This is a genomic window from Herbidospora sp. RD11066 (assembly GCF_054661255.1).
The window spans coordinates 1-112504 of the sequence record NZ_BAAGDO010000014.1; the positions used below are offsets into that span (position 1 = coordinate 1).

General features: G+C 69.7%; 105 protein-coding genes and 2 tRNA genes (1 of these 107 cut by a window edge). 49 read left to right on the top strand and 58 right to left on the bottom strand.

Features of this window, described 5'->3' with window-relative positions; all coding sequences use genetic code 11:
- Positions 1-78 precede the first annotated feature (78 nt).
- The 3 genes from ACYQ78_RS36055 to ACYQ78_RS36065 all read right to left on the bottom strand — a co-directional run bounded on the left by ACYQ78_RS36055 (position 79) and on the right by ACYQ78_RS36065 (position 4231).
- On the bottom strand, positions 79-2541 hold the full coding sequence (locus ACYQ78_RS36055; RefSeq protein WP_459805467.1) for a CARDB domain-containing protein: 2463 nt from the start codon (positions 2539-2541) through the stop codon (positions 79-81).
- Between the two features lie 112 nt (positions 2542-2653).
- Positions 2654-3529: a hypothetical protein gene (locus ACYQ78_RS36060; RefSeq protein WP_459805468.1), complete on the bottom strand. Its 876-nt coding sequence runs from the start codon at positions 3527-3529 to the stop codon at positions 2654-2656.
- A gap of 72 nt (positions 3530-3601) precedes the next feature.
- Complete coding sequence (locus tag ACYQ78_RS36065) at positions 3602-4231, bottom strand: class II aldolase/adducin family protein (protein WP_459805469.1); 630 nt, start codon at positions 4229-4231, stop codon at positions 3602-3604.
- 273 nt (positions 4232-4504) lie between these two features.
- Between ACYQ78_RS36065 and ngcE the strand changes: the two genes are divergently transcribed.
- From ngcE to ACYQ78_RS36080, 3 genes are read left to right on the top strand one after another with little or no spacing between them, the layout of a single operon-like run.
- A complete protein-coding gene (ngcE, locus tag ACYQ78_RS36070; RefSeq protein ID WP_459805470.1) occupies positions 4505-5956 on the top strand; it encodes an N-acetylglucosamine/diacetylchitobiose ABC transporter substrate-binding protein in 1452 nt (483 codons plus the stop codon).
- Between the two features lie 3 nt (positions 5957-5959).
- Positions 5960-6895 carry a carbohydrate ABC transporter permease gene (locus ACYQ78_RS36075; RefSeq protein WP_459805471.1) on the top strand — a complete coding sequence of 312 codons (936 nt, stop codon included), beginning with the start codon at positions 5960-5962 and terminating at the stop codon, positions 6893-6895.
- Positions 6895-7737, top strand: a complete 843-nt coding sequence (locus tag ACYQ78_RS36080) for a carbohydrate ABC transporter permease (protein WP_459805472.1) — start codon at positions 6895-6897, stop codon at positions 7735-7737. Before ACYQ78_RS36075 ends, ACYQ78_RS36080 begins: the two co-directional genes overlap by 1 nt.
- Position 7738: 1 nt before the next feature.
- Here ACYQ78_RS36080 and ACYQ78_RS36085 read toward each other — a convergent pair whose 3' ends face one another.
- Entirely contained in the window at positions 7739-10306 is a 2568-nt protein-coding gene (locus ACYQ78_RS36085) for an ATP-binding protein (RefSeq protein ID WP_459805473.1), read from the bottom strand.
- 104 nt (positions 10307-10410) lie between these two features.
- Here ACYQ78_RS36085 and ACYQ78_RS36090 point away from each other — a divergent pair, with 104 nt between their 5' ends.
- Together ACYQ78_RS36090 and ACYQ78_RS36095 are read left to right on the top strand one after the other, a co-directional pair.
- Positions 10411-11001: a hypothetical protein gene (locus tag ACYQ78_RS36090; protein ID WP_459805474.1), complete on the top strand. Its 591-nt coding sequence runs from the start codon at positions 10411-10413 to the stop codon at positions 10999-11001.
- 13 nt (positions 11002-11014) lie between these two features.
- On the top strand, positions 11015-11260 hold the full coding sequence (locus ACYQ78_RS36095; RefSeq protein WP_459805475.1) for a 4a-hydroxytetrahydrobiopterin dehydratase: 246 nt from the start codon (positions 11015-11017) through the stop codon (positions 11258-11260).
- Positions 11261-11267: 7 nt separating this feature from the next.
- On the opposite strand, the gene ACYQ78_RS36100 is transcribed toward ACYQ78_RS36095, so the two are convergent.
- On the bottom strand, positions 11268-12110 hold the full coding sequence (locus ACYQ78_RS36100; RefSeq protein ID WP_459805476.1) for a spermidine synthase: 843 nt from the start codon (positions 12108-12110) through the stop codon (positions 11268-11270).
- A 70-nt stretch (positions 12111-12180) separates the two neighbouring features.
- Here ACYQ78_RS36100 and ACYQ78_RS36105 point away from each other — a divergent pair, with 70 nt between their 5' ends.
- The 3 genes from ACYQ78_RS36105 to ACYQ78_RS36115 all read left to right on the top strand — a co-directional run bounded on the left by ACYQ78_RS36105 (position 12181) and on the right by ACYQ78_RS36115 (position 15672).
- Complete coding sequence (locus tag ACYQ78_RS36105; RefSeq protein ID WP_459805477.1) at positions 12181-13791, top strand: penicillin-binding transpeptidase domain-containing protein; 1611 nt, start codon at positions 12181-12183, stop codon at positions 13789-13791.
- Positions 13792-13861: 70 nt separating this feature from the next.
- Positions 13862-14428 carry an HdeD family acid-resistance protein gene (locus ACYQ78_RS36110; RefSeq protein WP_459805478.1) on the top strand — a complete coding sequence of 189 codons (567 nt, stop codon included), beginning with the start codon at positions 13862-13864 and terminating at the stop codon, positions 14426-14428.
- A gap of 26 nt (positions 14429-14454) precedes the next feature.
- Entirely contained in the window at positions 14455-15672 is a 1218-nt protein-coding gene (locus tag ACYQ78_RS36115) for an aminotransferase class III-fold pyridoxal phosphate-dependent enzyme (RefSeq protein ID WP_459805479.1), read from the top strand.
- On the opposite strand, the gene ACYQ78_RS36120 is transcribed toward ACYQ78_RS36115, so the two are convergent.
- From ACYQ78_RS36120 to ACYQ78_RS36155, 8 genes are all read right to left on the bottom strand, one after another.
- Positions 15649-15867 (bottom strand): helix-turn-helix domain-containing protein, encoded by a 219-nt coding sequence (locus tag ACYQ78_RS36120; protein WP_459805480.1) that lies wholly within the window; start codon positions 15865-15867, stop codon positions 15649-15651. The two genes, ACYQ78_RS36115 and ACYQ78_RS36120, sit on opposite strands and share 24 nt — an antisense overlap.
- Positions 15868-16064: 197 nt before the next feature.
- A complete protein-coding gene (locus ACYQ78_RS36125; protein ID WP_459805481.1) occupies positions 16065-16805 on the bottom strand; it encodes a hypothetical protein in 741 nt (246 codons plus the stop codon).
- Between the two features lie 199 nt (positions 16806-17004).
- Positions 17005-17077, bottom strand: a tRNA-His gene (locus tag ACYQ78_RS36130).
- A 65-nt stretch (positions 17078-17142) separates the two neighbouring features.
- Positions 17143-17739 carry an oligoribonuclease gene (gene orn / locus ACYQ78_RS36135; protein WP_459805482.1) on the bottom strand — a complete coding sequence of 199 codons (597 nt, stop codon included), beginning with the start codon at positions 17737-17739 and terminating at the stop codon, positions 17143-17145.
- 22 nt (positions 17740-17761) lie between these two features.
- Positions 17762-18859 (bottom strand): DUF2510 domain-containing protein, encoded by a 1098-nt coding sequence (locus ACYQ78_RS36140; RefSeq protein ID WP_459805483.1) that lies wholly within the window; start codon positions 18857-18859, stop codon positions 17762-17764.
- Between the two features lie 19 nt (positions 18860-18878).
- The gene (locus ACYQ78_RS36145) at positions 18879-20249 is read right to left on the bottom strand and encodes a protein kinase family protein (protein WP_459805484.1); all 1371 of its coding nucleotides are present in this window, start codon (positions 20247-20249) and stop codon (positions 18879-18881) included.
- Between the two features lie 2 nt (positions 20250-20251).
- On the bottom strand, positions 20252-22021 hold the full coding sequence (locus ACYQ78_RS36150; RefSeq protein WP_459805485.1) for a serine/threonine-protein kinase: 1770 nt from the start codon (positions 22019-22021) through the stop codon (positions 20252-20254).
- A gap of 462 nt (positions 22022-22483) precedes the next feature.
- Complete coding sequence (locus ACYQ78_RS36155) at positions 22484-23125, bottom strand: pyridoxamine 5'-phosphate oxidase family protein (protein WP_459805486.1); 642 nt, start codon at positions 23123-23125, stop codon at positions 22484-22486.
- Between the two features lie 68 nt (positions 23126-23193).
- On the opposite strand from ACYQ78_RS36155, the gene pdxR reads away from it, so the two are divergent.
- Positions 23194-24600, top strand: coding sequence for a MocR-like pyridoxine biosynthesis transcription factor PdxR (gene pdxR / locus ACYQ78_RS36160; RefSeq protein WP_459805487.1), 1407 nt, complete (start codon positions 23194-23196; stop codon positions 24598-24600).
- Here pdxR and ACYQ78_RS36165 read toward each other — a convergent pair.
- From ACYQ78_RS36165 to ACYQ78_RS36200, 8 genes are all read right to left on the bottom strand, one after another.
- Positions 24547-25017 (bottom strand): hypothetical protein, encoded by a 471-nt coding sequence (locus ACYQ78_RS36165; RefSeq protein ID WP_459805488.1) that lies wholly within the window; start codon positions 25015-25017, stop codon positions 24547-24549. The genes pdxR and ACYQ78_RS36165 overlap by 54 nt on opposite strands.
- Before the next feature lie 171 nt (positions 25018-25188).
- Complete coding sequence (locus tag ACYQ78_RS36170) at positions 25189-25992, bottom strand: polysaccharide deacetylase family protein (protein WP_459805489.1); 804 nt, start codon at positions 25990-25992, stop codon at positions 25189-25191.
- The gene (locus ACYQ78_RS36175; protein ID WP_459805490.1) at positions 25989-26894 is read right to left on the bottom strand and encodes a glycosyltransferase family 2 protein; all 906 of its coding nucleotides are present in this window, start codon (positions 26892-26894) and stop codon (positions 25989-25991) included. Before ACYQ78_RS36175 ends, ACYQ78_RS36170 begins: the two co-directional genes overlap by 4 nt.
- A complete protein-coding gene (locus tag ACYQ78_RS36180) occupies positions 26891-27694 on the bottom strand; it encodes a glycosyltransferase family 2 protein (RefSeq protein WP_459805491.1) in 804 nt (267 codons plus the stop codon). Before ACYQ78_RS36180 ends, ACYQ78_RS36175 begins: the two co-directional genes overlap by 4 nt.
- Positions 27695-27817: 123 nt before the next feature.
- Entirely contained in the window at positions 27818-28183 is a 366-nt protein-coding gene (locus ACYQ78_RS36185) for a hypothetical protein (RefSeq protein ID WP_459805492.1), read from the bottom strand.
- Positions 28184-28317: 134 nt separating this feature from the next.
- On the bottom strand, positions 28318-29970 hold the full coding sequence (locus tag ACYQ78_RS36190) for an RNA polymerase sigma factor (RefSeq protein WP_459805493.1): 1653 nt from the start codon (positions 29968-29970) through the stop codon (positions 28318-28320).
- A gap of 143 nt (positions 29971-30113) precedes the next feature.
- Positions 30114-31892 carry a substrate-binding domain-containing protein gene (locus tag ACYQ78_RS36195; RefSeq protein WP_459805494.1) on the bottom strand — a complete coding sequence of 593 codons (1779 nt, stop codon included), beginning with the start codon at positions 31890-31892 and terminating at the stop codon, positions 30114-30116.
- 408 nt (positions 31893-32300) lie between these two features.
- Entirely contained in the window at positions 32301-32939 is a 639-nt protein-coding gene (locus ACYQ78_RS36200; protein WP_459805495.1) for a cation transporter, read from the bottom strand.
- A gap of 113 nt (positions 32940-33052) precedes the next feature.
- On the opposite strand from ACYQ78_RS36200, the gene ACYQ78_RS36205 reads away from it, so the two are divergent.
- Complete coding sequence (locus tag ACYQ78_RS36205) at positions 33053-33874, top strand: TrmH family RNA methyltransferase (RefSeq protein WP_459805496.1); 822 nt, start codon at positions 33053-33055, stop codon at positions 33872-33874.
- On the opposite strand, the gene ACYQ78_RS36210 is transcribed toward ACYQ78_RS36205, so the two are convergent.
- Entirely contained in the window at positions 33819-34628 is an 810-nt protein-coding gene (locus ACYQ78_RS36210; RefSeq protein ID WP_459805497.1) for a D-alanyl-D-alanine carboxypeptidase family protein, read from the bottom strand. The two genes, ACYQ78_RS36205 and ACYQ78_RS36210, sit on opposite strands and share 56 nt — an antisense overlap.
- A 59-nt stretch (positions 34629-34687) precedes the next feature.
- Here ACYQ78_RS36210 and ACYQ78_RS36215 point away from each other — a divergent pair, with 59 nt between their 5' ends.
- Positions 34688-34870 carry a YegP family protein gene (locus tag ACYQ78_RS36215; RefSeq protein ID WP_459805498.1) on the top strand — a complete coding sequence of 61 codons (183 nt, stop codon included), beginning with the start codon at positions 34688-34690 and terminating at the stop codon, positions 34868-34870.
- On the opposite strand, the gene ACYQ78_RS36220 is transcribed toward ACYQ78_RS36215, so the two are convergent.
- Complete coding sequence (locus tag ACYQ78_RS36220) at positions 34867-35373, bottom strand: DedA family protein (protein ID WP_459805499.1); 507 nt, start codon at positions 35371-35373, stop codon at positions 34867-34869. The two genes, ACYQ78_RS36215 and ACYQ78_RS36220, sit on opposite strands and share 4 nt — an antisense overlap.
- Before the next feature lie 131 nt (positions 35374-35504).
- Here ACYQ78_RS36220 and ACYQ78_RS36225 point away from each other — a divergent pair, with 131 nt between their 5' ends.
- Positions 35505-35969 carry a hypothetical protein gene (locus ACYQ78_RS36225; RefSeq protein WP_459805500.1) on the top strand — a complete coding sequence of 155 codons (465 nt, stop codon included), beginning with the start codon at positions 35505-35507 and terminating at the stop codon, positions 35967-35969.
- Positions 35970-36043: 74 nt separating this feature from the next.
- Positions 36044-37060 carry a DUF4331 family protein gene (locus ACYQ78_RS36230; RefSeq protein WP_459805501.1) on the top strand — a complete coding sequence of 339 codons (1017 nt, stop codon included), beginning with the start codon at positions 36044-36046 and terminating at the stop codon, positions 37058-37060.
- 3 nt (positions 37061-37063) lie between these two features.
- Here ACYQ78_RS36230 and ACYQ78_RS36235 read toward each other — a convergent pair whose 3' ends face one another.
- Together ACYQ78_RS36235 and ACYQ78_RS36240 are read right to left on the bottom strand one after the other, a co-directional pair.
- On the bottom strand, positions 37064-40393 hold the full coding sequence (locus tag ACYQ78_RS36235; RefSeq protein ID WP_459805502.1) for a BTAD domain-containing putative transcriptional regulator: 3330 nt from the start codon (positions 40391-40393) through the stop codon (positions 37064-37066).
- A 95-nt stretch (positions 40394-40488) separates the two neighbouring features.
- The gene (locus tag ACYQ78_RS36240) at positions 40489-41550 is read right to left on the bottom strand and encodes a lysylphosphatidylglycerol synthase domain-containing protein (protein ID WP_459805503.1); all 1062 of its coding nucleotides are present in this window, start codon (positions 41548-41550) and stop codon (positions 40489-40491) included.
- Between the two features lie 102 nt (positions 41551-41652).
- Between ACYQ78_RS36240 and ACYQ78_RS36245 the strand changes: the two genes are divergently transcribed.
- On the top strand, positions 41653-42231 hold the full coding sequence (locus tag ACYQ78_RS36245) for an AAA family ATPase (RefSeq protein WP_459805504.1): 579 nt from the start codon (positions 41653-41655) through the stop codon (positions 42229-42231).
- Positions 42232-42262: 31 nt separating this feature from the next.
- On the opposite strand, the gene ACYQ78_RS36250 is transcribed toward ACYQ78_RS36245, so the two are convergent.
- Together ACYQ78_RS36250 and ACYQ78_RS36255 are read right to left on the bottom strand one after the other, a co-directional pair.
- Positions 42263-43033 (bottom strand): hypothetical protein, encoded by a 771-nt coding sequence (locus ACYQ78_RS36250; protein WP_459805505.1) that lies wholly within the window; start codon positions 43031-43033, stop codon positions 42263-42265.
- A gap of 111 nt (positions 43034-43144) precedes the next feature.
- The gene (locus tag ACYQ78_RS36255; protein ID WP_459805506.1) at positions 43145-43948 is read right to left on the bottom strand and encodes a PIG-L family deacetylase; all 804 of its coding nucleotides are present in this window, start codon (positions 43946-43948) and stop codon (positions 43145-43147) included.
- 58 nt (positions 43949-44006) lie between these two features.
- On the opposite strand from ACYQ78_RS36255, the gene ACYQ78_RS36260 reads away from it, so the two are divergent.
- Positions 44007-45116: a glycosyltransferase family 4 protein gene (locus ACYQ78_RS36260; RefSeq protein WP_459805507.1), complete on the top strand. Its 1110-nt coding sequence runs from the start codon at positions 44007-44009 to the stop codon at positions 45114-45116.
- 162 nt (positions 45117-45278) lie between these two features.
- Here the strand turns inward: ACYQ78_RS36260 and ACYQ78_RS36265 are convergent, their stop codons facing one another.
- From ACYQ78_RS36265 to ACYQ78_RS36310, 10 genes are all read right to left on the bottom strand, one after another.
- On the bottom strand, positions 45279-46115 hold the full coding sequence (locus ACYQ78_RS36265; protein WP_459805508.1) for a transglutaminase family protein: 837 nt from the start codon (positions 46113-46115) through the stop codon (positions 45279-45281).
- On the bottom strand, positions 46094-47071 hold the full coding sequence (locus ACYQ78_RS36270) for an alpha-E domain-containing protein (protein WP_459805509.1): 978 nt from the start codon (positions 47069-47071) through the stop codon (positions 46094-46096). The genes ACYQ78_RS36265 and ACYQ78_RS36270 overlap by 22 nt, the downstream gene beginning before the upstream one ends.
- Positions 47068-48597: a circularly permuted type 2 ATP-grasp protein gene (locus ACYQ78_RS36275; RefSeq protein WP_459805510.1), complete on the bottom strand. Its 1530-nt coding sequence runs from the start codon at positions 48595-48597 to the stop codon at positions 47068-47070. Before ACYQ78_RS36275 ends, ACYQ78_RS36270 begins: the two co-directional genes overlap by 4 nt.
- A 45-nt stretch (positions 48598-48642) precedes the next feature.
- The gene (atzF, locus tag ACYQ78_RS36280) at positions 48643-50316 is read right to left on the bottom strand and encodes an allophanate hydrolase (protein WP_459805511.1); all 1674 of its coding nucleotides are present in this window, start codon (positions 50314-50316) and stop codon (positions 48643-48645) included.
- On the bottom strand, positions 50316-50993 hold the full coding sequence (gene biuH / locus ACYQ78_RS36285; protein ID WP_459805512.1) for a biuret amidohydrolase: 678 nt from the start codon (positions 50991-50993) through the stop codon (positions 50316-50318). The genes atzF and biuH overlap by 1 nt, the downstream gene beginning before the upstream one ends.
- 97 nt (positions 50994-51090) lie before the next feature.
- Positions 51091-51642 (bottom strand): PIN domain-containing protein, encoded by a 552-nt coding sequence (locus ACYQ78_RS36290; RefSeq protein WP_459805513.1) that lies wholly within the window; start codon positions 51640-51642, stop codon positions 51091-51093.
- Positions 51642-52100: a helix-turn-helix domain-containing protein gene (locus ACYQ78_RS36295; protein WP_459805514.1), complete on the bottom strand. Its 459-nt coding sequence runs from the start codon at positions 52098-52100 to the stop codon at positions 51642-51644. Before ACYQ78_RS36295 ends, ACYQ78_RS36290 begins: the two co-directional genes overlap by 1 nt.
- Before the next feature lie 56 nt (positions 52101-52156).
- Positions 52157-53092: a nucleoside hydrolase gene (locus ACYQ78_RS36300; protein WP_459805515.1), complete on the bottom strand. Its 936-nt coding sequence runs from the start codon at positions 53090-53092 to the stop codon at positions 52157-52159.
- 3 nt (positions 53093-53095) lie between these two features.
- Positions 53096-54436: a cysteine--tRNA ligase gene (gene cysS / locus ACYQ78_RS36305; protein ID WP_459805516.1), complete on the bottom strand. Its 1341-nt coding sequence runs from the start codon at positions 54434-54436 to the stop codon at positions 53096-53098.
- Positions 54437-54766: 330 nt separating this feature from the next.
- Positions 54767-55057: a hypothetical protein gene (locus ACYQ78_RS36310; protein WP_245657407.1), complete on the bottom strand. Its 291-nt coding sequence runs from the start codon at positions 55055-55057 to the stop codon at positions 54767-54769.
- A gap of 273 nt (positions 55058-55330) precedes the next feature.
- On the opposite strand from ACYQ78_RS36310, the gene ACYQ78_RS36315 reads away from it, so the two are divergent.
- The 4 genes from ACYQ78_RS36315 to ACYQ78_RS36330 all read left to right on the top strand — a co-directional run bounded on the left by ACYQ78_RS36315 (position 55331) and on the right by ACYQ78_RS36330 (position 59808).
- On the top strand, positions 55331-56767 hold the full coding sequence (locus tag ACYQ78_RS36315) for a helix-turn-helix domain-containing protein (RefSeq protein ID WP_459805517.1): 1437 nt from the start codon (positions 55331-55333) through the stop codon (positions 56765-56767).
- An 11-nt stretch (positions 56768-56778) separates the two neighbouring features.
- Positions 56779-57720: an aminoglycoside phosphotransferase family protein gene (locus tag ACYQ78_RS36320; RefSeq protein ID WP_459805518.1), complete on the top strand. Its 942-nt coding sequence runs from the start codon at positions 56779-56781 to the stop codon at positions 57718-57720.
- 161 nt (positions 57721-57881) lie between these two features.
- Entirely contained in the window at positions 57882-58085 is a 204-nt protein-coding gene (locus ACYQ78_RS36325) for a cold-shock protein (protein ID WP_061298987.1), read from the top strand.
- A gap of 85 nt (positions 58086-58170) precedes the next feature.
- Positions 58171-59808: an alpha-amylase family protein gene (locus ACYQ78_RS36330; protein ID WP_459805519.1), complete on the top strand. Its 1638-nt coding sequence runs from the start codon at positions 58171-58173 to the stop codon at positions 59806-59808.
- On the opposite strand, the gene ACYQ78_RS36335 is transcribed toward ACYQ78_RS36330, so the two are convergent.
- Both ACYQ78_RS36335 and ACYQ78_RS36340 read right to left on the bottom strand, forming a co-directional pair.
- A complete protein-coding gene (locus ACYQ78_RS36335) occupies positions 59809-60207 on the bottom strand; it encodes a hypothetical protein (protein WP_459805520.1) in 399 nt (132 codons plus the stop codon).
- Between the two features lie 10 nt (positions 60208-60217).
- Complete coding sequence (locus tag ACYQ78_RS36340; RefSeq protein WP_459805521.1) at positions 60218-60937, bottom strand: DUF2071 domain-containing protein; 720 nt, start codon at positions 60935-60937, stop codon at positions 60218-60220.
- A gap of 86 nt (positions 60938-61023) precedes the next feature.
- Between ACYQ78_RS36340 and ACYQ78_RS36345 the strand changes: the two genes are divergently transcribed.
- Positions 61024-63024, top strand: a complete 2001-nt coding sequence (locus tag ACYQ78_RS36345; protein ID WP_459805522.1) for an AAA family ATPase — start codon at positions 61024-61026, stop codon at positions 63022-63024.
- A 9-nt stretch (positions 63025-63033) separates the two neighbouring features.
- On the top strand, positions 63034-64254 hold the full coding sequence (locus ACYQ78_RS36350) for a hypothetical protein (protein ID WP_459805523.1): 1221 nt from the start codon (positions 63034-63036) through the stop codon (positions 64252-64254).
- A 4-nt stretch (positions 64255-64258) separates the two neighbouring features.
- On the opposite strand, the gene ACYQ78_RS36355 is transcribed toward ACYQ78_RS36350, so the two are convergent.
- The 3 genes from ACYQ78_RS36355 to ACYQ78_RS36365 form a co-directional block, all read right to left on the bottom strand.
- Positions 64259-65590, bottom strand: coding sequence for a dihydrolipoyl dehydrogenase family protein (locus ACYQ78_RS36355; protein WP_459805524.1), 1332 nt, complete (start codon positions 65588-65590; stop codon positions 64259-64261).
- Between the two features lie 24 nt (positions 65591-65614).
- Positions 65615-66592 (bottom strand): malate dehydrogenase, encoded by a 978-nt coding sequence (locus ACYQ78_RS36360; RefSeq protein WP_459805525.1) that lies wholly within the window; start codon positions 66590-66592, stop codon positions 65615-65617.
- Between the two features lie 99 nt (positions 66593-66691).
- Positions 66692-67300, bottom strand: a complete 609-nt coding sequence (locus ACYQ78_RS36365) for a class I SAM-dependent methyltransferase (RefSeq protein WP_459805526.1) — start codon at positions 67298-67300, stop codon at positions 66692-66694.
- A gap of 216 nt (positions 67301-67516) precedes the next feature.
- On the opposite strand from ACYQ78_RS36365, the gene ACYQ78_RS36370 reads away from it, so the two are divergent.
- Entirely contained in the window at positions 67517-69412 is a 1896-nt protein-coding gene (locus ACYQ78_RS36370; RefSeq protein ID WP_459805527.1) for a glycoside hydrolase family 6 protein, read from the top strand.
- Positions 69413-69622: 210 nt separating this feature from the next.
- Here ACYQ78_RS36370 and ACYQ78_RS36375 read toward each other — a convergent pair whose 3' ends face one another.
- The gene (locus tag ACYQ78_RS36375; RefSeq protein ID WP_459805528.1) at positions 69623-69805 is read right to left on the bottom strand and encodes a hypothetical protein; all 183 of its coding nucleotides are present in this window, start codon (positions 69803-69805) and stop codon (positions 69623-69625) included.
- Positions 69806-69933: 128 nt separating this feature from the next.
- Between ACYQ78_RS36375 and ACYQ78_RS36380 the strand changes: the two genes are divergently transcribed.
- Positions 69934-70746 carry a MerR family transcriptional regulator gene (locus tag ACYQ78_RS36380; protein WP_459805529.1) on the top strand — a complete coding sequence of 271 codons (813 nt, stop codon included), beginning with the start codon at positions 69934-69936 and terminating at the stop codon, positions 70744-70746.
- Between the two features lie 55 nt (positions 70747-70801).
- Here ACYQ78_RS36380 and dapD read toward each other — a convergent pair whose 3' ends face one another.
- The gene (gene dapD, locus ACYQ78_RS36385; protein WP_459805530.1) at positions 70802-71758 is read right to left on the bottom strand and encodes a 2,3,4,5-tetrahydropyridine-2,6-dicarboxylate N-succinyltransferase; all 957 of its coding nucleotides are present in this window, start codon (positions 71756-71758) and stop codon (positions 70802-70804) included.
- Between the two features lie 406 nt (positions 71759-72164).
- On the opposite strand from dapD, the gene ACYQ78_RS36390 reads away from it, so the two are divergent.
- The 7 genes from ACYQ78_RS36390 (at position 72165) to ACYQ78_RS36420 (ending at position 77859) form a co-directional block, all read left to right on the top strand.
- Positions 72165-72737, top strand: a complete 573-nt coding sequence (locus ACYQ78_RS36390; RefSeq protein ID WP_459805531.1) for an RNA polymerase sigma factor — start codon at positions 72165-72167, stop codon at positions 72735-72737.
- Positions 72734-72973 carry an anti-sigma factor family protein gene (locus tag ACYQ78_RS36395; RefSeq protein WP_459805532.1) on the top strand — a complete coding sequence of 80 codons (240 nt, stop codon included), beginning with the start codon at positions 72734-72736 and terminating at the stop codon, positions 72971-72973. Before ACYQ78_RS36390 ends, ACYQ78_RS36395 begins: the two co-directional genes overlap by 4 nt.
- Positions 72974-73010: 37 nt before the next feature.
- A complete protein-coding gene (locus ACYQ78_RS36400; RefSeq protein ID WP_459805533.1) occupies positions 73011-74240 on the top strand; it encodes a glutamate-cysteine ligase family protein in 1230 nt (409 codons plus the stop codon).
- The gene (gene egtB / locus ACYQ78_RS36405) at positions 74237-75520 is read left to right on the top strand and encodes an ergothioneine biosynthesis protein EgtB (RefSeq protein ID WP_459805534.1); all 1284 of its coding nucleotides are present in this window, start codon (positions 74237-74239) and stop codon (positions 75518-75520) included. Before ACYQ78_RS36400 ends, egtB begins: the two co-directional genes overlap by 4 nt.
- Positions 75520-76227: an ergothioneine biosynthesis protein EgtC gene (gene egtC / locus ACYQ78_RS36410; protein ID WP_459805535.1), complete on the top strand. Its 708-nt coding sequence runs from the start codon at positions 75520-75522 to the stop codon at positions 76225-76227. Before egtB ends, egtC begins: the two co-directional genes overlap by 1 nt.
- On the top strand, positions 76224-77174 hold the full coding sequence (gene egtD / locus ACYQ78_RS36415; RefSeq protein ID WP_459805536.1) for an L-histidine N(alpha)-methyltransferase: 951 nt from the start codon (positions 76224-76226) through the stop codon (positions 77172-77174). Before egtC ends, egtD begins: the two co-directional genes overlap by 4 nt.
- A 175-nt stretch (positions 77175-77349) precedes the next feature.
- Complete coding sequence (locus ACYQ78_RS36420; RefSeq protein ID WP_459805537.1) at positions 77350-77859, top strand: S1 RNA-binding domain-containing protein; 510 nt, start codon at positions 77350-77352, stop codon at positions 77857-77859.
- A 97-nt stretch (positions 77860-77956) separates the two neighbouring features.
- On the opposite strand, the gene ACYQ78_RS36425 is transcribed toward ACYQ78_RS36420, so the two are convergent.
- Together ACYQ78_RS36425 and ACYQ78_RS36430 are read right to left on the bottom strand one after the other, a co-directional pair.
- Positions 77957-79624, bottom strand: coding sequence for a sialidase family protein (locus tag ACYQ78_RS36425; protein ID WP_459805538.1), 1668 nt, complete (start codon positions 79622-79624; stop codon positions 77957-77959).
- A 443-nt stretch (positions 79625-80067) separates the two neighbouring features.
- Complete coding sequence (locus ACYQ78_RS36430) at positions 80068-81039, bottom strand: pirin family protein (RefSeq protein ID WP_459805539.1); 972 nt, start codon at positions 81037-81039, stop codon at positions 80068-80070.
- Positions 81040-81117: 78 nt separating this feature from the next.
- Between ACYQ78_RS36430 and ACYQ78_RS36435 the strand changes: the two genes are divergently transcribed.
- Positions 81118-81879, top strand: coding sequence for a putative hydro-lyase (locus ACYQ78_RS36435; RefSeq protein ID WP_459805540.1), 762 nt, complete (start codon positions 81118-81120; stop codon positions 81877-81879).
- Between the two features lie 8 nt (positions 81880-81887).
- On the opposite strand, the gene ACYQ78_RS36440 is transcribed toward ACYQ78_RS36435, so the two are convergent.
- A complete protein-coding gene (locus ACYQ78_RS36440) occupies positions 81888-83270 on the bottom strand; it encodes a dihydrolipoyl dehydrogenase family protein (protein WP_459805541.1) in 1383 nt (460 codons plus the stop codon).
- Positions 83271-83354: 84 nt separating this feature from the next.
- On the opposite strand from ACYQ78_RS36440, the gene ACYQ78_RS36445 reads away from it, so the two are divergent.
- A complete protein-coding gene (locus ACYQ78_RS36445) occupies positions 83355-84335 on the top strand; it encodes an ATP-binding cassette domain-containing protein (protein WP_459805542.1) in 981 nt (326 codons plus the stop codon).
- Positions 84332-85183 (top strand): ABC transporter permease, encoded by an 852-nt coding sequence (locus tag ACYQ78_RS36450; protein ID WP_459805543.1) that lies wholly within the window; start codon positions 84332-84334, stop codon positions 85181-85183. Before ACYQ78_RS36445 ends, ACYQ78_RS36450 begins: the two co-directional genes overlap by 4 nt.
- Before the next feature lie 52 nt (positions 85184-85235).
- Here the strand turns inward: ACYQ78_RS36450 and ACYQ78_RS36455 are convergent, their stop codons facing one another.
- Positions 85236-88391: an ATP-binding protein gene (locus ACYQ78_RS36455; RefSeq protein ID WP_459805544.1), complete on the bottom strand. Its 3156-nt coding sequence runs from the start codon at positions 88389-88391 to the stop codon at positions 85236-85238.
- A gap of 76 nt (positions 88392-88467) precedes the next feature.
- Here ACYQ78_RS36455 and ACYQ78_RS36460 point away from each other — a divergent pair.
- Positions 88468-88544: transfer RNA gene (locus ACYQ78_RS36460), tRNA-Arg, on the top strand.
- Here the strand turns inward: ACYQ78_RS36460 and ACYQ78_RS36465 are convergent.
- Positions 88532-88798: a hypothetical protein gene (locus ACYQ78_RS36465; protein WP_459805545.1), complete on the bottom strand. Its 267-nt coding sequence runs from the start codon at positions 88796-88798 to the stop codon at positions 88532-88534. The two genes, ACYQ78_RS36460 and ACYQ78_RS36465, sit on opposite strands and share 13 nt — an antisense overlap.
- A gap of 160 nt (positions 88799-88958) precedes the next feature.
- Between ACYQ78_RS36465 and ACYQ78_RS36470 the strand changes: the two genes are divergently transcribed.
- Genes ACYQ78_RS36470 through ACYQ78_RS36480 form a run of 3 tightly spaced genes read left to right on the top strand, consistent with a single transcriptional unit; the run spans position 88959 to position 92168 of the window.
- Positions 88959-89744, top strand: a complete 786-nt coding sequence (locus ACYQ78_RS36470) for a phosphotransferase (protein ID WP_459805546.1) — start codon at positions 88959-88961, stop codon at positions 89742-89744.
- A 17-nt stretch (positions 89745-89761) separates the two neighbouring features.
- Positions 89762-90649 carry a cobalamin biosynthesis protein gene (locus ACYQ78_RS36475; RefSeq protein WP_459805642.1) on the top strand — a complete coding sequence of 296 codons (888 nt, stop codon included), beginning with the start codon at positions 89762-89764 and terminating at the stop codon, positions 90647-90649.
- Between the two features lie 58 nt (positions 90650-90707).
- On the top strand, positions 90708-92168 hold the full coding sequence (locus tag ACYQ78_RS36480) for a cobyric acid synthase (RefSeq protein ID WP_459805547.1): 1461 nt from the start codon (positions 90708-90710) through the stop codon (positions 92166-92168).
- Positions 92169-92296: 128 nt separating this feature from the next.
- On the opposite strand, the gene ACYQ78_RS36485 is transcribed toward ACYQ78_RS36480, so the two are convergent.
- The 4 genes from ACYQ78_RS36485 to ACYQ78_RS36500 are packed head-to-tail and all read right to left on the bottom strand — an operon-like array spanning position 92297 to position 96768.
- The gene (locus ACYQ78_RS36485; protein WP_459805548.1) at positions 92297-93358 is read right to left on the bottom strand and encodes a 1-acyl-sn-glycerol-3-phosphate acyltransferase; all 1062 of its coding nucleotides are present in this window, start codon (positions 93356-93358) and stop codon (positions 92297-92299) included.
- 16 nt (positions 93359-93374) lie between these two features.
- Entirely contained in the window at positions 93375-94187 is an 813-nt protein-coding gene (locus ACYQ78_RS36490) for a patatin-like phospholipase family protein (RefSeq protein ID WP_459805549.1), read from the bottom strand.
- Between the two features lie 15 nt (positions 94188-94202).
- A complete protein-coding gene (locus ACYQ78_RS36495) occupies positions 94203-95150 on the bottom strand; it encodes a quinone oxidoreductase family protein (protein ID WP_459805550.1) in 948 nt (315 codons plus the stop codon).
- Positions 95151-95160: 10 nt separating this feature from the next.
- A complete protein-coding gene (locus ACYQ78_RS36500) occupies positions 95161-96768 on the bottom strand; it encodes a serine/threonine-protein kinase (protein WP_459805551.1) in 1608 nt (535 codons plus the stop codon).
- A gap of 158 nt (positions 96769-96926) precedes the next feature.
- Between ACYQ78_RS36500 and ACYQ78_RS36505 the strand changes: the two genes are divergently transcribed.
- The 4 genes from ACYQ78_RS36505 to ACYQ78_RS36520 are packed head-to-tail and all read left to right on the top strand — an operon-like array spanning position 96927 to position 101409.
- Entirely contained in the window at positions 96927-97181 is a 255-nt protein-coding gene (locus tag ACYQ78_RS36505; protein WP_459805552.1) for a DUF6504 family protein, read from the top strand.
- On the top strand, positions 97181-100561 hold the full coding sequence (locus ACYQ78_RS36510; RefSeq protein WP_459805553.1) for a DNA polymerase III subunit alpha: 3381 nt from the start codon (positions 97181-97183) through the stop codon (positions 100559-100561). The genes ACYQ78_RS36505 and ACYQ78_RS36510 overlap by 1 nt, the downstream gene beginning before the upstream one ends.
- On the top strand, positions 100558-101079 hold the full coding sequence (locus ACYQ78_RS36515; RefSeq protein WP_459805554.1) for a histidine phosphatase family protein: 522 nt from the start codon (positions 100558-100560) through the stop codon (positions 101077-101079). Before ACYQ78_RS36510 ends, ACYQ78_RS36515 begins: the two co-directional genes overlap by 4 nt.
- 12 nt (positions 101080-101091) lie before the next feature.
- A complete protein-coding gene (locus ACYQ78_RS36520) occupies positions 101092-101409 on the top strand; it encodes a helix-turn-helix domain-containing protein (protein WP_459805555.1) in 318 nt (105 codons plus the stop codon).
- Here ACYQ78_RS36520 and ACYQ78_RS36525 read toward each other — a convergent pair.
- Both ACYQ78_RS36525 and ACYQ78_RS36530 read right to left on the bottom strand, forming a co-directional pair.
- Positions 101373-101984, bottom strand: coding sequence for a DUF4328 domain-containing protein (locus tag ACYQ78_RS36525; RefSeq protein ID WP_459805556.1), 612 nt, complete (start codon positions 101982-101984; stop codon positions 101373-101375). The genes ACYQ78_RS36520 and ACYQ78_RS36525 overlap by 37 nt on opposite strands.
- A 62-nt stretch (positions 101985-102046) precedes the next feature.
- A complete protein-coding gene (locus ACYQ78_RS36530) occupies positions 102047-102685 on the bottom strand; it encodes a response regulator (protein ID WP_459805557.1) in 639 nt (212 codons plus the stop codon).
- A gap of 51 nt (positions 102686-102736) precedes the next feature.
- Here ACYQ78_RS36530 and ACYQ78_RS36535 point away from each other — a divergent pair, with 51 nt between their 5' ends.
- On the top strand, positions 102737-103231 hold the full coding sequence (locus tag ACYQ78_RS36535; RefSeq protein ID WP_459805558.1) for an RNA polymerase sigma factor: 495 nt from the start codon (positions 102737-102739) through the stop codon (positions 103229-103231).
- The gene (locus tag ACYQ78_RS36540; RefSeq protein ID WP_459805559.1) at positions 103228-104199 is read left to right on the top strand and encodes a hypothetical protein; all 972 of its coding nucleotides are present in this window, start codon (positions 103228-103230) and stop codon (positions 104197-104199) included. The genes ACYQ78_RS36535 and ACYQ78_RS36540 overlap by 4 nt, the downstream gene beginning before the upstream one ends.
- Position 104200: 1 nt before the next feature.
- On the opposite strand, the gene ACYQ78_RS36545 is transcribed toward ACYQ78_RS36540, so the two are convergent.
- From ACYQ78_RS36545 to ACYQ78_RS36555, 3 genes are read right to left on the bottom strand one after another with little or no spacing between them, the layout of a single operon-like run.
- Complete coding sequence (locus tag ACYQ78_RS36545) at positions 104201-105094, bottom strand: hypothetical protein (RefSeq protein ID WP_459805560.1); 894 nt, start codon at positions 105092-105094, stop codon at positions 104201-104203.
- Positions 105095-105107: 13 nt separating this feature from the next.
- Positions 105108-106103: an LLM class F420-dependent oxidoreductase gene (locus tag ACYQ78_RS36550; RefSeq protein ID WP_459805561.1), complete on the bottom strand. Its 996-nt coding sequence runs from the start codon at positions 106101-106103 to the stop codon at positions 105108-105110.
- Between the two features lie 38 nt (positions 106104-106141).
- On the bottom strand, positions 106142-106798 hold the full coding sequence (locus tag ACYQ78_RS36555; RefSeq protein WP_459805562.1) for a FadR/GntR family transcriptional regulator: 657 nt from the start codon (positions 106796-106798) through the stop codon (positions 106142-106144).
- 70 nt (positions 106799-106868) lie between these two features.
- Here ACYQ78_RS36555 and ACYQ78_RS36560 point away from each other — a divergent pair, with 70 nt between their 5' ends.
- The 6 genes from ACYQ78_RS36560 to cobC all read left to right on the top strand — a co-directional run.
- Positions 106869-107576, top strand: a complete 708-nt coding sequence (locus ACYQ78_RS36560; protein ID WP_459805563.1) for a (Fe-S)-binding protein — start codon at positions 106869-106871, stop codon at positions 107574-107576.
- Positions 107573-108961 carry a lactate utilization protein B gene (locus tag ACYQ78_RS36565; protein WP_459805564.1) on the top strand — a complete coding sequence of 463 codons (1389 nt, stop codon included), beginning with the start codon at positions 107573-107575 and terminating at the stop codon, positions 108959-108961. Before ACYQ78_RS36560 ends, ACYQ78_RS36565 begins: the two co-directional genes overlap by 4 nt.
- Positions 108958-109524: a LutC/YkgG family protein gene (locus ACYQ78_RS36570; protein ID WP_459805565.1), complete on the top strand. Its 567-nt coding sequence runs from the start codon at positions 108958-108960 to the stop codon at positions 109522-109524. The genes ACYQ78_RS36565 and ACYQ78_RS36570 overlap by 4 nt, the downstream gene beginning before the upstream one ends.
- A gap of 16 nt (positions 109525-109540) precedes the next feature.
- Positions 109541-110617 (top strand): GNAT family N-acetyltransferase, encoded by a 1077-nt coding sequence (locus tag ACYQ78_RS36575; protein ID WP_459805566.1) that lies wholly within the window; start codon positions 109541-109543, stop codon positions 110615-110617.
- Positions 110618-110703: 86 nt separating this feature from the next.
- A complete protein-coding gene (locus tag ACYQ78_RS36580) occupies positions 110704-111594 on the top strand; it encodes a sirohydrochlorin chelatase (RefSeq protein ID WP_459805567.1) in 891 nt (296 codons plus the stop codon).
- Positions 111594-112504: the 5' portion of an Rv2231c family pyridoxal phosphate-dependent protein CobC gene (cobC, locus tag ACYQ78_RS36585; protein ID WP_459805568.1), read on the top strand. It continues 223 nt past the right edge of the window; 911 of the gene's 1134 nt are visible here — the first part of the coding sequence; it begins with the start codon at positions 111594-111596; its stop codon lies off the right edge, out of view. Before ACYQ78_RS36580 ends, cobC begins: the two co-directional genes overlap by 1 nt.

Here is a 112504-nt window from a genome sequence, read left to right on the forward strand (position 1 = left end):
AACTCCACTACGCCCGGAGGTCTTCTTCGTGATCAATCACCGATGGCCATGTGTCACCAAGATCTCGGCCAAGTACAGCTAGGCGACGGTGACGCGGGTCGCGCAGGGGGCGTAGCCGACCAGGTCACCCGGATAGGTGATCTCCGTCGGGGGAGTGCGGAGGGTCGCCGAGAAGCGGCCGTCCGCGCCGGTGGTGAGGCGTTCCACGTCGCGGCATGTGATCAACACCGTCGCGCCCGCGACCGGCGCGCCCGAGGCCGTCGTCAGGCGGCCCGAGGCGCTGGTGCGGCTGACGTCCAGTTCGGTCAACCCGGTCGCCAGGCCCGCGCGGACCTCGATGGTGCCGCCGCCCGCCGGGACCGGGACGTCCGAGCCGGGGTCGTCGATCGTGGCGATCACCTTGACCGTGTTGGGGGTCCGCCAGACCTCGGCCTCGCGCACCCGGTCGGCGAAGGCCGGTTCGCGGGCCACGCACTCGACCATCACCTCGACCGGGCGGGTCTCGCCGGGGGCGAGCATCACCCACCGGTGCTCCAGGTAGGTCCGGCACCAGTCGAGGGTCTGCTCGGCGTGCAGGTTCACCCGCACCGGGCGGTCGTCGTAGGGGTTGGTGACCGTCACCGGGACGGTCCTGCGGTCGTAGGGGGAGGCGGCGGCCGTCCAGACGATCGTGTAGTTCGACTGGGCCTCGTTGTTGGCCGCGCTGACCTCGCCCTGGTGCGGGGCGATCCGCACCACCACGCAGTAGTGGACGAAGCTGAGCGGCACGATGGAGAAACCCCGGGCCGGGGGCCGCCAGACCGTGTGGAAGTCGCGGGTGCCGCCCGCCGGGACGTCGGCCACGTCCCAGCCGAGGAAGGTCTCCGGGCCCGACGACGACACGGTGAAGTCCTTCACCCAGAACCCGACCCGGACCTTCGACGCGTCGCGCCCGCCGGTGTTGCGGACGGTGGCGGTGATCGTGTTGTCGTGGCCGGCCCACGGGATCGGCAGGCCGGTGGCGTTGGTGACGGCGATGTCGGGGCTGCGGTAGTCGGTCGCCCACGGCCGGATCGACGGGTCGGGGCCGTCCGGCCACGCCACCACGGCGGGAACCGGCTGGTAGGTGACCCGGACCCGCGCGCGGTCGTCGTCGGCGGCCAGCACCTGGACGCGGAAGGAGGCGCCCGCGTCCGGTTCCTCGTAGTCGGCGCCGACGGGCAGCGCCGCGCCCTTACTGTCGCCGTCGCCGTCGTCGGGGAGCAGCCGGATCGGGCGGCGGGCGACCGGCGGGTGGTACCACCCGGCCACGACGTCGGTGCCCAGGACGACCCGGTCGGCGGGCATGTTCTGGTCGGCGAGGTCCGCGTCCTGGCTGGAGCGGTACTCGAAGTAGTAGCGCCAGCCGTCGGCCACCTCGATCTCCAGTCCGGCGCGCTCGCCCGGCTGCGGGCCGCCACGCAGGAGTTCGGCCGCGGTGAGCACGACCTCCTCGTCCACCGGCCTCTCCACCAGGAAGTCGTAGCGGCGCAGCCACGACGGGTCGGTCCAGCCCAGCGCCAGCGAGTGGGGCAGGGTCAGCGCGGAGTAGGCGCCCTCGTTGGCCATCACGTCCCAGTCGCCGAGCGCGCGGGGGTCGTCGGAGTACATGTCGCCGAGGCCGATGGTGTGGCCGATCTCGTGGGTGAGCGTCTGGAAGGCGCGGCGGGCGTTCACGCTCTCCCAGTCGGCGGGCATGACGACCCAGGGCAGCGACTTCCACCACCAGCCGAGGGGGGCCGAGAGGGCGAACGTGCCGCCGGAGGCGATCGGCCAGCTGAAGAGCCCGCCGCCGGGGGAGGCGACCACGACCACGCAGGTGTCGACCTTCGTGAAGTCGATGTCGTGCTGGGCCCGCCACAGGGCGTCGGCGATCAGGTCGTGACCGGCCCGCATCGTCCCGTCGACGGACACGTGGTAGCCGCCCCAGGTGCGCGGCACGGTGACGGTCGACTCGCCCGCGGGGACGACGTCGAGCTCGCCGCGGGAGACCTCGCGGAAGTAGTCGCGCACGCTGCGGACCACGCCGTCGCGGCCGGTCACCCCGCCCGCGAGCGCGGCCCGGTAGGTCGACCGGGTGCCCGGCGGGAGGGTGGTGTCGGCGGTGTTGACGTACACGATCGCGACCCTGCGGGTGCCCGACACGGGGGTCGGGCCGAGGCGGAAGGTCGTCGGCAGCAGCGTGTTGAGCACGGAGCCCCAGGCGCCGGAGACCGGATACATGGGGTTGGCCCCGGTGAACGCCATCGGCGGCCCGTCGGCCGCCGGCGGTTCCTCGGTGATCGTGAAGGGGGCGGCGGCCAGCACCGCGCCGCCCGGGTCCCTGACCTCCAGCGTGTACGACCCGGGGTGCGGCCCGGCCAGCAGCATCACCTCCGACCGGGCCCGGCCCGCGTCCGCCGACTCCGACAGGGCGGCGTATCGGGGACCCTCGGCGATGGCGAAGGTGACGTCGTCCCAGGCCAGACCGCCTAAGTCCACCGGAACCCGGGCGTATCCGCCCCGATGGATCGGCTCGCTCAAGGTTCGTACGTGTACCGGCCGCATGGAATTCCTCCCGGGAACAGGGGCGTGTCCGTAGAACGGTGACACGCCGCCCGCGCCCGGCACCCCGGTGAGGAACCCGGAGGAACCCCTAGTTCAGGCAGGTCGCGACGGAGTTCGCCGGCCAGCAGTTGTTCGGCGAGTTGTCCCGGACGCCGCTCCGGTGCATCGTCACGGCGCCGCCGGGCAGCACGAGCACGCCGCCGCCGGGGGCGACCGCCTTGTTGAGCCGGACCCAGGTGTTGTCGAGCGAGGTGGTGCCCGCGCTGGCGATGCCGGCGCCCGTGCCGTTGGCCGTCACGTTCCCGTTGACGAGGCTGCGGACCACCTTCGAGGTCTTGCCCGCCGCGGTGAAGATGCCGGCGCCCTGGTTGTTCAGCGCGTTCCCGACCACGGTGCTGTCGATGATGTGCAGGTCGCCGTCGTTGTAGATCCCGGCGCCGTTCCCGACCAGGGTCAGGTTGGCGGCGAAGATCGAGTTGCGGATCGTGGCGGTGCCGTTGTTGCGCAGCCCGGCGCCGTTGCCGGTGGTGGCCGAGTTGCCCGACACGGTGACCCGCCGCAGGTAGAGCCTGCCGGCGTTGAGGATGCCGGGGCCGTCGCCGGTGAGGAGCTGGCCGTTCAGGATGAACACGTCCTCGACGGTGAGGTCGCCGGTGAGGCCCACATCGAGGATGCGGAGGCCGGGCGCCGACATGTCGCGCCTGATCGCGGTGTTGGCCGTGCCCTTCAGCGTGATCTTGCCGGTGATCTGCGGGAGCGCCGCGACCAGGTTGTAGGAGCAGTTCGGCGCCAGCTTCAGGACGGCCGGAAGGGCGTTGGCCGAGACGATCGCGTTGTGCAGCGCGGTCGGCGTGCACTGCACGTGGATCGTCCGCACCACCGGGTGCGGCGCGGCCACCGCCGGCGCCTGCACGGCGGCGACCGCCACCCCCGCGACGAGTGCGGCATTGACGAGCATTCCCATCGTGTCCCCCTATTGGCGAAAGATGCCAGGGGACATTCGATCAACGTGAGGTTCCCGCGAAGGAGCCGACGATCAGGCGTTGCCCGAACCCTTACTCGCCCTTGCGATCACCGCGACCAGTTCGTCCTCGGTGAGGACGCGCGGCGTGCCGACGCCCAGGGCCCGCACGTAGACCTCGCACAGCCACTCCAGCAGCCGGGTCGCCTCGAACGCCTCCTCCAGCGTCCGGCCGATCGACACACTCCCGTGGTTGGCCATCAGGGCGGCCTGCCGTCCGTGCAGCGCCTCGACGACGTGGGCGGCGAGTTCGGGGGTGCCGTAGGTGGCGTACTCGGCGACCCTGACCGTGCCGCCGAGCAGGAGCGCGTTGTAGTGGATCGGCGGGAGCTCGGTCAGCGTCGAGGCGACCACGGTGCCGAACATGGCATGGGTATGGACCACCGCCCGCGCTCCCGTCGCCCTGTACAGCGCGAGGTGCATCGGGGTCTCCGACGACGGGGCCCGGGAGCCCGAGACGATCTCGCCGTCGAGGGTCAGCACCGGGCAGTCGTCGGGGGTCAGCGCGTCGAGGGCCACCCCCGACGGGGTGACCGTGACCAGGGAGTCGCGGCGCACGCTGAGGTTCCCTGAGGTGCCGATGACCAGGCCGAGAGCGGCGGCGCGGTGCCCGTACCGGCACAACTCCTCTTGGAGCTCCTTCATGGCGATCACTTTATCTCTCAGCCGGTCTATACCAGTAGAGCCCCTATGGGGCATAAGATGCAGTAAAGCTCGGCTGTAAAGAGGGGGTCGTCCCATGTTTAAAATCCCCCAAAAGCAGGCAAAACACCCCGATTGGCTCACGTACCATCGCGGTCACGTCACAGGTTGGTCTAGACCGACCCGGACACCTTGACGATGCTCCGGCCTCGCTCGTACGTTCACGAACGTTTAGGAAACTTTCCTAATTGATCCCCCCGGCATCAGGAGAGTTGGATGACCACCACGCCCCGTGACATCACGCGCCGCCAGCTGCTGGCCCGTGTCGGACTGACCGCCCTCGTCGCCGGCCCCTTCCTGGCCGCATGTGCCACCGGTGGCGGCGGCTCCGCGGAACCCGCCCCCTCGGCGGCGGCTCCGACGACCGGCGGTGCGAGCGCCTCGGCGAACAACCCGTTCAACGTCAAGGCCGACGCCCCCCTCGAAGTCATCATCTTCAAGGGCGGCTACAGCGACGAGTACGCCACCCAGTCGCACGAGCCGCTCTACAAGAAGGCGTTCCCGGGCGCGACGATCAAGCACCAGGGCATCCAGACCATCGGGCAGACCCTCACCCCGCGTTTCGCCGGCGGCGACGTGCCCGACGTGGTCAACAACTCCGGCACCGACAACCTCGACGGCGGCGCCCTGATCAACGCCGGTCAGCTCCTCGACCTCACCCCGCTGTTCGAGGCCCCGAGCGTCGACGACCCGAGCAAGAAGGTCAAGGACGTCATCGTGCCCGGCACGATCGAGTCGGGCCTGGGCGGCGAGCCCGCCAAGCCGTACACCCTGAACTACGTCTACACCGCCTACGGCCTCTGGTACGACGCGAAGCTCTTCGAGAAGGAGGGCTGGACCCCGCCGAAGACCTTCGACGAGTTCAAGACCTTCGCCGAGGCCGCCAAGGCCAAGGACATCGTCCCGTTCGGCTACGCCGGCAAGAACGCCAGCTACTACGCCTACTGGATGATCCTGATCTCCGCCGGGAAGATCGGCGGCAACAAGATCCTGATCGACATCGACAACCTGGCCGACAACGCCTGGAACAACGACGCCGTCAAGCAGGCCGCCGCCGCGTGGGCCGAGATCGGCAAGTTCATGGACCCGGCCTACGAGGGACTCATCCACACCGAGGTCCAGACCCAGCAGAACCAGGGCAAGATCGCCTTCTACCCGTCGGGTTCGTGGCTGGAGGCCGAGCAGGCCAAGGACACCCCCGAGGGCTTCGAGTACGCCATGGTGCCGACCCCCTCGGTCACCGCCGCCGACGCGATGCCCTACGAGGCCATCCGCGCCGCCGCCGCCGAGGGCTTCATCGTCCCGTCGAAGGCCAAGAACGCGGCCGGCGGCCTCGAATACCTGCGCCAGATGCTCTCCAAGCAGGGCGCCCGCGACTTCACCGAGAAGACCAAGTCGCTGACCGTCGTCATCGGCGCCACCGAGGGCCTGACCCTGTCGCCCGGCCTCACCTCGGTCGCCGCGGCCCAGACCGCCGCGGGCGCCAACGTGGTCACCTTCTCCTCCTTCGAGGGCTGGTACAAGGAGCTGGAGACCGAGCTGCGCAAGCAGACCAACGCCCTCATGTTCGGCCGCATCAGCGCCGAGGAGTTCGCGACCAACATGCAGAAGGCCGCGGACAAGACCAAGGCCGACTCCGAGATCATCAAGCAGACGCGGAACGTGTGACCCATGCGGCAAGGCCGGCTGACGCCGGGGGCGGTCAGGAAGTGGGGCTTCATCGCCTCCTTCCTGGCCGCGCCGCTGGCGATCTACATCATCTTCTTCGTGAGTCCCAACCTGCAGGCCCTGCAGCTCGCGCTGACCAACTCACGCGGGATCTCCCCTGACTTCCAGTACGTCGGCCTGGACAACTTCACCCGGTTGTTCGACGACGAGGTGTTCTGGGCCGCGGTCCGGCATCACGGGCTGATCCTGCTGGTCATGCCGCTGGTCACGATCGCGATCGCGCTGTTCTTCTCTTTTCTGCTCAACCTGGGGGGCGGGCAGAAGAACGGGCAGCTCACCGGGGTGTGGGGGTCGTCCTTCTACAAGGTCGTCTTCTTCTTCCCGCAGGTCCTGGCCGTCGTCATCGTCGGCGTGCTGTTCCAGGCGGTGCTCAACCCGCAGAAGTCGGGCATCCTCAACAGCGTGCTCGGCTGGTTCGGTGTCGATCCCGTCGGCTGGCTGATCAAGCCCGACCTCGCGCTCTGGACGATCATCGGCGTGATGGTCTGGCAGGGCGTCGGCTTCTACGTCGTGCTGTTCAGCGCGGGCATGGCCGGGGTGCCGAAGGAGATCTTCGAGGCGGCCGCCCTCGACGGCGCCAACCGGCTCACGCTCTTCTTCAAGGTCACGCTGCCGCTGGTGTGGAACACCGTGCAGGTCGGCTGGGTCTACCTCGGGATCGCCGCCTTCGACGCGTTCGCGCTCGTCCAGGTGCTCTCGATCGACCGGGGCGGGCCCGACAACGCCACGACCGTCCTGCCGCTGGAGATCTTCCGGCAGACCTTCACCTACTACCGGTTCGGTTACGCGTCCGCGATGGGCGTCGCGCTGGTCTTCATGGTGCTGACGTTCGCGGCCCTCACGCTGCGGGTCACCAGGCGCGAGAGGATCGAGTACTGATGAAGAGGTCCTCGGGCCTGCTCGGCGGCGTCTCCCACGTGATGCTCGTGCTGTGGACGATCCTCACGGTGACGCCGATCGTCTACACGTTCCTCAACTCGTTCAAGACCAACACCGAGATCTTCGGTGACCGCCCGCTGGCCCTTCCCCAGCAGTGGGGCTGGGGCGCGTGGGGCCGCGCGTGGGAGACCTCGCGCATCGGCGAATACCTGATCAACACGATCATCGTGGTGGCCTTCTCCACCTTCTTCACGATGCTGCTGGGCTCGATGGCGGCCTACGTGCTCTCCCGGTACGAGTTCCGCGGCAACCGGATCATCTACACGCTCTTCGTGTCGGGGCTGTCGATCCCGCCGTTCCTCGCGCTGTCGGCCCTCTACAAGGTCGTCGACAACGTCGGCCTGCTCGGCACCCACACTGGTGTCGTGCTGGTCTACATCGCCTTCTCGCTGCCGTTCACGGTCTTCTTCCTGACGGCCTTCTTCAGGACGCTGCCCACCACGGTCGCCGAGGCGGCCATGATGGACGGCTGCGGCCACGCCCGCACGTTCTTCCAGATCATGCTGCCGATGGCCAAACCCGGCCTGGTCAGCATCACGATCTTCAACGTGATCGGCCAGTGGAACCAGTACCTGCTGCCGATCGCGCTGCTCCCGGGCGACAAGCAGGACAAGTGGCTGATCACCCAGGGCATCGCCAACATCTCGACCAGCGCCGGCTACGAGGCCGACTGGGCCGGGCTGTTCGCCGCCCTCTCGATGGCGATCATCCCGATCCTGATCGTGTACGTCATCTTCCAGCGCCAGATCCAGACCGGCCTGACCGCCGGAGTCGGCAAGTAGGTCACACCCCCAAGACGTTGGCGAGCGCCGTGCGCGAGGAGACCCCCAGCTTGCGGTAGACGTGGGCGAGGTGGTCGTCGACCGTACGGCTGCTCAGCATCAGGCGCGCGGCGATCTCCTTGCTGGTCAGGCCGGTCTTGGCCAGCTCGGCGATCTGCCGCTCGCGCTTGGTCAGCAGGTCTCCCTTGCGGGGACCGCGAGCCGCCAGGCGGCGCTGCTCGCGCTCGGCCTCCTCGGTCAGCACCGTCGAGCCGACCTCGACGGCCAGCGCCTTGGCCCTCGCGAGCGCCATGTGGCCGTCGTCCCGGAAGGGCGCGGTCATGATCAGCGTGCGGGCGACCTGGGGCCGCAGCCCCACCTCGGCGAACAGGTCCACCGACCGCACCGCCGCCTCCGCCGCCCCCGCGTGGTCGCCCTCGGCGGCCCGGACACAGGCCAGCGCGCGCTGCGCGAACGCCCGCTGGGCCGGGAGCGTCAGCGTCTCGGCGGCGATCAGGGCGGCGTTGGCGGCGGCCTTGGCCCAGGCCACCTCGTCGCAGCCGAGCAGCGCCTGGGTGAGGGTCTCCAGCCACATCGGCCGGTAGCCCGGCTGGCACTGCGGCATGCCGACCCCGCCGCCGATGCCGAGCAGCATCCACCGCGCCCGGTCGGGCTCCCCGGCGGCCAGCAGCACCTGCGCCGACAGGCTGATCGTGCTGGCCGACCACCAGCCGTCGACCCCGGCCACCGACTCACTCGCCCAGGTGGCCAGGCCGACCGCCCGCGGCAGGTCCCTGTGCGCGACCGCCTCGGCCAGGATCGAGCGGACCAGCGCCAGCAGGATCGGGCTGCCCGACTGGCAGGCGACGTCCTCCGCCTCCTCGCCGAGGGCGATCGCCTCGTCGAGGTGGCCGGTGCGGGCGCAGAGCTGGGTGAGGGCCATCAGCGCGTCGGCCAGCGAGCCGCTGCGGGGCAGCGAGCGGGCCAGCGCCAGCGCGCGGCGGGCATGCCTGTCGGCGTCGGCGTGCCGCTCCATGAACGACTCGGCCCAGGCCAGCCGGCTCAGCGAGGTCATGTCGCGGATGGCGTCGGCGTCGCTCAGTCCGTCGGCGGCCTGCGCGGCGACCTCGATGGCCACCTCGGCGGCGCCCGGTTCGCCCTCGTAGGCGGTGGCGAAGGCGAGCAGCGAGTAGGCCGCCGCCTCTTCGTCGGGGGTGTCGGAGACGGCGGCCGCGGCGGCGATCTCGGTCATCGTGGCCGGCACGTCGCCCAGGTGCAGGCGCAGGGTGGCCAGCTCGCGGTGCAGCCAGGCGCCGCCGCCGCCCTTGGCCGCCTCGTTGGCCAGCAGCGACACGGCCTCGGAGTAGCGGCCGAGCAGGCGTTCCACCACGGCGCAGGCGGCGACGAGCTCGTTGCGGTGCCCGGCCGGGAGGTGGGGGAGCAGTTCGTGCAGGGCCGCGCGGGCCTCCTCCAGGCGGCCGTCGTAGATGAGCGACTGGGCCAGCAGCACGTGCAGCTCGACCGACGTGCGGTCGGTCAGGTCGCCGACCAGCGGCTGCGCGGCCCTGAGCCAGTCGACGGCGGCGGCCGGGGCGATGTTGACGGCCTCGCGGGCCGCCGCCATCAGGGTCGGCAGGTCGCCGGGCTCGTGGCGGCTGGCGGTCCGGGCCACGTGGTGGGCGACCTCGCGGACCGGCGCGCCGAGGGCCGACAGCTCCCGGGCGGCCATCCGGTGGGCCAGCATGCGCCAGGCGGGGTCGGCGCCTTCGTACACGAGCTGCCGCAACAAGGGGTGACGGAAGCGGAAGCGGCCGTCGCCGGTGTCGCGGATGAGGTCGCGGGCGGCGAGCTCGCCCAGCACCGAGGGGATCGGCCCGAGCATCGCGACGTCGTCGGGGGTGAAGGCGTCGCCGAGCACCGACCCGGCCTGGGCGGCGAGCAGCTCCATGTCGGACAGCCGGGCCAGCTCTCCGGCGAGCAGCCCGGTCAGGGTCGACCCGGCGGCCCCTCCGGCCAGGCCCTTCAGGTAGAGCGGGTTACCGCCGCTCTCGTCGTGCAGCTCCCGCAGCTCCGGCCGGTCGCCGACGAGCTCCCGTGCCTCGCCGAGCGACATCGGCCCGAGGCGCAGCTGGACGTGCGGGATCGCCGCCGGTCCCGCCTCGGACAACGCCGCCGGTAATCGGCGGCCCGCCTGCCGGTCGCGGTAGGCGCAGACCAGCAGCAGCTCGCCCGCCGGGCGCCGGATCAGGTAGGCCAGCAGCTCGCAGGAGGCGGGGTCGGCCCAGTGGAGGTCGTCGAGGATCAGCGCCACCGGGCCGAGCTCGGTCAGGTGGTCGCGGACGGTCCGGGCCAGCGCCAGCCGGTCGCCCCCGCCCAACGGCCCGAAGGCGTCTTCGAAGACCCGGTGGGGCATCTCGCGCTCGAATTCGGTCGCCACCCCCTTGAGCACCTTGACTCCGCGCCTGTCGGCCTCCCGGGCGAACTCGGTCAGCAGACGGGTCTTGCCGATGCCGGGCTCACCGGTGACCTCGGCCAGGCCGCCGGTCTCCAGGGCTCCGATGAGGGCGGACAGTTCCGTTTCACGTCCCACGAACACGAAAGACAGTAAATCCCCGCAATCCTACGGATGCTAGGAGTTCAGTCAGGTGCGACGGTTAACTCGCCCGTCCGACAGCACTTCTGGAGTTCCAGTTGATGAACGAGTTCCCCTTCCCCTTCTACGGGGCGGGAGAGGCGAAGTACTACATGTGGGCCGAGGTCCACGTGCGGTTCGAGCGTGAACCCTCCAGCTACCAGCGTTCGGCGATCGAGTCCAGCTGCCCTGGACCGCTCCAGGACACCATCGACTGGGCCGACGGCCGTCAGCTCATGGTCGCCTCGGGCCTGTTCCTGCACGGCGCGCTCGCCCGCGCCTACCCCGCCAAGCCCGGCGACGAGGACTACCTCGGCGACGACGGCTGGTTCTACGCCGCCCACTCGCGCGTGGAGCGTTTCAATTCGGCCATCGAGTCGTGGCTGGCGTACGCCAACGACCACTGCCCGGTCATGGTCGCCTACCGGCAGGAGGACAGCGACAGCGGCGGCACCCAGTTCTCCCGCTGGCACGACTGGAGCGTCACCCAGCTTCCGCGCCTGATGTCCGACCTCGAACCGATACTGGCCAAGTCGATCGCGACGCGGCAGCAGACCCATGCCACCCACATGGTGCGCGGCATCATGTCGATGGCCCGCCGGGCCCGCGCCAAGGCCGCCACGCCCACCCCGGGAGGCTGGCCCCGGTTGTGAGACGGTGGAGGGCATGGAATGGACCAAAGACGGCGAGACGCTGCGGCGCTCCATCGACGCCCCCGACTTCCCGACCGCGATCCTGATCGTCGACCGGGTGGCCGAAGAGGCCGAGAAGATGAACCACCACCCCGACATCGACATCCGGTGGCGGACCCTGCACTTCACGCTCACCACCCATGACGCGGGCGGCCTGACCGACCTCGACTACCGGCTGGCCGAGCGCATCGACGAGATCGCCCGCTCCCACGGGGCCTGAGCGGGAGTTAACCGAAGACCGCGGGTGGCGGCACGGGAACCGCCACCGGGTCTCCGTCGTGGATGGCCTTGGCCCCCGCGACGAACCGCACCAGATCCTCACCCGACACGCAGCGCGCCTGCGTCAGCCCGCCGGCGGCCGCCCGCACGAGCCGGTCGAGCGGCAGATCGACGTTCGAGGCGACCACGATGAGGTTGCCGAACCGGCGTCCGCGCAGCACTCCGGGTTCGGCGAGCAGGGTGACGTGCCGGAACACGTTCTTCACCGTCGCCAGCAGCCGCCGGGCGAACATCAGGCCCTTGCCGTCGGCCACGTTGACCAGCAGGGTGCCGTGCGGCCGCAGGATCCGGGCCAGATCGCCCATGTACTCGGCGGTGGCCAGCTCCAGCGGCATGGTCGCGCCCGAGAACGCGTCGAGGATCACCAGGTCGGCCGAGGCGTCGTCGATGGTCGTCACGCCCTCCCGGCCGCCGGTGAGTTTCACCTTGAGCCGGGGCACCGACTTCAGCGAGAGCTGGTCCCTGACCAGCTGCACCAGCGCGTGGTCGGGCTCGATGACGATCTGCCGCGACCCCGGCCGGGTCGCCGCGACGTAGCGGGGCAGCGTGAACCCGCCCCCGCCCACGTGGGTCACGTCGAGGGGCCCCTCCGGCAGGCAGTCGACGGCGATGCCCATGAGCTGGACGTACTCGAAGTCGAGATGCGTGGGGTCGGCGAGGTCGACGTACGACTGCGGAACCCCGTCGACGAGCAGCATCCAGCCGTCGGGGTTGTCGAGGTCCCGCAGGAGGTCGACCTCGCCGAACACGACGAGGTAGCGGCCCGGTACCGGGTTCGTGGACTTCGCCATCAGAATCTCTCTGCCTGTCTTCTTCGCGTGGTATATCCAGGAGTGCACTCCGACCTCCCAGGAGAACCTAATGCGCAGGCGGCCCCTGCTCGTTCTCGTCGCGGCGGTCGTCACCATGTTCGTCGCCGGGGTGACGGGGCTCATCGTGAGCGGTCGCAGCGTGCCGCCTCCGGAGCCGGTGACCACCGCCACGCCCGAAGACGTGCCCGACGAGCTCACGGAGCCGGAGAACCCCAACCGCAACACCCCTCTGGAAGCGGGCACCGCCTACCTGAAGGTCTGGGAGAAGGGCGACCTGGCCGCGATGCGCGCGCTCGTCCACGACCCTCCGGAGGATTTCACCCCGCTGCACCAGGCCGCCGACTCGGCCCTGCGGGCGGTCGGCCGGGCCTTCACCCCTCTTTCCGTGGACGAGATCGACGACACCACCGCCGACCTGTCGTTCACGGGTGAATGGACGATGGCCGACGGCCCCCCGATGAAGCTGACCTCCACCGTCCGCCTGACCGTGGTCGGGCGCAAGTGGATGGTCGACTGGTCGCCCGACGCCATCTTCCCCGACCTCGAACACGGCGACGTCATCGAACGCCGTGACCTGCCCGGCGCCCCCTACCGGCTGGCCACCCGGGAGGGCGAGTCCTTACCGCCCAACAGCTACGCCGACTCCTACGTCGACGACCTGAAGGCGCACGCCCCGCCCAACCCGGAGACCGGCGGCTGGCGCGTGGTGATCGAGAAGCCGTTCGGCGACGAGGCCGAGGAGATCTACCGCCACGACCAGCCGGTCACCGAGGGCCCGGCCTTCAACACCACGATCGACAAGTACGTGCAGATGGCCGCCGCCCGCGCCCTCGACCCGGTGCAGAACCCGGCCGCCATCGTGGCGATCCGCCCCTCGACCGGCGAGGTGCTGGCCGTGGCCGACCGCTTAGGAGGAAAGGGCGCGTTCTCCTCGCCCTTCCCACCCGGCTCGACCTTCAAGATCGTCACTGCGGCGGCCCTGATCGGCGCGGGGGTCACCCCCGACCAGCAGGTGGCCTGCCCGGCGCAGTACCAGATCCCCGGCTGGCGCCTGATCAGCAACTACCAGAACCACGACTTCGGCACGATCAGCTTCCGGCAGGCCTTCGCCGAGTCGTGCAACACGACCTTCGCCCAGCTCGCGGTGGAGCGCGTGCCCGCCGCCACGCTGAGCGCCCAGGCCGCCGCCTTCGGCTTCGGCACCACGCTGTCGACCGGCGCGGGCGGCACCTGCGGCTCGCTGACCGAGCCGCACAACCCCGACGCGCTGGCCGAGGCGTCGTTCGGCCAGGGCACCGTGCAGGCCACCCCGCTGTGCATGGCGGCGGTGGCGGGGGCGGTGCAGAGCGGGGTCTGGCGGGCGCCGCGCCTGCTCACCGACGCGGGCGCCCAGCCGCCCGACGTCCCGCTCGCGCCCGGCGTGGCCGAGGGGCTGCGCGCGATGATGTCGTCGGTCGTCTCGGAGGGCACCGCAGAGAACACCGGCCTGCCCGCCGGGGTCAGCGGCAAGACCGGCACCGCCGAGGAGGCGGGCCAGGACGACCACGCCTGGTTCGTCGGCTTCAAAGACGACCTGGCCTTCGCCGTCTTCGTCAAGAACGGCGGCACCGGCCGTGACGTGGCCGTCCCGGTCGCGGCCCGGTTCCTGAATGCCCTGTAATCCTTGGCCGACATATGAGCTGAAACCGGGATATTTCGGGATAAGTACCTCCTGATGGAGGTGAGGTCACATGCATGATCTGAACACCGACCTGAACCCGGGCCTCCGCCCGGTGAGCCGGGACACCTGGTGGGCCCTGGCGGTACGCGGCCTGCTGGCGATCGTCTTCGGCGTCGTCACCCTGGCGTGGCCCGGCATCACCCTGGTCGCCCTGGTCTACGTCTTCGCCGCGTACGCCATCGTGAACGGCCTGTTCACCATCGCGGGCGCCTTCCGCGAGGCCAACGCGGGCTCCCGAAGCTGGATGATCTTCTCCGGTGTGCTCGGCGTGATCGCCGGCATCGTGGTGGCCACCTGGCCCGCGATCACCGCGCTCGTGCTGCTCTGGCTGATCGGCGCCTGGTTCGTCGTCACCGGCCTGCTGGAGATCATCGCCGCCGTCCACGCCCGCAGGCGCATCGACAGCGACTGGAGCCTGATGACGGCCGGAGTACTCTCCGTGGTCTTCGGCGTGGTGCTGGTGATCTGGCCCGCAGCAGGTGCCCTGTCGCTGGCCTGGCTGATCGGGATCCTGGCCATCATCCTGGGTGTGGCGCTCTGCTACCTGGCGTACCGGGTGAAGAACATTCGGGTATAGCGCCATGAGCCGGGAATATCTCCATGATGACGGTTCACGAGCGGCTCTCCCGGCACCTGCTCGTCGACGGCCTGCCGGTCGTCCTCGACTTGGCGCGTAGCTCGGGTTCCTGGCTGGTCGACGCCCGCGACGGCCGGAGACACCTCGACTTCTTCACCTCGTACGCCTCGTCGCCCCTGGGCTTCAACCCCTTCGACGACGACCCGGCCTTCCTCGCCCGTCTCGGACGCCTGGCCGCCAACAAGCCGTCCAACTCCGACCTCTACACCGAGGAGCTGGCGGCCTTCACCGAGACGTTCGCGCGCGTCCTCGGCGACCCCGACCTGCCCCACCTGTTCCTCGTGGAGGGCGGCTCGGCGGCCGTCGAGAACGCGCTGAAGGTCGCCTTCGACTGGAAGAGCCGCTGGAACGAGGCCAACGGCCGCCACCCCGGCATGGGCACCCAGGTCCTCCACCTGACCAGGGCCTTCCACGGAAGGGGCGGCTACACCCTCTCGCTCACCAACACCGAACCGGTCAAGACCGACCGCTTCCCCAAGTTCGGCTGGCCCCGCGTCGAGACCCTGGCCCAGGCGGAGGAGGCGTTCCGGAAATACCCCCACGACATCGCCTGCTTCATCGCCGAACCCATCCAGTGCGAGGGCGGCGACATCCACCTCGACGCCGAGTTCCTGCGCGGCATGCAGTCCCTGTGCCACGAACACGAGGCCCTGTTCGTCGTGGACGAGGTCCAGACCGGAGTGGGCGTGACCGGCGCGGCATGGGCGTACCAGACCATGGGCCTGAACCCCGATGTCGTGGCCTTCGCGAAGAAGATGCAGGTCGGCGGAGTGATGGCCGGCAGGAGGGTGGACCTGGTCCCCGACAACGTCTTCCGCGTGAGCGGCCGCATCAGCTCGACGTGGGGCGGCGCCCTGACCGACATCGTCAGAGCCACCAGAATCCTGCAGATCATCGAACGCGACGGCCTGATCGAACGAGCCGCCGTATTGGGCGACAAACTCCTCGGCGCCCTGCGCGAACTGGAATCGGAGGGCCTGCTCCGCGGCGCCCGGGGCCGCGGGTTGCTCGCCGCCTTCGACGTCGCCGACCGCGACGCGGTCGTCACCCGGCTGCGCGAGCGCGAGTCACTGCTGGTCCTGCCCGCGTCAGAGGAGACTGTACGGCTCCGCCCACCCCTGAACGTCACCCCGGAGGAGATCGAAGTGGGGCTGTCCCGCCTACGACGCGGACTGACGCCCTGACCACAGATCGATCGCCGTCCCCCGGGAGGCGACCCCGAGCTTGGCGTAGATCCGGTTGACGTGGTTCTTGACCGTCTTCTCGCTCAGGAACAGCTGCTGCGCGATCTGGTTGTTGGAATGACCGCCCGCGATCAGATCCATGACCTCGGTCTCGCGCTTGCTGAGTGCCGTTCCGGTGGGTTCGTCGACTCGCATCTGGCCTCCGTGGCAGAGATCCGTGGCAGAGAGAAAGTCGCCGAGGGCCCCCGCGCGTCCGGCGTAGCGGTTGAGAGCGAGTTTAACCCGCGTGAAAGCCCAGTGGGGGTTGCTTTGAGGGCAAATCACGTCTCGCGATACGTCACCGAAAGACAGCGGCCCGTCGTGGAGCACCTCAACGGCCGCGCATCGACCGTTCACCGACGGGCGCGGAGGCGCCGCAATCGCGCCAGAGCGCGGGTCCAATGGCCACCGGTGTAGGGACTGCCCCGGCCTTCGGTGGACAGCCAGCACGTGATCACGCGTTCGTATTGATCGCCGATGACATCGACGACCTGTATCCGCATGCTCACTTCGACCACCCGCGCGGCCGTGCGCCGATTGATCGCGAACACCTCGATCCCGGCGTCGGGCAGCCCCGACGGGGGCAGTGACGCGCCGTTTCTGAGGGTCAGGAGGAAGAAGTCGTCTCGGAACGTCACGCCGGTCGCCTCGATCGCCGCGACCGCCTCCGTCCAATCCACCCACGGCGGCGAGGAATCGGATGCGGTGCCCGGACGGCGGACCCGGATCCGATAGGCGGTGGAGTGCACCAGTGCGCGGCCTGGCCCGCCGTTGCGGAGGTGAACGGTCCAGAGCGAGTTACGGACGTAGCGGCTCGGCTCGTCGTAGGCGGACCAGTTGATCACGGGGTGCATCGATCGCGAGAGCTGGAGTCGCGCCAGAATCAGCGTGGCGACGATGCCGGCCAGAGTCGCGGTGGCGGAGAGATCGAGCAAGAGGAATCTCCACGGCCACGAGGTCTTGGCCACGGCGCCCACATTGTTCTTGATCACTTCCCAGCATAAATTGACGAGCAGCAACGTCAGGACGGCCCGGGGCAGCATCCAACTACGGAAGTCCCGCTTGATCAGGCGCTGCTCAGCTGATTCCGCCATGAACCATCTCCCTGATGTGGGCGCCGCCGCGAGAATGGGCCTTCTCCTGTGGAAGCTACGCGTCGATTTCCGGCCACGAGTAGCGCTTCGCCGTGAGGCCGGAGTCGGCCGGGCAGGCGGAGCCGTGGCGGACGTAACGGAGAAGAGTGGCCCGGGGAAACGATGAAGGGCCGGTCCCGAAGGACCGGCCCTTGCTCTGGGTGAGTAATGGGACTTGAACCCACGACATCCAGGACCACAACCTGGCGCTCTGCCAACTGAGCTATACCCACCATGTGCGCGATCCCGCTCACCCGGTCTCGCGTACAAGCACGAGTGTAGCGGTATCGCGAGGCAACTACGAACTACTAACGGCCTCCGCCGTGTCGCGCGCCGTCGCCGAGTCGGGGCCCGGCTGGGGGACGAACACGGTCGCCCTGTAATAGCGGAGTTCCCGGATGCTTTCGGTGATGTCGGCGAGGGCGCGGTGGCCGCCCTGCTTCTCCGGGGAGGCGAAGTAGACGCGCGGGTACCAGCGGCGGGCCAGTTCCTTGATCGAGGAGACGTCGATCATCCGGTAGTGGAGGTGGTTGTCCACCACGGGCATGTCGCGGGCCAGGAACGAGCGGTCGGTGGCGATCGAGTTGCCGCACAGCGGGGCCTTCTTGGGCTCCGGGATGTGGCTCCGGATGTAATCCAGGACGATGGCCTCGGCCTCGCCGAGGGTCACGCCGCCCGCCAGGGCTTCGAGCAGGCCGGAGGCCGTGTGCATGGTGCGCACGATCTCCGACATCTGCTCGAGCGACTCCGGCGGGGGCTTGATGACGACGTCGACCCCTTGGTCCAACTGGTTCAGCTCGCCGTCGGTGATCACACAGGCGACTTCCACCAGTGCGTCGCGGCCGAGGTCGAGCCCGGTCATTTCACAGTCGATCCAGACCAGCAGGTCGTTCATGTCCTTAGCGTAGTGCTCCCGCTCAGTTCGTTTGGAGCGAGTCCAGGACATCGCCGACCTGGTCGGACTTCAGGTTGTCGGGGATCGACACGTAGAAGAACGACGGCCGCTCACCCTCGCCCATGTCGACCAGCACGAACGCGCCCGACTCGGTCTTGAACTTGTACTTGTTCTTCGCCGCCTCGGCGGAGAAGTCCATTTTGTACTCGATGATCCAGGCGTCGCGGTCGCCGACCTTGATCGCCTCGTTGCGGATCACCTGGCGCTCGTGCGCGATGGAGTAGAACATCGGTTCGTACGCCGACAGCAGCGTCGTGGTGACCACTTCGAGGTCTTCGACGCCCCGGTAGGGGAGCATCTGGGGGAGCTGGGCCGCCGCGACGGTGCCCATCCAGTCGGCGCCCTCCTGGCCGTTGAACGCCTTCTGGGAGACGGCGGCGTAGGCGCTGGTGAAGAGCGGGTAGGTCGGGTCGTTGGGGTTGTTCATGGTCTTCGGGTCGTTGACCGCCCACGGCTCGCCGAGGAACTTGTAGCTCAGGCCCGAGACCGGGTCGTTGATCCGGCCGTTCTCCGGCTGCGGGAACGAGGAGATCGACGGCTGCTGGGGCTGCGGGACCTGCTCCTCGGGGATCGGCTGCTCGGTGGGCGGCAGCTGGTCCTGGGGCTGCGGGGGCGGCACCTGCTCGGTGGTCGGGGGAGGCTGGGAGATGACGCCGCTGCCGGAGGTCTGGTTCAGCAGGACGAACGCGCCACCGACGACCAGGGCGATGACCAGCACGATGCCGACTCCGCCGAGCACCCAGGGCAGCGGCGAGGGCGGCTTCGGCGGGGCGCCGAAGTGGGGCATCGGGAGCTGGCTCGTGGCGCCCCACGGCTGCGCGGGCGGCGGGGTCGCGCCCCACTGCGGGGTGGGCGCCGTGATGGGTGCCGGGGGGCTGAACACGGCGGTGGCGGCGATCGGCGCGGCCTCGATGTCGGCGCGCTCGGAGGGCTCGGGCGGAGCCGGGGCCTCCTGGCCTTCGAGGGGATGGGTGGCGTCGGTCCACTGCGAACCGTCCCACCACCGCAGCTGTGGTGTGCCGTAGGGGTCCGGGTACCAGCCGGCGGGGGTCGTCGTCATGCCAGGCAGCCTAGTGAAGTCAGCATTTGTACGAGAAGCTCGCCTTCGCGGAGATCGGCTTCCCTTCGGGCGTGTGGTCGAGCACGCGCAGCGTGGCGGTGCCCTTGAATCTGCCCGGTCCGCTGACCTGCCAGATGAGCGGAAGATCTACCGAAGTCGTCCCCTTGTCGACCTTCTGGCTGCCTTCGGTCTTCTTGCCGTCGCTCTGGTCCCACTCGAATTTGAACGTTCCGGCCTCGCCGTTCGTCGTGACGACCGCCATGATCCTGGTCTTGGCGTCGCACCCCTGGGTCTTCTTCGGGGCCGACACGCTGACCTTGGACACCGCCATCTCGGCGGGCGGCGCCATCCGCAGGTAGAGGATGAACGCGGCCAGCAGCAGGCAGATCAGCAGGGAGCTGAACCAGGCGGTCCGGCGCTTGGGCTTGGGCTTGCGGCGGCCCTTGGCGACCTGGTCGGGGTGCTGGGTGGCGCCCGACCGCCAGATCTGGGCGGCCGTGGTGTCGGCGGGCACTCCCGGGCCGAACCGCATGCCGCCCGCCTCCGCCTGGGGCGGACCGCCCGGCCCCGCGCCCATGTGGCGGGACGGGTCGAGCAGCGTCTGCAGCTCGCCGGTCTGCGGCAGCCGGGCCGGGGGGAGCGCGGCCGCCACCGGGGGCAGCGCCGACCAGGCGTGCAGGGTGCGCACCAGCGACTCGCGGCTGCTGAACCCGGCCGGGAGCATGTCGCGGCCGTTGGTCAGGGTGTCGCGGGCGGCGGCCAGGCCGTGGGAGGAGGCCACCGAGGCGGCGTGGTCGAGCAGTTGCGCCTGCTGCCCGGTGGCCCAGCTCGCCGAGAGCGTGCGGGCCAGGGACTGCCAGGCGGCGATGTCACGTTCCGGCGAGGCGGGATCGCCGCGCAGCGCCTCCAGCAGGCCGCGTTCGGCCAGCAGCGCCGAGCCGTCTTCGCCGATCACGACCGTGCCGGGATGGACCGCGCCATGGGTGAGGCCGGCGGCGTGCAGGCCCAGCAGGGTCTGGGCGGTCTCGATGAGGATCGTGGCGGCGCTGCCGGCGTCGGGCCCCCACCCGGGCTGGGTCGCGCCGGTGAGCAGGTCGGCCACCGTCGGGACGGCGCGGCGGCCGGTGATCAGCCAGACCTCGCCGTGGGCGGCCACCAGGTCGGAGATCGGCAGCAGGCCGTACTGCCCCGACTGGGCCAGCCTCCGATCAGCGGAAATGGCCGCCACCAGGCGCTCACGCGCGCCCGGGGCGGCCAGGAGGTGATCGTTGAACCGGAGCAGCCCCGACGGCTCGCCGCCGGGGCTTTCCGCGTCGTGCCAGGTGCCGACCTCGCTGACCCTCGTTCTGCCGGTCAGCAGGTGGCCCGCGACACTTCCCCCGTCATGCATGACTACTTACGCCTCCGCCGGTGCCTTCCCGCCATCGATCGCTTCACGGCAAGTGTGGCGGGGACGAGCCCGGTCGTCATCAGTCCGAGCGCGAAGAATCCGGCGGCGGCCGCTTCTCCGGTGGTCGGCTCGACCGAGGGCTCGACGGTCGGCTCTTCGGTGTCACGGGTGGGCGGCGTCTCCGCGGGAGGCGTGCCCGGCCCGCCCGGTGAACCCGGGTTGCTGGTGCTGGGGTTGGTCGTCGGGGTCTCGGCCGGCGGAGTCACCGTGGGGGTCTCGGCCGGCGGAGTCGGCGTCGGAGAGGCGGTCGTCGGGGTGGGCGAAGGGGACGGGGACTCCTCGCCCGGCTCGCTCGTCGCCGTCGGGTCGCCCGGCTCCTCAAGGCCGCCGCCACCGCCGCCCGGCTTCTTCGTGGGCTTGGTGGTCGGCTTCTTGGTGGGCTTCTTCGTCGGCTTCGGCTTCGGACCCTGGGTGGGCTTCGGCTGGGCGTTCGAGGTCGGCTGGGTGACCGGAGGCTGGTCGCCGCCGTCGGTCGCGGAGTCGGGGGACTCGGTGACCTCGGGGGTCTCGGTGATCGGGACTTCCTCGATCAGGCCGTCGTCGACCTCCTCGACCAGCGGGTCGGGGGTCGCCGAGGTGTTCAGCGGGCTCGGGGTGAGCTGGGTCGTACCGGCCGACAGGGTGGCGCCGCTGATCGAGCCGACCAGGACGGCCGTGCCGCCCGCGATCACCGCCATGCCGACGACGGTCAGGCTGATCTTGACGATCGCCTTGCTGAAGAAGCCCTTGCGGGTGGGCTCCTCACCGCCGCCGTACTCACCGCCGTACTGCTCGCCACCCGCGGCGAGCTGGGTGTCGGCGAGCTGGGTGTGCGCCTCGGGGATGGCCGCGGCGAACGGGAAGAAGGCGGCGAGCAGGCCGGCGAGGGCCGCCAGGCGGCGGCGTCCGCGCTCCTCCCACTGCGGGCCGTAGGTCTCGACCGCGACCGACTCGAGCTCCTGGAGGAACGCGTGGGCCGAGGCCGGGCGCTCCTGCGGGTGCTTGGCCATGCCGCGCGCGATCAGGCCGTGCAGCTGCGGCTGGATGTGCTCGATCGGCGGCTGGGCCGTCTGGTGCTGGTGGGCCAGCGCGGCCAGGTTGTTGGCCTGGAACGGACGCTGACCGGTGAGGCACTCGAAGAACACCACCGTGGCGGCGTAGACGTCGGTCGACGGACCGGCCGGGGCGCCCGCCCACTGCTCGGGCGCCATGTAGGACGGCGTGCCCGAGGCGGGCATGCCCTCGCCCGCGCGGGCGGCGATGCCGAAGTCGACGAGCTTGCTGTGGCCGTTGCCGTCGACCATGACGTTCTCGGGCTTGAAGTCCCGGTGCACCACACCCATGTCGTGGGCGATGGCGAGGCCGATGAGGGAACCCTTGAGGACCGCCAGGGCGGCCTCGGGTCCGGTCGGGCCTTCGGAACGGATCATCGCCCGCAGCGAGACGCCGTCGACGAGCTCCATCACGATCGCGGCCCCGTAGGGCTGCTCGACGTACTCGTAGAAGCGCGCGGCGTGCGGGTTGCGGTCCATCAGCGCGAGGAGGCGGGCCTCGTGCCGGAACCGGGCGATGAAGTTGGGATCGGCTAGGAGTTCTGGGGAGAGATATTTGATCGCGACTGGCGTTCCATCGGCATCGTGCCTAGCCAACACGACCTGTCCGGCTGCGCCGGTGCCGAGCTCGCGTAGCTCCGTATAGCCGGGAACCCGCCAGGCGCCGGTCTGGCCGTACATGCGGTCTCCTTATATGCCCGGGCCCCCACCATGACGAGCACAGAGCCTAACGGTGACTCAAGGCACGAGGGGAAAAGTCATGAGATTGTAGTGACTCAGTGTCAAATGTGACTTTAGTGGTACAGGCGGGCTGACCGGGGACGAGGAGACACGTGCCCGCTTTGGGAGGATGTGTCGGCCGGGCTTCTGACCTGGGCGGATACATCGTAGGGCGATACCGCGACGTATGGGGCGGAGGGTGCCGGGTCATGCCCGAAAGGCATCTGATATCGCAATCGTAGTGACGGCGATCACATCGCCTTGACAAGATCCGGGTGCTCACCGGGTCAAGACGGGGCCGGAAAACGAGGGGAGCCCGGCCTCCCACGCGAGTCCCTCAGCGGGTACTCGATGGCCACGTGGGTGCCGGGCGCCTCGATACGTTAAGAAGACGCGTAGGTCCGCCGGGTGGTTGTCAAAGGCTCACCTACCGGAAATATGCTCCGGAACCGGGATCGCGTGCGTCAGCTTCGGGTCGGTGATCGGCTCACCCCAGGTCGTCACGAGAGGCAGCACGCCCGCCCAGATGGGCAGCTCGTAGTCCTCGTCGTCGTCGTTCGGGCCGCCCGCCCGCATCTTGACCGAGGCCTCCTCCAGCGACAGGGCCAGGACGGCGGTGGCGGCCATCTCCCTGCGGTTGGGCGCCCGCGCGTAGTCCCACTGGCCCGGGGCGAGCTGCTCGGTGATCGCGGCCAGTCCGGCCATCCGCTCGTCGTCGTCGGTGACCAGGCGCGGCACGCCGTAGATCATCGCCGAGCGGTAGTTGACCGAGTGGTGGAAGGTCGACCGGGCCAGCACGATGCCGTCGAGGTGGGTGACCGTGACGCAGACCGTCTCGCCGGGAGCGCCGCGAAGGGTCCGGGCGCCGGTGGATCCGTGGATGTACAGGGTGTCGCCGATGCGGCCGTAACCGGTCGGGACGACCATCGGGGCGCCGTCCACGATCACGCCGAGGTGGCAGATGAGCCCGGCGTCGAGGACGGCGTGCAGGTCGGCGCGGTCGGTGCGGCCACGTTCCTTGGAACGGCCGAGGGCGGTACGAGGGGTGCTGGACAGCTCGGTCATACGGTTACCGTAGAAGCCGAGTGGCCTGGGCGGACACGTCCACTTTCATGGTGTTGAGGGAGACCACTTTGCGGAAGCCACAGGTCGACCTGCCCGTGGCGGTCGACCGGAACAGCCGGGTACCCCTGGTGACCCAGGTCGGCGACCAACTCAGGGCGGCCATGCGCAACGGCCAGCTCACGGCGGGTTCCCGCCTCCCTTCCAGCCGCGCCCTGGCCGGCCTGCTCGGCGTCAGCCGGACGGTGGTCACCGAGGCCTACCAGCAGCTCTACGCCGAAGGCTGGCTCGACGGCCGCCACGGCTCCGGCACCTACGTGGCCGACGTCCACCCCCGGCCCGACGTGCGGCCTTCGCCGATAGAGGTGGCCCACGACGTACCGGAGACGGGTCTGATCGACCTGCGCCCGGGACGGCCCTGGGTGCTCGACTACGACGACGCCGCCTGGCGGCGCGCCTGGCGCGCGGCCGGTGACCTGCCGATGAGCGACCGCCCCGACCTCTACGGCGACCCTCTGCTGCGTGAGGCGCTCGCCGCGCACCTGCGCAGGGCCCGCGCGGTCCCGGCGGGGCCGGGCGACGTGCTGATCACGCGTGGCACCGGCAACGGCCTCGACCTGCTCGCGGCCACGCTGCTGGAACCGGGCGACCGGGTGGGTGTGGAGGAGCCCGGCTACCGGGCCGCGCGGTGGATCTTCGCGTCGCGGGGCGCCGAGATCGTCCCGTGCCCGGTCGACGCCGACGGCGTGATCGTCGAAGAACTGCCCGCCGACCTGCGGATGATCTACACGACCCCGGCCCACCAGTTCCCGACCGGCGGCCGTCTCCCGATCCCGCGCAGGGAACGCCTGCTCGCCTGGGCCCGCGCCACCGGCGCGCTGATCGTCGAAGACGACTACGACGCCGAGTTCCGCTACGACGTGGCCCCGCTCCCGGCCCTCTACGGCCTCGACCCCGAGCACGTCGTGCTGCTCGGCACTCTGTCGAAGTCGCTCAGCCCCGACGTCGGGGTCGGCTGGCTGGTGGCGAGCCCGCCGCTGCTCGACCGCGTCGCGCGGCGGCGCAAGGAACTGGCCGACCGCACCTCGGGCCCGGTCCAGCGCGCGGTCGCGATCCTGCTCGACCGCGGTGACCTCGACCGCCACCTGAGACGCATGCGCCTGGAGTACGCCCGCAGACGGGAGGCCGTGGTGGCCGCCCTCGGTCCGTGGACCAAGGGCGACACGGCCGGTCTGCACGTCCTGGCGGAACTTCCGGAACACGTGGTGCCGGAGGTCGTCGCGGGCGCCCGTGAGCGGGGGGTTCTGGTCGACACGACCCTCCGCCACCACCACGGCCCGCCCCGCGTCCACGGCCTGGTCGTGGGGTACGGCTCGGCCGCACTCCACGATGTCCGCCGGGGCTGCGGGATCGTCAGGAACCTGCTAGATCACGCTCTCCAGGAGCCGGAGCTCCTCCCGGGGACGGGGCACCTCTAACTGCGGCGCGCCGTCTCCGATGATGCGGGCGACGTCGATGGCCCCTGGATCCCCCTCGGCGGAACCCGGAACCTGCGAATGCCCGAAATGCCCCCCACGGGCCCAAAGACGGCGGTTGCCCTCCTGGACCAGCGAATGGGGGAGAGGTAGGGGCGGACCGGCGGGCCAGCGCCGGGGGACCTCCCACGAATCCAGCCAGGCGAGGATCTCGTCCAGACCGTCGAGCTTGCTGTCGGTGAACGGTTCGTGCACCGACCCCAAGACTCTGATCTGGACGCACACCCGGCCGTGCCGGTTGAGGTCTCCGGTGAGGCCGCAGGCCGCGCGGGTCGGCGACAACTGCTGGATGATCTGCCCCGTCACCGGGTTCCACACCAGGTGGGCGGGGCGGTTGAGCTGAACGAGCCGCTGGGCCACGGATTTGGCCGAGATCCCTTGTGGGTCCGTAGGCCAAATGAACCAGACCACCCTGGGCGCCCCCCCGATCATGGGGCCGGCGTCCTGGGGAGCGGGAATGCGACTGGCGACGGGTAGCCATGCCTGGGCCACTGTGCCCCCTCATGTCCTCGGTCGCCCTGTTTTCTCCCCTTATGCTCTTCGAGCGAAACGCGCGATCCCGTACCTGCCCCGGCGCACGACGGCGTAGCCACGGGTCAGTGCGCGCTCCCGGAGATAGACCAGCGGGAGCGCCCTGCCCTCCACGGCGCGGGCGAAGCGGCCCGGCCCGGTGGTCCGGCTGACGGTCAGGCGGGGAACGGCCAGCATGTCGGGGGCGGGCAGCTCGGCGAGATCGTTGGCGACCGCGCACGCGGCCCAGAACCCGGCCCGCCGCGCCTCGCGGCGGACCCGTGCGCTGGAGTAGCCGTAGGGATAGGCCATCGTCGTCACCGGGAGTCCGAGTCTGTCCTCCAAGACCGCTTTGCCGCGCCGGAGTTCCTGGCGCAACTGCGCCTCGGGCAACTGGTCGAGCTGCGGATGGCTGTGGCTGTGGGCGGCGATCTCGTGCCCCTGCGCCGCCGCCTCCCGCGCCTGCGACCAGGTGACCATGAGGTCGAGCGGGGTGCCCGCCGCCTCGCCGCCCGCGTCGGCCACCCAGCCCGTGGTCAGGAAAAGGGTGGCCGGAAACCCGAAACGATCGAGGATCGGCAGCGCCTCGGTGTGGAAGTCGGCGTAGCCGTCGTCGAAGGTGATCACCACGGGCTTCTCCGGCAGGGTGACCCCGGTGCCGTTCACCGCCGCGATCAGGCCCGCGAACGTCATCGGGGTGAACCCGTTGCCCGCCAGGTAGTCGAGCTGCTCGGCGAAGTCACCCGGCCGCACCGCGAGCGGCCGGGTCTCCGCATTCGGCCGGTCGGTGACCGAGTGGTACATCAGGATCGGCACCCGCGTCATCCGCGCGCCTTTCCCACGAGGTAACCCCAGGTGGTCCAGGCCAGCCCGATCACGATCGCCGCCGAGAGGCCCCATCGGAGAGTGACCAGGCCCTTCAGCGCTCCGAGCGGCAGGGTCCTGAAGGTGTACGACCTCTCGCTCGCCAGCCCGTCACCACTGCCCACGCTCTGAGTGACGAGGGCCTTCGACAGCCCCTCGGCGAAGCAGCGCGACCGGAAGTAGCGGAAGGTCTCGCGCGCCGCCGGGACCCGGTGGCCGATGCCCGCCGACGGTTCGAACAGCAGGACCGCGCCGGGCATCCTCTGCGTGAGCCGGATGCAGAACTCGGTCTCCTCGCAGCCCAGCGGGCGGCTCTTGCCGCCCTTGACGCTGCGGCCGATGCCGGTGGAGAACCCGCCGACGGCGCCGATCACCTCGCGGCGGAAGATCGCGTTGCCGCCCATCACGTTGCGGATCGGTGCCCGGGTCTCCGGCATGCCCCTGTAGGTGCAGCCGACCGTCCAGTCGAACTCGACCGGGAACCAGCGCGGCCGTCTCGTGGCCCAGAGCGGGCGGGTCAGCCCGCCCGCCCCGACCACGTCAGGCCCGGCCATGGCCGATTCCAGGCCCTCGATCCAGCCCGGGTCGGCCACCGCGTCGTCGTCGAGGAACGCGACGTACTCGCCGGTGGCCGCCTCGGTCCCGGTGTTCTTGCCACCGGACAGCCCCTTGTCGTGGACGTTCTCCAGCACGATCGCGTCAGGGTAGGCGTCTTTGAGCCGCAGGTGCAGGTCGGGGTTGTGGTCGACGACCAGGATGAGCTCGCGCGCCGCGACCGTCTGGCCCCGCACCGACGCCACCGCGGCGGCGATGTCGTCCCAGCGATCCTCGGTGTACGCGCAGATCACCACGGAGGTGTTCACGCCGCACCCTGGTCGGCCGTGGCCGGCTGGGTCAGCGGCGCGGGAACCGGACGGCGCCGCCGCCACTCCCGCACGATGGTCCGCAGCACCCGCAGCCCGTCGCGGACCGCCCGCAGGTTCGACTCGCCGTGGATGCGGTTGCGCTCGTGGCTGGGCACCTCGTGCACCCGCAGTCCCGCCCTGGCCGCCCGGATGTTCATCAGCGTCTCGACCTCGAAGCCCTCGCAGTCGAGGTCGAGCGCGGGCAGGTGGCGGGCCCAGAAGGCGTTGTATCCGTAGCAGAGATCGGTGTAGCGGGTGCGGTAGAGCGTGTTGACGATCGTCCGCAGCACCGTGTTGCCGGCCCGGCGGGTGACCGTGAGGTCGTCGCTGCCGCCGCCGGGGACGTACCGCGACCCCTTGGCGAAGTCGGCCCCGCCGACCAGCGCGCTCACGAACTGGATGATCTCCCGGCCGTCGGTCGAGCCGTCGGCGTCGATCATCACGATGATGTCGCCCGTGCAGGCCGCGAACCCGGCGGCCAGGGCGTCGCCCTTGCCTCGGCCGGTCTGGTGGACGATCCGCAGGCCCGGCCGCAGTCGCCGGGCGACTTCGACGGTGTCGTCGGTCGAATGGCCGTCGACCAGGACGACTTCGTGCACCCACGTCGGCAGGGTCGCGAAGACGTGGGGGAGGTTCTCGGCCTCGTTCATCGCCGGCACGACCACGCTGACGGTCGGGGAGACCGCGAGGTGGGGGCCGACGGCGGTGTAACGCTCGACATGCGGGAGCGGCCGCAGTCCGGTGATCTCGGGACTCATGGTGACGGAGATGTCCTTCCGGGCGGTCTGTCATGAGCGGAGACTGCCAGCGGACCGGCGCGACTGGACGGGATGGCGCTGAGGAACCCGTCCCGGTCGTGGGGCAGAGGGTGCGTGGGGTCGTCACCCGCCGTGCTGTGCGGGGGTGACGCGAGTGCGTGGGCGGTGAAGCTGGCGCAGGATCACCAGAAACGCGCTCACGACCGCGACGGTGGCCACGCCGGCGCGCGGAGACCAGGCGTCGAGGAGGAGCATCGCCTCGGCGAGAAGAACGTTGACAGCCAGACTGGCGGCCAGTCCGACGGTTAGAGCCGATAGAGGGTCACGATCACGCAACAGTCCGGCGATGGCCGCGCCGGGTGCCACGAGCAGGAACAGGGGCGTCAAGATCAGCCTGGCGGGCGACTGCACGTCGGCCAGCGCGAGCACGGCGCCCGCGAGGCACAGCGCGCCCAGCGCACCGATCAGGATGGTCCGGCTGGTCCCCATGTCACTCTCCCGGCTGGTGGAGGCACTTCATAGGATCAACCGGGGGCGTGCCCGTCAATGCCGACGCTCTCGCGCGGTCCCCGGTTCACAAGGAACAGGGACTCTATCGGTAACGGATGTGCAACCGCGCGTGGTTACTGCTGAGGCTCCCCTGACGTCTGGGTCGCGGGGGTTTCGGTGGGCGCGCTGGTCGGTTCGTCCGGTTTCGGCGTCGGGGTCGGCCGGGGCGGGTTGGTCGGGTCGGGCCAGCCGCCGGGCGGGGGGCCGTAGCCGTCGCCGCGCCAGGAGATCGTGCACGACGGGTTGCCGCCGGGCGAGGTGATCGCGATCGTGGCGCTGCCGGCCGATCGCGGGTTGACGATCGAGATCGTCATGCGCCCGCTGGCGCCCTTCTTCAGCACCCCTCGGACCGGGGCGATCGAGACGCCCTCACCGGCGCGGGCGCTCCACGCTATTGGAGCGTTCCTGGCGGTGAGGTAGAGCACCTCGCCCGTGGCGTCGCCGACGTCGCCGGGGCAGGTCATCGACAGGGCGCCGGTCGCGGCCGTCGGCCGCTTGGTCGGCTTGCGCGTCGGTCTGGGCTTCTGCGTGGGCTTGCGCGTCGGGGCCGCCGCCGCGGTGGGCACCGGTGCGGGCGCCCGGGTGGACGAGGTCTCCTCCGCCTCCGGTTCGGGCGACGCCGGTGGCGTGTCGGGGATCGGCTCCTCGGCGGGCGGGTCGGTGTCGACGTCGTACTGGGGGGCCTGGACGACGTCGTCGGTGGGCTCCGGCAGGGGCATGGCCTCCATCTGGGCGGGGGCGCCCGCGCTGGTGCCGTTCAGCCAGAACACCCCGCCCCCGGCGACCAGGAACACGCCGAGAGCGGCCACGACGGGCGTCGCGCGCCGGGACTTCTTCTTCCCCGCCGCCCGCCGTGACACGCCCCCCGCCCGGCGGCCCCGCTTCACTCGGGGCCGCCTTCCGGCCGGAACGGGGAATCCGTTCCGGTCGAAGAGATCCCCGTCGTGCGCGAGGAGGATCTTCGTCTCATCTCGTTCCGGGTGTGCGCACGTGTCCACGATCCGGCGCCGCAGCGACAGCGGCGGGAACGCCACCGGGACCATCTCCAGCAGCTTCGGCGCCGCGACGTGGCGCTGCTTGCCCTCGGTGCAGACCTCGCAGCCGCCGATGTGACGGCTCAGCCGCTGGCGCAGCAGCGTGCTCAGCGGGCCGTCCCAGGAGTCGACCATCGCCGACAGGTCGGGGCAGTGGGCGCGGCCGGTGCGCGCCAGCACCACGGCGGCGGCCGAGTTCTCCAGGTGGTCGCGGGCCCGCTCCAGCCTCGTCGCCGCCTGGCGGGAGGTCAGCCCCAGCACGGCGCCCGCCTCGGCCGGGGTCAGGTCGTGGCGCAGGGAGAGTTCCAGCACCTCGCGCTCGGGCCCGCTCAGCTCACCCAGCGCCTCGTGGACCAGCGCGGTCATCTCGGGGTCGAGGCTGTCGGCCAGGTCGACCGGCACCGGCGCGGTGGACGGGGTGCGGGCCGCGCACTGGAAGCGCACCAGGGCGTAGAGCCAGGCGCGTAAGCGCTGCGCCTCGGTCAGCCGCCCCACCGAGGCGCAGGCGAGCACGAGGGCGTCGTGCACCGCGCTCGCGGCCAGGTCGAAGTCGCGCAGCCTGGAGTAGGCGTAGTCGTTCAGCCGATCGGCGTACGCGTCGTACAGGCTCGCTGGTGCGTGCGCGTCGGTGCGCTTCAGCGCGTCGAGCAGACGATGGTCGTCGGCTCGGCCGACGGTCGGCCATCCGGGCAACGGAATTCCTCCCCGAGAACAGGGGACCTGCCGGTCCCCACACGAGAAGGACGCCCCTTTCCGGGTCCGCGTTTACTGTCTTCCAGGCCATGCTCAAGTGGCATGACCTGGGAGAACAGTGATTCCTGTGACTCGGGTGGCGGTTACTGAGCGCTGGGGCAGTTGGGTGCGCACAGGCGGCGCGCGATGCCCTGGAGGAAGATGTTCCTGATCTCCAGCACCGTCTCGGGGAAGAACGCCTCGCCGCCGGTCGCCTTGGCGATCCGCTGCATCTGGGCCCGGTTCTCGTCGCCCTGGGTGTTGAACGAGATGACCAGGATCGAGACCGGCTTGGTCGGGTCGTAGGTGGCCTTCAGGCGCTTGAGGAGGGTCGCGTCGTCGATGCCGCCGCTCGGGTCGTCGTCGCCGACGCCGTCGGTGAACAGCAGGATCGTGTTGATCTTGTCGGCCTCGTACTCGCCGGTCATCTTCTTGTACGCCGCCCAGAGCGAGTCGTTCAGGCCGGTGTTGCCCGTGGGGATCGCCTTGATCTGGGTCAGCTGCTGCGAGATCACCTCGCGCCGGGTCACGCCGTCGATCTGCTGGGCGAGCGGCCCGACCGGGACCGTCTCCTTCCAGTCGACGTTGTCGCCGTTGAGGTTGTCGGAGAAGATCCAGGTGCCGATCTCGGTCTTGTCCGGGAACAGCTTGAGGCCCTCGATGCTGACCTGCGAGATCGCCTGCATACGGGTGATGCCGGTCGAGTCGGCGGGCCGGGCCATGGTGCCCGAGACGTCCAGCAGCGACAGCAGCCTGGTGCCGAGGCCGACGCGCTTCCACGATTGCGCGAGCGTGTTCACCGTCGCGGCGTCGGGGATCGGCAGGGCCGTCGGGGCCTCCGCCCGCATGCCGGTCTCCTCGGTCAGCGCGGTGCCCTGGCCCTCGGGTGTACGGAAACCGAACTGCTGGACGGTCTTGCGCGACGCCGCCGACTCCAGTTCGTCGGTGAACAACTTGGCGGCCTGCCTGTTCGCCGGGTCCTTCGCCGTGGTGATGATCGGGTAGTCGAGGTTGACGGTGCCCTCGGCCGGATAGAGCGCCACGGCGGCGTTCTTGTTCTTGCCGTTGAACGCCCAGATCGACTGCTCCGACGTCACCCCGATCGGCACCCGCTTGGCCGCCTTCGACAGGGTGGCGAACAGGTTGTCGGGCGAGGTCACCTTCGATTCCGAAAGCTGGCGCAGCACACCGACGAGCAGTTCCTCGGAGTTCTCGTCGCCGCTCTTCTGCAGGATCCCGGCCCCGGCCAGCAGCGCGCCGAGCCCGGCGGCGTTCTTGGCGGGGTCGAGCACGACCACGCGGACCTTGCTGGCCAGGCCGTCGGGGTTGGCGGCGTTGGCGGCCGTCATCAGGCCGGTCCAGCTCGGCTGGAGCGACTCGGCGAGCTTGGCGGCGGCGGCCTTCGGCGCGGCCAGCACGATCGGCGAGGCGGCCAGGTTCGCGGTCACCTTGGGCGCCGACTTCTCCGGCATCTGGGCCAGCCAAAGCGAGGAGTCGGGGATCCAGACGTCCGGCGCGGAACTGGCGCCGCCGGTGCCGGCCATCGCGGCGGCGACCCCGTCGGGGTCGGTGCCCTTCACGGCCACGTCGATGCAGCGCCCGTCGACGGTCTTCTCGGCCTTGACGAACCGTCCGGCGATCTCGCTCACGGCCGGTTCGATGTCCTTGGCGACGGCCACGAACAGCGACACCCTCTCGCCGGAGCACCCGGCCGTGTCCTTGTTGACCACGACGTAGGCGGCCACGCCCAGCAGCACCGCGAGGGCCACGGCCCCCGCGAGCGGGACGAGCACCTTGCCCGGTCCTGAGGACTTCCGCCGGGTCGGCGGCTGCTCGTACGCGGGGTAGCCGCCCTCGATCTCGTCAGTGCGGTGACGTCCCACGATGGCCTCTTCGTTCAGTCGTATGGTCTCCCTGACCGGCATATAGGGAGATTCTCCGTAATGCTTACGGAACCATAGTGGCAACCATTAGACCGGCAAAACGTACCTTTTACTGCGATGATGGGCATCGCGATACATCTTGACATCGCCATCTCGCGATGTATCGTGTTCTAGAAATCAGGCGAATCTGCACCCGGGGGCTCGGATGCGCGACGGAGATCTCCTATTGCTGGAGTTCAACCGCCCCGGCCTGCCGCCCTCGGCCAAAGAGGCGCTGCGGGCCCTCACCGGGCTGCGCGCCGTCCACCTGACGGGCCGTCACGGCCGGGTCTGGACGATCCCCGGCGGCGCCGCGGAAGTGATCGACGCCCTCCGCGATTCGGGCATGGACGTCGCCGTGCTGTCGCTTCAGTGGTCGCAGACGTGCCCGCGCCAGGCCCTGCCGCCCTCGCGCACCGCGATCCCCGCGAGCGAGAGCGCCACCAGCGGGTCGGCCCACCACCAGCCGATCGAGGCCGCCGCGAGCCCGGCGAGCACCCCGGCCGCCGTCAGCCCGCAGAGCACGTTCTGGGTGCCCTCTCCCGTGGTCGCCGCCGAACCCAGGCGGGCGCCGACGCGCCGTTTGGCCCACCCCAGCACCGGCATGCTGACCAGGCTGATCGTGGTCACCGCGATGCCGAGCCCGGTCGGCGCGGCCCGGTGACCCTGGCCCAGGTCGTGGAGCACGTGGAGCACGAGATAGGGCGCCAGCAGCCAGAAGCTCACCGCGACCGCGCGGGTCGCATGGAGCTCGGCGATCGGTGACACCAGCCGGGCGCCGGTGAAGCGCCACAGCACGATGAGACTGGCCAGCGCCTCGACCAGCGCCGCCAGGCCCCACCCGATCAGTGCGGTCGAGTGGGCGGCGTAGCCGGCGTACACCCCCAGCAGGGATTCGGCGCCGAGCCAGCCGAGGGTCGCCACCGACAGCAGGCGCGCGCGGCGGGCGTCCCTCAGCCAGCTCTCGGCCGAAACGGCCGGGCGCGTGAGCGTCCGCTGGTCAGGCACCTTGACCCCCGATCGCCCTCGCACCGCCGGATACAGCGCTGAGTACTGTACCGGTCACGATCGGTCACATCTGTTTCGCCGTCGCCAAGGGGTGGCAAGGGTAGGCTTGCGGGATGGTCATCGAGCTCCACGACCCGGCTGACCCGCGCTTGACCGACTTCACCCACCTGCGTGATGTGGAGCTCCGCAAGAGCCACGAGGCCGAACACGGCCTCTTCCTCGCCGAGGGCGAGAAGGTCATCCGCCGCGCCCTCCAGACCGGCCACCCCGCCCGCGCCTTCCTGACCACCCCGAAGTGGCTCACCCACCTGGCCGACGTGCTCGAAAACCAGGTGGTGTACGTGGTGAGCGACGCCCTCATGGAGCGGGTCACCGGCTTCCCGGTCCACCGGGGCGCGCTGGCCTCCTTCGAGCGGCTTTCGCTTCCGAAAGTGTCCGACCTGGCCCGGCGGTCCACCCGGATCGTCGTCCTGGAAGACCTGGTCGACCACTCCAACATCGGCGCGATCTTCCGCTCGGCGGCGGCGCTCGGCGTCGACGCCGTGGTCCTGTCGCCGCGCTGCGCCGACCCCCTCTACCGCCGGGCGATCAAGGTCTCGATGGGCGCCGTCTTCGCCGTCCCGTGGGCCCGCATGGACGACTGGCACGGCGGCCTCGCCGCCCTCGACGGCTACGACCTGCTCGCGCTGACCCCCGACGCCTCGGCCGTGCCGATCGACGAGGTGAGGCTGGGGGAGAAGACCGCGCTGCTGCTCGGCTCCGAGGGCGACGGCCTGTCGTCGCGCTGGCTCACCCAGGCGACCGCGCGGGTGCGCATCCCGATGAGCCCCGCCGCGCTGAAGAACGGCGTCGACTCGCTCAACGTCGTGGCCGCCGCCGCTATCGCCTGTCACTCACTCGTTCGGCCCAGCTCAGCAGGTTCCGCGCCGTCGTGAACCGCCGCAGGTCACCGGTGTCGCCCAGGATCACGCCCAGATAGGTGTGCCCGTCCCGCTTCGCCGCGAACGACAGGCAGTATCCGGCGGCCTTCGTGTAGCCGGTCTTCAGGCCGATGGTGCCCGGGGTCGTGGCGAGCAGCTTGTTGGTGTTCGTCCAGGTGTGGCCCTGGGCCTTCGCGACCCGGGTCTTCGCGATCTGGGCGATCACCCTGTCCTTCAGGACGATCCGGGTCAGCTCCAGCTGGTCGCGGGCGGTCGAATACTGGCCCGAGGCCGGCAGGCCGTCGGCGTTGACGAACCGGGTGTCGTCGAGGTCGAGCGAGCGTGCGGCCTCGTTCATCCGCTGCACGAATTTCTGCTTGCCCGGCCCGTACGCCCTGGCCAGCGCGTTGGAGGCGTCGGCGGCCGAGGGGAGCAGGAGGGCGTACAGGAGCTGGCGGACGGTCAGCCGCTCGCCCGCCCGCAGGCCCGCGTGGGTGGCGCCGCTGTTCCTCGCGTGGTTCACGTCGGCGGCGGTGATGGTCACGACGTCGTCGAGGTCGGCCCGCTTCCGTACGACATAGGCCGTCATCACCTTCGTCAGGCTGGCGACGGGCACCCGCCGATCCTCGTGTTTGGCGTACGGGACCGTTCCCGACGTGAGATCCACGACGTACACCTCGGAGGCGGTCACCCGGGGGTCGGCGTGGGCGGGGGTCGAAAGGAGAACCGCCCAGGTGAGGACGGCGCTGACGAGAACGGTCGTACGCATGCCCGCATGATCGCACGGGTACACACGCGACGGCCGGACGGCATTCGGGGGGAACCAACATGGCGGGCAGATTCGTCATCAGCAGAGACACGGCCGGGGCATACCGGTTCAAATTGGTCATGGGCAACGGGCAGACCATCGCGATCAGCGAGACGTTCACCAGCCGCGCGGCCTGCGTCAACGGCATCGAGTCGGTACGCCGCACCGCGCCCGAGGCGGAGCTCGACGACTCGGAGGTCTAACCCGCCTGCGCCGCCGGAGCGTTGCGGCTGCGGCGGCGCCGGATGACGTACACCACCAGCAGGGCCAGCACCACGACGGCGAGGGCGATCGCCAGGACCGGCGAGTCGGCGGCGAGCTGGAGCCAGGCCCAGATCACCGAATAGAGCCCGAACCAGACCAGCGGCGCCCAGGTCAGGCAGCCGAGGGCGCTCGCGACGAGATACCAGCGGTAGTTGATGCGCAGCACGCCGGCCACCCACGGCAGCGTGTGCCGCAGCCCCGGCACGAAGAAACACCCGTAGACGGCGAGTGCCCCCCATTTGCGCACGACGTTCTCGACCTTGATGATCCGCTCTTGGCCGATCCTGCGCCCGAGCCGCGACTCGTAGACGGCGTCGCCGACCTTGTGGCCGACCCAGTAGTAGACCTGGAAGGCCCCGAACAGGGCGACCGTGAGGATCGCGCCGACCAGCCAGTAGGGCAGCCCGAGGAACGACGCCGCCATCGGGTCTGAGAACTCCACCGTGCCGCCTCGGGACGAACGCAATTAGGACAGCCTTACCTTAAGCGAGCTTCCGTGGACCGCGCCAGGCACCACACCCCCTGCAACCGGACGGCAACCACCGCTCAACCACCGCGTTCTACAAAAAGAGCATGAAATCCCGCAGCCTCGTCGCGAGCGTCGGCGGAACCGCGCTGCGACTCCTCATCGCCACCGCCGCGGCCGCCGCCGCCTACCTGACCGGCACGGCCGCCCTCGCCGAGGAGCCGTCCCGCACCCTCACCCTCTCAGCCCGGTCGGTCCCCGCCTCGGTTCCCGCCGAAAACGGCCTGGTCTCCCTGGAGCCGGGCGTGGTGACCGTGTCCGCACTCACCGACTGCGCCTACCGGGCCCGCAGCGCGCTCACCTCGGGCACCGTCCACTACGAGTGGACCCTCCAGCGCCTCAGCGCGACGGGCACCTGGCAGGACTACCTGTCGAGCACCGGCGGCTTCGAAGGCGCCGCCCGGACCGTCGACTGGCGCGTGCGCGTGCCCGGCAACCCGGGGTCCTACCGGGTCGTCCTGGACGTCTCCGGCGACCGGACCATGAGCGAGAAGTTCCCGGTGACCTGCTGATTCATGGGTCTGTATCTTCCCGGCCCGGGGCAGGGCCGTCCGGGTCAGGACGCACCCCGACCCGGGAGTACCCCATGTCCCACCACCTCGATTCACCGCTCGCCCGCCAGGACCCGCGCCTGGACGTCTGCGACCTCTACGTCTTCCGCGGCGAGCGCGGCACCGTCTTCGCCGCCGACCACAGCAACTCCTTCGTCGGCCCCGACGCGCCGAAGGGCCTGCACCCCGAAGGACGCTACGAATTCAAGATCGACGGCAATGGCGACGCCGTCGAGGACGTGACCTTCCGCTTCACCTTCGGCGAGCGCGACGCGGAGGGCCTCCAGACCTTCCGGCTCCACTACGTGACCGCCACCGAGGACAAGCTGATCGCGGGCGGACGTATGGGCGAGCCCCTCGACCTCGACTGCGGCGGCCGCGTCTGGATCGGCCAGGCGGGCGACGCGTTCTGGATCGAGCCCGACGTCCTGCACGCCGTCGGACAGGCCTTCCAGTACGGCACCAGAATCGACCTGACCGGCTGGAACCCCGACAAGGCGGGCAATCTCTTCGCGGGCCACACGGTCTACTCGATCGTCCTGGAGCTTCCCGACGAGGAACTCCGGCGCATCGCGGGCCCCGACGGCCGCATCGGCGTCTGGGCCCAGACCAGCCTCGCCACCGACAGCGGCGGCTGGCACCCGATCAACCGCTGCGGCCTGCCGATGATCCACCCGCTGTTCACCCAGTACGACGAGGACCTGGGCGACCGCCTCAACACCAACGGCCCGGCCGACGACATCCGGCTCCACGGAGACGAGGTCAGGCGGAAGATCGCCGGAGTGGCCCGCGCCTACGGCACCGCCGCCGACCCGGACGCCTACGCCGAGATGGTGGTCGGGCGGATCTTCCCGAACATGCTGCCCTACACGATCGGCACGAAGGCGGGGCTGACGTTCGCGGGCTGGAACGGCCGCGCGATGACCGACAACGCCCCGGAGGTGATGTTCTCCTTCGCCGCGAACACCCCGGTGACCTTGGGCATCGGTCGGGAGTCGGTCGTCTCGAAGCCGAGGGAGGAGTTCCCGTACGTGCCGGTCGTACCCGAGTGATCCTCAGACCCGGTCGAGGGCGAGTTCCGCGTCGTCCACCCATCGCTGCACGCCGACCCGGCGGGCCACCGTCAGCGCCTTCTCGTAGTGGGACCGGGCGTCGGGGTGGCCCAGTTTCACCGCGAGGTCGCCCAGCGTCCGGGCCACCGGCCACAGCGCCACCACGCCCGTGCCCGCGCCGGCGATCCGGTCGTGGAAGGGACGCAGCGCGGCGTAGGCCTCGTTCATGCGGTCGAGGTCGTCGAGCCGCAGGCCGGCCAGAGCACGCCAGATCATGGCGAGTTCGTAGAGGAAGTCGCCCCGCACCGGTTCGCGGGTCACGGCGAGCGCGCGGGCGTCGCGTAGGTGCCCGGCCTCGGCCAGGGCCATCGCGTAGGCGTCGAGGGTCCACTTGGCGCCCCGGGTGTGGGCCTCGCCGAGGGCGTCGGCCATCTCGTCGGCCCTGCCCTGGACGAGATGCAGGCAGAAGGTCGCGATCAGGGGGAGGTCCTGGCGGCCTTCGAGCATTCCGGCGCGGGCGGTCAGCCGGGCCGCGTTGCGGTAGGCGACCTCGGCGCCCGAGTAGTCGCCGCTGATCATCAGGCGCTGACCGGCGTACCAGGCGCCGACGGCGGCCGGGGCGGCCAGGCCGTACTGCCGGCCGAGTTTGTCGGCCCTCGCGAGCTGCCTGTCGGCCTCGGCGAAGTCGCCGCGCGCCGCCGCGCACTCCAGGAGGACCAGGTGGGCGAGGGTCTGGACGGAGATCTGGCCCGACTCGGCGCCGACCCGGAGCAGTTCGCGGCCGATGTCTTCGCGTTCGTCGACCTGGGCCAGCGTGTAGGACTGGCGCAGCCGCCCGCTCAGCGCCATGGCCAGCAGGTTGGGGTCGCCGCTGGCGCGGGCCAGCTCCTCGGCTTCGAGGGAGGCCTGCTCGCCGCGCGGCGTGGCGGAGCCTTCGAGCTCCAGGGCCAGGGTGGCCAGGAGGCTGGCGCGCAGCGAGTGTTCGCTGGGCGGCAGCTCCAGCAGCGCCTTCTCGGTGACGTCGACGATCTCCCACGCGGTGCGGGTGAAATCGCGCGCGATGCCCTTGTGGGGGACGGCCAGGGCCGCCGCCACCCGGGCGGTCAGTTCGAGGTCGCCCAGGGGGAGGGCGACGTCCATCGCGTCGCGGCGGTGGGCGCGGGCGGCGGTCATGTCGCCCGCGAGGGCCAGCGCGTGGATCGTGCGGACCTGGAGTTCGAGCCGGTCTTTTCCTGGACGTCCGCCCGCGCGGTCGTAAGCGGTGATCGCGCGTTCCCACTGCGAGGCGGCCTCGCGGTAGGCGTAGCGGCGTTCGGCCTGCTCACCGGCGAGACCCGCGTAGCGCACCGCCTTGGCGGCCGTGTCGGCGGTGCCGGCCAGGTCGTAGTGGTGGGCGAGCGCGGCGACGTCGCCGGGGTTGCGCGACTCGATGACCGAGGCCACCGCGGCGTGCAGCCGGGAGCGGCGCAGCCGGGAGGCGTCGGAGTAGAGCGTGTCGCGGACCATCTCGTGGTCGAAGCGCAGCCGCCCGGCGCCCGGCTCGGTGACCAGACCGGCCAGCAGCGCGGCCTCGACCGCGTCGACGACCGAGTCCTCCTCGCCGGAGATGTCGACCAGCACGTCGACGTCGACGTCGCGGCCGATCACGGCGGCCTGGAGCAGGATCTGCTGGGCCCTCTCGGGCAACCGCGCGATGCGGCGGCGGAGCACATCGCGTACACCGGAAGGAACCTGGGAGATGTCGGCCTCCGCCTCGAAGAGGCGGACCGTCTCCTTCACGTAGAACGGGTTGCCGCCGGTGCGCTCGACGATCGCGGCCACGACGTCGTGGTCGATCTCGCCGCGCACGAACGTCGCCCGCACGAGCTCGGCCGTCTGGGCGGGCGACAGGCCGTCGAGCTCGACCCGGACCGGTCCGAGCCGGGCCAGCGCGGCCAGCACGTCTTGCTGCGGGTCGCTGAGCTCGCCCTCGCGGCAGGTCACCACGAGCAGCACCCTGCTGGCGGCCAGCAGGCTCGGCAGGGCGCGCAGCAGCGCGAGGGTCTGGTCGTCGGCCCAGTGGAGGTCTTCGAGGGTGATCAGCAGGGGCGCCTCGCGGGCCACCCCGGCCAGGAATCCGCCGACCGCGCGGTGGAGCCGGAAGCCACCGGAGGTGTCGTCGTCGTTGGGGACCGGCGCGTGGTCGTCGAGCAGGGGCGCCAGCAGCGCGCCGTATTCACCGGCGCCGCGCCGGGCGATCAGCGCCCGCAGCACCTCGACCCAGGCCCAGCCGGGCGGGGTCGCCGGGCTGTCGGGGCAGCCGCCACCGGCGATGATCCAGCCCTGCTCCTCGAGGCGGCCGGACAGCTGGCGCAGCAGCGTGGTCTTGCCCGAGCCGGGATCGCCCCCGACCAGCGCGATCGTGAGACGGCCCGACTTGGTGTGGGGCGCGGCGGCCAGCAGCGAGGTCAGCTCGGACTCGCGGCCGACGAACGGCTCGGTCTCCAGCGGCGGCAGCGGGCTCACTTCGAGCGGGCGCGGCGGCCACGTGGGGGTCGTCTCGGCCCGGCGCGGCAGGAGGACCAGGTCGAGCCCCGGATCCTGCGACAGGATGTCGCTCTCCAGCTTGCGGAGCGCGGGCCCCGGGTCGATGCCGAGTTCGTCGTCGAGGATGGTGCGGGCCCGGCGCAGCGCGGCCAGGGCGTCGCCCTGCCGCCCGCAGCGGTAGAGGCCGAGGGCCAGCAGCCGCCAGCCCTCCTCGCGCAGCGGATGCTCGGTGGTGAGCGCTTCGAGGTCGGGGACGGTCTCGGCGTGGAGCCCCAGGCGTAGCCCGGTGTCGGCGTGGCGCTCCCGCGCCACCAGCCGCAGCTCGCTCAGCCGCGTCACCTCGGCCTCGGCCCATGACTGGTCCTGGAAGTCGCTGTACGGAGTGCCGCGCCACAACCCCAGCGCCGACTCCAGCCGGGCGCGGGCGGTCTGCGGATTGTCGTCGAGCCGTTCACCGGCCGCGCGCACGGTCGCCTCGAAGCGCAGGGCGTCGACCTGCTCGGGCGCCGACCGCAGGGCGTAGCCGGAGGCGACGGTGACCAGCAGCCGGTTGGGGCCACCCCGGGGACGGTTGGGCTCCAGCACCCGGCGCAACCGGGAGATGTACACCTGAAGACCCGACTGCGCGCCCTTGGCGGCGTCGTCGGCCCACAGGTCGAACAGAAGAGTGTCGACGGGGACGACCTGCCCCCGGGCGACGAGAAGCCGGGCCAGAACGGCCCGCTGGCGGAGGCCGCCCAGATCGAGCTCGTTGTCGCCGTCGTACGCTTCGACCGGGCCCAAGACCCGGAAGCCCACCGTGCTCATGTCAGCCGCCACGCTATGCGCGCCGCCAAACGGTACACAAGACGTTCACCGGTCAACCTCACTTCGGGGAGAGTGAGGTCAATTGTCGCGCAAGATCATGATGCTTTCTCGCTAGTAACCGGTTCGGACTCCCGCTTACCCTCCCGCCTGCGCAGCAGAACCCAGCCGCCAAGAGCCAGTCCACCCCACGGGATCTCGATCGTGTAGGTCCAGAATCCGAAAAGAATGGCGGCGGCGGTGGCCTGCGCCTCGCCCGCGCCGAACCCGATCAGCGCCAGCGCGGTGCCCGCCTCCATGAATCCGGCGCCGCTCGGCGTGGCCAGCGCGCTCGTCAGCACCCGCGACAGCGCGAACACCGCGACCGACTGCGCGAAGCCCACCCACGCGCCGGTCCCGACCAGGCACAACGCCAGGATGAGCCACTGGAACCCCAGGAAGAAGACCATCCCGAACGACATCTTCACCCAGCCGGTGCGGACGACCCCCGCCATGTCGGCCCGCAGTTTGTGGATGGCCTCAGAAGCCCACCGCTCGGCCGGCCGGATCTTCTTCGGCGACAGCGCCACCACCCGGTCGGCGCCGTGCCCGATGACCCTGGCCCCCCGGTCCCAGAACAGGGCGGACCCCACGATGACCACGAGCACCAGCAGCGACGCCGAGGCGACCCACCCCGCCTTGGTCACGTCCGGGGAGAGCGCCGTCCCCGAGAACAGCAGCGCCAGAATCCCGGCGGCGGGCAGCAGGAACCGGAAGATCATGTTCCACACGCCACTGACCAGCGTCGACGCCACGATCGCCCCGACGGGGAACCCCCACCCCTTGGTCATCGCCATCGTCAGCGCGACCCCCGCCGCCCCGCCGAACGGCAGCAGATTGCTGACCGCGCTCCCGGCGGCGTTGAGCGTCAGCGCCTGCGTGTGCCCCAGCCCGGGGAGCGACCCGGTCAGCACGAACGTGTAGGCCAGCAGACTGGCCAGCCACACGACGGTCATCAACGCGGCCATCTGCCACGAGACCGCCCCGAACAGATCACCGATCTGACGCCACGACATCGTCGCCCCGGTGAGCGACCCGATGATCGTGGGCAGGTAGACGATCAGCCCCGCCGCCAGCGCCAGCGACGCCACCGACATACCGACCCGCACCCACCTGTTCATGCGCCCCAGTCTGCCGGTCGGGGAGACCGCTTCGCTCCTTCTCTGGTACGAACCGAGCCAGGTCCCCAGGGTGGACGCGCCCTTCGGAAGAGAGGACGGGCCATGGCCGACCACAAGGCCCGGGCGGACACGCGCGCCGAGATCACGAGGCCGACGCTGACCGTGGTGAGCGGGCCGCCGGGTTCGGGAAAGACCACTCTGGCCCGTCGGCTCGCCGAGGCCCGGGGCTGCCCGGCGATCATTCGTGACGAGATCAAGCAGGGCATGGTCCTGGCCTCCCCGGGAGGAGACGACGATCCGCTCAACCGCGCGACCCTGAAGGCTTTCTTCGACGTGATGGAGGCGCTGGCCCGCGCGCGGGTGACCGTGGTCGCCGAGGCGGCCTACCAGGACCGGCTCTGGCGGCCGAACCTGGAGCCTCTGCTCGGCCTGGCCCGGGTCCGGGTCGTACGGTGCACCGTCGACGCCGAGCTCGCGCGAGAGCGGATCCTCCGGCGCGCGCAGGAGGTCCCGCACCGCGCCGCGCACGCGGACCGCGCACTGCTGAGCGCCGTTGCCGCGGGTGACCACTCCCTCGACGCGTTCGTCCCGATCTCCCTCGACGTGCCGGTGCTGACCGTGGACACCACCGACGGCTACGACCCGGGCTTCGAGGAGGTCGTCGCCTTCGCGAGGGGCTAGGGCCTGCTCAAGGACGCGAGCCGGTGAGCCGTCACACGTCGGCCGAGTCGATCACCTGGTCGGCCGGCGGCGCGGTGACGACCAGGGGGAACCCCCAGTCGAGGAAGCGGGTGTCGTAGCTGTGGCCGATCTTCGGCTCCCGGCCGTAGACGAGGTCCGTGGTCCGGAGCCGGGTGGGCAGGCCCTTGGCGTCGGTCCAGAGCGACCAGTGGATCTCGTCTTTCACGTCACCGGTGGGAGGTAGCCCCAGCCGCTTGTGGCTCACGACGCCGCGGTAGACATACCCGCCGGAAACGGCCTTGCCGGTGACCCCGCGCAGCAGAGTGCGCAGAACGCGTTCGTCGAACACGTTGATCGCCTGATCGCTGAAGACCGCGACCTCCGGCGCCTTCCGGTCCCACCGGATCCACGACTTACCGTCGGGGAGACTGCCGGGCGGTTCATGCGTGTACGTGACCCCGCCGACATACGTGGTGTCGTCCCAGTCGGCCCCGCCGAGAGCGGCCCGCCAGGAGGATTCCTGGTCGTCGTACGGAACGAGAATGGAGTAATGGGTGGCGTCGTAGGCGACCGGCCCCTTCGGGCTCAGTTGCACCTGACCGCGTGTGCGGGCCGCAGCGGTGGAGTGTGTCCCGTCGATCATCGCGGTGAGCTCGGAGATCCGCACCCCGTGCCCCTGACGTAACTGCTTCTGCACGGCCCGCACGGGGTCGGGCGGCCGGGTCTGCGCGACCGCCGCAGCGGGCGCGGCCACCCCACCGGCCAGCAGCGCGGCCACGACCAAAGCCAACGATCGCCTCATCACGACTCCGTCCATCCCGGAAGACGTGGCCATCGTCGCAGGCGGCGATAACGAAAGCGACGATCAGAAGGCGCATCGGCGTCAGCGCGGGTCGGCCGGTGGAAACAGGCACTAGTCGTCGAAAGGGTGGCTCATGCGGGTGCCCGGGGGCAGGTCGCGGCGGACGTACCACTCAGTGCCGAAGACGTAGCGATAGACCGGGGCCGGGATCTTCAGCAGGGCCGCCAGGGTGCGGTCGCCGTCGCCGCCGCTGGCCTGGGTGGCGTGGGCGGCCATCGACTGGCGTTTGACGGAGGTCCATTTGCGGACGTTCACGCGGTGGGTGATGTCGGCCGAGGCCGAGTAGGCGGTCTCGAACGAGCGGATGTCGAGCTGGGGGTAGAGCCTGGCCGCTAGGCGGACGCCCTTCAGGAGAGGGTCGCGGTTGACGGTCGCCTCCAGCAGGATCGGCGGGATCGCGGCCAGCTTCGCCGCCCGGGTGCCCACCCGGTAGACCTGCACGTGGTCGGGGTGGCCGTAGCCGCCCGACGGGTCGTAGATGGTCAGGAGCTCGGCCTTCTCCTCGTCGAGGACGGCCGCCAGGCGCGTGGCCGCCTCTTCGATGTCGGCGTCCATGAACGCGTCGGCCGGACGGTCTTCGGCGCCGCCACCGGCCTCCAGGCCCGAATCGGCGTAGCCCAGACGCACCACCCGGGCGCAGCCCAGCCGGGCGGCCGAGTCGTAGAGCTCGTTCATGCGGGTCTCGCCCAGCTCGTCGCCGTGTGGGAGCTCGGCGAGGCCGTGTTCGCCCGCTGTGGCCACCACCAGGACCACGCGGTGGCCTTCGGATGCGAGCATCGCCATGGTCCCGGCGGTCAGCAGCGCCTCGTCGTCGGGATGGGCGTGAAAGAACACCGCTGTCTTCACCCGACACATGATCCCACCCTCTGATCGCGCGTTTGAGCCGGGTCCGGACCTCTGTCAGGCTGATCGGGTGCGCATCCTTCACGTGAGCGACTGCTACCTGCCCCGGCTGGGCGGCATCGAGGTGCAGGTCGCCGACCTGATCCGGAGCCAGCGGGGGGCCGGCCACGAGGTCGAGGTGGTCACCGCCACGCCGGGGGAGCCGCTTCCCGGCGTCCACCGCGTGACCGCGCGCATGCCCTTCGACCTGCCGGTCCATCCACGCGGCACGGGTCACCTGACCCGGATCATGACGCGCTACCGGCCCGAGGTCGTCCACGTCCACACCGGCGCGGTGTCGCCGTTCGCGTGGATGGGGGTGCTGGCCGCGCGGCGCGCGAAGATCCCGACCGTGGTGACGGTGCACAGCATGTGGGATCCCGTCACGGCGAACCTCTACCGGGCGCTGCGGGCCACGTGGGGGTGGCAGAACTGGGGGCTGGTCGGCACAGCGGTCTCCGAGGCCGCCGCCCGGCCCATCCGGCGGGTGGCCGGGCCGCGCACGCCCGTCCACGTCGTGTCGAACGGGCTCGACCTGTCCGACTGGCGGCCAGAGGGCCCGGGCCGTACACCCACCAATGAGGTTCACGTGGTCGCGGTGGGGCGGCTGGCGCCGCGCAAGCAGCCCGTGCGACTCCTCAAACTCCTGGAGGCCGCCAGGGTCAAGACCAAAGACCCGATCACCCTGCGGGCCACGATCGTGGGTGACGGGCCCGCACGGGGGCAGATGGAGCGCCATCTGCGGTCGAGGAGGATCGATTGGGTCGAAATGCCGGGGAGGTACACCCGGGAACAGATCAGGGGGCTGCTGGCGGAGGCCGACGTCTTCGTCGCCCCGGCGCCCCGGGAGTCGTTCGGTCTGGCCGCGCTGGAAGCTCGCGCGGCGGGGGTGCCGGTGGTGGCACGCTCGCAGAGCGGTGTGGCCGACTTCGTGAGCCCCGGCAAGGAAGGCCTGCTGGGGCGCACCTTCGACGAGCTGGCCGGTGCGGTGGCCCGGCTCGCGGGGGACCCTGCGCTACGAGGGGCGATCGCCGAGCACAATCGATCGACGTCGCCGGTCAGATGCTCGTGGCCGGTGGTCCTTGAAGGGTTCGAACGCTGTTATGAACGGGCCGCCGACGCGTCGTCGGGCCGGCGGTAGGTCGGGGGCCGGGTCAAAAAGGGAGGACCCGCCCGGAAGGAGTGCGTAGGTCGATGGGCAGCGGCTGCCGGGGCGGACGGGGGCGCTGGACGATCTGGACCCTTTTCACAAGAGGCTCTCCTCTCTCGTATTGGTCTCAGCCTTCCCAGTAATACGTAATGATCACGCCAACCGGGTCACTTCAACCTTTACTTCTTGTCTTCCCGCAGGTGGTCCTTGGTAAATACCTTTCAAAGGGGGTACGTCAGCGTAGTCTCTCCCGCGCGCTACCACTACATGTGTTTCGCCTACTTTTGAGCGGTTTGTCGGGTCGAGCCCGTTCCACTCGCCCGACCAGTACTCCACCCACGCGTGCGACTGCCCCGCGACGGCCTCGCCGATGGCGGCGTCCGGCGACGGATGGATGTAGCCCGAGACGTAGCGGGCGGGCAGACCGGCGGCCCGCATCAGCGCCACCGTGAGGTGGGCCATGTCCTGGCAGACGCCTTTCCCCTGGTCCCAGGCCTCCTGGGCACTGGTGAGGACCCCGGTGGCGCCGGGGACGTACTCGACTCGCTCGTACACGGCCCAGGCGATCGCCTCGGCGGTCTCGTGGGGGTCGCGGCCATACGACTGTGATACCCCGACCTCGCCACAGCTGATCGTGGTTCTGGGGGTCGGCCGCAGCAGCTCGGCGACGGGCCCGTTGACCGCCTTCAGGACCTCCCACGGCAGCGGTTTGGCCAGTGGCTTCGCCGCCGACGTGTCGACCCGGGCCACCGCGTCGATCGACAGCGTGCGGTGGCCGCCCGTCACGTCGAAGACGCTGACGTTGGTGCCCCAGTAGTCGCGGTAGGTCCAGACCGGCGTGCCGGGCCGGATGACCAGGTGGGAGTCGAGGGTGGCCTGGCGGTGGTCGTCCACCGGGGTCATCCTGACCTCGTTGTACGACGACGCGGCGTCGCCCTCGTACTCCACGAACGTCGAGTGGCGGATCTTCACACGCCAGCCGGTTTCCACACCACACCTCCCAGCGCCTGCACGCCCAGCTCCCAGCGCACCGTCGAGGCGTGCTGGAAGAACCGTTCCGTCAGACCCTCCGACGCGATCACGCACGCCGCCTGGAGGGTGATCAGCAACTCGGGGAGCTGCTCCTCCAGACCGGCCGTGTCGGCGTATTCGAGGGCCATCCTGACCCGCCCGATGGCCGCCCGCGCGGGGTCGCTCATGCCCGCCCTGCCCTGGTTGGGGCTGAGTTCGGCCAGGCACTGCTCGGCGGTGGTGAGGGCGTGCATGACCGAGCGGGGGAACAGCCGGTCGAGCAGCAGGAACTCCAGCACCTTCTTCGAGTCGCCCCGATGGGTGCGGGTGAACGACTCGTCGGCGCCGCACGCCTCCAGCAGGACCTTCCAGCCGGTCGACTCCGACGGCGGCGCGTACTCGCTGGGCAGCACCTCGCCGTGGACCGCGAGCAGGCGGGCGGTCATGTCGACCCGCTCCAGGCTGCGGCCGAGCACCATGAACAGCCAGCCGTCGTCGCGGCTCATCGTCGCGTCGGCCAGACCCGAGAACAGGGCGGCCCTCTCGCGCACGTACCGGAGATAGCCGTGCGGGCCGAGCCGTTCGGCGCCGATCTGGCGGATGGGCAGCTCGTTCCAGGTGACGTTGAGGCACTCCCAGACCTCGCTGGAGATGATCTCCCGTACACCGCGTGCGTTCTCGCGGGCGGCGCGGACGCAGCCCGCGATCGAACTCGGGGTGGCCGAGTCGTAGGCGAGGCGCTGGATCATCGTCTCGGTCGTCGGGCTGTCGCCGCCCTCGTGGCCGAGGATGGCCAGGACCGTCGACCAGTCCTCGTCGTCGCCCAGCGTGCGGTGCAGGGAGACGTCGAGCAGGCGGGCGATGTCGTCGGAGCGCTCGACGTAGCGGCCGATCCAATAGAGGGTCTCCGCGATGCGGCTCAGCAGTTCTCTCACTGGTCGGCCTCCCCGTCCCAGGCGGCGTTGCGGCTCGGTTGCCAATGCGCCGGCGGCATGTGCCCGCCGGTCACGACGTGCGGAATGCGCGGTCCGGGCTCCGACAGCACCCAGGTGTCCTTGGAGCCCCCGCCCTGGCTGGAGTTCACGACCAGTTCCCCCTCCGGGAGGGCGACCCGGGTGAGCCCGCCCGGCAGGAGCCAGACGTCGTCGCCGTCGTTGACGGCGAACGGCCGCAGGTCGATGTGCCGGGGCCTCGGCAGGTCGCCGATCAGGGCCGGTGAGGTGGACAGGGCGACGGGCCGCTGGGCGATCCACCCGCGAGGATCCTTCTGTACGTTCTCCTTCAGCGTCACCAGGGTCTCCTCTTCGGCCCGGGGACCGATGACGATGCCCTTGCCCCCGGCTCCGTCCACCGGCTTGAGCACCAGGTGGTCGAGGTTGCCGAGCACCCATCCGAGCGTGTCGGCGTCCTCCAGCCGGTAGGTCTCGACGTTGGAGATCAGCGGGGTCTCGCCGAGGTAGTACTTCATGAGGTCCGGTACGTAGGTGTAGAGCAGCTTGTCGTCCGCGACCCCGTTGCCGACCGCGTTGGCGATGGCGACCGTGCCCGCGCGGGCGGCGTTGAGCAGCCCGGGGCAGCCGAGGGTCGAGTCGGGCCGGAAGTGGAGAGGGTCGAGGTAGTCGTCGTCGACCCGCCGGTAGATCACGTGCACGGGCCGCTTGCCGTGCGTGGTGATCATGTAGACGCGGTTGTTCTCGCAGACCAGGTCGCGCCCCTCGACGAGCTCCACGCCCATCAGCCGGGCGAGCAGGGCGTGCTCGAAGTAGGCGGCGTTGTAGACACCCGGGGTCAGCACGACCACCGTCGGATCGTTGATCGCCGTCGGCGCCGCCTGTCTCAGCGCGGCCAGAAGGCGGCCCGGATATTCGTCGACCGCGCGCACCCGCTGCTCGGTGAACAGCGCCGGGAGGGTGCGCATCATCGCCAGGCGGTTCTCCAGGACGTAACTGACCCCGCTCGGGGTGCGGACGTTGTCCTCCAGCACCCGGAACGCACCCAGTTCGTCGCGGATGATGTCGATGCCGGCGATGTGGACCCGTACGCCGTTGGCCGGTTTGATCCCGTCGGCCATCCGGTGGAAGTGGGGAGAGCTGTGCAGGAGCGACCACGGGACGACCCCGTCGTGGAAGATCTGGCGCCCGCCGTACACGTCCGCGAGGAAGGCCTCCAGTGTGCGCACCCGCTGGCGGACCGCGCGGGCGATCAGGTCCCACTCCGCCGCGTCGATCACCCGGGGGATGAGGTCGAGCGGGAAGGGCCTTTCCTCACCCGCGTAGTCGAAGGTCACGCCTCTGTCGGTGAAGACCCGGGTCAGCTGTTCGGCCCGGAACCGGAGCTCGTCGGCCCCGAGTGGTTGCAGGGCCGCGAACAGCCCTTGATACGGCGCCCGGGGGACTCCCGGGCGCTCGAACATCTCGTCCCATGCATCGGCCAGGGCATATGAGTCGAATATGTCCGCCATGTCCGGAGCGTAGGAAACCGATGTTTCGCGTGATGCCGCCGGATGTTACGGCCTGTTGCTCACGTAGTCCGGCCAGGAGCCGTAACCCGTGATGTCCCTGGCACCGGTGACGGCGTGGGATTCGCAGAGGAACCCGGTGACGCGGGTGCCGTCGTCGAGCTCGACCGACCCGAGCCCGAGCGGCGGGGCGATGCCCACGAGCAACTCACCCAGCCTCTCGGTCGCCACGTAGTGGAGCTCCACCTCGATGCTCTCGCCGTCGTCGTGCCTGACCAGCCCCGGCCGGTCGCCGAGATCGAAGAGCCGGTACGCCCTGGCCGTGTGGGCGATGCCCGCCGATGTCGCCCCCAGCGCGAGGAGCTCAGGGTGCAGGGGATGGCCGGTCCGGTGGGCCCCCACCACGGCCAGCAGCCTCTTCCCGTTCCTGATCCGGTACGGAGTCGCTCCCGCGCGGCCGGTGTGGAACCGTTCGGCGGCGTCCGCGAGCGGACCGTCGGCGCCTGCGGGGGCCAGCAGGGTGACGCCGAGCGGTCTGCCCGCGGACGTGAGGCCGGCCGGAACGGCGATCCCGGCCAGATCGAGGAGATTGGCGAAGGTCGTGTACGTGCCCAGGATCGAGTTCCTGGCGATGGGATCTTCGGCCATCTCGTCCAGAGTGAACGTCTGTGGCACCGTGGGCAGCGCGATCGCGTCGACCTTCGCCCAGGTCTGCCGGGTCTCGGCGTTGAGCTCCTGGAGCCGGTGGATGCCCCGGAAGGTGTCAGACCCGGAAATGTCGGCACCCGTCCCGAGAACCCGCGCCGTGACCGGATGAAGCGAATCGGGGTGCGCCTCGACGAACGGCCCGAGCACACTCCAGCGCTCCGCCACCCACGGCCCCTCGTAGAGCAGCCGCCCGGCCGCGAGGAAGGGCTCGACGTCGATGTCGACGAGTTCGTACCCGAGATCTTCGAGCCTCGTGAGCACCCCCGCCCACTCGCCGTCCCCCCGGATGACCCCGATCCTCCTGATGGCCGCCGTGGCACGGGGGAGCCGCCGCGACCAGGGGTCGTCCTGCTCGTACCCCTCGATGGTCTCCAGCACGGCCCGCGCGTCGGGCACATTGAGCGCGAACACGCTCGGGCAGTCGAGTGACGCGCACGCCGGCACCACCCCCAGCGTGCTGACCAGCCCCTTCGACGGTTTGAGCCCGACCGTGCCGGTCATGACCGCCGGAACCCGCCCCGACCCGGCCGTGTCGGTCCCGATCGAGAAGCTGACCAGCCCCGCGCTCACCGCCACCGCCGACCCCGACGACGAGCCCCCCGAGATCAGCCCCTCGACCAGGGGAGACTCCACCGACCCGTAGGGGCTGCGCGACCCCGACAGCCCCGTGGCGAACTGGTCGAGGTTGTTCTTCCCGATCAGGATCGCGCCCGCGCTGATCAGCCGGTCGACCAGCGGCGCCGACCGGCCGGGCCGGTAGGCGTAGTCGGGGCAGGCCACGGTCGTGGGCATGCCCGCGACGTCGATGTTGTCCTTGACGGAGAAGGGGATGCCGTAGAGGGGCAGGTCGGGATCGTCCGGCAGCTCGGCGAGGGTCTCGTCCTCCGGCCGGAGGCTGATCCAGACCCCGTCGTCGCCTCTGGCCTTGATCCGCCGGTAGACCTCGGCGACGACCTCACGGGGATGCAACCCGTTCCTGTATGCCGCCTTCAACGCCGGAATCTGCAGATCCACTAGCCCTCCAGTGCCTTGAGGAACGCTTCCGAGGGGGCGATGGCGCCGAACACGCCACCCTGCATGGTGACCATCTTGAGCGCGGCCTCGTAGTTGCCGTGGTCGGTGGCTCCGGTGCAGTCACTAAGGAGCAGGCACTCGTAGCCGCGGTCGTTGGCGTCGCGCATGGTCGTGTGGACACAGACGTCGGTCGTGATCCCGGTCAGGACGAGGTGCGTGATGCCGCGCGTCCTGAGTAAGAGGTCGAGATCGGTGGCGTAGAACGACCCTTTGCCGGGCTTGTCTATGACGAGCTCCCCATCGATGGGAGCTACCTCCGGGACGATCTCCCAGCCCGGCTCGCCTCTGACGAGGATGCGTCCCTGTGGTCCCAGATCTCCGATGCCGGCGCCGATCGCCTTGGAGCGCCAGAGCTTGTTCGACGGGCAGTCGGAGAGGTCGGGGCGGTGGCCCTCACGGGTGTGGATGACGGTGAAGCCCAGGTCGCGGGCCTTCGCGAGGACACGGGCGGTGGGCTCCAGGCCCTGACGGGGGAGTTCGTAGCCCATCCGGTCGACGTAGCCGCCGGGGCCACAGAAGTCGACCTGCCAGTCGATGCAGATGAGGGCCGTGTGGCGCGGGTCGATCACGCCGTCGTAGGGCCAGGTGTATGGAGTGGCGTCGCATGCCGGGTACATGGGTGCACCTCCCGTCGATTGTCGACAAAATATCTGACGGTTGATTCGCTGCATACCGTGACGTGTTAAATCCACGTAGCGATAGGTCGGGAGGGTTTCAATCCCGGAGTGCCGCCGCCGATTCGATGAGCCCGGCGCGCTCGAGCGCATCGAGGATGGCCGCGAACGTCTTGGGTGGACGGGTCCTGCCGTTGGCGATCTCCTGAACGCAGGTGCGTACTGTGCCTTCGTCGAGGTCGAGTTGGTCGAGGACGAAGTCATCGGGGGTCATGGCGACGATGCCGTACGTCTCGACTGCACCGACGGGGAAGTCCTTCAGGTTCGAGGTGACGATGATCTCCGCACCACTCTTGATAGCGGCCGCGAGAACGTGTCTGTCGTCAGCGTCGGGAAGCTTGAGGCTTTCGGTGAGTGCCTCGTAGCCCGCTACCAGCGCCCCCGGAAGCGCGGCGTTCATCCGCTCGCGGAGGATCGCCAGCTTGTCCGGCGAGATGTCCGGCCGGTTCGTGGCGAGGTTGCGAACCATCTCGTCGAGGATCTCGTTGGTCCAGTGCGCCCGGACCATGCCGGATCGGGCGATCCGGATGAGCAGGTCACGGACCTCGTTGCCGTACAGCACATTCGCGTCGTACACCACGGCGAACGTCATCAGTACAGGTCCAGTTCCTCGCTGAGGGCTATGAGGTCGTCGGCGGCCTTGTGGGTGTCGGCGTCGTTCAGCCGCTTGTAGGCCATCAGGTCTTCGAACCGGATGCGCCGGTGCCGCCCGACGAGCCGGTGGGGGATCTTGCCCGCATCGAGCAGACCGACGAGGTAAGGCCTGGACACATTCAGCAGGTCGGCGGCCTGCCGTGTGGTCAGTTCGGCGTGGTTGGGCATCGCGGTCACGCCGTGTCCCTCGGCGAGCTGCGTGAGCATGTAGGCCAGCATCGTCACGACATCGCGGGGCAGGACGAGCGTCTCGTCTCCGGCCAGTTCCCCGGTGACGAGGATGTCGTCGCTGCCGGGGTGGGTGGCGAGATAGTCCTTGATCCGTCGCATGGCGCGGCCGGCGTCCTGCGCGTCTACTTTGCCGGGCTCCAGGGACTTCGGAGTTCGCACCGTCATCATCGGCCCCCTCTCCCTAGCATTATCTGCAGCAAGTGCAATAAATGCAATCGAGGTCAGGGAAGCTGAAGCGCCACTCGAGAGAAGCCGTCCAGAGTCAATTCCCAGAACCGGTCGACGTCGATCGACCTCGCCACGTTCGCGTTCGGCTCGCGGCCCCTCAGGTTGAAGTCGATCACCGTCATGCCCGAAGTGAAGCGGCCCGCCGTCTCCACGTCGACCACGGCGGGCGTGAACTCGAACAGGCTCGGGTCGGCCACATAGGCGACGGCCAGGGCGTCGTGGACGGCGGGCCCGTCGTGGGCGGTCGTCATCCCGTAGAACTCCAGGGCCGGGATCAGCAGCTCGCTCCCCAGCCGTTCCAGGTCCCGCATCCGATCCAGCACCGTCCCCGTCGCCAGCGCCCGGAGGCTCACGTCGAGGCCGATCTGGTTGACCGTCCAGCCCGCGCCGAAGACGATCGCCGCCGCCTCCGGGTCGGCGGCGATGTTGAACTCCGCCGCGGGGGTGCGGTTCCCGCGCGTGTACGACCCTCCCAGGATCGTGAAGTCTCGCGCCCACTCCATGATCCGCGGCTCCCTGCGGACCGCCAGAGCGATGTTCGTCAGCGGTCCCACCGCCACCAGGGAGATCTCGCCCGGAGACGCAGCGAGGGTGTCGATGATGAAGTCGACCGCGTGCCCGGGGTTCACCGAGGACCGGGGCTCAGGCAACAGAGCCCCGCCCAGGCCGCCGAAGCCGTGGACCTCCGCCGCGTCGATCCGGCTGACGACCAGGGCGCCGGCGGAGCCGGGGACCACGGGGACCGACGGGAAGCCCAGGTAGTCGCGCAGCTTCAGGGCGTTCAATGTCGTCAGGTCGAGGGAGACGTTGCCGCCGACCGTCGTGATGCCGACGAGGTCCAGCGCGGGGGAGCCGTGGGCGAGGGTGATCGCCAGGGCGTCGTCGATGCCGGGGTCGCAGTCAATGAGGATCTTCTTTGGCGCGGGCACGCCTCAGAGCGTAACCCGCTGGCGAATCTTCAGGGCCGAGTCGATCTGCCGTTGCATGATCCGCGCTCTCTCGAACTCGCCACGCTCCGCACTCGCCTCGGCGAGATTTCGGACCACATGTAACACGGCTCCGGCGACTTCTCTCAGGTGCGTTTCCCTGGCCCAGTGCTCGGACATCGGATCGAGGCCCAGCACGTCCAGCATCGCCCGTACCTCCGAGCATTTCCGGGCCGCCTTGAGAACGTCGCCGGAATCGAGGGCGGCGTTCCCCTCATTGACGGCCGCGTGAATCAGCGAAACCGCCTGCGGGAGGTTCAGGTCGTGGTCCATCGCCTCTCTGAACTGCGGCGGAAGCTCGCCGGGCGCGCCGACGGCCACGCGGTGAACAAAACGTTCGATCCTCCTGTACGCCACCGCGCTCTCCTCCACCGCCCCCACCGAGAATTCCATCGGCGACCGATAGTGGGAGGCGGCCAGATAGAACCGGAGTTCGACCGGGCGAATCCGCCGCAGCAGGGTGCTGACCGACAGCGGGTTCATCGCGACCTTGCGAATCTTCTCGCCCCGGTGCGTCACCGGGCCGTTGTGAATCCAGAAGCGCGCGAAACCGTCGCCGGCCGCCCTCGACTGGGCGATCTCGTTTTCGTGGTGCGGGAAAATGAGGTTGGCGCCGCCGCCGTGAATGTCGAATTCAGTACCGAGATATTTGCGGGCCATCGCCGAACATTCCAGATGCCATCCCGGACGCCCGTCGCCCCACGGCGCGTGCCATACGGGTTCGCCCGGACGGCCCCTTTTCCACAAAGCGAAATCGCGGGGGTCGCGTTTGCCGTGGCCGGGTTCCTCGCCGCCGCGCATCTGGCTCGGGCGCTGCCCGGAGAGTTCGCCGTAGGCGGGGAAGGAGGAAATGGAGAAGTACACGTCCCCGTCGGAGACGTAGGCGTTGCCGGAGGCGAGGAGCTGCTCGATGAGCTCCAGCATCTCGGGGATGTGGCCGGTCGCACGGGGCTCCACGCTGGGCGGAAGGCATCCGAGGGCCTCGTAGGTGCTCTCGAACGAGCGGTAGACCGGGTCGGTGATCCGCCACCAGTGCACGCCCTCGGAGAGCGAGCGGCTGATGATCTTGTCTTCGATGTCGGTGACGTTACGGCAGAAGAGAACGCGATATCCGGAATGGGATAACCATCGATGGAGAATATCGAAGTTCACTTGCGAACGTATCTGCCCGACATGTGGCGGGACGACGACGGTGGGGCCGCAAAGATAAATCGATGCGATTCCCGGAATTCGGGGGGAGAAATCGCGGACCGACCGGCTGAAAGTATCGTATAGGCGAAGTCCCACCTACCCGAGGGTAAGCCAATAATCCGCGTCCTGTCGATAGAAACGGGCAGACGTGCGTTGCACATCATGAATGCCTCATTGTGAGACAGGTCAAACGGGTTGACCGGGTAATGAACCACCCGTCACGGCTGGGGAACAGCTCTGGACAAATCGGTCGGGTGGAGGTACGGCCCGCACCCCGGTGGGTGGGCGGGGGCGGTCAGCGACTGTCTGGTCCGGGTCGGCGTGGGTGGGCCGCGGCCCCATTCCTTGACGGGAAGGGGGCGCGGGTGCCGCCTGACAACTGGCCGCCGGAAGGCGCGGGCCGTACCGGCTGAGGGGTGTCCGAAATTATCGGCGGATCACGTGCAGCACGGAGGCGATGCGTTCGGCGGCGGTCACGACATCGGAGGCGTGCCCGATGCGGCCGGCCCACGACAGCCAGTACCACCACTCTCCGTCATTGGTGTCGGACGCCAGGACGTCCTCGGCCATCGCCGGGGCCATCGGGTTCACGACCCGCAGCCGGGGGTAGAGGCCGGCCGGCGCCGACAGGCGTACCTGGAACGAGTGCGCCTCGAGTTGGGCGGCGAGCCGTTCCAGGTGGTCCATCGCCTCGCTGCGATCTGCCTTCATCGCCATGGTGGTCTCCAGGGGACGTTGCGACCTTTCTCCGGAAAGGGTGAACCTGGGATGACTGCCCGGCAATCGGGCGTACTAGCCGAATACGTGCAATAACCAGGGAACTCGCTGGTATTCAGTGGAAGACCCACGGTTCCGTGGATACGAAGCCATAACAGGGCTGGCGGTTGAGTGCCAGCCGATTAACGTGGTGGTAACACCCGTAATCGCCGAACCCCCTGCCTGAGGGCAGACTGGTACCGGCGGGATGTCAGCAGCGGAAGGGCAGGCGGGATGGCCCGAGGAGAGCATTCTCCGGCATGTGCTCGTCGCTGGCGCGAGCAGGCCGAGGCACGGCAGTGGTCGATGTGGCAGACGGTCCAGGCGATCCACGGCTGCTGCGGCGTCAGCATGCTGAAAGCGCACCGGCTCGGCCGGGGATGGTCGGCACGTCAGGCGATCGAGGAACTCGAATACCTCTGTGAGCAGCAGTCGCTCGGCCTGCCACGGGCCAGCATCGACCTGCTCAACGCATGGGAGAACAACCGGGCGCGCCCGCGCCCCCAGACGATCGACCTGCTGGCCCGGCTCTACAAGGCCAACGCGGTACGCCTCGGCCTCGCCGCCGACTACTGCGAGGACCCCGGCGTGAGCCAGAAGGTCGTGGTCGTGGCGAACGGGTCGTCGGAAGACGGTTCCGTCCACGTCGAAGACCTGGCCGACGACGACACCGACCGGCGCGCCCTGTTCCACCAGGCGATGCTGATGGGCACCCCCAACGGACGGTTCTTCGCCGAGGTCGAGGGCACCCGCCACGACCTGGACCGGTCCCTGGCCACCACGACGGTCACCGAAGACCAGCTCGACCGGCTCGACGAGCAGGTGCTGCGCTACCGGCGGGAATACATGACCACCCCGCCCACGCCCATGCTCTGCCGGGTGATGCTGGAACTGGCCGACGTACGCAAACTGACCGGCGCCCGCCAGCCCGCCGGCGTGCAGCGACGCCTCCTGACGGCCACCACCATGCTGGCCCTGCTGTCGGCCGACGCCCTGATGAAGCTCGGCGACACCCGCCAGGCCCACGCCTGGTACGGCACCGCCCGCACCTCCGCCGACGACGTCGGCGACCTGCGCTTACGCGCGTTGGTCCGGGCCAACCAGACGATGCTGCCCTACTACTACGGCGACCTCACCGAGACCGTGCGGCTGGCCCGCGAGGCCCGCATGCTGGCCGGTTCCGCCCCCAGCTCCCCGGCGGCCCTGGCCGCGGCGGCCGAGGCGCGGGCCCTGGCCCGGATGGGCGACCGCAAGGCCGCCCGCATCGCCCTGGCCGAGGCGGAGCAGATCTTCGCCCGCATGCGCGGCATGAGCCAGGACGACCTCGCCTTCGTCTTCACCGAGAAACGTATGAGCTTCTACCGAACCGGCACCCTGATCGAGCTCGGCGACGACTCGCAGCTCCAGAACCTCGAACTCGACTCGGGGTTCCAGACGATCGACCCCGCGCTGATCCTGCTCGACCAGGCCACCCATCTCGCCCGCCACGGCGACTACGAGGAGGCCTGCCGCCTGGCGGCCCAGGCGCTCAGCCAGGTCCCGGCCGAGCACCGCACCTCCATCGTCATCACCCGGGCGAAGGCGCTGCTGAACGAGGCCGATCCGCGGCTCCCCGCCGTCCGCAACCTGAACCAGGTCCTGTCGGAGTCGTCCCTCCGGCTGGCCATATGAGCGCCTCGCACGTGACGATCACGCACCTCGCCCGCGCCACCACCGCCCGTCCGCTCGCGGACGAGGCCTACACGGTTCTGCGCGCGGTCTGCGACCGCATCGGCGTCGACGCCTCCGGAGCCCGGCTGATGCGGCTGCGGAGCAACGCCGTCTTCAAGCTGCGGGGTGACATGGTGGTGCGGATCGCCACCGCCCCCGACGCCCTCACCCGCCTGCCGGTCGTGCTGGCGGTGGCCCGCTGGCTGGCCGACCGGGGGTTCCCGACGGTCCGCCCGGTCGACGAGATCCCCCACCAGCCGATCGTGCACGGCGGCCGGGCCGTCACCTTCTGGCGGTACGTCCGCTCCAACGGCTCCCCGACCACCACCGAGCTCGGCCACGTGCTGCGCGATCTCCATCGCGAGCCGGTGCCGACGTCGATCCCGCTGCGGCGCCTCACCGACCCGCTGGCCGAGGTCCGGCACGCGGTCGAACACCGGGCCGAGGTGCTCACCGCCTACCAGCGGCGCTGGCTCGGCGACCGGATCGAAGACCTCACCGACCAGTGGCACCACCTCGACTCCGGCCCGCCCGTCCTGCTGCACGGCGACGCCTGGATCGACAACCTTCTGCGGTGCCGCGACGGTAATGCGATTCTTTGCGATTGGGACGGCGTGGCCGTGGGTCCCCGTGAATGGGATCTCGTCCACACCTACCATGGGCAGCGCCGTTTCGGCCTCTCGGCCGGCGACGTCGACGCCTTCGCCCACGCCTACGGCTCTGACCTGCGAGATTGGCCCGGATACACGACCCTGATGGAGGTCAGGGACATGTACGCCGTCGGGATCCACATCCGCAACGCGCTCGGCGATCCCTTCTCCAGACAAGAACTTCCACGCCGTCTCGACTCGCTGACCAGAGGCGATGGCCACGCGAGGTGGTACATGGCTGCTCCTGCCCTCGGGGTGCGATAGGCTTGACGTGTTGCAGTGGTGTTTTGTAAAGAACGCCTCCGGCTTTGCGGCCGGTAGCGGGCGTACTGCTTTTCCGACGTAGGCGGATGCAGGGCTGGTCCGCTAGGCAGCCCGTCTCGTTGACCTGACGAGACGGTGAGGCTCCTAATAAGGAGAAGCAGTTGTCTGAAGGCACCGTCAAGTGGTTCAACGCCGAAAAGGGCTTTGGTTTCATCGCCCCCGACGACGGCACCCCTGACGTGTTCGTCCACTACTCGGCGATCAACGCCGGTGGCTACCGCAGCCTGGACGAGAACCAGCGCGTCAGCTTCCAGACCGTGCAGGGCCAGAAGGGTCCGCAGGCCGAGAACGTGACGCCGATCTAGTTTCACCCGCTCCAACACAGAAGCCGACCGATGCCTCGCGCAGCGGTCGGCTTTCTTCGTCTCGGGGTGGGTAGGGGCGGAGCCCATGCGGCTGACCCAGACCTCCGAACTGTGGTGGAAGAACGCCATCGTCTACTGCCTCGACATCGAGACCTTCGCCGACGGCAACGGCGACGGGATCGGTGACTTCCGGGGCGCCATCCAGCACCTCGACCATCTCGACCGGCTCGGCGTGACCTGCATCTGGCTGATGCCGTTCTTCCCGACCCCCGACAAGGACGACGGATACGACATCGTCGACTTCTACAGCGTCGACCCCCGCCTGGGCACCCTGGGCGATTTCGTGGAGTTCATGCGGGTGGCCCGCGACCGGGGCATCCGGGTGATCGCCGATCTGGTCGTGAACCACACCTCCGACCAGCACCCCTGGTTCAAGGACGCCCGGTCGTCCAAGGAATCGAAGCACCGCGACTGGTACATCTGGTCGGACACCCCCGAGCCCGACGACCCCAAGGGCGTGGTCTTCCCCGACCAGGAGGACAGCCTCTGGCAGCTCGACGAGAAGACCGGCCAGTACTACTTCCACCGCTTCTACAAGTTCCAGCCCGACCTCAACACGTCCAACCCCGAGGTTCGGGACGAGATCGCCCGGATCCTCGGATTCTGGATGGAACTGGGCCTGTCGGGCTTCCGGGTCGACGCGGTGCCGTTCCTGGTCGAACGGGTCCTGGAGAAGGACGACAGCCTGCCCGACCCCCACCTGTTCTTCGCCGATCTCCGCGCCTTCATGAACCGCCGGGACGGCACCGCGATGCTGCTGGGGGAGGTCAATCTCCCGTACGACGACCTGATGGCCTATTTCGGTGACACCCCGCTCGGCAACGAGATCACCATGTGCTTCGACTTCATCGGCATGCAGCGCATGTACCTGTCGCTGGCCCGGGAGGACTCCCGTCCCCTGGCCGAAGCCCTGCGGGAACGGCCGCTGCCGCCGAAGGACAGCCAGTGGGCCTCGTTCGTGCGTAATCACGACGAACTGACCCTCGACAAGCTCACCAAGAAGGAGCGCGAAGAGGTCTTCGCCGCCTTCGCCCCCGACGAGGACATGCGGATCTACGACCGGGGCATCCGGCGCCGCCTGCCGACCATGCTCGACGGCGATCCGCGCCGCATCCGCATGGTCTACAGCCTGCTGTTCGCCCTGCCCGGCACCCCCGTGCTGTTCTACGGCGAAGAGATCGGCATGGGGGAGAACCTCGCCATCGAGGGCCGCCAGTCGGTCCGCACCCCGATGCAGTGGACGCCCGGGAGGCACGCCGGATTCAGCGCCGTCGAACCCGCCATCCCCCTCACCGGTGGCCCGTTCGGCCCGTCGGAGGTCAGCGTGAGCGCCCAGCGGCGCGACCCCGACTCGCTGCTGTCGTGGATCGGCCGTCTCGTGGAGCAGTACCGGGAGGCGCCCGAGCTGGCCTGGGGCGGCTACGAGGTGCTCGACGGCGGCGACGACGCGGTTCTGGTGATCCGGAACGGGGGGATCGTGACCCTGCACAACTTCGCCGGCCGGGCGACCAAGGTGACCCTCGACCTCGACGCCGACGGGAAGGTCCTGGCCGACCTGTTCTCCGACGACGTCGTGGAGATCACCGGAGGAAGCGTCGAGGTCGACGTGGCCGACTACGGCTGCCGCTGGTTCCGCGTCTCCGACCCGGAGACCGCGCCCTAGTTACGAGTGGCGGGCGATCATGATCCGGGTCCGGAGCGCGTCGAGGAAGTAGCTCCCCCCGGATCCCTCGTCGAGGGGCAGCAGGTAGGCGCTGGCCTCGTTCACCCCGAACCACTGGGTGTGCACGTGGATGCCGCCCTCGCCGCGCCTGATGTCGGCATTGGCCAACCGGCCGCCGAGTCGCATCGAGGCGCCGTCGGGGCGCACCATCACGATCACGATGAGGGCCGGGGTGAGGACCCCGGCGCTGAGATGCCCCGTCCCGCTGCTGCGGGTCTGGCAGCACATGACGACCCGATCCGTCAGGTCGCCGAGCAGATGCTGGTCGGCATAGCCGTCGATGAGAACCCGCAGCCGGACATCGAGATCGTCGAACGCGCGGATGGTCGTCTCCGTCATGGCGAGCATCCTAGGAAATGCGTGGGGGGACATGGACGTCAAAATGGAGAGACGCCTGCCCCAGAACTGAATGAGGTTCCTGTTCCGGTTCGACCAGTTCCAGCTCCTCGAACAGCCGGAATCCGGCATGCGCCGCTTCGAGGAAAACGGGCTCCATGACGGGGTGCCACACGCTGTAGGTCCCGACCGACCGCCGCCCCTGGAACCAGCCCCGCGTGGGGTGCGTGAGCAGCGACAACCAGTCGTCTCCCAGGCCGTCGAGGGGGTACGGCGCCACGCCCGACGCCCGGCACTCCGCGTCGTCGGCGTCGAGTTCCCAGCGGGGTTCCGGACCCCAGTCGCCCGTGATCGCGATCCGGGTGCGCCGCCACGGCATCCCCCAGAGGTGGCGCGGCACCGCGACGAGCGGGTGGTCGAGGGCGGTCCGGAAGAACCAGACGCCGGGATCGCCGTCGCAGGTGACGTAGGCGCGGTAGTTGATCTGGCCGCAGGCGATCGCGACGGGCGGGCAGAACCGGAAGTGGAAGTCCCGATCCCGGAACGCCACCGCCGACACCAGTGAACCGGAGCCACCCGCCGCCCAGTCGAACCGCATGGGGGCGAAACCGGGCGGAAGCAGGGCGGCCAGCCGCTCGGCGGACACCCGGAAGCTCACGATCGCGAAGTCGTCGAGCTCGCTCTCGGCATGATGCCACCGCCGAGCGGGGCGGGGAGTTCCGGCGAAGACCACGTCAGACCTTCTGTTGGGCGCCAGGTGTCGCGCATGTCCATCTATATCGCACGAAGACCGGTACGCGCCCCGATAGGGTCGTCTCTATGGGGCCCAGCGATTTGACCAGCCGCGATGCTGTCTTCGAAGCAATGGAGGAGTACGACCACATTGGCCGCGACCTCTTCGCCAAGAAATATGGCTTTGGCAAGTCGCGGAAATTCGTCGTCAAGTATGACGGCAGAGAGTACGACTCGAAGCCTCTCCTCGCGGCCGCGCATGGTTACGAATATCCGAACCTCGGGCCATTGCCCAATAATTTCAGCGGCGGAGACCAGACTGTCAACACCCTGCAGCGGCTAGGGTTCGATATAGGTGCCCCCTCGGAAACTCCCATAAGTATATCCTTTGATCGCGGGGATACTCAGCTATTTGCGCGCTACCCGAAGCCGGTCAGATGGGGAAATGAGACTGTACCGCTAGAAGATCAGAAGCACTTCAAGGGGATATGGGAGCGGCTCAAAGTCATCGCTTCATGGCTTCAGGAGAATGCCGGGATCGATGTCGACATGGTTGCTATCGCCAGCGGGTATCAGGCTAATGCCACCACATCTAAGGATATCTGGAGCTGCATTCATCCGGCCAGTGTTCCAAATAAATCTTTTGCCCTACAGGTCGCCTGTATCATCTCGGTGCGAGGGGCGGAAATATGTTTATGTCTTGGTGCGGGCAAAGCTCAGATGACGGAACGCGATAAAGTGAAGGTGGCTGAGGAGGCTTTCCAGGCCCTTCACGATCGCTTGCGATCCGTTCCGCCCGACCTCATCCAGCGAGTGGCTGCTGCTCTCCCCGAAGGGGTACGGTTTCGCAAGTCGTGGCGTGAGGAGCCTGGCCGCGGTGAGTTCAGCTCACTTGAAGAATGGCTGGCCTTTGCCGGAAGTCCTGGCCAGACCCAAGCTAGTGTGTCTCTCTATCTCGGCCCAGAAGAGCTGGAAAAGGCAGGCCCTGAAGTGGCTGGCATGTTCTTGGACATGGCCAATGCCGCTGCGCCTCTCTTCGAGTATTGCTACGCCGGCGAGGTTGCAGTAATGAAACCCGTAGAGACCTTCAATGCTGCCTCACTCGAGGCCCTGGCCAGTGCGCGGGGCTTGTACCTAGAGGGGCAAACCCTTCGGTCCGTTGCCGCGGCGATCCGAAGCGGTAAACACATCATCCTGACTGGCCCACCAGGTACGGCCAAGACCACGCTCGCAGAGGTCATCTGCCAGCTGGGCGAGCAGGCGGGCTGGTGCAGCGGCTACACGCTCACCACCGCAACCGCTGACTGGACGACCTTCGAGACGATAGGCGGGCTACGGCCGAGCGGCGATAACGGAAGCCTGAAGTTCTGCGACGGCCTCTTCCTCACGGTGATACGCGGAGACCGCTGGCTCATCATCGACGAGCTCAATCGATCTCAATTCGACCGCGCTTTCGGCCAGATGTTCACAGTGCTTTCGAACCAGCCGGTCGTCCTGACTCACAGCAATGGTGAGCGGCTGATTGCGCTGGTTCCCGAAGGTGCGGAGGGCCGGTATCCCTCTAGTGAATACGACGTGATCCGGGTCTCCCGTTCGTGGCGCATCGTGGCGACGATGAATGTGTTCGATAAGTCGCTTCTCTTTGAGATGTCCTATGCGCTCATGAGACGGTTCGCGTTCATCGAAGTTCCGCCGCCAGGCGCAGATATCGCTGAAAAGCTGTGGCGCTCCGAACTTGAAGGGATGGAGCCTGATCGAGAGGTAGTTCTCAACGAAGTAGTAAGAGGTATCTACGAGACCGTTGCCATCAAGCAGTTCGGTCCGGCGACCTTCAAAGACATGGCGCGGTTCGCCCGCGAATATGTGGGCGACGACGAGATCACCACTGAACTCCAGCATGAACTGGCTTTCCAGCTTTTCTACAGCTTTCTTCTGCCTCAGTTCGAAGGAATCACTTTAGAGCAAGGCGAGACTCTGTATGCGAAAATGCTGAAGCATATTGGCATGGAGAATAAGAGCCGGATTGAGCGCACGATGACTGATGTCCTTGGGCTGCCGGCCGGTCACTTCAATTCTTCCAACTCGTAAGGCTGGCAGATGAGGACCATTCCGTGGGACCGGGCAGCACGGATCGCCGAGGTGCGGAATGTCATCTGGTCCTACGTATCCCCGGCATCAGAGCCCGCGTTGCCGGGGATACTTGCGGCGGCAGCTCTCCTGCGGTGGCCAGAGGCGGAAGCGATGCGTCTCGGGGAACTGCAATTCCTGCTGTCGCCCGAAGTGGATGCCTTTCTCAAAGACTTGCCCAACCTGCTCAGGCGCCTGTCGACGACGACGTCACGGGAGGAACAGCAGTCCGAGGATCGTGTTGACGGTGTCATCCGCTGGCCTGCAACCTTGGCCATTCGGGCTTCTTCAGGCCAGCAAACGCTGTTCGTCACTGAACAGTCGAACCGTCACTATCAGGCGCCCGTAAACGAGCTGATCGTGGCTGTTCTCGATGCGATCGTCCGGACCGCTCAAGAAACTGGGTGGGCGGACAAAGTGCAGAAGAGCTGGGCTGGCCAGCAGGTCCGTGATCGGCGCGATGCGGCGCAGCGCCTGCAAGGCCACTCAGTCCTCACTGGCATCGAACGGCACAGACCATCTGACCGTGCCATCGGAAAGATCAGATCAGGACGCGAGGCCGTGCGTTTTGCCAGCGTCCTCGGCGCCTACGACAAGCTCGTCCGGTTGGTGGAGCGGGCTGACCGGGCGGCTATCCGGGAGGCCATTGAGAATGCCGGCCTGGTGACGAGCATCGAATCCACGCTCTTCGAACTGCTCGTCACTTTTCAGGTGATCGACAACTTGCGTGCGAACGGCTGGGCCATGAAGCCCTTCTTCACCTTCAACGGAAGCGTGGCCAGCGACGGCAGCAGTGCAGACGGCCGGGAACTTCGGCTCTGGTACCAGTCCGCCCCAAGCGAGCTGGTTCAGGGCAATCTCTATAGGAAGATCCTCAAGTCCCACCAGTTCACGCGCATCCAGGAGCTTCGCCCAGATCTAGTGCTTCGCTGGACCAATCCTGCAGGTGAGGACCGCTGGCTGCTCGTCGAGTGCAAGCACACGGAAAAGGCGCCAGAGGGGGCAGCCCGCAAGGCCCTTTCCGACTTGCTCATCTACCGTCGGGTATTCGAACCAGCTCTCGCCACGCCGAGCCCCCCTTACGGACTCGGAGTCGTCTGGGGCGAAGGACTTGACCCGGCGGTGGACGAAGAGATCGTGCTCTGTACGCCTGACACACTGGCTCAAGCGGTTCGACAGATCGTGCTCTGACGCCTTATCTCAGGAGGTTCTTCAACGCGTCCTCGATGCCTCGGTGGAAGGTCGGGTAGGCGTACATCATCGACCGGAGGGTCGGCACGGGCACCCGGGCGTGGACGGCCACCGCCAAGGCGCCCATGACCTCGCCCCCGACCGGCCCGACGGCCGTCGCGCCGACCAGGACGTCGCCGGAGGCGACCAGTTTGATCAGGATGTCCTTGGTGTCGTGGATCCAGTCGCGGGCTCCGGCCGTCGTGGTGCCGACCGTTACGGCCAGGCCCTCGTCGCGGGCCTGCTTCTCGGTCAGGCCGACCGCGCCGATCTCCGGGTCGGTGTAGGTCACCCGGGGGACCGCGCGGTAGTCGGCCCCGGCGACCTCGCGGCCGAGGATGTCGAGCGCGGCGATCCGGCCCTGGTAGTTGGCCACGTGGGTGAACCCGCCCCGCCCGGTCACGTCTCCGGCGGCCCAGACCCCGTCGGCGGCGCGCATGTGGGGATCGGTCGGGATGTACTTCTGGTTCTCGTCGATGCCGACCACCGACAGCCCCGTCAGGTCGGTCGTGCGACCGGCCACGACCAGCAGTCTTTCGGCTTCGAGGACCTCGTCCCCTGCCGTCACGCGGAAGCCGCCGTCGTGGTCGACGCGGGAGGCGGACACCCCGGTCAGCACCCGGATGCCCTCGTCGCGGAAGACCCTGGCGATCAGCCGTCCGGCCTCCGGCTCCTCGCCCGGGAGGAGGCCCGGAGCCGACTCCAGGATGGTGATCCTGGTGCCGAAGCGGGCGAACACCTGGGCCAGTTCGAGGCCGATCGCGCCGCCGCCGAGCACGATCATCGACTCGGGCGCGGACTCGGTGGTGATCGCCTCGCGGTTCGTCCAGAAGGGCGTTCCGGACAGTCCATCGAGGTCCGGGATCGCCGGACGGGTGCCGGTGGAGATCAGCAGGCCCCGGCGGGCGCGGAGCACCCGGTCGCCCACGGTGACCTCGCGCGGGCCGGTGACGGTGCCGTGGCCGCGGACGAGATGACCGCCCTTCTTCTCGAAGCGGTCGACCGCGGCCTGGTCGTCCCAGTGGTGGGCGGCCTCCTCGCGGACCCGCTTCGCCACCGGGGACCAGTCGGGGACGACGGTCGCCGCGCCGGCCAGGTCGGAGACGCGCCGGGCCTCGCCCAGCACGTGGGCGGCCCGGATCATCATCTTCGACGGCACACAGCCCCAATAGGGGCATTCGCCGCCGACCAGCTCGGCCTCGACCGCGGCCACACTCAGCCCGGCCTCGACCAGCCGACCGGCGGCGTCCTCGCCACCTGGGCCCATGCCGAGCACGATCACGTCGAATTCGTCCATGCCCGGCTACCTGCCCCGAAGGCGTCAGATCAGGCCGAGCTCCTTGACCGCGTCGCGCTCCTCCTGGAGCTCCTTGACCGTGGCGTCGATCTTCGAGCGGGAGAAGTCGTCGATGTCCAGGCCCTGGACGATCTCCCACTGGCCGTTCCGCGAGGTGACCGGGAAGGAGGAGATGAGGCCCTCGGGCACGCCGTAGGAGCCGTCGGAGACGATCGCGGCGGAGGTCCAGTCGCCCTCGGGGGTGCCGTTGACCCACGAGTGGACGTGGTCGATCGCGGCGTTGGCGGCCGAGGCGGCGCTCGACTGGCCACGGGCCTCGATGATCGCGGCGCCGCGCTTGGCGACCGTGGGGATGAAGGTGTCCTTCAGCCACGACTGGTCGACCAGCTCGGCGGCGATCTTGCCACCGACCTCGGCGTGGTAGAGGTCGGGGTACTGCGTGGCGGAGTGGTTGCCCCAGATCGTCATCTTCTTGATCTCGGTGACCGGGACGCCCAGCTTCGAGGAGAGCTGCGACAGCGCGCGGTTGTGGTCGAGCCGGGTCATGGCGGTGAACCGGTCGGCCGGGACGTCGGGCGCGTGCTGCTGGGCGATCAGCGCGTTGGTGTTGGCGGGGTTGCCCACCACCAGGACGCGCACGTCGTCGGCCGCGTGGTCGTTGATCGCCTGGCCCTGCGGGCCGAAGATGCCGCCGTTGGCCGACAGCAGGTCGCCGCGCTCCATGCCCGCCGTGCGGGGACGGGCGCCGACCAGCAGCGCGACGTTGGTCCCGTTGAACGCGTAGTTCGGGTCGTCGGTGATGTCGATGCCCTTGAGCAGCGGGAAGGCGCAGTCGTCGAGCTCCATCGCGGTGCCCTCGGCGGCCTTCAGGGCCGGAGTGATCTCCAGCAGGCTCAGCTGAACCGGAACGTCCGGGCCGAGCAGGTGCCCCGAGGCGATGCGGAAGAGCAGGGCGTAACCGATCTGGCCGGCCGCGCCGGTGACGGTCACTTTGACGGTCATGACGATTCCCCTTCGGGCGGTGTACGTGTCCTGCGGATGCTACTCGCCGGTGGGCGCCCACTTATGCTCAGGCCACGGGTTTGCGGCAAACGGTGTCGGTTACACACGAGTTTCGGCGACCTTGGTGAAGGTGATCGAGTAGCGCCACATCAGGTGCCGCCGGTAGACGGCGCCGGGCAGAACCCGGTGGGTCAGCGCGCGGACCTGCGACCACGTGTGATCGGGGTCCTTCATGGGCATGCCGGGTGGGTCCGGCGGATAGCGGTGGCTGCCGTTCTTGATCCAGTTCAGCGCGAACGACGCCGGGATGGCGGCCAGGGCCCGGGGCAGGTCGCGCGGCAGCTCCTCGGCGGCGAGCCCGAGGACGGCCAGGGTGCCGCCGGGGCGGACGAGATCGGCATGGGCCCGCAGCCCCGTCTCGAAGTCCATGTGGTGGATCATCAACACGGATGTGACGAAGTCGTAGGGACCTCCGGTCCAGTCTTCGAGATCAGACTGTACGTATCGAGCGCCGCCCCCCGCCTCCGTCGCCTGGCGGATCATCTCGGCGGAGCGGTCGATCCCCGTCACGTCGGGGCAGCGCGCGGCGAGCTTCCTGGCGAGTGAGCCGGAGCCGCAGCCGATGTCGAGGGCGGAGGCGCAGTTCGGCGGCATGGCCTTGAGAAGAACGCCGTGGTAGTGGCTGTTGTGACGCCAGACTTCCGTCATATGACGCGAATCTAGCTGAAACTTTCAGGTCACAAACGGCGTTTTCGCCCGGTGACCGGCCGACGTGTGCGCTGGTCGCCGCCGGTGCTGGTGTTCTCCGGTGGAAGCGGGGGAGGCTGGGGGCGGACGGTCTTCCTGTACGGCACGGAACCGCGCACCTAAGGTCCGTGGGAGCGCTCCCAGCGCGCAGTGAATCATCGCAGGAGGACCCCCGCAATGAGATCCACCCCCCGATCCGGAGCAGCGCGCTCCCGACTGCGCCGCGGCCTCGCCGCGCTCGCGGTGGCCGCGCTCGGATCCACCATGGCCGTCGTCACGGCCACGTCCGCCCAGGCGGCGGTCACGTGTGACGTGACGTACACCACCAACGACTGGACCACGAGCCCCGGTCAGGGCGGCTTCACCGCCAACGTGACCGTGCGCAACACCGGCGACGCGCTCTCGAGCTGGAGCCTCGGCTTCACGTTCCCGAACTCGGGCCAGCGCGTGACCCAGGGCTGGTCGGCCAACTGGACGCAGAGCGGCGCGAACGTGACCGCGGCGAACATGCCGTGGAACAACAGCCTCGCCAGCGGCGCCACGCTGTCGCTCGGCTTCAACGGCACGTGGACCGGGAGCAACCCCAAGCCGGCCGCCTTCTCCGTGAACGGTGTGAGCTGTGGCGGGACGACTCCGTCCCCGTCCCCGTCGCCGTCTCCCTCGCCGAGCCCCTCGCCGTCGCCGTCTCCCTCGCCTTCGCCGAGCCCTTCGCCGTCCCCCTCGCCGTCCCCGTCTCCGTCGCCTTCTCCCTCACCCTCGCCGTCTCCCTCGCCCAGCCCGTCGCCTTCGCCGTCTCCGTCGCCGCCCGGTCCGCGGGTGGACAACCCCTATGCGGGTGCGGCCGGTTACGTGAACCCCGACTGGTCGGCCAGCGCAGCCTCCGAGCCCGGTGGCTCCGCCGTGGCGAACACCTCGACGGCCATCTGGCTGGACCGGATCGCCGCCATCACCAGCGGTTCGGCCGGTAACAACAGCAAGGGCCTGCGCGACCACCTCGACCTGGCCGTCGCCCAGGACGCCGCCAACGGCTCCACGCCGGTGACGATCCAGGTCGTGATCTACAACCTGCCCAACCGTGACTGCTCGGCTCTGGCCTCCAACGGTGAGCTGAAGGTGTCGCAGAACGGCCTGAACCGGTACAAGACCGAGTACATCGACCCGATCGCCTCGATCATGTCCGACAGCAAGTACGCCAACCTGCGCATCGTGGCGATCATCGAGATCGACTCGCTGCCGAACCTGGTGACGAACCTGAGCCTGACCGCCTGCCAGGAGGCCAAGAACAGCGGCGCCTACGAGCAGGGTGTGGCCTACGCGCTCGGCAAGCTCTACGCCATCCCGAACGTCTACAACTACGTGGACGCCGGTCACCACGGCTGGCTGGGCTGGGACACCAACTTCGGCCCGTCGGCCGACCTGTTCGGCTCGACCGCCGACCTCGCGACCGGCGGCAAGGCCACGGTGCACGGGTTCATCACCAACACCGCCAACTACAGCGCCCTGACCGAGCCCTTCTTCACGGTCAACGGCTCCGTGAACGGCCAGCAGATCCGCCAGTCGCGGTGGGTGGACTGGAACTTCTACATTGACGAGCTGACCTTCGCCCAGGGCTTCCGTCAGCGCCTGATCCAGGAGGGCTTCTCCTCCAACATCGGCATGCTGATCGACACCTCGCGCAACGGCTGGGGCGGTTCGGCCCGTCCGACCGCGGCCAGCACGTCGACCGACCTGAACACCTTCGTGAACAACTCGCGCGTCGACCGTCGTATCCACGCCGGCAACTGGTGCAACCAGAGCGGTGCGGGCCTGGGCGAGCGTCCCCGCGCCAACCCCGCCACTGGTATCGACGCCTACGTGTGGGTGAAGCCGCCGGGCGAGTCGGACGGTTCGAGCACCCAGATCGCCAACAACGAGGGCAAGGGCTTCGACCGGATGTGCGACCCGACGTACACGGGCAACGACCGCAACGGCAACAGCGCCACCGGCGCTCTGGCCAACGCCCCGCTGTCGGGCCACTGGTTCTCGGCCCAGTTCCGCCAGCTTCTGGCGAACGCCTACCCGCCGATCAGCTAGCGGCGCCTGCGTGACGGGAGCCCCGGTGTCTTCGGACGCCGGGGCTTTCCGGCGTTACGACGCCCTGGTCGCGCGGCCGGTTGTGCGCCGGATGCGGCGCGATCCGGCGGCGGGGGGCGGGGTGGGGAGGGCGGAGCCGTAACGGAGAAAGAGCTTGGGTCTGTGGCTTTTCGAGCCCCGGTGCCGGGCGGCGCCGGGGCTCGGCGGGGGTCATGACCAGTCCGGCGTCTTGCTCTTGCCGCCGCGGGCCAGCTTCATGACGCCCATGACGGCGAGGCCGATGACGCCGATGATCAGAACCCACTTGAGGAGCCCGAAGACGAGCCCGATGAGCCAGCCGATGACGAAGAAGGCGGCGATGGCGATGACGGCGTACAGAAGAATGCGTCCCATAGGCTTCACGGTAAGCCGCTTTTGGGGAGAAAGCGCGGGTCAGGCGGCAACATCAGGGACAACTCAGGGGCGTCTCAGGGACGGCCGTTGACCCTCACACGGTGTCAGCCGATTCACTCGGAGGTGTCATGTACGGCATCGGAGACTTCGCCAGAATCGGCCGCGTGTCGGTGCGGATGTTGCGCCACTACGACGCTCTCGGCCTGCTGACCCCCGCCCGCGTCGACCCCGCGACGGGCTACCGCTCCTACGAGGCCGCCCAGCTCAGCCGCCTCAACCGCCTGGTCGCCCTGAAGGACCTCGGATTCACGCTCCAGCAGATCCGCGGCGTCCTCGACGACAAGGTCGGCGTGGCCGAACTGCAGGGGATGCTGCGGCTCCGCCGGGCCGAACTGGAGGCCCAGGTGCTCGCCGACGGGATCAGGCTGCGAGGGGTCGAGGCGAGGCTCCAGATCATCGAGAAGGAGGGCGTCATGCCCGCAGACGTGGTCGTGAAGTCGGTTCCCCCCGTTCGTGTGGCCGAGCTGTCGGCGGTGGCCGAGAGCTACCAGAGCGAGCACATCGGACCCGTGATCCAGCCGCTCTACCCGGAGCTCATCGCCCGGCTGAACAAGGCGGGAGTGGAGATCGCGGGCCCGGGGATCGCCTATTACGAGTCGGCGGCGGACGGGGGTGTGAAGATCCACGCAAGCTTCCCCGTCAGCGTGGCCCCGGATCCGGCCTACGACTTCGACGTGGTCGACCTGCCGGGGATCGAGCGGGCCGCGACGATCATCCACCACGGGCCGATGGACGGCGTGGACGCGACCGTCCAGGGCCTGCACCGCTGGATCGAGGACCACGGGGAGCAGGGGACGGGGTTCAGCCGGGAGGTCTACCTGGAATATGGCATGGGCGACCCGGAGAACTGGGTGACCGAGCTCCAGGAACCGCTGGTCTAACCGGCCCGCACCGCCGCCCAGCCGATGGATGGGCGGCGGCCCGCAACGGGTGTGCTCAGTCGTTGGCGTGGAGGGCGGCGTTGAGTTCGATCTTTCCGCCGGTACGCTGCTTGACCACGACGGTGCCGGTCACCGAGTCGCGGAGGAACAGCAGGCCGTCTTGGCCCGACAGTTCCTTGGCCTTGACGATCGTGCCGTCGGGCAGGGTCACCTTGGTGCCGGCGGTGACGTAGAGGCCCGCCTCGACCACGCAGTCGTCGCCCAGGGAGATGCCGATGCCGGCCTGGGCGCCGATCAGGCAGCGGCGGCCGACCTGGATGATCTCCTTGCCGCCGCCCGACAGGGTGCCCATGATCGAGGCGCCGCCGCCGACGTCGGAGCCGTCGCCCACCACGACACCGGCCGAGACGCGGCCCTCGACCATCGAGGTGCCGAGGGTGCCGGCGTTGAAGTTGACGAAGCCCTCGTGCATGACGGTCGTACCGGACGCCAGGTGGGCGCCGAGGCGGACCCGGTCGGCGTCGCCGATGCGCACACCGCTCGGCAGGACGTAGTCGACCATGCGGGGGAACTTGTCGACCGAGTAGACGGTCACCTGGCCCCTGGCCCGCAACCGGCCGCGGACGTTCTCGAAGCCCTCGACCTGGCAGGGGCCGTGGTTGGTCCACACGACGTTGGTCAGTAGGCCGAATACGCCCTCGAGATTGGCCTGGTGGGGCTGGACCAGCCGGTGGGACAGCAGGTGAAGGCGCAGGTAGACGTCGTAGGTGTCGGCCGGCGGGTCGGTCAGCTTGCCGATCCCGACCTGGACGGCCACGACCTCGACGTCACGGTCGGGGTCTGCTTTGACCAGGCTCGCCAGCTCGCCGACCTCGACCGCGGCCAGCCGCCGGACGCCCGGCTCGCCGGGGTCGCCCAGGACGGGGTTGGGGAACCAGACGTCGAGGACCGCCCCGTCGGGGGTGACGGTCGCGAGCCCAACACCGTGAGCACCGGATTCGATGAAAGTCACGGTTCAAGAACCTACCGTCCCGGCTCCGGCCCGCACGACGCGGGGACTCCGCCTGTGGATAACCGATTTGTCGCCCGGAACCCGGCTCAGCTGCGGAAACGCTTTCGCCCGAAAGTCGAGATGTCGATCTCCGCGACCCATGGGCTTTTCACGCTGAGTGACCATGAAGGGGTGCTGCATCTGACGCCCGCCGAGCCGGGCGACCATCGGATTCGCTGGTATCTACCGGATATCAACCACGGGGAGCATGCGATCGTCACGTTCCCTGGAGACCCTGCCAAGAAGTTCGTTCACAGAGGGTGATTAGGTAGACGTGGGGAGATGCCGGGCAGGGAGGACATCTCGGGCATCGGACGTTCACGGGAGGGTCGCGGGAATGTCGGAGGGCGTCGTTAGGGTCGGTGAGGTGACCGATTTTCCGCCCGATCCGGTGATCGTGGCCGGGTTGCGCAGCGGCGACGAAGCGGTCTTCGCGCTGCTCCTCGACGAATGGTCGCGAGGCATGCTGCGGCTCGCCCGGTCATATGTGTCGACGGCGGCGTCGGCGGAAGAGGTCGTCCAGGACACCTGGCTCGCCGTGATCCGGGCCGTCGGCACCTTCGAGGGCCGGTCGTCGCTGCGCACGTGGGTTTATCGCATCCTGGTCAACACCGCCCGGAGACGTGGGGAGCGAGAGAGCCGTACGATTCCGGTGAGCAGCGTCGGTGGCGAGCGTCCCGACGGCGTGCGGCCCGAGGGCGGTCCCGAGGGGGCGGCGCTGGCCGGCGAGGTCAGAGAACTGATCGAGAAGGCCGTGGGCACCCTCCCGTCCCGCCAGCGTGCCGTGATCACCTTGCGCGACATGGAGGGTTACGGCTCCGACGAGGTCTGCGAGATCCTGTCGATCTCCCCGGCCAACCAGCGGGTGCTGCTCCACCGGGCCAGGGCGGCCGTCCGCGACCACCTGGCCGCCTACTACGACGGGATCGGAGGGCCATGAACTGCGACGAGTTCGCCGAACTCGTGACCGCCTTCCTCGACGACGCCCTCGACTCCTCCACGCGTCCCCTCTTCTGCGACCACCTGGCCTCCTGCGCCGGTTGCGCCGGGTTCTACGGCCAGTTCGCGGCCACCATCACCGCCCTCGGCGACCTCCCCGCCCCCGATCTGTCCCCGCCGACGCGATCCCGCCTGCTGACGGCCTTCCGCGAAGCGAGTTCAGAAATCTCGGAATGAGGCGTAACGCCGGGGGCGGTCGTGGATCTGAGTGTTCATGGCCGATGTGCTGGCGTACGCGGAAGGCTGTTTCAGGGGGAGTCCCGGCGATCAGGTCGGAGTGGAGCTGGAGTTCCTCGTCCACGACGTGACCGACCCGGCGCTGATCGTGCCCATCGCCCGGGTCACCGACGCCCTCGGCGGGGCGGCCCTTCCCGGCGGAAGTGTGATCACCTTCGAACCCGGCGGCCAGATCGAGCTGTCGGCGCCACCCGGGTCCCTGCCGGTGGCCGTGGCCGCGCTCCAGCGGGACGTCGGTCTCGTCCGGTCGGCTCTCGGCGCCGGGGGGCTCACGCTCGGGCGGTCGGGGGTCGACGGTCACCGGCGGCCGCTGCGCCAGCTGCACACTCCGCGCTACGACGCCATGGCCGCTTGTCTGGGGGAGCCTTATGGGCCGTTGATGATGTGCTCGACGGCGTCGATCCAGGTCAATCTCGACTTCGGGGCCGATCCTTTCGTCCGCTGGAGCCGGGCTCACCTGTTCGGGCCCGCTTTGGTGGCGGCGTTCGCGAACTCTCCCGGGCCGGTGCCGGGGTTCGAGTCGTGGCTGTCGGGGCGGCAGGCGATCTGGCTGGCCCTCGACCCGTCACGCACGGCGCCAGTGGGCCGGGGCCCTGCCGGGCCGGATCGCGTTGACACAAGTGATGACGTGGGGATGGCCTTGAACGGCCATTCGGCGGAATCGGGCGCCAGGAGACCTCCACCGTCCGATTGGGCCGCCTATCTTCAGGCCGCGCGGCTGATGCTGGTGCGGGAAGACGATGGGTCGTTCCGTCAGGTGGCGGCAGGTGCGCATCGGTTCCGTGACTTCCAGATCGTCGCCGGGCGCCGGCCCACCCCCGATGACGTGGCGTATCACGCCACCACGCTCTTTCCGGCCGTCCGGCCGCGCGGGTTCATGGAGATCCGCTACCTCGACGCGCTCGGGCCGGTCGCCTGGCCGGTCGCCGTCGCGGTCGCCTACGCCCTGGTCGTCGACGACGAGGCCGCCGCCGCGGCGGCCCACGACGCGCTGGCCGTCGCCGGGCAGTGGTCGGAGGCCGCCCGATGCGGGCTCGCGGCGCCGCACATGCGGCGGGCCGCCGTCACGGCCTTCCACGCCGCCGTCAGGGCGCTGCCCCGCTGGGGCGCGCCGCAGAGCCTCGTCGACCAGGTCACCGACTACGCGGTGCGGTTCGTCGAACCCGGCCGGTCCCCGGCCGCCGACCTCCTAGTGGAGACGCGATGAAGGAACAGATCGCCGCCCAGCTCATCGCCGTGCGCGACCGATCCTTGAGCTATACCGACGCCGACGACCACCTGCTCGTCCACCAGCACTCCCCGCTGATGTCGCCGCTGGTGTGGGACCTCGCCCACGTCGGCAACTACGAGGAACTCTGGGTGCTGCGGGAGGTCGGCGGGATCACGCCGCTGCGGCCCGAGATCGACGACATCTACGACGCGTTCAAGACCCCGCGCCGCGACCGTCCGACCCTGCCGATGCTGGGGCCGGCGGAGGCGCGCAAATACATCGAGGGTGTACGCGGCCGCGTGCTCGACGTCCTCGACAAGGTCGACTTCGACGATCCGCATCCACTCAAGTCGGGCGGGTTCGTGTTCGGGCTGGTCATCCAGCACGAGCACCAGCACGACGAGACCATGCTCGCCACGCTCCAGCTCTCCCGCGAGCCCGGCCTGGTCGGCGACGGCGACCTGCCCATCGGGCGGCCGGTGTCGGGTGAGGTGTTCGTCCCGGGCGGGCCGTTCACCATGGGCACCGACGTCAACCCGTGGGCCTACGACAACGAACGCCCCGCTCACACCGTCGACCTTCCGGCCTACTGGATCGACCGGGTGCCCGTCAGCAACGGCGACTACCTGGCCTTCGTCGAAGACGGCGGCTACCGCGACCCGCGCTGGTGGCACCCCGAGGGCTTCCGGCTGGGCCTCCAGGCGCCGCTGTTCTGGACCCGCGACGACGGCGGCACCTGGTGGCGCACCCGCTTCGGCCGCGCCGAGCAGATCCCGCCGAACGAGCCGGTGCAGCACGTGTGCTGGTACGAGGCCGACGCCTACGCCCGATGGGCGGGCAGACGTCTGCCGACCGAGGCCGAATGGGAGAAGGCCTGCGCCTGGAGCCCCGAAGAGGGGCGGGCGCGGCGCTACCCGTGGGGCGACGAGCCACCGACTCCGGAACTGGCCAACCTCGGCCACCGCGCCGCGCGCCCGGCGCCCGTGGGCGCCTACCCGGCCGGAACCAGCCCTTATGGCGCCGAGCAGATGATCGGTGACGTCTGGGAGTGGACGTCGTCCACGTTCTCCGCCTATCCGGGGTTCCGCGCGTTCCCGTACCGCGAATACAGCGAGGTCTTCTTCGGGCCCGACTACCGCGTGCTGCGCGGCGGTTCGTGGGCGGCCGACCCCGCGGCCGTGCGGGCGACCTTCCGCAACTGGGACTATCCGCAGCGCCGCCAGATCTTCTCCGGGTTCCGCTGTGCCCGCGACGCCCGCCCGGCGGAGGCTCACTGATGTGCCGTCACGCCGCCTGGCTCGGCGAACCCCGCCCGCTGTCGTCGCTGATCCAGCAGCCCGACCACGGCCTGCTGAAACAGTCCTACGTGCCGAGGCGGCAGCGCTGGGGCACCGTCAACGCCGATGGTTTCGGCATGGGCTGGTACACCGGCGATCGCGTCGTCCGCTATCGCCGGTCCATCCCGATGTGGGCGGACGCCAACCTCGAAGGCCTGGCCACGTCGGCGATCTCCACCTGCCTGATCGCGGCGGTCCGCTCGGCCTCGGTCGGCATGCCGATCGAGGAGACCGCCACCGCCCCCTTCATGGAGGGCAAGTGGCTGCTCAGCCACAACGGCCGGGTGCCCGGCGAGGCGCTGACCGGCCTGAAGGCCCATGAGGCGGAGAGCACCTGCGACTCCGCGAAGCTCGCCGCCGGGGTGTTCGCGCTCGGGCGGCTGGGCTGGGCGCTCGGCGACGCCCTCGCCGAGATCACCACGGCGGCCGGAGGCGCCGACGCCGAGGCGAGAGTGAACCTCCTCGCCACTGACGGACAGACGATCGCGGCCACGACCTGGGGCGACACGCTTTTCGTGCGGTCGCTCCCGGAGGGGGTGCTGGTGGCCAGCGAGCCGCTCGACGACCGCGACGACGGCTGGGTCAGCGTGCCCGACCGGACCCTCGTGATCGTCACGCCCGACGGAATCGACTGGAGGGACCTGTGAACCTCATCGACGCTGACTACCTGCGTCAGGCACTGGAGAACGACGTCCGCGCGGGCCTCGCGGCGACGCCGAAATGGCTGCCGCCCAAATGGTTCTACGACGCCTGCGGCAGCGAGCTCTTCACCAAGATCACTCGCCTGCCCGAGTATTATCCGACCCGCCGTGAGCTGGCCATTCTCAAGGCCCACGCGCGGGAGATCGCCAAGGTGAGCGGCGCCGCGACCCTGGTCGAACTCGGCTCCGGCACCTCGGAGAAGACCGAACTGCTCCTCGACGCCCTGGCCTCGGCCGGGACGCTTCGCACCTACATGCCCGTCGACGTCGACTCCGTGACCCTCCAGGCCGCGGCCGACCGGCTGTCGGAACGGTTCGAGGTGGTCGGCGTGTGCGCCGACTTCGAGAACCACCTGTCCCAGCTCCCGCAACGGCAGGGCCGGATGGTCGCCTTCCTGGGCGGCACCATCGGCAACCTGGAGCCACCGGCCCGCGAGGTCTTCTTCAAGGAACTCCGCGCGACCCTGACCGACGGCGAGACCTTCTTGCTGGGCGCCGACCTGGTGAAGGACACGTCCCGGCTGATCGCGGCCTACGACGACTCGGCCGGGGTGACGGCGGCCTTCAACCGGAACGTCCTGCGCGTGATCAACCGCCGACTCGACGCCGACTTCGTCCCGGCCGATTTCGCCCACGTGGCGATCTACGACACCGACAACGACTGGATCGAGATGCGCCTGCGCGCGACCAAGGACATGGTCGTCCACGTCAGGGCCCTGAACCTGCGGGTGACCTTCGCCGAGGGCGAGGAGATGCGCACCGAGATCAGCGCCAAGTTCCGGCGGGCGGGGCTGACCCGGGAACTGGCGATGGCGGGGTTCGAGGTGGAGCGCTGGTACACCGACCCGGATGGGGACTTCGCGCTGGTCCTGTCCCGGGCGGTGCCACGCTGATTTCCGTGTACGTCATCCAATAGGCCCCAGGTCCATCACGATGGCACCTGGGCGCTCTGGGTGGCGGCACGTCTGCGCGGCTGGATATCGCTGAGCCATGGAAATCTCCTAATCTCGATGGACCATGGAGGATTCGCCAGAACTGCGAACCGGTCTGAGGTCCGAGCAGACGGATGTGGACGACGTGCCGTCTGAATCCGATCGCGCCCTGCGCGACAAGGCGGAGAAACTCGAGTGCGGGCAGGTCTGCCGTGGCGTGGTGTCCGCCGTGATGCGGTTCGGCATTTTCGTGGACATCGGCGGCGTGGAGGGGATGGTGTCGGCCGCGAACGCGTCGTGGCGATGGTTCGAGCGTTTCGAGGACATCACCGAGGTCGGGCAGGAGGTCGTCGTGATGGTCCTGGACGTCGATCTCGACCGTCTGCGGATCTCCCTGTCGCTGAAGGCGTTGCAGGAAGATCCCCTGATCGCGTTCGCCCGGACCCAACTGGGTGAGGTCTTCACCGGGCCGGTAACGGAGGTCGTTCCGCCGGGAGCCTTCGTCGAACTGGCGCCGGGTTTCGAGGGAGTCCTGCCCACCGCGGAGTTTCCCGATGGCGAACCTCCGGCCGAAGGCCAGAGGCTTCGGGTCCGACTGCGTGACATCAATCTCAAGAGTCGCCGGTTGACGCTGGGTCCTGCCTGAGAAGTCGCAGGAGATGACTTCCCATTGCTTGTCGACCCGGTGACGCGTCGGTAGGAGCCGGGGATGACTGCTCGGAAAGATCACCCCAGCCCGCTTTTCAGGCCGGGTTCTCCGGCATCGTCGGGGTCAGCCGGGTCCAGGCGATCCTGGCCTCCGCCGCGTTCCCCCCGCGCGTTCCCATCACCCAGTGGCTCAGCTGGGGTGTCTCTCCGCTGTCCTGGAGCACCCATGTCACCCCGGTGTCGGTGCCGTCCCGGAACAGGCGGGCCACTCCCGCGCTGTCGGTCACGACCTTCCAGACCGCCGGGGTCGCGGGAACCGCGAGCACGCGTTCCCAGGTCGTCGACCCTTTGCGCATCGTCCAGACGCCGCCCTTCTGGACCGTCAGCATGAGCCGCCGTGCTCCGTTGCACACCTTCGTCCCCAGGCAGACGCCCTGCCCGGTCGCGGGGTCGAGGGCGCTGTCGTCCACGATCTCGCCGTGGAATTCCACCGTGAAGTCGCACATCTCGGTCAAGGTCTTGCGGGCTCCGGCCGCTTTGGCCGTCGTCGACCGCAGGCGGAGGCCGCCGTCGGAGCCGAGGGTGGCGCCCGGGTCGAGGGTCCAGCGGCCGGGGGCGAGGTCCTTGGGGAGGGGTGCGTCGAGGGTCAGGCGGGCGACCTTGATCTCGATCTGGTTGTGTTCCCAGACGACCGCGAGGACGCCGGGGGAGATCTCGGTCGCGCTCGGGTAGACGTCCCAGCCGCGTGCGGTCGTTTTCGTCAGGCGGGGGCCGTCGGCGAACAATCGGCCGGGCTGCCAGGGTTCGCCGGGATTGGCCACCTTGTAGTGGAGGACCTCACGGAAGCGGTCGGGGCGGGGTTCCCTGATGGGGCCGGCGAAGGTGTTGTAGAGGGCGATCTCCCGGCCGGTCGAGTCGATCATGAAGAACGTCTTCACGTAGAAGTTCGGCAGGTCGGGGTGGAGCCGCATCGCTGCCCAGGTCAGGCCGCCGTCGGTGCTTGTGGTGGTCGCGCAGTGGGCGGCCGAGACGCGGTAGTAGGGCTCGCGGTCCTCCGGCCGGGCACGGCGGACCAGCGCTCGGGTCACCATGACCAGGGTGCCGTCGGGGCGCAGGGCGATCTGGGGTTCCTCGACGCCGATGCCGGGCGGGTTGGCGGCCAGCGCGCCCGCCTTCCAGGTCTTCAGGTCGGTCGAGCGCAGGACCGCCGCCTGGGAGGCTCCGGTGCCCTGGCGCCAGAACGGGACCGTCCACACGCCGCCGACCTTGACCGGCTTGCCGGCGATCACGACGCCGCGGGTGTTGGGCGGGACGTCGACCGTGATCGGCTGGTCGGTCCAGGTCGTGCCGCCGTCGGGGGAGCGCTTCAGGGTCAGGTGGACGGGGAATCCATCGACGTCGGATTCTTCGCGGTCCTCGGCGATGGTGATCCTGCCGAGGAGGGCGTACACGACCGGGCCTTCGGCGAAGAGCATCGCGTAGTGGTAGCGGTGCCTGTCGGTGGCCGCCGCCAGGGTGCCCTTCTTCCAGGTGGTGCCGCCGTCGCCGGTGACGGCGAACTTGATGGTGCCCTGGTCGGTGGGGGTGCGGTCGATGGGGTCGTGGACGCCCGAACGCCAGCAGACGATCCAGCGGCGCGCGTCGAGGGCCACGATGTCCGGAACGCGGTTGCCCTCACGGGCCAGTTCCCCCGCCGCGTCGCGGACCACGGTCGCGTCGACGACGACGGGACGGCTGACGCCGGCGCCCACCATTTCACTCATGGGATACCACCGAAGCGAAGCATGCGCCCGCTTTCAATAGATGCGAGATGAATTCATAGGCTTCGACCTGGCGATCAGCCGGGCGGCAAGCGAACTGCAAGCGATGCCAAATACAACTAAGTCACGAAAAGCACCACGTTATCGGGGGATATTGAGATGCGTACCACTCGGCTCATCACGCGCCCGCGTCGGGACGAGGAGTCCGGCTGCATCGGCGACGTCCGCCACCCCTCGGTCACGCACCGGTTGAGAAGAAATCGGTGGGTTCGCGATTGATCGTCTGATGTCCGGGAACTGGTCGGTCCCACGAACAGTTCCCGTGCCGACGGCACGAGAACCAAACGGGAACAGGTATACCGTCCCGCCACCGGCGGGTGGACGGGATCGTCGCGGATCTCGGCGAGTTTGGCGCACAGCTCGCCGAGATCCACCCGTTCCGTGAATCAGTGGTGCCCTGCCGGGATCGTCCCCAGCCGGCCCGCCTGGAAGTCCTCGAAGGCCTGGGCCAGTTCCGCCTTCGTGTTCATCACGAACGGCCCGTAGTGCTCGACCGGCTCCCCGATCGGCTTGCCGCCCAGGATGATCACTTCCATGTTCGGCGACCGGGTGTCCTGCGTCTTCGCCGCCGCCAGGGTGATCGTCTCGGCCTGGGTCGCCCCGAAGCCCTCGTACACGGCGAGTTGACCCATCTCGATCGGCTGGCCGTCGGCTCCGGCGGTTCCCCGGCCGGACAGCACGTAGGCGAGAGCGTTGAAGTCGGCCCGCCACGGGATCGTCAGCCGCGCCCCGGGCGTGATGCTCGCGTGGATCAGCGTGATCGGCGTGTGGGTGGCCCCCGGGCCGAGGTGCCCGGCGACGTCACCGGCGATGACCCGCACGAGCGCGCCACCGTCGTGGCTGCTCAGCAGGGCGACCTTGGTGCGGCCGATGTCCTGGTACTTGGGCGCCAGCATCTTGGACTTGGACGGCAGGTTCACCCAGAGCTGGATCCCGTGGAACAGGCCGCCCTTCTGGACGAGCCACTCCGGCGGCGCCTCCTTGTGGAGGAGGCCGGAGCCGGCGGTCATCCATTGGGTGTCACCGTTGGTGATGGTTCCGCCGCCGCCGTGGGAGTCGGTGTGGTCGAAGACGCCGTCGATGATGTACGTCACCGTCTCGAAGCCCCGGTGCGGGTGCCACGGCGTGCCCTTGGGCTCGCCCGGTGCGTAGTCCACCTCGCCCATCTGGTCCATCATGATGAACGGATCGAGATACTTTGGCTTGATCGTGGCCAGCGCTCGTCTGACCGGGAATCCCTCGCCTTCGAAGCCTGTCGGCGCGGTGGCGACCGTCAGGACCTTGCGCTCGTGCACGGCCGCCATGGGCTCCGGCAGCCGGGGGAGGGTGAGCGGGTTGTCCACGGTTACGGCGGGCATCTGGCTGTCCTTCCTGTCGTGTCGACTATGCACCCACAACTTGGTTGAGGATTCAACTATTCCGGAGGACGCACCCGAATGACCCCTCACGAGGCCCGGCTCCGGTTCCGGGCCGGGCTGAAGGCGCCCACCGCGGGGTGGTGTCCGGGTTACGCCCAGGCCAACCTGCTCGCGGTGCCCGCGGACCTCGCATACGACATGCTGCTCTTCGCGCAGCGCAATCCCAAGCCCTGTCCGATTCTGGACGTCGGAGATCCCGGGGCCACCAGCCTGCCGATCTTCGCCGGGGACCTGCGCACGGATCTGCCGGGATATGTCGTGTACGAGAACGGCGCGCCCGTCGCCGAGGTGACCGATGTCTCCCGGTTCTGGCGGGATGATCTCGTACCGTTCCTGATCGGGTGCAGTTTCACCTTTGAAGACGCGCTCATCCGAGAGGACATTCCGGTCAGGCATGTCGAGATGGCGCTGAACGTGCCGATGTACCGCACGTCGGTGCCGTGCCGTCCGGCCGGGCGGCTGTCGGGGCCGCTGGTGGTGTCGATGCGGCCGATCCCGGCGGCGCGGGTCGCCGACGCGGTGCGGGTGACCGCGCGTTATCCGCAGGTCCACGGCGCGCCGGTGCACATCGGCGATCCCGCGGGGCTGGGGATCGACGACCTCGGCGCGCCCGACTTCGGCGATCCGGTCGAGGTGCGGCCGGGGGAGGTGCCGGTGTTCTGGGCCTGCGGAGTCACTCCGCAGGCCGCCGTGATGGCCGCCGGGATCCCGTTCGCGATCGGCCACGCGCCGGGGCACATGGCGATCACCGACGTCCGGGATGCCGCTTACGTGGTCTAAGGGCCGGTCTAGAGGCCGTAGGTCTCCAGCAGGCGCAGCCAGACCTCGCTCACCGTCGGGAACGACGGCACCGCGTGCCAGAGCTTCTCGAGGGGCACCTCGGCGGTGATCGCGATGGTCGCGGAGTGGACGAGTTCCGCCACAGCCGGGGCCGCGAAGGTCACCCCCACGAGCACCTTGCGGTCTTCGTCGATCACGGCCTTCGCGCGCCCGATGTAGCCGTCGGCCGACAGGTAGGCGCCGGTGATGCCGCTCATGTCGTACTCGACGGAACGGACGTTGAGACCGCGCCGCCGCGCCTCCTCTTCGGTGATCCCGACCGCCCCGACCTGCGGGTCGGTGAAGACCACCTGGGGCGGGCCGTAGTGGTCGGCCTGGTCGCGCATCGACGGCAGGTCGTCGGCGCGGCGGTTGGCGCGGGCCGCGATGACGTCGCCGCAGAGCCGTGCCTGGTATTTGCCCATGTGGGTGAGCAGGGCGCGGCCGTTGGCGTCGCCGACCGCGTACAGCCAGTCGAGGCTGGTCGAGCGCATGCTGTCGTCGACCTCAATCGGACGGCCGTCGGGCAGCCCGACGGTCTCCAGGCCGATGTCCACGCCGATGCGGCGGCCGGTCGCGACCAGGATCTCGTCGGCGGTCAGCGTCGTGCCGTCGGACAGATGCGCCACGACCTCACTGCCGGTCCGCTCGACCCGCTCGATGTTCGTGCCGAACCGGATGTCGATGCCCCGGGCCGCGAGCGCGTCGGCGACCATCGTGGCGGCGAAGCTCTCACACCGTTCGAGCAGCCGGTGCCTCCGCACGATCATGGTCGTCTCGGTCGCGCCGAGCGCGTGCAGCGCCTGGGACATCTCACACGCCACCACGCCGCCGCCGAGCACGATCAGCCGGCCGGGCACCTTCTTCACGCCGGTGGCCTCGCGGTTGGTCCACGGCTTCGCCTCGGCCAGCCCCGGGATCGGCGGGATGGCCGCCAGGCTGCCCGTCGCCACCACCACGGCGTGCCGCGCGGTCAGCACCCGGCCGCCGACCTCGACCTTCTTCTCACCCGCGAGCCGCGCCCGGCCCCTGATGTACGTCGAGGGCAGCGACTCCAGCCAGCGCGCCTGGCCGTTGTCGCTGTAGTCGTTCACCGCCCAGTCACGCCGCGCCAGCACCGCCTGGACGTCGATCGGCTCCACCGTCAGCCCGGGAGCCCGCTCGACCTCACCGGCCAGGTCGACCGGGCGCAGCAGCGCCTTGCTCGGCACGCACGCCCAGTAGGAACACTCGCCTCCGGCCAGCTCGGCCTCGATCACGGCGACCGACAGGCCACCGCGTACGGCCCGGTCGACCACGTTCTCCCCGACCGGGCCCGCGCCCATAACGATCACGTCGAAGACGTCAGCCATCTCTTCCTCCCGTTGATCTCCGAGACGACCGTATCCCGCGGGCCGCTAGATCCGATCTAGCACGCGGTCTCGCGCCTAGAGGGCATGACAGACACCGCGATCGAGACGAACGGTCTCGTCAAGGTCTTCGGCGACAACCGCGCCGTCGACGGGCTCGACCTGACGGTCCCGGCCGGCGCCGTGTTCGGCGTCCTCGGCCCCAACGGCGCCGGCAAGACCACCGCTGTGCGCATGCTGGCCACCCTCCTGCGCCCCGACGGCGGCACCGCCCGCGTCTTCGGCCACGACGTGATGGCCGAGGCCGACACCGTGCGGTCGCTGGTCGGCCTCACCGGCCAGTACGCCTCCGTCGACGAGGACATGACGGGCCGCGAGAACCTCATCCTGCTCGGCCGCCTGCTCGGGTTTCGCACCCCCGCGGCCCGCTCACGCGCCGACGACCTGCTGGCCGCCTTCGGGCTCACAGAGGCGGCCGCACGACTGGTCAAGAACTACTCGGGAGGCATGCGGCGGCGCCTCGACATCGCGGCGACGCTGCTCAACACGCCCCGGCTGATGTTCCTCGACGAACCCACGACCGGGCTCGACCCGCGCAGCCGCAACCAGGTGTGGGACATCATCCGGGCCGTGGTCTCCTACGGCACGACCGTGCTCCTGACCACGCAGTATCTCGACGAGGCCGACCAGCTCGCCTCCCGGATCGGCGTCATCGACCACGGGAAGCTGATCGCCGAGGGGACTCCGGGCGAGCTCAAGTCGTCGGTCGGCGCGGGCACCGTCCACGTGCGGGTGCGCGACGCCCACCAGCGGGCCGACGCCGAGAAGCTCCTCTCCGGCGCCCTGGGCGTGCCGGCGAGCCCCGACCCGGATCCGCGCCGGGTGGTCATCCGGGTCCCCGGCCACGGCACCGAGCGCGGCGCCGCGGAAGACGCCGCCCGCGCCCTGTCGGAACTGGCCGCCGCCGGGATCGTCGTCGACGACTTCTCCCTCGGCCAGCCCTCTCTCGACGAGGTCTTCCTCGCCCTCACCGACCACCCCGCGACCCCCCAGGAGAGTGCGGCATGACCGCCACCACGACCGAGACGGCCGCCGAGTCCGGCTACGTTCCCGCCTCCGAGTCCATCGGGGCACTCCTCGCCCCGGGTGACCGGCCCGCCCGGCCGAGCCCGCTGTCGGCGTCGCTGACGTTCGGCTGGCGGGCCATCCTGAAGATCAAGCACGTGCCGATGCAGTTGTTCGACGTCACGGCGTTCCCGATCATGATGACGCTGATGTTCACCTATCTGTTCGGTGGCGCGCTGGCGGGGTCGACCACCGAATACCTGCAGTTCCTGCTGCCGGGGATCATGGTGCAGAGCGTCGTGATGACCACGATGTACAGCGGGATCGCGGTGAACGTCGACATCGCCAAGGGCGTCTTCGACCGTTTCAAGACGCTGCCGATCTGGCGGCCCGCCGCGCTGGTCGGCAACCTGCTGGGCGACGTGCTGCGCTATGTGCTGGCGTCCCTGGTGATCACCGTGGTCGGCCTGATCCTGGGCTTCCGCCCGGCCGGCGGCGTGATGGGCGTGGCGGCCGGGATCGCGCTGCTGGTCGGCTTCTCGTTCGCGTTCTCGTGGATCTGGACGATGTGCGGGCTCTACCTGAAGACCGAGCAGTCGGTCATGGGGGTCAGCATGCTCGTGCTGTTCCCGCTGACCTTCCTGAGCAACGTCTTCGTCGATCCTTCGACGATGCCCGGTTGGCTGCAGGTGTTCGTCGAGGTCAACCCGATCACCCGGCTGGTGGCGGCGGTTCGGTCGCTGATGGCGGGCAATCCGGACATGGGCGAGCTGACCTGGGTGTTCATCGCCGCGGCGGTGCTGCTGGCCGTGTTTGGATCGCTGACGATGCGGGCGTACAACAGGAAGTAAGGGTCTTCGGGCCGCCGCCGAACGGGGGCGTGGCGGCCCGGGGATCTTGTGTTCAGAGCCGCCATCCGACGGGGGAGTCGGGCCGGTAGCGGCACGACGAACCCGTGCTGATCGACGCACGCAGGTGGGAGGCGAGAGAGGGATGGCGTTCGCCGAGTTTACGCAGGGTGTCGCGGATGCGCGCGGTCACCGTCTTGCGGGCCCGCTCCGCCTCGTCGCCCAGCCGCCGGTCACGCCCCGCCAGCCCGGCGGCGGCGCGCAGTTCGGCGAGCAGGGCCTCGCGCTCCCGGTCGAGCGTGGCGGCCCGGTCGTCGTCGCCGAGCGTGGTGGCGCGGTCGATCTCGTCGTCGAGGCGGGTCAGATGACGCCGGTAGCGCGCCTTGGCCTCGTCGTCGAGCACGGGATCACCCCCGAAGCTCCGCGCCGCGACCACCTCCCGGCCGCCCTCGGGATCGAGCAGCCTGACCGCCGGGACGTCGGTGCCGGGCGCCCCCAGGAGAATGTGCAGGTCACGCAGGCCTTTGGCGTCGGGCATCCGCACCACCACCCCGTCGTAGGCCAACTCCCAGACGTCACCTTCGCGCCGGAAGGTAGGACTGAGCCGCCCAGCTTCGGCCCCATGTCGCCGGGTCGCCGGGGGCGGGCGTTCTTCCATGCGGGCGCGGGCGATCTGCGCCCGGATGTGGCCCATGCCCAGTTCGGCTCCCTCGGCCGCCGACTCGTCGAGCATCACCCGGCCACGCTCCCGGTCGCCGGTCGCCAGCAGGGCCTGCCCCAGCCGGACCCCCGCCTCCACCACCCACGGGCGTGCGTCCATGGCCACCGCCGACCGTCGTGCGTCGGTCAATCGCGAGATCGCTTCGTTCCAGTTTCCGCGTGAGGCGGCCAGCACGCCGAGCCAGTGGTCGACCGGGCCCGCGATGTCGCACCCGCCGATGCTGACCAGCCAGTCGCCCGAATGGGGCGCCAGCCTCTCCTCAGCCCAGCCCGCCAGTGCCGGGTCGCCCGAGTCGGCCGCCGCGTGGGCGATGAAGCGCAACCCCAGCGGGGCGAAGGCGCGGGGATAGGAGTCGCGATCGTCCGGCAGCGCGGTCAGGGCGGTGTCGAGGTCGCCCGCCTGGAGGGCGGTGATGCCTCTCAGCAGTTCGGTCTGTGAGTGGCCGGTGGTCTCCAGCCGGGCCAGCACCGGCGGGATCTCGGCGAAGCGGCCTTGGTGGAGCAGGACCGCCCACAGGATGTGGTCGGCCATGAAGTCGAACGCGTGGCGACTGTCGTCGTCGACCACCTCCATCGCGCCGCGCAGGAACTCCTCGGCCTCGGCGAACCGGCCGGCCAGGGTCATGATGATCGACTGGTCGACGCGGGCGGAGAAGACCAGGCGCTCGCCGCCGACGCGGAGCGCGAACGCGGTCGACTCGGCGAACTGGTCGAGGTAGGCGGGGTCGCCCGCCTCCAGCAGCGCCACCCAGCGCAGCGAGGTGGCGAAGTGTTCGGTGTCGGCGTCGCCGCCCCGCCGGGCGACCGTGGCCATCTCACTGGTCAGCTCGATGCGCTCGGCGGCCGTGCCCAGCCCGAACAGCACGTCGTGGCGGGCGGCCAGGCCGAAGGCCAGGGCCTCGTCGTCGTCGCCCGCGCGGGCCGTCGCGGCGATGTGGATCGTCAGTTCGTGGGCCATCGCGTCGGGCGTCGTGGCCGGGTCGCCGCCGATCAGGGCGCGGTGGGCCAGGCGGACCACCTCGGAGCTGCGGCCACCGCTCGTCCCGCCGAGCATGCCGGGGCCGTCGATGCGGTAGTAGCTGATCGCCACCCGGGCCAGGATGTCGGCGTCGCCGGTCTGCTGGGCGAACGTCCAGGCCGATTCGAGGGTGGCGCGGGTCTCCCCGACGTCGTTGAGATGGAACAGGCAGGCGCTCAGCTCCATCGCGATCATCGCCCGGCGCCGGGGTTCGAGCCCCTCGCCCCGGTCGGCGGCCTTGCGCAGGTGGCCGATCGACTCTTCGATGGCCATGCGCCCGTGGGCCTCGCCGGCCGCAGACAGCAGCCGCTCGACCGTGACGGCCGGGGGCAGCTCGTGGCCCGCCCGGTAGGCGTGGCGGGCCTGGTCGGCCGGGAGGATGTGGGCGGCCAGCGCCGGATCGGCGTCGAGGGCCACGATGACCCGGGCGTGCCGGGCGGCGGCGCCCTCGCCGAGGGATTCGTAGAGGGTCTCGCGGACGAGATCGTGGGCGAACCCCAGCCGCCCCTCGGTGAGCTGGACGACCAGCCGCGAGGCCACCGCCTGCCCGAGGAGGCCGTCGACCCGGGCGGCCGGAAGCCCGGCCAGCGCGGCCAGGACGTCGCGGTGGAACTCGCGCCCCAGCACCGACGCGTCGGTCAGTAACGCCGCGACCTGCTGCGGCAGCAGCGACACGCGTTTCTGCACCGCGTCGCGCACCCCCGGCGCGATCGCCGTCACCGACCCGCCGCCCTGCCAGAGCCGGGCGGTCTGCTCGACGAAGAACGGATTGCCGCCGGTCCGCCGGTGCACCTCATCGACGAGAGAGGGCTCGGGCGCCCGACCGGCGGTGCGGGTCATCAGCGCGCCGACCTCGTCGCGGCCGAGACCGGTCAGCGAGATGCACGTCGCCTTCGCCACCAACGGCATGATCAGCGGCGCCAGCGGATGGTCGGGCGTCTCGGCCTCGGCGTCGCGGTAGGTGCCGACCAGCAGCAGCCGCTCGAACCAGGTGTGCCGCGCCGCGAATTCGAGCAGCTTCAGCGACGCCGTGTCGGCCCAGTGGAGGTCGTCGATCACCACCACGACCGGACGGCTCTGCGCCACCGACACCAGCGCCGTGGTCACGGCGTCGTAGAGCCGGAAGCCCTCGAACACCTCCTGTCCGGCGCCCGACCGCTCGCCCAGCAGGATGGCCAGCACCTCGGCGGCGTCGGCCCCCACCGACGACCACTCGGGGGCCCGCCGCATCGCCCGGATCACCTGCACCCACGGCCAGTAGCCGGGCGCGCCGTCGGACTGCCAGCACGACCCGCCGAGCACCAGCGCCCCGGCCCGCTTGGCCTCTTCGACACCACCGGTGACCAGCGTGGTCTTGCCGATTCCGGCCTCACCGGTGACCAGCACCAGGCCGCCGTGACTGTCGAGGGCCCGCCCGATCTCCGCACGCAACAAGCCCACGGGATGGTCCCGCCCGATGAGCTGAGAGGTCATCCCTCTACGCTATCGACCGACGCCGACATTTTGCGTTGTGAAACCAGTGCGGGGATCATGCAGAATGGGGCACTGAGCGCCCTTAGCTCAGTCGGATAGAGCAGTGGACTTCTAATCCACCGGTCGGGGGTTCGAATCCCTCAGGGCGCGCCATCGGACATCTCCTCTTCTGGCGGTTCGGCCGGTTCGTCCCGGCCGAACAGCAATGCCAGCACCTTCAAGGCCCTGGCGCTGTGCTTCTCGGAGAACGTCGCCGCCGACGCCTCGACGACCAGCAATATCGCGAGCACGGCCGCCACTCCGAGGGCGACCGCGAGAAACAGGCCGGTGGAGTCCTCCGGTGCCATCGCGAATGATCCCGCGGCGGCAGCGGCGCTCGACGTGGGCACGACCCACCTGGCGTTCACGGGAGAGACATTTCGTGTCCGGGTCCCTTCGCAGCGCAGTGACTCAAACGATCAAGCCCTTGCTTGCGGCGAGCCTACCCGACGGTAGTCACGCTCCGTAGCATGCGATCACGGGTTTTTCCAGTGCCGTCCGAACCCGGTTCCAGTACTCTCAAGTCGCATGTTCGTTGTGTCGCGGGCCGATGAAGTCCCGCTGTCCGGCGGCGATGTCACCGAAGGCGTGGTCCGGGTCGGCGACACGGTCCGCCGCCCGCTGAAGGCCTCTTCGTCCGCCGTCCACGCCCTGCTCCGTCATCTGGAATCGGCCGGGTTCGACGCCGCGCCCCGGGTGCTGGGCATCGATGAGCTGGGGCGGGAGGTGCTGACCTTCGTCCACGGCGAAGTTCCGGGCCGGCCCTTTCCCGCTGATGAGCGGGTTCTGGTCGAGCTGGCCGGGCTCCAGCGGCGCTACCACGACGCGGTCGCCGGGTTCCGGGCGCCGCCCGGCGCCATCTGGGAGACCGGGTCGGCCGACGACGCCGAGCCCGAGGTGGTCGGCCACTGCGACGTCACGCCCGAGAACGTGGTGTTCCGCGACGGGCTGCCGGTGGCGCTGATCGACTTCGACATGGCCCGGCCGGTGTCGCGGCTGTTCGACGTCGTGACCACGCTGCGTCACTGGGCGCCGATCGCCGATCCGGTCGACCGCGACCATCCCGGCCTCGACGCCGGGCGGCGCATCCGGCTGTTCGCCGACGCCTACGGGCTGAGCGCCGCCGAGAGGCTGAGGCTGCTGCCCACCGCGCGGCTGCGGTTCGACCGGTCGTACACGGCGATGAAGCGCAAGGCCGAGACCGACGGCGGCGGCTGGGCGGTCATGTGGGAGTCGGGCGCCGGGCAGCGCATTCGCAGAGCCGCCGCGTGGCTTGATGCGAATGAGGAGGATCTGCACCGTTTCCTCCGATAGGAGAGAATGCGTCCGTGATGGGGGAAGAAGCGCGGGGGATCGCGCTCGGGGTGGCTTTGGACGCATTGATCGGAGATCCCCGGCGGGGACATCCGGTGGCGCTGTTCGGATCCGCCGCGACCGAGCTGGAACGGCGGGTCTATCGCGACTCACGTACCAGAGGATTGATCTTCACCGCCGTTTGCGTCGGCTCCGTGACGGCTTTAGGGGCGTTGCTCCCGAAAAAGACCGTGATCACGGCCGCCGCCACCTGGGCGGTCCTCGGCGGCACCACATTGGCCCGCGAGGGCGCGAACATGGCCCGTCACCTGGCCGACGACGACCTCGCCGCCGCCCGGAAAAGGTTGCCGCACCTCTGCGGGCGTGACCCGAGCAATCTGGGTGAAAACGAGCTGGCCCGCGCGACCGTCGAGTCGGTCGCCGAGAACACCTCCGACGCCGTGGTCGCCCCTCTCTTCTGGGGCGCGGTCGCGGGCGTGCCCGGATTGCTGGCCTATCGGGCGATCAACACCCTCGATGCGATGGTGGGTCACCGTTCACCCCGCTATGAGCGCTTCGGCTGGGCCGCCGCCCGCCTCGACGACGTGGCCAACTACATTCCCGCCCGTCTCACCGCGCTGCTCGCCGCGCTGTGTTCCGGTCGCGTCGTGCCCACCCTCAGAGCCGTTTTTCTGTACGGCTCCCGCCACCCCAGTCCCAATTCCGGTCAATGCGAAGCAGCTTTCGCAGGAGCCCTGAACGTGACCTTGGGCGGCGTCAACGACTACGGCGGCCGCCTGGAACACCGCCCCGAGCTCGGCGACGGCCCCAAGCCGACGAAGGCTGATATTTCGCGAGCTGTAACGCTGGCCCGGCGGGTGGCCTGGGCGGCGGCGGCCTTGGCGGTCCTGGCCAGGCGGAAATGACCGTCGCGACGTGCGGCCGCGTTCCCGATTTCGCCCGATCGACTCTTGTGAGGTTCGCTTGAAAGGCGCCCTGCTCGTCGCCGGGACCACCTCCGACGCGGGCAAGAGCGTCGTCACGACCGGGATCTGCCGCTGGCTGGCCCGCCAGGGGGTGAAGGTCGCGCCCTTCAAAGCGCAGAACATGTCGCTCAACTCCTACGTCACCGCCGACGGCGCCGAGATCGGCCGGGCGCAGGCGACCCAGGCCGCCGCGTGCGGCATCGAGCCGACCGCAGACATGAACCCCGTGCTGCTCAAACCGGGCAGCGACCGCCGCAGCCAGGTCGTGGTGAAGGGCAGGCCGCTGGCCGACGTCGACGCGCTCACCTATCCGGCCATGAAGCAGCACCTCAAGACGGTCGCGCTGGAGTCGCTGGCCCGGCTCCGGGCCGAATACGACGTCGTCGTCTGCGAGGGCGCCGGCAGTCCGGCGGAGATCAACCTGCGGGCCAACGACATCGCCAACATGGGCCTGGCGCGGGCGGCCGGCCTGCCGGTCATCGTCGTGGGCGACATCGACCGGGGCGGGGTGTTCGCGCACCTCTTCGGCACGCTCGCGCTGCTGGAACCCGACGACCAGGCGCTCATCTCCGGCTTCGTGATCAACAAGTTCCGGGGCGCGAAGGAACTGCTGGAGCCGGGCCTCGACATGCTGCGCGGCCTGACCCACCGCGAGGTCTACGGGGTGCTGCCCTGGCTCGACGGGCTGTGGATGGACGTCGAGGACTCCCTCGCGCTGGACAACCGCCCGGAGACCGGCGACGGCCACATCAACGTCGTGGTCGTGAAATATCCGCGCATCTCCAATTTCACCGACCTCGACGCCCTCGCCGCCGAGCCCGAGGTGAACGTCCGGTTCGTCACCTCACCGAACGGGATCTCCACGGCCGACCTGGTCATCCTGCCCGGCTCCCGTGCCACCGTCAGCGACCTGGCCTGGCTGAGGGAACGCGGCATCGCCGACGCCCTGGCCCGGCGGGAGGGCCCGATCCTGGGGATCTGCGGCGGCTACCAGATGCTCACCGAGACCATCCACGACGACGTCGAGTCGCAGGTGGGAGAGGTGCCGGGGCTGGGCCTCCTGCCGGCCACAGTCCGGTTCGTCCAGGAAAAAGTGCTGGCCAGGCCGACGGGGTCGGCATACGGTCACCGCGTGGCCGCGTACGAGATCCACCACGGCATCGTCACCCCCGCCCCGGGCACCGAACCGTTCCTCGACGGGTGCCACCGGGCCAACGTCTGGGGCACCACCTGGCACGGCGCGCTGGAGAACGACGGCTTCCGCCGCGCCTTCCTCACCGAGATCGGCCTGCCGGTCGAGAGCGACGTCGATTTCGCCCGCCTGCGCGAAGCCCGCCTCGACGCCATCGGCGACCTGATCGAACACCACATGGACACCGACGCGCTCAAGGAGTTGATCACCAAGGGCGCCGATCTATCGAGGGCGGTCATCCCCCCGGGAGGCCCCCGATGGTCGTGATCGCCGCGACGGCGGCCGTCGCGACCGTGGGCCTGCTCATCGGCGTGGCCCTGCTCACCACGGCACGCCGCCACCACAGAAGGCGCCCACCGCCCGAGCGCTGAGCCTCCGGCGGGATCCGTTCCCGTTCATCGCGGCGAATGGCCTTGTTTCGCTTCGGCTTCGCTCGCGGCTAACGCCTTCTGGGCGGTGATCCAGTTGTCGATGGCGGTCCACTGGTCGAAGAGCCAGGTGATCTGGGCTTCTCTGTCTCTCGGGATGTCCTCGGCGGCCCAGCGCCACCACTTGGCCGTGATGCGGGCCTCCTCCGGGAGGTGGTTCCAGATGTCGCCGAGGGTGATCAGGTCGTCGAGGCCCGTGTGGGCGACGAAGATCACGTCGGCCTCGGGGCAGGCGGTCATGGCCGCTATCGCGCCGTTGGGGCGGGGTGGGAGCAGGTGGTCGAGGCGTTCGGCGCGGGCCGCCTCGGCGCGCAGGCCGCGTTCGCGCAGGCGGCGGATGGCGCGGAAGCGGCGGGCCGGGGTGAAGTTGCCGCCCTCGGGGAAGATCACGAGGGCGTCGTCGGCGTCCATGTCCGAGGCCAGGCGGGAGATCTCCGCGATGATCCCGCTCTCGGCGACCTTCTTCGGCACGAAGGCGTTCGGCAAGCGGTTGATCACCACGTCGAGCGACGGGTCGAACTGGAGCGCCGCCTTCATGACGATCCGGGGACGCCGCTGGTAGCGGGCCAGCAGGTGGTAGACGAGCAGGAACGAGTCACCGGGGCCCGCGTGGCGGGACAGCACGATGATCGGGCGGGTCAGCCGCCGGGTGAGCTCCTCCCCGGTCAGCGCCGGTTCGTCGATCGTGACCGACAGGCGGAAGATCGCCACGGCCGCGTTGTAGACGTTGGTCAGCAGCCAGCGGATCAGGGCGTAGTGGCGTTCCTGGTGGCTCGCGTCGTGGAGGCGGCCGCCGAAGCCGGACGCGACCCACAGCTCCAGGCTGGCGATCAGCGCGGCCGACTCGAGCGCGAGCCACACCACGGCGAACACGACCAGCCGCATCCCGCGCCGCCGGGGCGGGGGCAGCCGGAGGCTGACGATGAGGCCGAAGACGAGCCAGACCGGCAGGGTGACGATGACGGCGACGGTCAGCACGATCACCAGCGGCGCGAAGATCAGCCGCCGGACGATCCGGGGAGGGAGCATGACCGACCTCCTTAGTTCATAGATCTGCCAGGTAGGCGGCGGAGGCCTCGTAGGCGCGGCCCGCGTGGCGGGCGATCCGGGAGGCGTCGCGGTAGCGGAGGTCGGACAGGCCGGGGCGGCCGCCGAAGGCGGCGGGCATCACGTGGACCTCGACGTCGTCCGACAGCGAGGCCATCTCTTCGGCGAAGCGGTGGCGGCGGGCGATCTCGAAGGCGACCAGGCCGACCTCCCACGGCTTCGCGGGGGGTTCGAGCGGCCTCTCGATGCGGCCGACGTGCAGGACGAAGATGCGGGTGGCCCCCATGGCGACCGCGCGGCCGACCGGGATGCTGTGGACCAGCCCGCCGTCGACGAAGTGCTCGCCGTCGATGCGTACCGGCGGGAGCAGGCCGGGGACGGCACACGAGGCGAGCACGGCGTCGGCGAGCGGACCCTCGGTGAACCAGTGGGCGCGGGCCTTCTGGATCGACGCCGCCACGCACTGGAACGGGATCTCCAGGTCCGCGAACGTCTCGGGCAGGTGGCCGCCCAGCAGGCGGCGCAGCGGGTCGATCGGGTGGAGGTGGGTGCCGGTGCGGGCCAGGGTGGACAGGCGGGTCATCCACGACCCGGCGAACGCCGTGCGGACGATGTGGGAGCTCCAGAGCTCGCTGAGCCGGTCGACGGCGTCCACCGGATTGGCGGCCAGCACGACCCCGTTCAGCGCCCCCACCGAGGTGCCCACGATCAGGTCGGGCTTGATCCCGGCCTCCGCGAGGGCGCGCAGCATGCCGACCTCGTGGGCGCCGAGAACCCCGCCGCCACCGAGTACGAACGCCGTCTGGTTCACGTTTTCCAACCTAATTCAGGGGATGAGGAGCAGTTTGCCGGTCGTCCGGCGGCTTTCCAGATCGTCGTGGGCCCGCCGGGCCTCGGCCAGCGGGTAACGGTCGTAGACCGCCACGTCGAGCGAGCCGTCGGCCACCCAGCCGAGGACGTCTCCGGCCCGTGCCAGCAGATCAGGACGGGTCGCCACATAGTGACCCAGGGTCGGACGCGTGACGAACAGAGAGCCCGCCTGGTTGAGTCGTTGCAGGTCGAACGGCGGGACCGGGCCGCTGGCGGCGCCGTAGAGGGCTAAGAGGCCGAGGGGGCGCAGGGCCGCCAGGGAATCTTCGAAGGTGGCGGCGCCGACGCCGTCGTACACGACATGACAGCGTTTCCGCACGCCGGCGGCGACGTCGGCGTAGCGGAGGACCTCGTCGGCGCCCGCCGCGCGGGCGAGCTTCTCCTTGGCCTCCGAGGAGACGGTGGCGATCACGTGGGCGCCGCGCATCTTGGCCATCTGGGTGAGCAGCAGGCCCATGCCCCCGGCGGCGGCGTGGATCAGCACCTCGTCGCCCGGCTTGATCGTGTGGGTCGAGTGGGTCAGGTAGTGGGCGGTCATGCCCTGGAGCAGCACCGCCGCGGCCAGGTCGAGGCCGAGCGGCTCGGGGACCGGCACCAGCTTCGCGGCCGGGACGACCTGCTTCTCGGCATAGCTGCCGATCACGTTGGCCCAGGCCACCCGGTCACCCACGGCGACCTCGGTGACGCCGGGGCCGGTGGCGACGACCGTACCGGCTCCTTCGGAACCCGGGGTGAACGGGGCGGGGAGGGGATAGCGGCCCTCGCGGTGGTAGACGTCGATGAAGTTGACGCCGATGGCGGCGACCTCGACCAGCGCTTCGCCCGCCCCGGGGACGGGGTCGGGCACCTCCGCGAGGTCGAGAGCCGAAGATCCGCCCGGTGTGGTGACGATGATCGCTCGCATGGCGCCTGTCCTACCCGTTGAGCTGGCCTCTGAGCTCGAAGTCGTCGAAGGCCAGTTTGATCGACGACTCCCCGTCCGCCTGGACCCGGCCGATGACCCCGACGTCGCCGGTGGCCAGGCCGTTGTTGTCGATGGCCGTGGCCACCTGGTTGCCGTTCACCCACATGGTCAGTGTGACGGTCTTGTCGGCGCCGGGCTCGCAGGAGGCGACCACGCTGTTCTTGCCCTCCGGCAGTTCGACGGCGCTCTTGGCGACGACGCCACCGGAGCCCCCGGAGACCCGGCGGATGCGGGCCTCGCCCGAGCTGGTCAGCAGGAACTCGTACCGGCTGGGCTTGTAGTTGTTGTCGGAGCCGCGGCAGAAGAGGCCGTATTCGCCGGTGCCGACCGGTTCCTTGGCCTCGACGAAGACGGTGAGGAGCAGGTTGAGCGGGGTGACCGGGGTGGGCGAGGGGCCCGGGTCGTCCTTCTGCACCGCGACGAACGGGATCGGTGCGGGGACGACGCCCTCGGGGTTGTCGGTGTTGAGGTCGAGCGCGTAGGTGCCCTGCGGGGTGTACCCGTAGAGGGAACCGTTGTCGGGGTCGTAGGTGCCCGACCAGTCGCCGTTGTTGGTGAAGTCCTCCTGGTAGATGCGGACCAGGTTCTCCGGCGGGCCGCCCGGACCGGCCAGGGCGCGCACGCCGATGACGCCCGCCGTGACCGCGACCGCCGCGGCCACCGCGACCCCGGCGATCAGGCGGCCCCGGTTGGGCGTGTGCCGGCGCAGGGTCGGGGCGCTCTGCTTCCAGGTCTCCGCCACGGTGTGCTGGGCGATCTCCGGGGTGACCCGGCCGACCATGCTGTCGAGGAGCTGCTGGGCGGTCGGCCGGTTGCGCGGGTCCTTGTCGAGCGCCGCCAGCACGAGCTGGCGCATCTGCGGTTCGAGGTGGTCGAGCACCGGCTCGGCGTTGAGCACCTGGTAGATCACGGCGGGCAGCGCCTCACCGTTGAACGGGGCCTTGCCGCTGGCGGCGAACGCGACCAGGCAGCCCCACGAGAACACGTCGCAGGCGGGCGAGATCGTCTCGCCGCGCAGCACCTCGGGGGCCATGTAGCGGGGGGTGCCGACGAGCTCGCCGGTGTGGGTGACCCCGCCGAACGTGTCGAGCGCGCGGGCGATGCCGAAGTCGATCACCCGGGGGCCGACCGGCGAGAGCAGCACGTTGGACGGCTTGAGGTCGCGGTGCACGATCCCGGCGGCGTGGATCGCGGTCAGCGCGGTGGCCACCCCGACCGCCAGGGCCTCCAGGCTCGACCCGGTCAGCGGGCCGGACTTCTCCACGGCCTGTTCGAGGTTGGGGCCGTCGACGTATTCGGTGACGACATAGAGCTGCTCGCCGTCGAGGTCGGCGGCCAGCACGGCGGCGGTGCAGAAACGGCGTACCCGCTGGGCCGAATCGGCCTCACGGCGGAACCTCACCCGGAAGTTCTCGTTCTGGCTGTACTCCGCGTTGATCACCTTGACGGCGACCTTGCGGCCGGACTCGTCCTGGCCGAGGTAGACGGTGCCCATACCGCCCCGGCCGAGGCGGCCGGTGATGCGATAGGGCCCTATCTGCTGAGGTTCGTTCGCCACGGTGACCCACCGTACAGAAACCAGCCGAAATGAACTACGTCATACCCTGACGTTCGAACTTGCGTTCAGTGCGCTGAGAACATATGTTCGATACAGCACCGCCCGCCCTTCCCCCGGGTGGCGATCACAGGTAACTGGGAGCCATCGGGAGAAGGTCCGTGAGCAGACTCTATGGCGATCCGATCGAGGTCTGGGTCAGAGACGGCCAGCCTGTTCGGTTCGTCTGGCGTGACCGGCTTTATGTGGTCCGGCAGACCCTCGACCACTGGGTGGTCGCCAGGGAATGGTGGAAGACCTCGGAGACCGACCCGGGCGAACGCCGCTTCTGGCGGGTGGAAGCCCAGTCGGGCACCTATGAACTGCGGTTCGACACCGCGACCGACGCGTGGCTGCTGCTGCGGGCGTGGGACTGATGGGAACGTTCCCGCACCTCCACGTGGCCTCCGCCTATTCGATGCGCTACGGCTCCGCCTTCCCTTCCGCGCTGGTCGCGCGGGCGGCGGAGCACGGCATGGACACCCTCGCGCTGACCGACCGCGACGGCCTCTACGGCGCGATCAAACACGTCCGGGCCTGTCACAAGGCGGGCATCAAGGCCGTCGTCGGAGTCGATTTGGCCATGTCCGATGACGACGACCGCGTCGTGGTTCTGGCCAGACATGACGGCTGGGGCGATCTGTGCCGGTTGGTCACCGCCGCCCACTACGCGGGCGAGCGCGGCGAACCCCGGGTCACGATGGAGATGATCGGCCGGCACGCCGCCGACGGCCGGTTGATCGTGCTGCTCGGCCCGCGTTCGGAGGTCGGCCGCGCGGTCGCGGCCCGCCGCGACCAGCAGGCCCGCGACCTGCTCCAGCGCTGGCGCGCCGCGGTCCCGGGCGCGGCCGTGGAGATCGTCGACCTGTACGGCTACCGCGACGTCAACACCGCCACCCACCTGCTGGCCCTGGCCGACTCCCTGGGCCTGCCCGCGATCCTCACCAACGCGGTCAGGCACCTCGACCCGGCCGATTACCAGATCGGCAACGTGCTGGACGCGGCGCGCAAACTCGTACCGCTGCACGGAAGGCACGTGGAGACCTCGTCGCACGCGTACCTGAAATCCTCGGAAGAGATGGAGCACGTCGCCCTGCGCGTGTGCGGCGGAGACCGGGCGCGGGCGACCCGGCTGCTCGGCGTGACCCGGCGCGCGGCCGAGGCGTGCGTGCTCGACCCGGTCGAGATCGTCCCGCTCATCGACGAGGTCGACCCGGTCGTCCACCTCCCGGAGATCGGGAGCGACCCCGTCCCGCTGCTGCGGCACCGTTGTGAAGACGGCCTGCTCGACCGGGGCCTCGGGTCCTCCAGGGACGCGCGCGACCGGCTGGCCTCCGAGTTGGCGATCATCGAGAAGAAGCGCCTGTCGGGCTACTTCGTCGCCGTCGCCGGGATCACCGACATGATCCGCGGCATGGGCGTCCGGTGCGCGATCCGGGGTTCGGGCGCGGGCAGCCTGGTGAACTACCTGATCAGGATCGGTGAGGTGAACCCTCTGGAGCACGGTCTCCTCATGGAGCGCTTCCTGTCCGAGGGCCGCGTCGGCCTGCCCGACATCGACGTGGACGTCGAGTCGGCCCGCCGCCTCGACTGCTACCGCGCCATCCTCGATCGGTACGGAGAATCGCGCGTCGCCTGCGTCTCGATGATGGAGACCTACCGGGCCCGCAGCGCCATCCGCGACGTGGGCGCCGCGATGGGCCTGCCGCCCCACGAGATCGACGCCATCGCCAAGGCCTTCCCCCACGTGAGGGCCAAGCAGATTCGGGCGGCCCTCGACGACCTGCCCGAACTGCGCGACAGCGGCCTCAACGACCGGGCGCTGGAGACCGTCTTCCGCCTGGCCGAACGCCTCGACGGCCTGCCCAAGCACATCGCGCTGCACCCGTGCGGCGTGCTGGTCGGGAACATGGGCCTGCGCGGCCGCACCCCGGTCGAGCGCAGCCTGCTGGAGTTCCCGATGTCCCAGTTCGACAAGGACGACGTCGAGGACGCCGGGCTGCTCAAGCTCGATGTGCTGGGCGTCCGCATGCAGTCGGCGATGGCCTACGCGCTCGACGAGATCCGCCGCGTGGACGACGTCGCGATCGACCTCGACGCGGCCCCGCACGACGATGCGGCGACCTACGACATGGTGCGCGAGAGCCGGACCATCGGCTGCTTCCAGATCGAGTCGCCCGGCCAGCGCGAACTCGTCGCCAAGCTGGAACCCCGCACCATGCACGACCTGATCGTGGACATCTCGCTGTTCCGCCCCGGCCCGGTCAACTCCGACATGATCACTCCTTATCTGGAGTCCCGGCACGGCTTCCGCCGGGCCGTCTACCCGCACTCGGCACTGCGCGAGGCTCTGGCCGAGACCAACGGCGTCGTCGTCTTCCACGAACAGGTCCTGAAGATCGTCGACATCATGACCGGCTGCGGCCTGTCCATGGCGGAGAAGATCCGCCGTTCGCTGTCCTCCCCCGACCGCCGCACCCGGGTCAGAACCTGGTGGGAGATGAACGTGCTCCCCGAGTTCGACACCGAGACGGTCGAGGAGACCTGGCGGATCCTCGACGCGTTCGGCGCCTTCGGCTTCTGCAAGGCCCACGCGGCGGCGTTCGGCCTGCCCACCTACCAGTCGGCGTGGCTGAAACGCCACCACACGGCCGCCTTCTTCGCCGGAGTCCTCACCCATGAACCGGGCATGTACCCCAACCGCGTCATCCTGGACGAAGCCCGCCAGTGCGGGGTGGAAGTGCTGCCCCTGGACATCAACCGCTCCGCCCGTGACTGGCGCGTGGAGAAGCTCGGAGTCCTTTCCGGAGAACCACCGCATTTCGGTCGCGGGTACGGCCTGCGGGTCCCCTTCTCCGCCATCAAGGGCATCAGCACGGCCGAGGTCGACCGCATGATCGCCGGCCAGCCCTACGTCTCGATGTCCGACTTCTGGGACCGCGCCCGCCCGTCGCGCCCGGTGGCCGAACACGTCATCGAGGTCGGCGGCCTCGACGCCGTCCACGACCTGCGCCCCGGCGAACCCCGCTGGCGCCCCGGCCGCCTGACCCGCCGCGACCTCCTCGCCCAGGTGGGCGCCCTCGACCGGACGGGCGGTCAGGGTTCGGGCCAGCTGCCGATGAACTTCGCCGACCACGTGGTCCCGGGTGAACTCCCGGAGATGAGCGAGGCCGAAGCGGTGGAAGCGGAGCTCAGTGTCCTCGGCCTGGACGTCACCCGCCACGTGATCGCCTTCCACGACGACTTCCTCGACGCCATCGGTGTCGTACGAGCCCGCGACCTGCTGAAACAACGCAACGGCGCGGAGATCCTGGTCGCCGGGGTAAAGGTGGCCACCCAGACGCCCGCCGTCCGTTCGGGCCAGCGCGTCATCTTCACGACCCTGGACGACTCGACCGGCCCCATCGACCTGACCTTCTTCGAGTCGGTCCAGGCCCACACGGCGGCGACGGTGTTCGGCTCGTGGCTGATGGTGGCGCGGGGAGTGATCCGGCGTACGGGCCGTAGGGGGATCTCGATGCGCGCCGTCCACGCCTGGAACCTGACCGACCTCGACCGGCTGTGGCGCACCCAGGGCACCGAAGCCGTCCGAGACCTCCTCGCGGACCGCCCGGAAGAACGCCGGGGCACCATCGGCGGCAAGAAGATCACCTACGAGAACGGCTACGAGCTGTCGCCCTACGCCGACCTGGGCGTGAAGGAACCGCAACGAGTGCTCTGGCACGCCAGCATGGGCAGTTCGGGAAAGGTCGCATGATCGAGATCGTCTACGAGACCCACGCCCTCACCACCGACAACGAGTCAGGCATCGCCACAGGTTGGCACCCCGGCGACCTCTCGCCCGCCGGACGCGAGCAGGCCCTCGACCTGGGACGCCGCCGCGCCAACGACGGCATCGCGGCGGTGTTCACCTCCGACCTGCACCGCGCGGTCGAGACGGCGGCGATCGCCTTCGCCGGTACGCCCCTCCCGATCCACCGGGACGCCCGCCTGCGCGAATGCGACTACGGCGCCCTCACCGGCACCCCGTCGGCGCATCTCCCGCGAGCCCGCCACCTCGACGTGCCCTTCCCGGGCGGCCAGAGCTACCGCGACGTGGTCACCGCCACCGCCGACTTCCTCCGCGACCTGTCGGCATGGGAGGGCACCCGGCTCCTCGTGATCGCCCACTCGGCCAACCGCTGGGCCCTCGACCACCTCCTCACCAGCGCCGACCTGAAAGCCCTCGTGACAGCCCCTTTCGCCTGGCAACCTGGCTGGGAGTACCGGCTATGAAAGGGAACACGCATGCGGGGATACGTGCGATGGCGGGACATCCGGGCCGAGATGGTCGAACGGGCCGGGGGAGAAGAGGCCGTAGCCGCCGGCAAGGAGGAACTCCTCGCCCACGTGCGCGGACACCGGCTCGCCGAGATCCGGCGGTCGCGGGGAATGTCGGCAGAACAGATCGCCGATCGGATGGGCGTCACCGAAGAGCGGATCTCGGAGATCGAGCAGGGCGCGGTCTCCGGGAGTGACGCCCTGGCGCGTTACGTCGCCGCACTCGGCGGGCGGTTCGGCCAGGCGATCTACTTCGACGACGGTGAGATCGTCGCGATCGTCTGACGGCTCAGGACGCGGATCGTTCGCGGGGAGGAGACCTCCCAGATCGTTGCCGCGCACAGTGCCGCCGTTATCGCCGCGGCCGTGAGTTCGCGGAGGCTCAGGCCCGTGAGGTTGGTGTGGACCGCGTGGCTTTCCGCGATGAGCCAGACGGTCGTCAGGCCGGCCGCCCACCAGCCGCCCAGGAGCAGCAGCCAGCGCAGGCGGGACTCCTTGCGGGTCTCGCGCCACGCCTGGTCGGCGAGGATCATCGGGGCGACCAGGTTCACTCCGGGGATCAGCCACGCGGCCGTCGCCTTGAGCTTGCCGACCCGGGCCGCCCTGGAGAGCCACGACAGATAGGTGGCCGCGGCGAACAAGGTCGTCACGACCACGGCCATGACCAGGACGGCGAAGACGGTCACGTCGCCGATCACCTCTTGAGCTCCTGGCGCCTTCGGGTCGCCGCCGAAGACGGCTATCTGCTGGGCCAGGTCGCGGCCGCGTAGTTCCTCGAAGGTCACCAGGGCCGCGAAGGAGGTGATCTGGCTGGTCAGCGCGGCATAAACCCCGAACGCGGATCTCTGTGGCGTGCGCACGGAACTCTCCCCCCGGTGTTACCTGACCCGATCGTTTCCAGGGAGAACCTCCGCTAATCCGGTCAACTCACGACACCGGACTCCCAGGCCCACGCCGCGACCTCCACACGGTTCCGCAGGCCCAGTTTCGACTGGACGCTCGCCATGTGCGTTTTGACCGTCGACAGCGAGACGAACAGCTCGGCGGCGACCTCCTGGTTGGTCCGGCCACGGGCCACCAACCGGACCACGTCGAGCTCGCGATCGGTCAGTGATTCGGGGGTACTGACCGGCTGGCGGGGACGGGCGAGGTGGGCGAGGAGACGTACCGTCACCGAAGGGGAAACGAGCGCGTCACCTGCGGCGGCGGCGCGGACCGCCTCGATGAGCAGGGCGGGGCCGCTGTCCTTCAGCAGGAAGCCGCAGGCTCCCGCGCGCAAGGCGCCGTAGACGTAGTCGTCGAGGTCGAACGTGGTGACGATGACGACCCGCATGGGGTCGGGCACTCCCGGGCCGGCCAGCAGGCGGGTGACCTCGATGCCGTCGAGTTTCGGCATGCGGATGTCGAGCAGGCACACGTCGGGGCGCAGGCGCCGGGCCTCCGCGACCGCCGCCGCTCCGTCGGCCACGGTCGCCACGACCTCGATGTCGGGTTGCGCGTCGAGGATCATGCGAAAGCCCGTGCGGACCAGCTCTTGATCGTCGGCTATCAGCACCTTCACCCCGGAATGATGGCATGTGTAATCGGGGCTCCACTGGCGGGACTACTGGGTGTGGACGATCCAGAGACACGATTCACCGACCTCTACGACGCGCACTACCGGGCCGTGCTCGGCTACGCGCTGCTGCGCGCCGACCGGCCGGCGGCCGAGGACGTCGCGGGGGAGACCTTCCTGATCGCCTGGCGCCGGTTCGCCGACCTGCCGCCGGAGCCGCTGCCGTGGCTGCTCGGCGTGGCCAGGAACCTGCTCCGCAAACAGCGCGACTCGGGCATCCGGGCCGAACGGCTGCTCGCTCACCTGTCCGTGAACGACAGTCCTGATGTCGCCGACCAGGTCACCGAGCGGGAGACGGCGCTGCGCGCGCTCGCCGCCATGGCCGAGGCCGACGCCGAGGCGCTGATCCTCACCAGCTGGTACGGCCTGGCGCCACGCGAGGCCGCGAAGATCGCGGGCTGCGCGACCGGCACGTTCACCGTTCGCCTCCACCGCGCGCGTCGCCGCCTCACCGAGGCCCTGCGCCCCCGAACCCTCCAGGAGCAATCATGATCGACGACCTCGTGAAGAGCCTGCGTCCCGACGACGTGACCGAGGGGTCCTACCAGGCCAGACGCGCCGAGGACCTGCGCAGGGCCTTCGCCGCGAAACCTGTCAGGCGAAGGACTCCCTGGCTGGTCGCGTCGGGGCTGCTCGCGGCCGCCGCCGCGTTCGCGGTGTTCACGCCGCCGGCCACCGTCACCGCGCCGCCGAAGCCGGTCGAGACCACGATGACCAGGCTGACCGCGCGGAGTGTGCTGCTGGCCGGGGCCGCGACGTGGGAGAGGACGCCCGCGGAAAAGGGGACGTACTGGCACGAGAAGACGCGAACTTTCGCGGCGCCCCTGGACGGCGTGATCGTCGGGTGGACCGACGAGATCTGGTACGACGGGCGCGGCGGCCGCACCCGGCCCGGCCGGGACGTGCGGGTCACCTTCGCGAGTGACCGGACCGAAAGCACGTGGCGCACCGCCGGGAAGCCCGGGCTCCCCGAGGCGACCAAAGACCGGACGTTCGGCAACATGGTCCTGGCCTGGGGAATCGGCACCAAGTCCGTCAGGCAGGCGGACATCGAGCGGCTGCCCGCCGACCGCGCCGCCCTCCAGAAGTGGCTCGACGAGGCCCGGCCCGAGGGCGAGGACGCGGGGGCGTTCGTCTTCGGCGCCGCCCGCCACCTCTTGGCCGGACCCGCCGCCAACCCGACCCGGGCCACCCTGTTCCGCATCCTCGCCGACCAGAAGGGCCTGCGCTTGGACGAGACCTCGAAGGACCCCCTGAACAGGCCGGGCGTCTCGATCACCGACCCGACCGGCGACCACACCCTCGTGGTCGACCCGGCCAGCGCGAAACTCCTCGCCTACGTCTACGACGGCGAGGACGAGCAGCAGGCCGACACCCCGGAGGGCACGATGATGATCCCCGCCAAGCAGGGAACCAAGATCGCCTTCCTGGAGTCCGGCTGGTCCGAACGGCCCGAGTGAGTCAGGCGCCCCCGAGCACCATGCGGGCCCGATCCAGCCACTCGCTCGTCACCTGGCGCGCGGTCTCGATCTCGTCCGGTTGCAGGCGCAGCAGTTCGGTCTCGTACGCCGCCCGCAGCGTCTTGTACACCCCGGCCAGGTTGACCTCCTCCTGGCACTCCGCGTCGGTGCGCGCGGTCCGGCGTTCCTCCTCGCCCGCCGGTTGGCCGGCCGGGCGGGACCGCCAGGCGGGGTTCTCCCGAGGCAGGGACGGCAACCGGTAGGCGAAGCCCTGCTTGCCCATGCACACCCGCCAGCCGTCGACGGCTTCGCGCATCCTGCTGTCGGCCATGGCGGCGGCCTTCGTCGAGTCGACCAGGACCCGCACATCGACCGGCGGGCCGGGCGAGACGTAGATGTGCGACCGGGCGTTCTTCTCGCAGTCCGGCCAGTCCTCGCCCTCCGGCTGGGTGACCTGTCGCGAGGGACGTGCCGCGGCCTTCTTCACGAGGTCGGGGTTCAGGGCCGGGCGGGGGTAGCCCATCTCGGCGGCGCGGGCCGGGTCGAGGTACTCGACCTCCTCCCTCTCCACGAACGACTCCGGGGTCCAGTCGCTGGTCACGCCCTTCTCGAAGCCGGTGTGCCCCATTTCGTGCATGCAGACGAAGAGGGCCTGCTCGACGGCGAGCTCCAGGTCGGCCAGGCCGTCCATCGGGATCATGTAGAGCGTGAGCGGCAGGTCGACGGGGTCGGCGCCGCGCAGCATCGCGTCGATCTCGGGCTCCGGCAGCACGGTGGCTCCGGGCGGGAGGCTCGATATCGGGCCGGTCGGCGGGTCGGTCCGGGGCGGGAGCTCCTCGGTGCATCCGGTGAGCGCCAGCACCAGCATCGCGACCGCCACCAGCCTGGATAACACCTGGTCAAGCCTCCTATTCGACGACCAGGTCCCTGATCGTCCGCAGGTCGTCCTCGTCTCTGGGGCCCATGACGAGCAGGCTCGTCACCGGGCTGTCCCGCCATGGTGCCAGCCTCTCCTTGATCCGTCCCGGCGGGCCGATCAAGGAGATCCCGTCGGCGAGCGCGTCCGGGATGGCGGCGAAGGCCTCGTCCTTGCGGCCGTCGAGGAAGAGGGACTGGATGTGGGCGGCCTCCTCGGCGAAGCCCATGCGGCCGATGATGTCGGCGTGGAAGTTCCGCTTGGACGACCCCATCCCGCCGATGTAGAGGCTGAGCATCATCTTGACCACGTCCAGGCCCGCCCTGACGTCGTCGGTGATCAGCACCATGACCATGGCGGCGATGTCGAACTCCCGTGTACGGGTGGCGAGCGCGTCCCCGTACATGGATTCGATCAGGGAGGGGATGGCGAACAGCGGGAGCCAGCCCTGACCGATCTCGGCGGCCAGCGCGACGTTCTTCGGCCCTTCGGCGCCCAGGTAGACGGGGATCTCCGGGCGGAGCGGGTGGGTGATGAGCTTCAGCGGCTTGCCGAGCGGCAGCGGCAGCGGGTAGTGCAGGCCGTTATTTGTAACGGGTTCCTCCCGCCGCCAGATCTTGCGCATGATCTCGACGTACTCCCGGGTCCGGGCCAGCGGCTTGGCGAACGGCGTCCCGTACCACCCCTCGACGACCTGGGGTCCCGACGCCCCGAGCCCGAGCAGCAGCCGACCGCCGGTGAGGTGGTCGAGCGTCATCGCGGTCATCGCGGTCGCGGCCGGGGTCCGCGCGCTGAGCTGCACGACCGAGGTGCCCAGCTTGATCCGCGAGGTCCGCGCGCCATACCAGGCCAGGGGTGTGAAGGCGTCGCTGCCGTAGGCCTCGGCCGTCCACACGGAGTCGTAGCCGAGCCGCTCGGCGGCCTGGACGAGGGCGGTCGCGTCAGAGGGGGTGCGCTGCCAGTAACCGAGGTTGAGTCCCAGCTTCATAACGCGAAACTAGAACACGTTCTGGCCTAGGCCCAGCGTCACTGAAGGACGTTCTCGTAAGCCCTGGCCAGGTGAGCCGTCACCGCTTCCACCGCCTCGTTCCCGTCGCCCGCCTCGATGGCCGCATGGATGCGCCGGTGGTCGGCCTGGAGATCCCCCGTGTGGCCCAGTCGCCGCACGGCCTCGACCGCGTTGGACACCAAAGCGTCCCGAAGTGCCCGCATGACGGCGGACAGCAGCCGGTTCCCCGCACCATCCGTCAGCGCCACGTGAAAGGCGATGTCGTGTGTCACAAACTCCTCGGGGGAGCTCGCCACATCCATCGCCGCCAGTGCCTCGGTCATCGCGGGGGGCGCGGCCGAAACCCGGGCCGCCGACCAGCGCTCGATCATCAGCCGCGTGTCGAGGACCTCCCGGGCCGACATCGTCATCAGCCCCAGGTTCAGCCTCAACAGGTCGGCCAGCGTCCCGTCGGGCCGGGAGATCAGCACCGCTCCCGCGTCAGGACCCCGTCCCACCTGCGACGACACCACGCCCAGCGTCTCCAGTACCCGCAGCGCCTCGCGCACCGACGACCGGCTCACCTGGAGTTGTTCGGCCAGTTGGCGTTCACCCGGCAGCCGGTCGCCGACCGTCAGCCCGTCGGCCGCGATGCGCTGCTCGATTTGGGCGAGAACCGTTTCGAACGTACGCACACGTGGTCCTTCCGCCGGAAAGGTGTATGGTCTGACCATATTTGGTCTGACCATACTTGCGGGAGTCCCGGTGCGGGTCGCGCTCTTCATCACCTGTGTCAACGACACGCTCTTCCCCCACACCGGGAAGGCGGCCGTCGGGCTGCTGCGAAGGCTCGGCGTGGAGGTCGATTTCCCCCTCGCCCAGACGTGCTGCGGCCAGATGCATCTGAACACCGGCTATCGCGACGAAGCCGTCAAACTGGCCAGGCGCTTCACGGAGACCTTCGGCGACTACGACGCCGTCGTCGCCCCCAGCGGCTCGTGCGCCGCGATGGTCCGCGAGCAGTATCCGGGGCTGGAGATCGGGGACGTCCCGAAGGTCTACGACCTGTCGGAGTTCCTGGTCGACGTCCTGAAGGTCACCGACGTGGGCGCCTATTTCCCCCACAAGGTCACCTACCACCCGACCTGCCACTCCCTGCGCGGCCTGAAGGTCGGCGACAAGCCGACCCGGCTGCTGGAGCAGGTCAGGGGGCTGGAGCTCGTCCCGCTGCCGGGCGCCGAGGAGTGCTGCGGCTTCGGCGGCACCTTCGCCGTCAAGAACCGCGACGTGAGTGCGGCCATGTGCGCCGACAAGATCGGCAACGTCATGAAGACCGGCGCCGAGGTGCTCTGCGCCGCCGACAACTCGTGTCTGCTGCACATCGGCGGCACCCTCAAACGCCAGAAATCGGGTGTACGAGTCCTCCACCTCGCCGAGATCCTCGCCTCCACCGAAGGGGAGGGCACCGAATGAGCGGCGTCTTCGTCGGCATGCCCGCGTTCCCGAAGAACGCCGCCAAAGCCGTCCAGAACAGTCAGCTCAGGTTCAACCTGCGCAAGGCCACCCACACCATCCGGGGCAAGCGCGCCTCGGTCGTCGGTGAGCTCGACGACTGGGCGCAGCTCCGCGAGGCCGGCAAGACCATCAAGGACCACACGCTCAGGAACCTCGACACGTACCTGATCCAGATGGAGGAGAAGGTCACCGCGGCCGGGGGCACCGTGCACTGGGCGCGGGACGCCGCCGAGGCCAACCGGATCGTGGCCCGCCTGGTCAAGGAGACCGGCGAGACCGAGGTCGTCAAGGTCAAGTCGATGGCCACCCAGGAGATCGGCCTCAACGAGGCGCTCGCGGAAGAGGGCATCGCCGCGTTCGAGACCGACCTGGCCGAGCTGATCGTGCAGCTCGGCGACGACTTCCCGTCGCACATCCTCGTCCCGGCGATCCACCGCAACCGGGCCGAGATCCGCGAGATCTTCCTCAAGCACATGGACGGGGTGCCGAAGGACCTGTCCGACGAGCCGCGCGCCCTCGCCGAGGCGGCCCGCGTCTACCTGCGCGAACGCTTCCTGAAGGCCAAGGTCGCCATCTCGGGCGCCAACTTCATGATCGCCGAGACCGGCACGCTCGTGGTGCTGGAGTCGGAGGGCAACGGGCGGATGTGTCTCACGCTGCCCAAGACCCTGATCAGCGTGGTCGGCATCGAGAAGCTGCTGCCCACCTGGCAGGACCTCGAAGTGTTCCTCCAGTTGCTGCCGCGCAGTTCCACGGGGGAGCGGATGAACCCGTACACCTCGATGTGGACCGGCGCGACCGAAGGCCAGGAGTTCCACCTCGTCCTGCTCGACAACGGGCGCACGTCGGTCCTCGCCGACAAGGTGGGGCGCCAGGCCCTGCGGTGCATCCGCTGCTCGGCCTGCCTCAACGTCTGCCCGGTGTACGAACGCGCCGGCGGCCACTCTTACGGCTCGGTCTACCCCGGGCCGATCGGTGCGATCCTGACGCCGCAGCTCAGGGGCATGGACACCCCGCTCGACCGGTCGCTGCCCTACGCGTCGTCGCTGTGCGGGGCGTGCTACGAGGTCTGCCCGGTCGCGATCGACATCCCGGCGGTGCTCGTCGACCTGCGCGGGAAGGCGCGGCATCCCCGTACCGAAAAGGCGGGTATGGCCGCCGCCGGGTGGGTGTTCAACCGCTCGAAGCGGCTGGCCAAGGCGCAGCGGTTCGGCGGGCGCATGCGGAAGCTGGTGCCCAAGAGACTGCCCGGCCCGCTGTCGGGCTGGACCGACACCCGTGACATGCCGGACATCCCCGCCGAGTCGTTCCGCGACTGGTGGGTCAGAGAGGGGAAGCGATGAGCGCGGCGGCACGCGAGGTCATCCTGCGGCGCATCCGCTCGGCCGTCGAAGGCGCGCCCGAGGCGGAGATCGTGCGCGGCTACCAGGGCGCGACCGGCGAACCGGGCGATGTGGAACTGTTCGCCGAACGGGTCCGCGACTACAAGGCGATCGTGCACGTCGTCCCGCGCGCCGAGGTGGCCGCGACCATCGCGGAGATCACCGCGCAGAGGGCGCTGGCCGTGCCCGAAGGGTTCCCTTCGCACTGGTACGCCCCCTCGGAAGGCGAGACCGACGGCGTCATCTCCACCTGCGCGGTCGGCATCGCGGAGACCGGCACGATCGTGCTCGACGCCGGGCCCGGCCAGGGCACCCGCGCGCAGACGCTCATCCCCGACTACCACCTGTGCGTGGTCCGGGAGGAGCAGATCGTCCCGAACGTCCCCGACGCGATCGCCCGCCTCGACGCCACCCGGCCGCTGACCTGGATCAGCGGCCCTTCGGCCACGAGTGACATCGAGCTGAACCGGGTCGAGGGCGTGCACGGCCCCAGAACACTCGAGGTCGTCATCGCCATCGGGTAGTCGTACGGTATTGGGCGTGTTCGACGAGCGCCTGTCCATCGCCACCGACCGGCTCGTCCTGCGGAACTTCCGCCCGACCGACCACGACCAGGTCCGGGCGATCGTGCAGGACGGCGCCCACCCGACCGCCCTGCCGCCGGGCGCCCCCAACTACGCGGGCGGCATCGTCTCGTGGCTCGTCAACGGCGTCCACGAGCTGCGCCGCTCGAACCAGGGCATCCACCTGGCGATGGAGCGTCACGGCCGCATCGTCGGGGCGATCAGCCTGTTCAAAACCCATTGGGGCGCCGGGACGACCGAGGTCGGCTACGGCGTCCACCCCGCCCACCGGGGCAACGGCTACGCGCCCGAGGCCCTCGGCGGGCTGGCCCACTGGGCGCTCGGCCCGGCCCGGCTGCGGCGGGTCGAGCTGCGCGCCATCGCGGGCAACGCCGCCTCGATCCGGGTCGCCGAGAAGGCCGGGTTCACCCGCGAGGGCCTGCTGCGCGGCGCCGGGTTCGAAGACGACGGGCCCCACGACGTGGTCGTCTTCGGTTTACTCAAGGGCGACCGGCCCCGCGGGTTCCCCGCCCGGCTCGCGGGCGACCGGCTGGAGCTGCGGCCGTTCGCCAAACGCGACGCGTTCGACGTGCTGTCGGCCGTGCGCGACGACCCCGAGATCGCCCGCTGGATGCCGTGGGCGGTCGGCTACACGCTGGAGAAGGCGCTCGACTGGACCACCCACCAGGCCCACGGCGACCGGCGGCAGAGCGTGACCTACGCGCTCGAACCGGTCGAAGGCGGGCGGCTGGCCGGGGCGGTCTCCGTGGTGCGGGCCGACCGGGAGCGGGGTGACGCCGAGATCGGCTACTGGATCTCGCCGTGGGCGCGGCGGCAGGGGTACGCCGTCGAGGCCACCCGTACACTCACGGCTTTTCTCTTCGCCCAGGGGTTCGCGCGGGTGCAGCTGATGATCGCCGAGGGCAACCACGCGAGCCGGAAAGTGGCCGAGAGGGCCGGTTTCGCCGAGGAGGGAATCCTGCGCGGGGCCATCCCGATTCCCGGTGGACGAGCCGACACGGCGGTTTACGGTCTCTTGATCGGCGAGCTCTGAGCTGGGCAAACCTACGAAGAATGCCCCATTGCTGCACAAGCTCGGCTATCTTTGCGGAGCAGGTCAAGCCAGGGGAGATCGTTGAGATGAGACCGCCGCTGCTGCTCATCGGGCACGGCACGCATGACGATACCGGCGTAGCCGAATTCGGCCGGTTCGTCCATCGCCTCCGTTGCCGCCTCGACCGGGACGTCGCCGACGTCTCGGGAGGCTTCGTCAGCGGCGCCCGGCCACCGCTCGGCGAGTCGGTCGCCTCGCTCGTCGCACGCGGCCACCACCACCTCGTCGCGCAGCCGCTGAGCCTCACGGGCGACCGCGCCGCGCTGGGGGACATTCCCGGCACGCTCGCGCTGTCCCAGGAACTCCACCCGACGCTCGGATACGACCTGGGCCGCCCGCTCGGCCCCGATCCGCGCATCCTGGAACTCCTGGCCGAGCGTCTCGCCGACGCCGCCGCCGACATGCCCACCTTCGTCCGCGGCGCGTTCGTCGAGGAGCCCGAGCCGATCACGACCGCCGAGACGGCCGTCGTCCTGGTCGGCCACGGCTCCCCGAGCACCGAGGCGAATGCCGAGGTCCACCGCGTGTCGCGGCTGTTCTGGGAGACCCACGCGGCCGACTACCTGACGGTTGAGACGGCCTACGTGTCCCACGCCCGCCCGGGAGTCCCCGGCGGCCTGGAGCGCTGCCGCCGCCTGGGCGCCAAGCGCGTTATCGTGCTGCCTTATGTCCTGTTCGCCGGAGGCGTCCTGGAGCGCATCTGGGCCGCCGCCCTGGCCTACGGCGCCAACCACGAGGGCCTGGACATCCGCTGCGCCGAGGTCATCGGCGACTGCGAGGGCCTGGCCGACGTGGTCATCGACCGCTACGAGGAGGCCCTGGCCGGCGCCGCCGCCACCACGGCCCGCCAGCGCTACGCCGACGCCCTGGCCACCGAACGGCTCCAGGAGATCTTCCCGGTCCCGGCCATCGTCTGATGCCACCAGAGGTCACCGACCCCGCGCGAAACGAGCGCGGGGTCGTTTCACGCCCGGCCACGAACCACCACGATCTCCGCCACCACGGCGACCAGGAAGTCGGCCCGGGGCTGGTCGACCTGGCGGTGAACGTCCGCCAGGGCATGCCCCCAACGTGGCTCCGCGAGATCCTCACAGCCTCCATGTCGGAAATTTCGGCATATCCGAACGCCGACCGAGCCACCCGGATCGTCGCCGCCCACCACGGCCGCACCCCGGATGAGGTCCTGCTGACCGTCGGCGCGGCCGAGGCGTTCACGCTGCTCGCCCGAGTCCTCGCCATGTCCAGAACCGAAGCGCCCGCTCTGCATTCGTCCAAACTCGCCGTGGTCAGGCCGGTGGTGGTGCACCCTCAGTTCACCGAGCCGGAGGCGGCTCTTCGTGCGGTGGGGATTCATCCCGAGCGGGTGCTCCTGCCGGAGCCGTTCGTTCTGGACGCGTCGCTCGTTCCGGCCGATGCCGATCTGGTGATGATCGGTAATCCGACCAACCCAACCTCGGTTCTGCACCCCGCTGCCACGATCGCCTCGCTCGCTCGGGAAGGCCGCTATCTGGTCGTCGACGAGGCGTTCGCCGACTGCGTTCCCGATGAGCCGGAGTCGCTCGCTTCGACCAGGTTGCCCGGTCTCGTGGTCATCCGGAGCCTCACCAAGACGTGGGGCCTGGCCGGGCTGAGGATCGGATACGTCATCGGCCCGGCGGAGCTGATCGCGGCGATGCGGGAGGCGCAGCCGCTCTGGGCGGTGTCGACGCCCGCGCTGGCCGCCGCCGAGGCGTGCGTCTCGCCGCGCGCCCAGGCGGAGGCGTCCACGTGGGCGAAGGAGATGGCCGGTCAGCGGCGGGTTCTCGCCGACGGCCTCAGAGATCTCGG

What these genes read in the sequence shown, in the direction of transcription:
- ACYQ78_RS36060 (WP_459805468.1), bottom strand. Translation starts at nt 3,529, where the DNA reads ATGGGAATGCTCGTCAATGCCGCACTCGTCGCGGGGGTGGCGGTCGCC.
- ACYQ78_RS36065 (WP_459805469.1), bottom strand. Translation starts at nt 4,231, where the DNA reads ATGAAGGAGCTCCAAGAGGAGTTGTGCCGGTACGGGCACCGCGCCGCC.
- ngcE (WP_459805470.1), top strand. Translation starts at nt 4,505, where the DNA reads ATGACCACCACGCCCCGTGACATCACGCGCCGCCAGCTGCTGGCCCGT.
- ACYQ78_RS36075 (WP_459805471.1), top strand. Translation starts at nt 5,960, where the DNA reads ATGCGGCAAGGCCGGCTGACGCCGGGGGCGGTCAGGAAGTGGGGCTTC.
- ACYQ78_RS36080 (WP_459805472.1), top strand. Translation starts at nt 6,895, where the DNA reads ATGAAGAGGTCCTCGGGCCTGCTCGGCGGCGTCTCCCACGTGATGCTC.
- ACYQ78_RS36090 (WP_459805474.1), top strand. Translation starts at nt 10,411, where the DNA reads ATGAACGAGTTCCCCTTCCCCTTCTACGGGGCGGGAGAGGCGAAGTAC.
- ACYQ78_RS36095 (WP_459805475.1), top strand. Translation starts at nt 11,015, where the DNA reads ATGGAATGGACCAAAGACGGCGAGACGCTGCGGCGCTCCATCGACGCC.
- ACYQ78_RS36100 (WP_459805476.1), bottom strand. Translation starts at nt 12,110, where the DNA reads ATGGCGAAGTCCACGAACCCGGTACCGGGCCGCTACCTCGTCGTGTTC.
- ACYQ78_RS36105 (WP_459805477.1), top strand. Translation starts at nt 12,181, where the DNA reads ATGCGCAGGCGGCCCCTGCTCGTTCTCGTCGCGGCGGTCGTCACCATG.
- ACYQ78_RS36110 (WP_459805478.1), top strand. Translation starts at nt 13,862, where the DNA reads ATGCATGATCTGAACACCGACCTGAACCCGGGCCTCCGCCCGGTGAGC.
- ACYQ78_RS36115 (WP_459805479.1), top strand. Translation starts at nt 14,455, where the DNA reads ATGACGGTTCACGAGCGGCTCTCCCGGCACCTGCTCGTCGACGGCCTG.
- ACYQ78_RS36120 (WP_459805480.1), bottom strand. Translation starts at nt 15,867, where the DNA reads ATGCGAGTCGACGAACCCACCGGAACGGCACTCAGCAAGCGCGAGACC.
- ACYQ78_RS36125 (WP_459805481.1), bottom strand. Translation starts at nt 16,805, where the DNA reads ATGGCGGAATCAGCTGAGCAGCGCCTGATCAAGCGGGACTTCCGTAGT.
- orn (WP_459805482.1), bottom strand. Translation starts at nt 17,739, where the DNA reads ATGAACGACCTGCTGGTCTGGATCGACTGTGAAATGACCGGGCTCGAC.
- ACYQ78_RS36140 (WP_459805483.1), bottom strand. Translation starts at nt 18,859, where the DNA reads ATGACGACGACCCCCGCCGGCTGGTACCCGGACCCCTACGGCACACCA.
- ACYQ78_RS36145 (WP_459805484.1), bottom strand. Translation starts at nt 20,249, where the DNA reads ATGCATGACGGGGGAAGTGTCGCGGGCCACCTGCTGACCGGCAGAACG.
- ACYQ78_RS36150 (WP_459805485.1), bottom strand. Translation starts at nt 22,021, where the DNA reads ATGTACGGCCAGACCGGCGCCTGGCGGGTTCCCGGCTATACGGAGCTA.
- ACYQ78_RS36155 (WP_459805486.1), bottom strand. Translation starts at nt 23,125, where the DNA reads ATGACCGAGCTGTCCAGCACCCCTCGTACCGCCCTCGGCCGTTCCAAG.
- ACYQ78_RS36170 (WP_459805489.1), bottom strand. Translation starts at nt 25,992, where the DNA reads ATGACGCGGGTGCCGATCCTGATGTACCACTCGGTCACCGACCGGCCG.
- ACYQ78_RS36180 (WP_459805491.1), bottom strand. Translation starts at nt 27,694, where the DNA reads ATGAGTCCCGAGATCACCGGACTGCGGCCGCTCCCGCATGTCGAGCGT.
- ACYQ78_RS36185 (WP_459805492.1), bottom strand. Translation starts at nt 28,183, where the DNA reads ATGGGGACCAGCCGGACCATCCTGATCGGTGCGCTGGGCGCGCTGTGC.
- ACYQ78_RS36205 (WP_459805496.1), top strand. Translation starts at nt 33,053, where the DNA reads ATGGTCATCGAGCTCCACGACCCGGCTGACCCGCGCTTGACCGACTTC.
- ACYQ78_RS36210 (WP_459805497.1), bottom strand. Translation starts at nt 34,628, where the DNA reads ATGCGTACGACCGTTCTCGTCAGCGCCGTCCTCACCTGGGCGGTTCTC.
- ACYQ78_RS36215 (WP_459805498.1), top strand. Translation starts at nt 34,688, where the DNA reads ATGGCGGGCAGATTCGTCATCAGCAGAGACACGGCCGGGGCATACCGG.
- ACYQ78_RS36225 (WP_459805500.1), top strand. Translation starts at nt 35,505, where the DNA reads ATGAAATCCCGCAGCCTCGTCGCGAGCGTCGGCGGAACCGCGCTGCGA.
- ACYQ78_RS36230 (WP_459805501.1), top strand. Translation starts at nt 36,044, where the DNA reads ATGTCCCACCACCTCGATTCACCGCTCGCCCGCCAGGACCCGCGCCTG.
- ACYQ78_RS36235 (WP_459805502.1), bottom strand. Translation starts at nt 40,393, where the DNA reads ATGAGCACGGTGGGCTTCCGGGTCTTGGGCCCGGTCGAAGCGTACGAC.
- ACYQ78_RS36240 (WP_459805503.1), bottom strand. Translation starts at nt 41,550, where the DNA reads ATGAACAGGTGGGTGCGGGTCGGTATGTCGGTGGCGTCGCTGGCGCTG.
- ACYQ78_RS36245 (WP_459805504.1), top strand. Translation starts at nt 41,653, where the DNA reads ATGGCCGACCACAAGGCCCGGGCGGACACGCGCGCCGAGATCACGAGG.
- ACYQ78_RS36250 (WP_459805505.1), bottom strand. Translation starts at nt 43,033, where the DNA reads ATGAGGCGATCGTTGGCTTTGGTCGTGGCCGCGCTGCTGGCCGGTGGG.
- ACYQ78_RS36255 (WP_459805506.1), bottom strand. Translation starts at nt 43,948, where the DNA reads ATGTGTCGGGTGAAGACAGCGGTGTTCTTTCACGCCCATCCCGACGAC.
- ACYQ78_RS36275 (WP_459805510.1), bottom strand. Translation starts at nt 48,597, where the DNA reads ATGGCGGACATATTCGACTCATATGCCCTGGCCGATGCATGGGACGAG.
- biuH (WP_459805512.1), bottom strand. Translation starts at nt 50,993, where the DNA reads ATGTACCCGGCATGCGACGCCACTCCATACACCTGGCCCTACGACGGC.
- ACYQ78_RS36290 (WP_459805513.1), bottom strand. Translation starts at nt 51,642, where the DNA reads ATGACGTTCGCCGTGGTGTACGACGCGAATGTGCTGTACGGCAACGAG.
- ACYQ78_RS36295 (WP_459805514.1), bottom strand. Translation starts at nt 52,100, where the DNA reads ATGACGGTGCGAACTCCGAAGTCCCTGGAGCCCGGCAAAGTAGACGCG.
- ACYQ78_RS36310 (WP_245657407.1), bottom strand. Translation starts at nt 55,057, where the DNA reads ATGGCGATGAAGGCAGATCGCAGCGAGGCGATGGACCACCTGGAACGG.
- ACYQ78_RS36315 (WP_459805517.1), top strand. Translation starts at nt 55,331, where the DNA reads ATGGCCCGAGGAGAGCATTCTCCGGCATGTGCTCGTCGCTGGCGCGAG.
- ACYQ78_RS36330 (WP_459805519.1), top strand. Translation starts at nt 58,171, where the DNA reads ATGCGGCTGACCCAGACCTCCGAACTGTGGTGGAAGAACGCCATCGTC.
- ACYQ78_RS36335 (WP_459805520.1), bottom strand. Translation starts at nt 60,207, where the DNA reads ATGACGGAGACGACCATCCGCGCGTTCGACGATCTCGATGTCCGGCTG.
- ACYQ78_RS36345 (WP_459805522.1), top strand. Translation starts at nt 61,024, where the DNA reads ATGGGGCCCAGCGATTTGACCAGCCGCGATGCTGTCTTCGAAGCAATG.
- ACYQ78_RS36350 (WP_459805523.1), top strand. Translation starts at nt 63,034, where the DNA reads ATGAGGACCATTCCGTGGGACCGGGCAGCACGGATCGCCGAGGTGCGG.
- ACYQ78_RS36355 (WP_459805524.1), bottom strand. Translation starts at nt 65,590, where the DNA reads ATGGACGAATTCGACGTGATCGTGCTCGGCATGGGCCCAGGTGGCGAG.
- ACYQ78_RS36360 (WP_459805525.1), bottom strand. Translation starts at nt 66,592, where the DNA reads ATGACCGTCAAAGTGACCGTCACCGGCGCGGCCGGCCAGATCGGTTAC.
- ACYQ78_RS36365 (WP_459805526.1), bottom strand. Translation starts at nt 67,300, where the DNA reads ATGACGGAAGTCTGGCGTCACAACAGCCACTACCACGGCGTTCTTCTC.
- ACYQ78_RS36370 (WP_459805527.1), top strand. Translation starts at nt 67,517, where the DNA reads ATGAGATCCACCCCCCGATCCGGAGCAGCGCGCTCCCGACTGCGCCGC.
- ACYQ78_RS36375 (WP_459805528.1), bottom strand. Translation starts at nt 69,805, where the DNA reads ATGGGACGCATTCTTCTGTACGCCGTCATCGCCATCGCCGCCTTCTTC.
- ACYQ78_RS36380 (WP_459805529.1), top strand. Translation starts at nt 69,934, where the DNA reads ATGTACGGCATCGGAGACTTCGCCAGAATCGGCCGCGTGTCGGTGCGG.
- ACYQ78_RS36395 (WP_459805532.1), top strand. Translation starts at nt 72,734, where the DNA reads ATGAACTGCGACGAGTTCGCCGAACTCGTGACCGCCTTCCTCGACGAC.
- ACYQ78_RS36400 (WP_459805533.1), top strand. Translation starts at nt 73,011, where the DNA reads ATGGCCGATGTGCTGGCGTACGCGGAAGGCTGTTTCAGGGGGAGTCCC.
- egtB (WP_459805534.1), top strand. Translation starts at nt 74,237, where the DNA reads ATGAAGGAACAGATCGCCGCCCAGCTCATCGCCGTGCGCGACCGATCC.
- egtC (WP_459805535.1), top strand. Translation starts at nt 75,520, where the DNA reads ATGTGCCGTCACGCCGCCTGGCTCGGCGAACCCCGCCCGCTGTCGTCG.
- ACYQ78_RS36425 (WP_459805538.1), bottom strand. Translation starts at nt 79,624, where the DNA reads ATGAGTGAAATGGTGGGCGCCGGCGTCAGCCGTCCCGTCGTCGTCGAC.
- ACYQ78_RS36430 (WP_459805539.1), bottom strand. Translation starts at nt 81,039, where the DNA reads ATGCCCGCCGTAACCGTGGACAACCCGCTCACCCTCCCCCGGCTGCCG.
- ACYQ78_RS36435 (WP_459805540.1), top strand. Translation starts at nt 81,118, where the DNA reads ATGACCCCTCACGAGGCCCGGCTCCGGTTCCGGGCCGGGCTGAAGGCG.
- ACYQ78_RS36440 (WP_459805541.1), bottom strand. Translation starts at nt 83,270, where the DNA reads ATGGCTGACGTCTTCGACGTGATCGTTATGGGCGCGGGCCCGGTCGGG.
- ACYQ78_RS36445 (WP_459805542.1), top strand. Translation starts at nt 83,355, where the DNA reads ATGACAGACACCGCGATCGAGACGAACGGTCTCGTCAAGGTCTTCGGC.
- ACYQ78_RS36450 (WP_459805543.1), top strand. Translation starts at nt 84,332, where the DNA reads ATGACCGCCACCACGACCGAGACGGCCGCCGAGTCCGGCTACGTTCCC.
- ACYQ78_RS36455 (WP_459805544.1), bottom strand. Translation starts at nt 88,391, where the DNA reads ATGACCTCTCAGCTCATCGGGCGGGACCATCCCGTGGGCTTGTTGCGT.
- ACYQ78_RS36470 (WP_459805546.1), top strand. Translation starts at nt 88,959, where the DNA reads ATGTTCGTTGTGTCGCGGGCCGATGAAGTCCCGCTGTCCGGCGGCGAT.
- ACYQ78_RS36475 (WP_459805642.1), top strand. Translation starts at nt 89,762, where the DNA reads ATGGGGGAAGAAGCGCGGGGGATCGCGCTCGGGGTGGCTTTGGACGCA.
- ACYQ78_RS36485 (WP_459805548.1), bottom strand. Translation starts at nt 93,358, where the DNA reads ATGCTCCCTCCCCGGATCGTCCGGCGGCTGATCTTCGCGCCGCTGGTG.
- ACYQ78_RS36495 (WP_459805550.1), bottom strand. Translation starts at nt 95,150, where the DNA reads ATGCGAGCGATCATCGTCACCACACCGGGCGGATCTTCGGCTCTCGAC.
- ACYQ78_RS36510 (WP_459805553.1), top strand. Translation starts at nt 97,181, where the DNA reads ATGGGAACGTTCCCGCACCTCCACGTGGCCTCCGCCTATTCGATGCGC.
- ACYQ78_RS36515 (WP_459805554.1), top strand. Translation starts at nt 100,558, where the DNA reads ATGATCGAGATCGTCTACGAGACCCACGCCCTCACCACCGACAACGAG.
- ACYQ78_RS36520 (WP_459805555.1), top strand. Translation starts at nt 101,092, where the DNA reads ATGCGGGGATACGTGCGATGGCGGGACATCCGGGCCGAGATGGTCGAA.
- ACYQ78_RS36540 (WP_459805559.1), top strand. Translation starts at nt 103,228, where the DNA reads ATGATCGACGACCTCGTGAAGAGCCTGCGTCCCGACGACGTGACCGAG.
- ACYQ78_RS36550 (WP_459805561.1), bottom strand. Translation starts at nt 106,103, where the DNA reads ATGAAGCTGGGACTCAACCTCGGTTACTGGCAGCGCACCCCCTCTGAC.
- ACYQ78_RS36565 (WP_459805564.1), top strand. Translation starts at nt 107,573, where the DNA reads ATGAGCGGCGTCTTCGTCGGCATGCCCGCGTTCCCGAAGAACGCCGCC.
- ACYQ78_RS36570 (WP_459805565.1), top strand. Translation starts at nt 108,958, where the DNA reads ATGAGCGCGGCGGCACGCGAGGTCATCCTGCGGCGCATCCGCTCGGCC.
- ACYQ78_RS36580 (WP_459805567.1), top strand. Translation starts at nt 110,704, where the DNA reads ATGAGACCGCCGCTGCTGCTCATCGGGCACGGCACGCATGACGATACC.